75 protein-coding genes and 1 other RNA gene are annotated in these 95,041 nt (G+C 40.9%); 32 read left to right on the forward strand and 44 right to left on the reverse strand.

The genetic code is table 11. The features are described from left to right. The 3 genes from ACTHN6_RS20520 to ACTHN6_RS20530 all read left to right on the forward strand — a co-directional run. Nucleotides 1–428, forward strand: a 428-nt coding sequence (locus tag ACTHN6_RS20520) for a hypothetical protein (RefSeq protein WP_440437650.1), incomplete at its 5' end; no start/stop codon positions are given. A gap of 173 nt (nucleotides 429–601) precedes the next feature. Beyond that, nucleotides 602–1,339, forward strand: coding sequence for an SDR family oxidoreductase (locus ACTHN6_RS20525; protein ID WP_440437651.1), 738 nt, complete (start codon nucleotides 602–604; stop codon nucleotides 1,337–1,339). A 104-nt stretch (nucleotides 1,340–1,443) separates the two neighbouring features. Beyond that, the gene (locus ACTHN6_RS20530; RefSeq protein WP_440437652.1) at nucleotides 1,444–2,370 is read left to right on the forward strand and encodes a helix-turn-helix domain-containing protein; all 927 of its coding nucleotides are present in this window, start codon (nucleotides 1,444–1,446) and stop codon (nucleotides 2,368–2,370) included. Nucleotides 2,371–2,405: 35 nt separating this feature from the next. Here ACTHN6_RS20530 and ACTHN6_RS20535 read toward each other — a convergent pair whose 3' ends face one another. Beyond that, the gene (locus tag ACTHN6_RS20535; RefSeq protein ID WP_440437653.1) at nucleotides 2,406–4,103 is read right to left on the reverse strand and encodes a TIR domain-containing protein; all 1,698 of its coding nucleotides are present in this window, start codon (nucleotides 4,101–4,103) and stop codon (nucleotides 2,406–2,408) included. A 221-nt stretch (nucleotides 4,104–4,324) separates the two neighbouring features. On the opposite strand from ACTHN6_RS20535, the gene ACTHN6_RS20540 reads away from it, so the two are divergent. The 7 genes from ACTHN6_RS20540 (at nucleotide 4,325) to ACTHN6_RS20570 (ending at nucleotide 13,379) form a co-directional block, all read left to right on the forward strand. Continuing rightward, entirely contained in the window at nucleotides 4,325–5,776 is a 1,452-nt protein-coding gene (locus ACTHN6_RS20540; RefSeq protein WP_440437654.1) for a hypothetical protein, read from the forward strand. Between the two features lie 171 nt (nucleotides 5,777–5,947). Continuing rightward, nucleotides 5,948–6,868: an RraA family protein gene (locus ACTHN6_RS20545; protein ID WP_440437655.1), complete on the forward strand. Its 921-nt coding sequence runs from the start codon at nucleotides 5,948–5,950 to the stop codon at nucleotides 6,866–6,868. Nucleotides 6,869–6,999: 131 nt separating this feature from the next. After that, on the forward strand, nucleotides 7,000–8,496 hold the full coding sequence (locus ACTHN6_RS20550; RefSeq protein WP_440437656.1) for a mandelate racemase/muconate lactonizing enzyme family protein: 1,497 nt from the start codon (nucleotides 7,000–7,002) through the stop codon (nucleotides 8,494–8,496). Between the two features lie 106 nt (nucleotides 8,497–8,602). Further along, nucleotides 8,603–9,847 carry an MFS transporter gene (locus tag ACTHN6_RS20555; protein ID WP_440437657.1) on the forward strand — a complete coding sequence of 415 codons (1,245 nt, stop codon included), beginning with the start codon at nucleotides 8,603–8,605 and terminating at the stop codon, nucleotides 9,845–9,847. Nucleotides 9,848–9,966: 119 nt separating this feature from the next. Beyond that, nucleotides 9,967–11,076: a DUF2911 domain-containing protein gene (locus ACTHN6_RS20560; RefSeq protein WP_440437658.1), complete on the forward strand. Its 1,110-nt coding sequence runs from the start codon at nucleotides 9,967–9,969 to the stop codon at nucleotides 11,074–11,076. Between the two features lie 75 nt (nucleotides 11,077–11,151). Further along, nucleotides 11,152–12,147 carry a serine hydrolase domain-containing protein gene (locus ACTHN6_RS20565; protein WP_440437659.1) on the forward strand — a complete coding sequence of 332 codons (996 nt, stop codon included), beginning with the start codon at nucleotides 11,152–11,154 and terminating at the stop codon, nucleotides 12,145–12,147. A gap of 68 nt (nucleotides 12,148–12,215) precedes the next feature. Then, entirely contained in the window at nucleotides 12,216–13,379 is a 1,164-nt protein-coding gene (locus ACTHN6_RS20570) for a MalY/PatB family protein (RefSeq protein WP_440437660.1), read from the forward strand. A gap of 294 nt (nucleotides 13,380–13,673) precedes the next feature. Here ACTHN6_RS20570 and ACTHN6_RS20575 read toward each other — a convergent pair whose 3' ends face one another. From ACTHN6_RS20575 to ACTHN6_RS20595, 5 genes are all read right to left on the reverse strand, one after another. After that, nucleotides 13,674–14,297 (reverse strand): riboflavin synthase, encoded by a 624-nt coding sequence (locus ACTHN6_RS20575; RefSeq protein ID WP_440437661.1) that lies wholly within the window; start codon nucleotides 14,295–14,297, stop codon nucleotides 13,674–13,676. Between the two features lie 17 nt (nucleotides 14,298–14,314). Then, entirely contained in the window at nucleotides 14,315–16,786 is a 2,472-nt protein-coding gene (locus ACTHN6_RS20580; RefSeq protein ID WP_440437662.1) for a penicillin-binding protein 1A, read from the reverse strand. Nucleotides 16,787–16,794: 8 nt separating this feature from the next. Beyond that, nucleotides 16,795–19,764 carry a type IX secretion system periplasmic lipoprotein PorW/SprE gene (locus tag ACTHN6_RS20585; RefSeq protein ID WP_440437663.1) on the reverse strand — a complete coding sequence of 990 codons (2,970 nt, stop codon included), beginning with the start codon at nucleotides 19,762–19,764 and terminating at the stop codon, nucleotides 16,795–16,797. 116 nt (nucleotides 19,765–19,880) lie between these two features. Further along, the gene (locus ACTHN6_RS20590; RefSeq protein ID WP_440437664.1) at nucleotides 19,881–20,813 is read right to left on the reverse strand and encodes a LysR substrate-binding domain-containing protein; all 933 of its coding nucleotides are present in this window, start codon (nucleotides 20,811–20,813) and stop codon (nucleotides 19,881–19,883) included. Nucleotides 20,814–21,004: 191 nt separating this feature from the next. Then, nucleotides 21,005–23,518, reverse strand: a complete 2,514-nt coding sequence (locus ACTHN6_RS20595; protein WP_440437665.1) for a phosphocholine-specific phospholipase C — start codon at nucleotides 23,516–23,518, stop codon at nucleotides 21,005–21,007. 727 nt (nucleotides 23,519–24,245) lie between these two features. On the opposite strand from ACTHN6_RS20595, the gene ACTHN6_RS20600 reads away from it, so the two are divergent. Next, on the forward strand, nucleotides 24,246–24,665 hold the full coding sequence (locus ACTHN6_RS20600) for a hypothetical protein (protein ID WP_440437666.1): 420 nt from the start codon (nucleotides 24,246–24,248) through the stop codon (nucleotides 24,663–24,665). A 217-nt stretch (nucleotides 24,666–24,882) separates the two neighbouring features. After that, complete coding sequence (locus ACTHN6_RS20605) at nucleotides 24,883–27,243, forward strand: glycoside hydrolase family 15 protein (RefSeq protein ID WP_440437667.1); 2,361 nt, start codon at nucleotides 24,883–24,885, stop codon at nucleotides 27,241–27,243. Between the two features lie 81 nt (nucleotides 27,244–27,324). Here the strand turns inward: ACTHN6_RS20605 and ssrA are convergent. Next, nucleotides 27,325–27,701, reverse strand: a transfer-messenger RNA (tmRNA) gene (gene ssrA, locus ACTHN6_RS20610). Between the two features lie 103 nt (nucleotides 27,702–27,804). On the opposite strand from ssrA, the gene ACTHN6_RS20615 reads away from it, so the two are divergent. After that, nucleotides 27,805–29,610 carry a MutS-related protein gene (locus ACTHN6_RS20615; RefSeq protein WP_440437668.1) on the forward strand — a complete coding sequence of 602 codons (1,806 nt, stop codon included), beginning with the start codon at nucleotides 27,805–27,807 and terminating at the stop codon, nucleotides 29,608–29,610. Nucleotides 29,611–29,685: 75 nt separating this feature from the next. Here ACTHN6_RS20615 and ACTHN6_RS20620 read toward each other — a convergent pair whose 3' ends face one another. Beyond that, nucleotides 29,686–30,213, reverse strand: a complete 528-nt coding sequence (locus tag ACTHN6_RS20620; RefSeq protein ID WP_440437669.1) for a phosphoribosyltransferase family protein — start codon at nucleotides 30,211–30,213, stop codon at nucleotides 29,686–29,688. A 73-nt stretch (nucleotides 30,214–30,286) separates the two neighbouring features. Between ACTHN6_RS20620 and ACTHN6_RS20625 the strand changes: the two genes are divergently transcribed. Continuing rightward, nucleotides 30,287–31,612, forward strand: coding sequence for a 4Fe-4S dicluster domain-containing protein (locus ACTHN6_RS20625; RefSeq protein WP_440437670.1), 1,326 nt, complete (start codon nucleotides 30,287–30,289; stop codon nucleotides 31,610–31,612). Between the two features lie 28 nt (nucleotides 31,613–31,640). Here the strand turns inward: ACTHN6_RS20625 and ACTHN6_RS20630 are convergent, their stop codons facing one another. From ACTHN6_RS20630 to ACTHN6_RS20705, 16 genes are all read right to left on the reverse strand, one after another. Then, nucleotides 31,641–32,450, reverse strand: coding sequence for a response regulator transcription factor (locus ACTHN6_RS20630; protein ID WP_440437671.1), 810 nt, complete (start codon nucleotides 32,448–32,450; stop codon nucleotides 31,641–31,643). A gap of 189 nt (nucleotides 32,451–32,639) precedes the next feature. Then, nucleotides 32,640–33,182 (reverse strand): DinB family protein, encoded by a 543-nt coding sequence (locus ACTHN6_RS20635; RefSeq protein ID WP_440437672.1) that lies wholly within the window; start codon nucleotides 33,180–33,182, stop codon nucleotides 32,640–32,642. Nucleotides 33,183–33,275: 93 nt separating this feature from the next. After that, entirely contained in the window at nucleotides 33,276–33,824 is a 549-nt protein-coding gene (locus ACTHN6_RS20640) for a hypothetical protein (RefSeq protein ID WP_440437724.1), read from the reverse strand. Next, nucleotides 33,775–34,527, reverse strand: coding sequence for an NUDIX hydrolase (locus tag ACTHN6_RS20645; RefSeq protein WP_440437673.1), 753 nt, complete (start codon nucleotides 34,525–34,527; stop codon nucleotides 33,775–33,777). The genes ACTHN6_RS20640 and ACTHN6_RS20645 overlap by 50 nt, the downstream gene beginning before the upstream one ends. Nucleotides 34,528–34,658: 131 nt before the next feature. Then, complete coding sequence (locus tag ACTHN6_RS20650; protein WP_440437674.1) at nucleotides 34,659–34,940, reverse strand: bZIP transcription factor; 282 nt, start codon at nucleotides 34,938–34,940, stop codon at nucleotides 34,659–34,661. A gap of 103 nt (nucleotides 34,941–35,043) precedes the next feature. Beyond that, a complete protein-coding gene (locus ACTHN6_RS20655) occupies nucleotides 35,044–35,586 on the reverse strand; it encodes a DUF4199 domain-containing protein (RefSeq protein WP_440437675.1) in 543 nt (180 codons plus the stop codon). Between the two features lie 118 nt (nucleotides 35,587–35,704). Next, complete coding sequence (locus ACTHN6_RS20660) at nucleotides 35,705–36,172, reverse strand: response regulator transcription factor (RefSeq protein ID WP_440437676.1); 468 nt, start codon at nucleotides 36,170–36,172, stop codon at nucleotides 35,705–35,707. An 11-nt stretch (nucleotides 36,173–36,183) separates the two neighbouring features. Next, entirely contained in the window at nucleotides 36,184–38,319 is a 2,136-nt protein-coding gene (gene ligA / locus ACTHN6_RS20665; RefSeq protein ID WP_440437677.1) for an NAD-dependent DNA ligase LigA, read from the reverse strand. Between the two features lie 74 nt (nucleotides 38,320–38,393). Further along, nucleotides 38,394–39,017, reverse strand: a complete 624-nt coding sequence (locus tag ACTHN6_RS20670; RefSeq protein WP_440437678.1) for a hypothetical protein — start codon at nucleotides 39,015–39,017, stop codon at nucleotides 38,394–38,396. A gap of 5 nt (nucleotides 39,018–39,022) precedes the next feature. Then, complete coding sequence (locus ACTHN6_RS20675; protein ID WP_440437679.1) at nucleotides 39,023–39,193, reverse strand: hypothetical protein; 171 nt, start codon at nucleotides 39,191–39,193, stop codon at nucleotides 39,023–39,025. Nucleotides 39,194–39,252: 59 nt separating this feature from the next. Then, nucleotides 39,253–40,080, reverse strand: coding sequence for a formyltetrahydrofolate deformylase (gene purU, locus ACTHN6_RS20680; RefSeq protein WP_440437680.1), 828 nt, complete (start codon nucleotides 40,078–40,080; stop codon nucleotides 39,253–39,255). Between the two features lie 29 nt (nucleotides 40,081–40,109). Then, on the reverse strand, nucleotides 40,110–41,261 hold the full coding sequence (locus ACTHN6_RS20685) for a glycerate kinase (RefSeq protein ID WP_440437681.1): 1,152 nt from the start codon (nucleotides 41,259–41,261) through the stop codon (nucleotides 40,110–40,112). A gap of 5 nt (nucleotides 41,262–41,266) precedes the next feature. After that, nucleotides 41,267–42,592, reverse strand: coding sequence for a GntP family permease (locus tag ACTHN6_RS20690; RefSeq protein WP_440437682.1), 1,326 nt, complete (start codon nucleotides 42,590–42,592; stop codon nucleotides 41,267–41,269). Between the two features lie 217 nt (nucleotides 42,593–42,809). Further along, the gene (gene pruA / locus ACTHN6_RS20695; RefSeq protein WP_440437683.1) at nucleotides 42,810–44,441 is read right to left on the reverse strand and encodes an L-glutamate gamma-semialdehyde dehydrogenase; all 1,632 of its coding nucleotides are present in this window, start codon (nucleotides 44,439–44,441) and stop codon (nucleotides 42,810–42,812) included. Between the two features lie 87 nt (nucleotides 44,442–44,528). After that, on the reverse strand, nucleotides 44,529–45,122 hold the full coding sequence (locus ACTHN6_RS20700) for a Crp/Fnr family transcriptional regulator (protein WP_440437684.1): 594 nt from the start codon (nucleotides 45,120–45,122) through the stop codon (nucleotides 44,529–44,531). Nucleotides 45,123–45,226: 104 nt separating this feature from the next. Beyond that, on the reverse strand, nucleotides 45,227–45,781 hold the full coding sequence (locus ACTHN6_RS20705) for a DNA-3-methyladenine glycosylase I (RefSeq protein ID WP_440437685.1): 555 nt from the start codon (nucleotides 45,779–45,781) through the stop codon (nucleotides 45,227–45,229). A gap of 511 nt (nucleotides 45,782–46,292) precedes the next feature. Between ACTHN6_RS20705 and ACTHN6_RS20710 the strand changes: the two genes are divergently transcribed. The 3 genes from ACTHN6_RS20710 to ACTHN6_RS20720 are packed head-to-tail and all read left to right on the forward strand — an operon-like array spanning nucleotide 46,293 to nucleotide 52,698. Beyond that, a complete protein-coding gene (locus tag ACTHN6_RS20710) occupies nucleotides 46,293–49,553 on the forward strand; it encodes a SusC/RagA family TonB-linked outer membrane protein (RefSeq protein WP_440437686.1) in 3,261 nt (1,086 codons plus the stop codon). Nucleotides 49,554–49,564: 11 nt separating this feature from the next. Then, entirely contained in the window at nucleotides 49,565–51,340 is a 1,776-nt protein-coding gene (locus ACTHN6_RS20715; RefSeq protein WP_440437687.1) for a RagB/SusD family nutrient uptake outer membrane protein, read from the forward strand. A 56-nt stretch (nucleotides 51,341–51,396) separates the two neighbouring features. Then, the gene (locus tag ACTHN6_RS20720; protein WP_440437688.1) at nucleotides 51,397–52,698 is read left to right on the forward strand and encodes an alkaline phosphatase family protein; all 1,302 of its coding nucleotides are present in this window, start codon (nucleotides 51,397–51,399) and stop codon (nucleotides 52,696–52,698) included. A gap of 73 nt (nucleotides 52,699–52,771) precedes the next feature. On the opposite strand, the gene ACTHN6_RS20725 is transcribed toward ACTHN6_RS20720, so the two are convergent. Together ACTHN6_RS20725 and ACTHN6_RS20730 are read right to left on the reverse strand one after the other, a co-directional pair. Then, nucleotides 52,772–53,608 carry an MBL fold metallo-hydrolase gene (locus tag ACTHN6_RS20725; protein ID WP_440437689.1) on the reverse strand — a complete coding sequence of 279 codons (837 nt, stop codon included), beginning with the start codon at nucleotides 53,606–53,608 and terminating at the stop codon, nucleotides 52,772–52,774. 168 nt (nucleotides 53,609–53,776) lie between these two features. Then, complete coding sequence (locus tag ACTHN6_RS20730) at nucleotides 53,777–54,214, reverse strand: hypothetical protein (RefSeq protein WP_440437690.1); 438 nt, start codon at nucleotides 54,212–54,214, stop codon at nucleotides 53,777–53,779. Between the two features lie 95 nt (nucleotides 54,215–54,309). On the opposite strand from ACTHN6_RS20730, the gene ACTHN6_RS20735 reads away from it, so the two are divergent. The 3 genes from ACTHN6_RS20735 to ACTHN6_RS20745 all read left to right on the forward strand — a co-directional run bounded on the left by ACTHN6_RS20735 (nucleotide 54,310) and on the right by ACTHN6_RS20745 (nucleotide 58,013). Next, the gene (locus ACTHN6_RS20735) at nucleotides 54,310–55,122 is read left to right on the forward strand and encodes an alpha/beta fold hydrolase (RefSeq protein ID WP_440437691.1); all 813 of its coding nucleotides are present in this window, start codon (nucleotides 54,310–54,312) and stop codon (nucleotides 55,120–55,122) included. Between the two features lie 158 nt (nucleotides 55,123–55,280). Next, a complete protein-coding gene (locus tag ACTHN6_RS20740) occupies nucleotides 55,281–57,482 on the forward strand; it encodes a sodium-translocating pyrophosphatase (protein WP_440437692.1) in 2,202 nt (733 codons plus the stop codon). A 102-nt stretch (nucleotides 57,483–57,584) separates the two neighbouring features. Continuing rightward, nucleotides 57,585–58,013, forward strand: a complete 429-nt coding sequence (locus ACTHN6_RS20745) for a hypothetical protein (protein ID WP_440437693.1) — start codon at nucleotides 57,585–57,587, stop codon at nucleotides 58,011–58,013. Between the two features lie 36 nt (nucleotides 58,014–58,049). Here the strand turns inward: ACTHN6_RS20745 and ACTHN6_RS20750 are convergent, their stop codons facing one another. Together ACTHN6_RS20750 and ACTHN6_RS20755 are read right to left on the reverse strand one after the other, a co-directional pair. Beyond that, on the reverse strand, nucleotides 58,050–58,604 hold the full coding sequence (locus tag ACTHN6_RS20750) for a carboxymuconolactone decarboxylase family protein (RefSeq protein ID WP_440437694.1): 555 nt from the start codon (nucleotides 58,602–58,604) through the stop codon (nucleotides 58,050–58,052). Between the two features lie 9 nt (nucleotides 58,605–58,613). Further along, a complete protein-coding gene (locus tag ACTHN6_RS20755; RefSeq protein ID WP_440437695.1) occupies nucleotides 58,614–59,183 on the reverse strand; it encodes a carboxymuconolactone decarboxylase family protein in 570 nt (189 codons plus the stop codon). 136 nt (nucleotides 59,184–59,319) lie between these two features. On the opposite strand from ACTHN6_RS20755, the gene ACTHN6_RS20760 reads away from it, so the two are divergent. Further along, nucleotides 59,320–62,652 carry a ThuA domain-containing protein gene (locus ACTHN6_RS20760; RefSeq protein WP_440437696.1) on the forward strand — a complete coding sequence of 1,111 codons (3,333 nt, stop codon included), beginning with the start codon at nucleotides 59,320–59,322 and terminating at the stop codon, nucleotides 62,650–62,652. Nucleotides 62,653–62,772: 120 nt separating this feature from the next. Here the strand turns inward: ACTHN6_RS20760 and ACTHN6_RS20765 are convergent, their stop codons facing one another. The 4 genes from ACTHN6_RS20765 to ACTHN6_RS20780 all read right to left on the reverse strand — a co-directional run bounded on the left by ACTHN6_RS20765 (nucleotide 62,773) and on the right by ACTHN6_RS20780 (nucleotide 68,554). Beyond that, on the reverse strand, nucleotides 62,773–63,933 hold the full coding sequence (locus tag ACTHN6_RS20765) for an FAD-dependent oxidoreductase (protein WP_440437697.1): 1,161 nt from the start codon (nucleotides 63,931–63,933) through the stop codon (nucleotides 62,773–62,775). A 30-nt stretch (nucleotides 63,934–63,963) separates the two neighbouring features. Beyond that, nucleotides 63,964–64,719: a helix-turn-helix domain-containing protein gene (locus ACTHN6_RS20770; protein ID WP_440437698.1), complete on the reverse strand. Its 756-nt coding sequence runs from the start codon at nucleotides 64,717–64,719 to the stop codon at nucleotides 63,964–63,966. Nucleotides 64,720–64,834: 115 nt separating this feature from the next. Next, nucleotides 64,835–65,548, reverse strand: a complete 714-nt coding sequence (locus tag ACTHN6_RS20775; RefSeq protein ID WP_440437723.1) for an NUDIX hydrolase — start codon at nucleotides 65,546–65,548, stop codon at nucleotides 64,835–64,837. Between the two features lie 606 nt (nucleotides 65,549–66,154). Beyond that, nucleotides 66,155–68,554, reverse strand: a complete 2,400-nt coding sequence (locus ACTHN6_RS20780) for a 3-hydroxyacyl-CoA dehydrogenase NAD-binding domain-containing protein (protein WP_440437699.1) — start codon at nucleotides 68,552–68,554, stop codon at nucleotides 66,155–66,157. A gap of 254 nt (nucleotides 68,555–68,808) precedes the next feature. Here ACTHN6_RS20780 and ACTHN6_RS20785 point away from each other — a divergent pair, with 254 nt between their 5' ends. Both ACTHN6_RS20785 and ACTHN6_RS20790 read left to right on the forward strand, forming a co-directional pair. After that, nucleotides 68,809–70,116, forward strand: coding sequence for an MFS transporter (locus ACTHN6_RS20785; RefSeq protein ID WP_440437700.1), 1,308 nt, complete (start codon nucleotides 68,809–68,811; stop codon nucleotides 70,114–70,116). Nucleotides 70,117–70,159: 43 nt separating this feature from the next. Beyond that, on the forward strand, nucleotides 70,160–71,023 hold the full coding sequence (locus tag ACTHN6_RS20790; RefSeq protein ID WP_440437701.1) for an MBL fold metallo-hydrolase: 864 nt from the start codon (nucleotides 70,160–70,162) through the stop codon (nucleotides 71,021–71,023). A 107-nt stretch (nucleotides 71,024–71,130) separates the two neighbouring features. Here the strand turns inward: ACTHN6_RS20790 and ACTHN6_RS20795 are convergent, their stop codons facing one another. From ACTHN6_RS20795 to ACTHN6_RS20805, 3 genes are all read right to left on the reverse strand, one after another. Further along, nucleotides 71,131–71,502 (reverse strand): hypothetical protein, encoded by a 372-nt coding sequence (locus tag ACTHN6_RS20795; protein ID WP_440437702.1) that lies wholly within the window; start codon nucleotides 71,500–71,502, stop codon nucleotides 71,131–71,133. Nucleotides 71,503–71,682: 180 nt separating this feature from the next. Beyond that, the gene (locus ACTHN6_RS20800; protein ID WP_440437703.1) at nucleotides 71,683–72,648 is read right to left on the reverse strand and encodes an FKBP-type peptidyl-prolyl cis-trans isomerase; all 966 of its coding nucleotides are present in this window, start codon (nucleotides 72,646–72,648) and stop codon (nucleotides 71,683–71,685) included. Between the two features lie 116 nt (nucleotides 72,649–72,764). Next, a complete protein-coding gene (locus ACTHN6_RS20805) occupies nucleotides 72,765–73,772 on the reverse strand; it encodes a DHH family phosphoesterase (protein ID WP_440437704.1) in 1,008 nt (335 codons plus the stop codon). Between the two features lie 127 nt (nucleotides 73,773–73,899). On the opposite strand from ACTHN6_RS20805, the gene ACTHN6_RS20810 reads away from it, so the two are divergent. Beyond that, complete coding sequence (locus tag ACTHN6_RS20810) at nucleotides 73,900–74,316, forward strand: nucleoside-diphosphate kinase (RefSeq protein ID WP_440437705.1); 417 nt, start codon at nucleotides 73,900–73,902, stop codon at nucleotides 74,314–74,316. Between the two features lie 97 nt (nucleotides 74,317–74,413). Here ACTHN6_RS20810 and ACTHN6_RS20815 read toward each other — a convergent pair whose 3' ends face one another. Next, nucleotides 74,414–76,249, reverse strand: a complete 1,836-nt coding sequence (locus ACTHN6_RS20815) for a UbiD family decarboxylase (protein WP_440437706.1) — start codon at nucleotides 76,247–76,249, stop codon at nucleotides 74,414–74,416. Between the two features lie 239 nt (nucleotides 76,250–76,488). Between ACTHN6_RS20815 and thrA the strand changes: the two genes are divergently transcribed. The 3 genes from thrA (at nucleotide 76,489) to thrC (ending at nucleotide 81,306) form a co-directional block, all read left to right on the forward strand. Next, nucleotides 76,489–78,948 (forward strand): bifunctional aspartate kinase/homoserine dehydrogenase I, encoded by a 2,460-nt coding sequence (gene thrA / locus ACTHN6_RS20820; protein ID WP_440437707.1) that lies wholly within the window; start codon nucleotides 76,489–76,491, stop codon nucleotides 78,946–78,948. Continuing rightward, the gene (locus ACTHN6_RS20825; RefSeq protein ID WP_440437708.1) at nucleotides 78,948–79,865 is read left to right on the forward strand and encodes a homoserine kinase; all 918 of its coding nucleotides are present in this window, start codon (nucleotides 78,948–78,950) and stop codon (nucleotides 79,863–79,865) included. Before thrA ends, ACTHN6_RS20825 begins: the two co-directional genes overlap by 1 nt. A gap of 112 nt (nucleotides 79,866–79,977) precedes the next feature. Beyond that, the gene (gene thrC, locus ACTHN6_RS20830; protein ID WP_440437709.1) at nucleotides 79,978–81,306 is read left to right on the forward strand and encodes a threonine synthase; all 1,329 of its coding nucleotides are present in this window, start codon (nucleotides 79,978–79,980) and stop codon (nucleotides 81,304–81,306) included. A 3-nt stretch (nucleotides 81,307–81,309) separates the two neighbouring features. Here the strand turns inward: thrC and corA are convergent, their stop codons facing one another. Further along, nucleotides 81,310–82,410: a magnesium/cobalt transporter CorA gene (gene corA, locus ACTHN6_RS20835; protein ID WP_440437710.1), complete on the reverse strand. Its 1,101-nt coding sequence runs from the start codon at nucleotides 82,408–82,410 to the stop codon at nucleotides 81,310–81,312. A 122-nt stretch (nucleotides 82,411–82,532) separates the two neighbouring features. Here corA and ACTHN6_RS20840 point away from each other — a divergent pair, with 122 nt between their 5' ends. Both ACTHN6_RS20840 and ACTHN6_RS20845 read left to right on the forward strand, forming a co-directional pair. After that, nucleotides 82,533–83,165, forward strand: a complete 633-nt coding sequence (locus tag ACTHN6_RS20840) for a ribonuclease HII (RefSeq protein WP_440437711.1) — start codon at nucleotides 82,533–82,535, stop codon at nucleotides 83,163–83,165. 2 nt (nucleotides 83,166–83,167) lie between these two features. Next, nucleotides 83,168–83,527 (forward strand): septal ring lytic transglycosylase RlpA family protein, encoded by a 360-nt coding sequence (locus tag ACTHN6_RS20845; RefSeq protein WP_440437712.1) that lies wholly within the window; start codon nucleotides 83,168–83,170, stop codon nucleotides 83,525–83,527. A gap of 28 nt (nucleotides 83,528–83,555) precedes the next feature. Here ACTHN6_RS20845 and ACTHN6_RS20850 read toward each other — a convergent pair whose 3' ends face one another. The 4 genes from ACTHN6_RS20850 to kdsB form a co-directional block, all read right to left on the reverse strand. Further along, nucleotides 83,556–84,602, reverse strand: coding sequence for a 3-oxoacyl-ACP synthase III family protein (locus ACTHN6_RS20850; RefSeq protein ID WP_440437713.1), 1,047 nt, complete (start codon nucleotides 84,600–84,602; stop codon nucleotides 83,556–83,558). Between the two features lie 204 nt (nucleotides 84,603–84,806). Then, entirely contained in the window at nucleotides 84,807–85,913 is a 1,107-nt protein-coding gene (gene nagA, locus ACTHN6_RS20855) for an N-acetylglucosamine-6-phosphate deacetylase (protein ID WP_440437714.1), read from the reverse strand. Continuing rightward, entirely contained in the window at nucleotides 85,906–86,727 is an 822-nt protein-coding gene (locus tag ACTHN6_RS20860; protein WP_440437715.1) for an amidohydrolase, read from the reverse strand. Before ACTHN6_RS20860 ends, nagA begins: the two co-directional genes overlap by 8 nt. Further along, complete coding sequence (gene kdsB, locus ACTHN6_RS20865; RefSeq protein WP_440437716.1) at nucleotides 86,727–87,461, reverse strand: 3-deoxy-manno-octulosonate cytidylyltransferase; 735 nt, start codon at nucleotides 87,459–87,461, stop codon at nucleotides 86,727–86,729. Before kdsB ends, ACTHN6_RS20860 begins: the two co-directional genes overlap by 1 nt. A 140-nt stretch (nucleotides 87,462–87,601) precedes the next feature. Here kdsB and ACTHN6_RS20870 point away from each other — a divergent pair, with 140 nt between their 5' ends. Further along, complete coding sequence (locus tag ACTHN6_RS20870; protein WP_440437717.1) at nucleotides 87,602–88,495, forward strand: ABC transporter ATP-binding protein; 894 nt, start codon at nucleotides 87,602–87,604, stop codon at nucleotides 88,493–88,495. Between the two features lie 81 nt (nucleotides 88,496–88,576). Continuing rightward, nucleotides 88,577–89,359, forward strand: coding sequence for an ABC transporter permease subunit (locus ACTHN6_RS20875; RefSeq protein WP_440437718.1), 783 nt, complete (start codon nucleotides 88,577–88,579; stop codon nucleotides 89,357–89,359). Nucleotides 89,360–89,366: 7 nt separating this feature from the next. Here ACTHN6_RS20875 and ACTHN6_RS20880 read toward each other — a convergent pair whose 3' ends face one another. From ACTHN6_RS20880 to ACTHN6_RS20890, 3 genes are all read right to left on the reverse strand, one after another. Beyond that, nucleotides 89,367–90,821, reverse strand: coding sequence for an alpha-L-fucosidase (locus ACTHN6_RS20880; protein WP_440437719.1), 1,455 nt, complete (start codon nucleotides 90,819–90,821; stop codon nucleotides 89,367–89,369). 87 nt (nucleotides 90,822–90,908) lie between these two features. After that, nucleotides 90,909–91,841, reverse strand: coding sequence for a TIGR01777 family oxidoreductase (locus ACTHN6_RS20885; RefSeq protein ID WP_440437720.1), 933 nt, complete (start codon nucleotides 91,839–91,841; stop codon nucleotides 90,909–90,911). 105 nt (nucleotides 91,842–91,946) lie between these two features. Beyond that, entirely contained in the window at nucleotides 91,947–92,759 is an 813-nt protein-coding gene (locus ACTHN6_RS20890; protein ID WP_440437721.1) for a hypothetical protein, read from the reverse strand. Between the two features lie 205 nt (nucleotides 92,760–92,964). Between ACTHN6_RS20890 and ACTHN6_RS20895 the strand changes: the two genes are divergently transcribed. Then, a partial coding sequence (locus ACTHN6_RS20895; protein WP_440437722.1) for an AAA family ATPase occupies nucleotides 92,965–95,041 on the forward strand: 2,077 nt, incomplete at its 3' end.

Genomic DNA, 95,041 nt, shown 5'->3' on the forward strand with positions numbered 1-95,041 from the left:
AAGTGCTGAGCGCGGAAAAAATTATAGATGCAGATATCGTAACGGTTTTAAGCTTTATGGGCAATTTACCTTTGCGCAATAAATGGCAGGACGGCGTGATAAAAGTGGACAATATAAATCACCCCATTTATCATTTGGGCATTAAATTCAGAATTGTTACAAAACAAGGCAGTACCGTTTTTTATTCAAGCTCTTTTGAAGACAAGGGTGACTTTTTTTGTTTAAGCGAAACAGATGAGCGCAAGACTCAAAGTTTATTTGTGACATTAAAATCCATAGCGGAAAATAAAACCCTTGTTGTATTTGATCTGTATTTACGCGATACCTTTATTAACCGTGTTGCATTTCCATATTTCTATAAAAAGAAGCTTAGTAAAAGCTTTGATACTTCCTTAAATAATCTTGCAAATTTGATTGCAAACGGATAAGATATATTACATAAGTTGTTTTAAACCTCATCTATACGCTTTGCTTTTAAACAAAAATTGAAAGCATTCATTTCTGTTATGTAATTCCGCGTTTTAGTTATTTCTGCCGGTTACATGTGTGAGAACTTTGTGATACAAAAGCAAAGAAAATAATCATTCATTAAAAAGAAAACATGAAAAAAGTTTTGATTACAGGCGCCAATAAAAGCATTGGCTTTGAAGCTGCCAAACAGTTATTGCAAAAAGAATGGTATGTGTATTTGGGAAGCAGGGATATAGACAAAGGCCTGGAAGCAGCAGCACAGCTACAAGCGGAAGGCTTAACCAACGTGGAAGCGATTGAAATAGATGTTACCAGCGATGCATCGGTAAAAGCTGCCCGTGAAACAATAGGTAATAAAACGGATGTATTGGATGCACTGGTTAATAACGCAGGCATCAGCGGTGGCTTACCCCAAACAGCACTGGAGGCCACGATGGAGCAGTTTAAAACAGTATTTGAGACTAACGTTATGGGGGTGGTTAGAGTAACACAGGCGTTTACAGACCTGGTTAAAAAATCCGGTGAACCACGCATTGTAATGGTGAGCTCCAGCCAGGGTTCGCTTACACTGGCCAATGATCCCAATGGTAAATATTATCATCATAAAGGAGCGGTGTACCAGCCTTCAAAAGCAGCCTTAAATATGTATTCCCTTATTTTGGCGTATGAGCTGCGGGACACGCCGGTTAAGGTCAATATAATTGATCCGGGTTTCACTAAAACCGATTTTAATAATCACCGTGGCACAGGCACGGTGGAAGATGCTGCGGCGCGTGTGGTGAAATATGTATTGATTGATAATAACGGGCCGACAGGGAAATATGTTAGTGAAGAATACAATCCTGCAACAGGAGAAATTCCCTGGTAGATTCTTATCCTGCGGGTGATGTTAAGCTGCGCAAATTATTCAATACATTCTTTGCACAAACTGCATCATCCGCTGGATATAATTAATTATATTAATTTTCAGTTATGGAAAAAATAAGCGGCGCCAACAGGATCAATTCTATATCAGAATCGCACAGGTTGCTGGGTTTACCAAAACCATTGCACCCGTTAATCAGTATAATGGACACATCAGCCGTAACAATTGATTTACGCAAACTGCCCAATCCGCATGTGCTGAATTTTTATAAAATATCGTACAGAACAAAACTCAGCGGTAAAATGCGATATGGACAGGGTTATTATGATTTTGAAGAAGGCAGCTTACTGTTTGCAAGCCCTAACCAGGTTGTGGGCACAGATAATGAAGGAATAACGGAAGAGCAACCTGTGTATGGTTATACATTGCTTGTTCACCCGGACTTTTTTTTAGGTTATCCATTATCACGAAAAATAAAACAATATGGGTTTTTCTCGTATGCCGTTAATGAAGCATTGCATTTATCGGAGAAAGAAAAGGAAACTATTATTGCTATTTTCAAAATCATTGAAGAGGAGCTCAACAACCGCATAGACGATTTTAGCCAGGATGTTTTAATTGCCCAGATTGAATTGCTGCTCAATTATGCCAACCGTTTTTACAAGCGCCAGTTTATCACACGCAAGGCAGCAGGCAATGATACTTTGCAAAAAATGGAAGACGTATTGGATGATTATTTCAACAGCGAAAAAAGTTTGCAGCAGGGTATTCCAACAGTTCAATACCTGGCAGAACAATTAAATATTTCTGCAGGTTATTTAAGCGATATGCTGCGTTCGCTTACAGGACAGAATGCGCAGCAACTGATACATCATAAACTCGTGGAGAAAGCAAAAGAAATATTATCTACTTCCGATGCTTCTGTTGCGGAAGTGGCGTACCAGCTTGGTTTTGAACATCCGCAGTCTTTCAGCCGGTTGTTTAAAACAAAAACAAAACAATCGCCGCTGGAATTTAAGAGAAGCTTTAACTGAACACTTTCTTATCCTGGTTTTTAAGCGCCGCCTGCTTATTCAGCTGCCGCATCATTATCAAACCGTTTAAGTTCTGTTACGCTGCCATCAATAAATGTGAGTTTCACAGCAATGAACTTTGTTGAAGAAGGCGCATCAACATAAATATCCTCCTGCATTTCCGGTATGCCGCCTTTCGTCCAGGGCTGAACCGGAAATGTTTGAGATAATGATTCGTTGTTTAAAGAATAATTAATCGCTTTAATCACATCCCTGTTACTTAACAATGAAGTAAAATAAACAAGCAACCGGTTATCGTATTTTTGAAAGCTTACCCAATTCATCTGTGCAAGATTTTTCTTTACACTTATGATTCTTTCTTTCTGCGTATCAAGCATAAAACTAAATGGCCCCTGCTCCTGCCCTTTCGTATCAATATATTTTACACTTACCGGGTATTGCCCGTTTTTTAAACGGCCAACAAACATATTCGGATCTGGTATTTCCCTTCCGGAACGCTGGTAACCGGTTAAGCCAGTAGCACGATAGCCGGTGTCGTTATTAAATTTATAATAGATCTTCACGGCCGGCTCGCCAATATTCGTGTACAAATGCCAGCCATCATTTGCCAGCATGTAAATCATTTCAACCTGGCTTTTTAATGCTGCTGTTGCATAACCTGCCTGCTTTAATCTTGAAACAGCATCTTTTGTTTGTTGTATTGCAATTGCTTTATCTATGTAATATTTTTGATTATAGCCCAGCGAATCCAGGTGAAGAAATTCGGCCAGGTAAGTTTGCTCCAGTGATTTTTCCGTTAAAGATCTCTCCCCCAGTTTGTCCTGCGAATATTCATTGCTTAACTCATAAAATGCGGGTGCAAAATCCGGGTATTGTTTTACCAGTTGCAGCAGGCTTGTAATAGCAACCTCCCTGTCTGCCAGCAAAGCATTTGCAAACATTGTTACCACGGTTGCATGTGTTGAAAGCAATGCCTTGTATTCCTGGCGCGCTGCATTTATACCTTCCTGCGATTTAAGCATCGACTGGTAACTTAAATGCGGATCGATATAAGACAGGTTGAACTTAAGATATTGCTTATACGATTTTTGTGCGTTTGCAAAGTCTCCGCTTAATTCAAACATTTTAGCGTTGCGGTAATAGTCCTTCGGTGTTGAAGAATGGGCAATATTTTCATTGGAACTTTTTTTCCAGATGCCGAAAGCCATCGCCGCCGCCAATATCAATAAGAGCGGCAATACAAGTTTACGGTTAAAAACAAAAAGCTTTTTACGCAGGTTGATTGATTTGATCAGCCTTTCAATATCAAACTTCCAGCGTGAATCTGTAATTTCTATCGCCTGCCATTTACACAAATCTTTTATATCATCTGGTAATGCACCGGCATCAGGCATGCGGGCATCTTCAAGCAATACAGGAATTAATTTTACTTTTCTTTTAATGGCAAGGCTTATCTCTTTGCGCACAAAATCATCAGTATTATCTAATCGCCTGTTGCCTGCACTGTCTTTACAATTAAGCCAGGTATTACCAATCAGTATAAGCAAATAACGCGATTGGTCCAATGCCTGTGTAATTACCTCTGTAAAATCTGAGCCTGTATTAATTTTTGTTACATCAATAAATATATTATTCTCTCCAAATTCCGATGCAAGCGCATCCGCTATCCGGCCTGCATAGCCGCTCGTATCCTCCCGCCTGTAGTTAATAAATATTTTAGAGGAGTCTTTCATAATATTTAAACGAAAACAATTTTATACGGTTTATTTCTCATAAAGCACAGCGGAAATATGTGTTGAAGCATAGGTTATACTCCAAAGATAAATCACACTGTAATAAACATAACCATAAACAATTGATTGTTTCTACCGCAGTAAAAATCCAATTACGCTGTTCTGCACCACAATTGTGTTTCTTTTCACACCTAACTTTGCCGCAGAACATAAAAGCATTCATGGCAACAGCACCTCCGCAAAGCAGCAATATTGGAACGAAACAAAAAGCTCTCGAAATAAACCTTGACCCCAAGGTATACGGCACCTTTGCTGAAATAGGTGCCGGGCAGGATGTGGCAGCTAACTTTTTTAAAGCCGGTGCCTCATCGGGCACTATCGCTAAAACCATGTCGGCGTATGATATGATTTTCTCCGATGAAATTTATGGCGCTGATACAAAAAAACGTTACGTAAGCGAGAGCAGGCTTATAAAAATGCTTGATAAAGAATATGGGCTGTTGATTGAACGCCTTCAGAAACAGCGCGGCACTTCCTCCACGTTCTTTGCGTATGCCAATACGATTACGGCGCTTAACTATCATAAAACAAATATGGGCCACGGCTGGATGGGCGTACGTTTTCAGTTAGAGCCCAATGGCGCTTATAATAATGTGGTACTGCATGTAAAGCTGCTTGATAATGATAACAACCTGCAGCAGCAGGCGGTGGGCATATTGGGCGTAAACCTTATTTATGCCTGTTTCCGGTATTACCAGAATCCAACCCTGTTTTTACTTTCATTAAGAGATGATCTTTCAAAAGACCGCATCCAGATTGACATGATCCGTTTTGAAGGCCCGGATTTTATAAAGGTTGACAACAGGCTGATGAGCCTTCACCTGGTAAAACTTGATTTTTCCGATGCTGCCGTGTTTGGTCCTGATGGAAAGAACCAGCAGCCAAGCGAAGTATTATATAAAAAACATATCATGGTAGTGCGTGGCCGTTTCAGGCCGCTGATCAATGTGCATATAGATATGCTTAAAACCGGCATGAAGCAGTTCCTGGAAGAACCGGATGTTGATTCAACTAATGTGGTGGTGCTTACAGAGCTTACGTTGCAGGCGCTGAAAGAACGCAATTCGAATGAGCTGGATGCAGATATAGACGAAAAGGATTTTCTCGACCGCGTTGACATTTTATGTTCGCTTGGGCAAACAGTGATGATATCCAATTTTCATGAATATTATAAACTGGTATCTTACCTGTCCACCATCACCAAACTTAAAATGGGCGTGGTGCTGGGCTATCCCAATCTTGAATATATTTTTTCTGAAGAACATTATACCAATCTTCCGGGCGGCATACTGGAATCTTTTGCAAGATTGTTCAGCCGAAATGTAAAGTTGTTTATTTACCCCACCATGCGCAATGGCATTATTCAAAACTGCCTGCAGTTTCAGCTTCCGCCACATATAATCGACCTTTATCATTATCTCCTTGCCAATAATAAGATTGAAGACATTCCGGACTATAATAAAGACAACCTGAATGTTCAGCCGGATAAGGTGCTTGAGCTCATAAAAGCTGGCGCTCCCGGCTGGGAAGAATTTGTGCCGGAGGAAGTGGCTGACATGATAAAAAGCCGCTGCCTGTTTGGTTATCCCTGTGAAGTAAAGACAGAAGGTTAAATGTTCATGGGGTCAATTGTTATAAAATATTTTGTGCATCAAATTAATGCATAAACCATCCAGCCCTGCAATTCATGCAATCGGTTGATTTTTTTATGCAAACTACCCTTTCCTATTTAAAAATTCCTTTACTTTAAAGCCTTTAAAATATTTACTAACTAAAGCCATACGATGAAAAAAACGATTTGCCTTGCATTGCTTGCTGCTTTTATCTCTTACACGCATGCCCAACAAATTACGCCAACACCGGAACAGGTAAAAACGCTTACTTCAAAATGGACGGGGGAACGCTTTGCCGATGGCCGTCCCAAAACATCAGACCGTCTTTTGGAGCGCCTGAAAAATGTATCGCTCGAAGAAGCCTGGGGATACCTGCGCAACAAAGGCTATCAAAACCAGTTTGAAGGCGATTGGATGGTTATACGCCCGGACAGCGTTATGACGGGCCGCGTGGTTACTGCACAATACATGCCGCTGCGCCCGGATTACGACAGTGCCGTTAAAGCCCAGGGCAAAAGCCAGGGACGCATCGGCTCACCCAACTCATGGCCGATAGATGTGCTGCAAAACGGTGATGTGTATGTTGCCGACAGTTATGGTAAAATTGTTGATGGCACTTTGATCGGCGATAACCTCGGCAATGCCATTTATGCCAAATCCGGGCGCGGTGTAATTTTCTATGGCTCCGTTCGCGATGTGGAAGGGCTTGAGGAAATACAGGGTTTCAACGGCTGGATAAAAGGCTACGACCCTTCTTACATTCAGCAGATGATGCTGGCCGGCATTAATGTGCCCATCCGCATTGGCCGCGCCACCGTAATGCCCGGCGATGTAGTGCTGGCAAAAAAAGGCGGCATTGTATTTATACCGGCCCAATACCTTGAAGACCTGGTGCTGAATTCCGAATTTGTAATGCTGAGGGATGACTTTGGCCACCAGCGCCTGCGTGAAGGCAAATACACCCCGGGACAGATAGACCAGCAATGGACGAATGATATTAAAAAAGATTTCCTGCAATGGCTGGGCGCACAGAAAGACCTTCCAATGACAAAAGAAGAACTGGATAATTATATGAAGGAACGGAACTGGTAGCGTCTTCCAAACCCCTCCCGAAGGGAAGGGTTTCCAACACCAAAATTTAATAAACCATTTCAATAATCACGCTCTTTGAAGTCCTTCCCTCCGGGAAGGATTTAGGATGGGCTTCTTAAAACATTACCAATATGACTCCTGCACAAAAAATTCTAACAAAGCTTGGTTTAAAAGAACCGGAAAACAATGAAGCAGCTATTCAAAAAGAACTGCAGCAACATGAAAATTCACGCCGCTCCTTTTTCAAAAAAACAGCTATGGGCGGCATTGCGCTTGGCGGCGCTTTTATGTTTTCACCGGTGGAAGAACTGGTAGCGCAAAGCACACAAAAAGTAAACCGCAACTCTGCGCCATCCGATCTTAAGATAACAGACATGCGTTATTGTGTTACTACGGTTTTAGGCAGAACTGCCATAATCCGCATAGATACCAACCAGGGTATTTATGGTTTAGGTGAAGTACGCGATGGCGCCGATGAACGTTATGCCCTTATGCTTAAAAGCCGCATACTCGGCATGAACCCGTGTAATGTGGAACAGATATTCAAATTCATAAAACAATTTGGCGGGCAAAGCCGGCAGGCAGGCGGTGTTTGTGCGGTAGAGATGGCGCTGTGGGATATTGTTGGCAAAGCCTATAACGTGCCTGCATGGCAACTGCTGGGTGGACGGTACCGGGATAAGATCCGCTTATATGCCGATACGCCCGAAGCAGGTTCCCCGGAAGAACAGAAAAAATTAATTAATTACCGGTTGAACGAACAGGGTTATACCTGGCTGAAGATGGATTTAAGCATTAATGAACTGAAAGGCGTTGAAGGCGCGGTTGTTAATAATAAATTCTGGGAGAACGGCAGGGGCGATTTACAACAGTGGGGCGATATGAGTAACCCAATGTCGTATGCCAATACAGCGCATCCTTTCACTCAAATACAAATAACAGATAAAGGTTTGGACGAGCTGGCTAAACTGGTTGATAATGTTCGCAGCATGGTGGGTTACAGTATCCCATTGTCAACAGACCACTACGGCCACTTTGATGTAAACAATGGCATCCGTTTGGGCAAACGCATGGAGCAATACAGGCTGGCCTGGCTGGAGGATGTGATTTCCTGGGAATATACCGATCAATGGAAAACCTTATCGGACGCACTGGAAACACCCTGTGTTACCGGGGAAGATATTTACCTGCTCAAAAATTTTAAACCGCTGATAGATATCCATGCAGTAGATATTGTGCATCCTGACCTGGCTTCATCCGGTGGTTTGCTTGAAACCAAACGCATAGGCGATTATGCGGAAGAACATGGTGTTGCCATGGCCATGCACCAGGCCGGCACGCCTATATCTTTTATGGCAAACGTGCATTGTGCTGCCGCCACGCAAAACTTTTTAGCACTTGAACATCATTCCATCGATTTACCCTGGTGGGAAAGCCTGGTGAAGACCACCGACGGAAGACCGCTGATTACAAAAGGCTTTGCCAATCTTCCGCTTACAGCTCCCGGCCTGGGTATTGAGCTGAATGATGAAGTGGTGAAACAGCATTTACATCCAAAAGATAAAAGCTATTTTGAACCTACACCGCAGTGGGACGATAAGCGTTCGCATGACAGGATATTCAGTTAAGCCAATCTCTGGATGAGTTGGTAAACTCAAATATTTAAACATCATTAATCACGAAGCCTCTCACCCCCTCTCGATTGCAGAGGGGTTTGGGGGGTGAGGTTTACACATGAACAATTCAATCGCGCCATCACGCTGGTACCGTTTAATTCCCGTAGCATTTATTACCTATAGCCTGGCTTATTTAGACAGGGCCAATTTTGGTTTTGCCGCCGCCGGTGAAATGGCACATGACCTGGGCATTACGGCCGCAACATCCTCTTTATTGGGTTCGCTTTTCTTCCTCGGCTATTTCTTCTTCCAAATTCCCGGGGCGCATTATGCCGCCAATAAAAGTGCAAAGAAATTAATATTCTGGTCGCTCATAGCCTGGGGCACCCTTGCTGCCGCAACAGGCCTCGTAAGTAACATTACCATTCTCATTATTATAAGGTTTATGCTCGGTGTTGTGGAGAGCGCAGTAATGCCTGCCATGATTATTTTATTAAGCCGCTGGTTTACCAAACAGGAGCGTTCGAGGGCCAATACATTTCTAATACTGGGTAACCCTGTTACCGTTTTATGGATGTCAATTTTGTCGGGTTATTTAATTCATTCGGTAGGCTGGCGCTGGATGTTTATACTGGAAGGGCTGCCCGCCATTATCTGGGCGTTTTTCTGGTGGCGGCTGGTAAATGATAAGCCAGCTAATGCCAACTGGCTTACGGACGAAGAAAAACAGGCTGTTGAATCGGCCCTGCAAAAAGAACAGCAGGGCATAAAGCCTGTAAAAAATTATGCAGCCGCATTCAAATCAAAAGCCGTAATTCTCTTAAGCCTGCAATATGCATTGTGGAGCATAGGCGTTTATGGTTTTGTAATATGGCTGCCTTCTATCATTAAAGCAGCACCGCACATGAGCATGATAGAAACCGGCTGGTTGTCTTCCCTGCCTTATGCTTTTGCAATAATAGGCATGATAACAATTTCCTATTTTTCTGACAAAACCCTTAAACGTAAAATATTTATATGGCCTTGTTTGCTTATAGCTTCACTGGCTTTTTATGGTTCTTATTTAGTTGGTACCAATAATTTCTGGCTATCCTTCACCCTGCTGGTAATTGCCGGCATGATGATGTATGCGCCCTATGGTCCTTTCTTCGCTATCATAACTGAAATATTACCGGCCAATGTTACGGCAGGCGCTATTGCGCTAATCAACAGTTTTGGAGCGTTGGGTTCTTTTGTTGGTTCTTATATTGTGGGCTATCTCAACGGAACCACAGGCAGCTTTGGCGCATCGTATATTTTTATGGCTGGTTCTTTATTTATAGCTGCGATTGTTACAATTATTGCGATAAAAAAGAAAGAGTAATTAAAGAAGTGATATAACTATCAGCCAGATCCGGCGTTATAATTAAATGGCTGCATTAATTGATTAGTGGTAATACATGTTAAGCAGAATCAAATTTCCTTTGCTTAAAAATTACTGCTATGAAAAAATACTTACTGGTTATTGCTTTCATTATAGGTGCTTTTTATGACGCCAGCAGCCAGGCCCTTCGTTTGCCGGGCAATACCAATATTGTTTGCCTTACCGGCAGAAAAGTTGGCGTTACTCAAATTGAAATACATTACAGCGCACCCGGCGTAAAAGGCCGTGAAGGAAAAATTTACGGCACCAATATAGTGCCTTTCGGTTACGAGGTATTAGGCTACGGTTCAACCGTGGCTTCGCCCTGGCGGGCAGGCGCCGATGAATGCACTACCATGTCTTTTTCAACTGATGTAAATATCAACGGCAAAACATTGCCCGCAGGTAAATATGCTTTTTTTATTGAGGTGCAGGCCGACAGCAGCGTGCTCATCTTCAATAAAAACACGAAAGAATGGGGTAGTTATTTTTACCGGCAAGAATTAGATGTATTGCATGTGCCTACGGTGCAGCAAAAAAATTTACCGGAGTTGCAGGAAAGATTGGTGTATGAATTCAGTAATCAAACCGATAGTTCAATTGATATTAACCTTAAGTGGGAAAGATGGAGTTTTCCTATACATGTATCAGTTGATCGTAAACGCACCGTGCTGGAAAATATCCGTGAACAAATGAGCGGCGCCATCGGTTTTGACCCGGCAAGCCTTGAAGCGGCTGCGCAATGGTGCGTTGCCAATGATACTAATTACCATGAAGCCCTTAACTGGATTAATACTGCAACCGATCCCAATCTTGGCGGAAGAAATTCATTCAATGCGCTTTCTACAAAAGCATCGATTTTAAGAAAACTGGATAAAAATGAGGAAGCAGACAGCATTATGAAAACGGCAGTTGCCAATGCCACACCGCTGGAATTGCATTTTTATGGAAGGCAGTTAATGAACGAACATAAACTACAGGAAGCACTCGATATATTTCGTCAAAACTATACGAAACAAAAAGGTGCATGGCCGACAAATGTGGGCATGATGCGTGTTTATTCAGCTATGGGTGATTATAAAAAAGCACTGGAGCATGCAAAAGCAGCCTTAAAGCAGGCAACCGGTGATGCCGACAAAAAATTTTTAGAAACAGCCATACAAACATTGCAGGAAGGAAAGCCCATTTGATTTTGCTGTCGCCCCGTTATACCGGTATTGCTGTAATTATGCTTACTTTGTTTTACAACAAATCCAGTTTAGCTTATGAAAAAACTCATCTGCATTTTCTTTGTGTGTGCAGTATCTGCAGCAGCCTTTGCGCAGCAACCATTGGATACACTCAGCTATCTTCAAAACAATCCAAACGTTTATGCTTTAATTGTAAAACAAAATAACAGCGTTTTATACAGCCGGTATTTTAATGGTTACACCCGTGACAGTTTATTTAACGATCAGTCGTTAACCAAAAATGTAATGGCCATTTTAACAGGAATTGCCATTGACAAAGGTTTCATTTCTTCAGTTAACCAAAAAATTGTTGACTATTTCCCCGAACTTAAGAATGATACGGATAGCCGCAAACAAAACGTTACCATTGCTGATATAATGAACCAGGCTTCAGGGTTATATCATGAAAATCTCGAACGTCTTGACCTGTTTTTAAAATTGCCCAATCCTTCGGCTTATACTTTACAGCAACCCACGACGGCAGACCCGGGTGCAGAATGGCATTATAATAATGCGGCCACGCATTTGCTGTCGCTGATACTTTCCAAAGCCACAAATATGGATACTTATTCATTCGCCAAAAAAATGCTGTTTGAGCCACTCGGCATAACACATACCGGCTGGATGAAAATGCCTGATGGCTATTATGATGGCAGCGGTTTACTAAGCATGCGCCTGAATACAGAAGATCTTTTAAAGATAGGCCAACTGCTGTTAAACAAAGGCATGCACAAGGGTAAACAAATTGTTCCCGAAAACTGGGTGCAGCAGTTACTGGCTCCGGGCAAAACCTATAAAAGTTACTGGGGCTTTCCGCAATCAGATTATGCTTTAACTTTTTATCATTTTACATACAACCATACAAATGTTATTTATGGCATGGGCTGGGGCGGGCAGTTTATCGTCATCATCCCTTCGCTGTATGCCATTATAGCCATCAACGAAAATATTGCGGATGCCAATGCTATCAACCAGTCCATCGCATTCCAGCAACAAATATTTCCGGTTATTTTCAGCATGCTGAAAAAATAACAGCGGCCTCTTGCAAATACGGCTCACTGCACAATTCTCTATCTTCATGCGCAAATATCTGCACCGGCATGAATTATAATTTTGATGAGCTTATTCCGCGTAACAATACCAACTCAGTAAAATGGGATTTATCAACTAGTGAAAATGTATTACCCATGTGGGTAGCTGATATGGATTTTAAAACAGCGCCACCCATACTTGAAGCATTAAACAAGCGCGTACAGCACGGCATATTTGGATACACCGTAACACCACCGGCATTTTATGAAGCCATCCTATACTGGTGGCAAACCAGGCATCATTTTCAACTGGAAAAAGATTGGATAATACCGGTACCGGGTATCATTCCTGCGCTTTCGGTTATTATAAGGGCCTTTGCAAAACCCGGCAACAAAATAATTGTACAATCACCGGTATATAACCATTTCTTTATCTCCATTAACAACTGCGGCTGCGAAGCGCTTTGCAATAATCTTATTTATGAAAACGGTGAATATAAAATTGATTTTAACGACCTCGAACAAAAAGCCGCCGATCCGGCTGCCAAACTCCTGTTGTTATGCAACCCGCACAATCCTGTGGGAAGGGTGTGGGGTAAAGATGATCTTCTACAAATAAATACCATTTGCCGAAAGCATAATGTATTGGTGGTATCTGATGAAATACATTCCGATCTTGTTTATGATGGCTTCACACATACACCGTTTGCTTCCGTTAATGAAGCGGCATTAATGCATTCCATTACCTGCGCTTCGCCCAGCAAAACTTTTAACCTCGCCGGCATACAGGTGGCCTATATGATTGTTGCCAACGCTACCATTCGCAAACAACTGGAAGCCGTATTAAATGAGCAGGATACAACTTTTCTGAATGTATTTGCATCAGAAACTTTAATTGCTGCCTATAGTTATGGTGAAGGTTGGCTGCGGCAATTGAAGCAATATTTATATGCGAACTATGAATACCTGGTTGCCTTCATCAGGAAAGAATTACCACAGCTAAAAGTGTTGCCGCTGCAGGCCACTTATCTTGTTTGGATTGATTGCACGGCGTTACATCAATCTTCGGAAACCATAGCAGAAATATTATTGAATAAACACCAGTTATGGGTTAATGCCGGCACCATGTATGGCGCCAGCGGTGAAGGCTTTATCCGCCTGAACATAGCCACACCAAAGGTTTTGCTGGAAGAGGGTTTAAATAAATTGAAGGCGTTTGTGGGGAGTTTGTAAGAAAATTGTAACACAAGCCCACCATCAAATAATCAAGCCTCATTCATCTTCACAATCATCCTTCTGAAAACTTGCTACCCATTGTTTAAAAAATTCACGGGATGATTGAACAGTGTTCTTCATCCATCAAGCCATCTGCCCAAAAGCAAGGTGGATATTTTTATGTATTGCGCATTTCCTGATGATGGCTGCATCCTCCTACATATAATATAAAGCCAGCCCGCTTCCCAGGCTCCTGATCGTCATCTTCATGAAATAAATATTGCCATTAACCTAAACTCAGTTTAGGTTAGCTTAAACCATATTATTGTATTCAGGCGAACCGGGTTTGCCAAATACTTCCCTGAACCTTGCCAGGTATTTCCCTATTACATCAAACTCAATATTTACAATCGTTCCTTTCTTAACATGCTGCATGTTTGTATGCGTGTAAGTATAGGGTATTACAGCCACTTTAAAGCTGTTGAATTTTATGTCGAAAACGGTAAGGCTTATCCCATTTAAACATACAGAACCTTTCTCAATTATAAGATGGGTGAATTCGGCGGGCACCTGGAAACGGTATTCCCAACTGCCCTCTTTTTGTTCAACTTCAATGCAGGAAGCTGTTGCATCCACGTGTCCCTGCACCAAATGGCCATCAATCCTGCCATTCATCTGCAGGCATCTTTCCATATTTACCTGCGTATTTTTTTGCCAGGACAAAAGATTGGTTTTAGACAGTGTTTCTTCAATGGCAGTTACACAGTGCCTGTTGTTTTGAACGGCTTCCACCGTAAGGCAAACACCGTCGTGGCTAACGCTCTGATCAACTTTAAGCTCGTTTGAAACCGGCGATGCAATCCAGAAACTTACATTAGTGCCTTTCTTTTCAATTGCTTCAATAGTGCCGGTTGTTTCAATAATTCCTGTAAACATGTTTGCAAATTTCAGGTTTACTGCGGTTTTTTAGGCATTAGCGCTTTGGGCCGTGCCGTGTCGGCTGCCGGTTTATTAAGCGGGTTATTTTTTCCTGAAGGGTTTTTGGTTTTATTGCTGGGGTTTACCTCCTCTCCTGTAGGCGATTTTTCGTTATCATATAAACCCTCGGTATTACTTTCAGGAGCAATACTTTCCGGGTTCGTATTATCGTAGCCCTGTTCGTAATCAGAAGATTGCCCTGTGCCCGTATTATCGCCCTGTGCACCTAAATCCATCTGGCTGTTATTAATATAATCATAACTCGGTTCGTTCAGGTTTACATCAGGTTTTGCAAACCCTGCCGTATCAGAATAAGGGAGTGTTTTATCTTTTTCCACCTTATTATAAAAATAACCCCAAACCGGCAACGCCGCTGAAGCGCCCTGGCCGTTTGTCGTGCTGCTGAAACGGATAAACCTGTCGTCGCAACCCGACCAAACGCCGCAAAGCAACTGTGGAGTATAACCAATAAACCAGGCATCACTGTTATCATTAGTGGTGCCTGTTTTGCCGGCGATGGAGCCTTTCACGCCATAACTCCACATCCTTCTCCCAGTACCCGCTTTTACTACGTTTTCCATCATGCTGATAACAAAATAGGCGGTAACATCGCTTATAACTTCCTTGCGTTGGGAAGTACGTGTTTCCAGCACATTACCGTTTTTATCTTCAATACGGGTGATATACATGGGCTGCACGTTAAAACCCCTTCCGGGAAACATGCTGTAGGCCTGCAGCATTTCGTATAAAGAAATTTCGCAGGAGCCCAAGGCGATGGAAGGGTAAGGATCAATCTTAGCCTTCACATTACAGTTCTTTAAAAAAGATACAAAACGCTGAGCACCCTGGTTATCCTTGTCGCCACCCAACTGTTTCATAATATAAGCTGTGGCGCAGTTACGGCTCCAGGTGAGGGCCGACATCATCGGCATTGTATTGCCGGTACAGGAAGCCGCCGTGGCAGGCACCATACCATACTGGCCAAAACTTTGCTGCTGATCAACCACCATGGTGTTGGGCGTAAAGCCTGCCTCCTCAATTGCCAGGCTGTACAATAAAGGTTTTATGGTTGAACCCACCTGCCGGCGCGTGTTGATATTTACATGGTCGAATTTAAAATTCTTAAAGTCAATCCCGCCAACCCAGGCTTTAATATGGCCGCTTAGCGGGTCCATCGACATGAAGCCGCATTCAAGCATCTGCCTTGAATATTTGATGGAATCATAAGGCGTCATCACCGTATCCTTTTCACGATTATTGTTCCAGGCAAAAACCTTCATATTTGTTTTTTTCTGAAATGATTTGCGGATGTCTGCTTCAGAAAGGCCGGCTTCTTTTAAATTCCTCCAGCGGTCGCTGGCTTTCATGGCTGCCTCCAGCACGTTTTCATGGCCTTTCCACACCGATCCTGTTTTTATATCTCTTTGTGAATTGAGGATTTTCTGCATATACGCCATGTGTTTGGCCACGGCTTCCTCAGCATATATCTGCATTTTGGGATTGATGGTTGTATATATTTTCAAACCATCAAGGTAGAGGTTGTAATTTTCGCCATTTGGTTTTGTATGCGTTTTGCACCATCGCTTCATTTCCTCGCCCAGCACCATCCTGAAATAAGGCGCCAGGCCTGTATTTTCATTCAGCTTTCTATAATTAAGTACGATAGGTTTTGCAGTTAATGCACCAGCCTGCGTTTGTGTGATAAAGTTGCTGTTCACCATTTTATTAATGATGAAATCCCTTCTTTCTTTTGCCCTTGCCGGGTATAAACGCGGATTATAAGCGGTGGGCGCATTTACCATGCCTATTAAAGTGGCTGCCTCTTCAATAGAAAGCCTGTCAGGCTCTTTTTGAAAAAATGTTTTGGCCGCATTGCGGATGCCATAAATATTATCGCTGAAAGGAACGGTATTGAGATATAAAGTAATGATTTCTTCCTTGGTGAAATTGCGCTCCAGCTTTATAGCGATAATGCCTTCCTTTATTTTTTGCGGAATCCTCGTAAATATGCTGCTGGTTTGCCAGTTACTCGTAAAAAGATTTTTTGCGGTTTGCATGGTAATGGTGCTGCCGCCACCCTGGCTGCCCAATAAAAAAACGGCACGTGCTACCGATTTGGGGTCAATACCGCTATGTTCATAAAAACGTTCGTCTTCTGTTGCCACTAATGCCTGCACCGCATATTTGCTGATGTCGGCATATTTTACATTTATCCTGTCCTGTATTAAATATTTGCCCATCAGGGTACCGTCATCTGCAAACACCTGGCTGGCGAGTGATGCCGAAGGGTTTTGCAATTCTTCAATAGATGGCATTTTACCCAGCAGGCCAAAGTCTGCCGCCACAATTAATAACACACCCAGGAAAATTCCTATAAAAAATACTCTCCATAAAATTTTTACAGAGGTTTTTATCCCTGATGTTTTCTTTTTTGCATTCCTGCCCATAATTGAAATTAAAATTTGCCCGGTAAAACTTTCTCCAGCATTTCCCTGTAACCGGTTAAATCTTTAGTGTCGTTTAAAATATCAAGATTAGACTGACTTATAATTGTAAAGCTATACTTTTCGGGTTTTAACCAGGGAATAATTGAAGCCGGCGCTTTAGGTTTAACTTTTTCTGAATAAATAAGCGCCGCTGCTGCATCACTAAAAGGTCCTAAAAGTACAATGCTTAATGAATCGTTGATTTTGGAGGAAGCGATATTTATCTTCTGGTTATAGAAATTTATCTGGTTATAACGGTTAAATGCATTACGGGTTTCGTTGGCATATACGGGATCAACCTTGTTTAAAATGATACCTACAAACTGCTGATCTGAAGCGTTGAAAACATAAGAACGCACTGTGGCTTTCATTTCTTTTGCAGAATCAACATTTGTTTTAACAGCCTGCCCTTTCTTTTCAACCACAGAATCTACCTTCAGTTCTTTCTTTTCATCCACCTTGTCCACTTTGTTTAAAGTTACCACACGGGATGGTTCGTCTTCCGGCAAACGCGTTACCTGCAGGTTTGTAAGATAATTTTCAATTTCTGAGCGCCTGCGCAAAACATCAATCATGGTTTCAGCCCTTTGTGCCAGCGGCGTGCTGCTAAACTGGGTAGTTAATGAAGTAAGCGTTTCAATAGCTGTGCTGTCTTCCCGTTTCGATATATAATAAATTGATTCTATAAACAGCAGTTGCGGCGTCCAGTGAGAATTGCCATACAAGCTATCAGCAACAGTTTTTGCCGCTTTGGCTTCATCAAATTTGCCTTCTATAAAAAGATTATAAATCCGTTCATATTCTTTTGTGGCGGGATCTTCTTCCGCTGTTTTCTTAGATTTTTTAAGGCTGTTAAGAATAGCGGTAAACTTCCCGTCTTTATACTTTGTGCGCATAATAGATGCAACAGAATCAGCAGAAACTTTTTTGCCCAGTTTATTGTAGCAATAATACAGGTTAAGCAATGCTTCTTCAGCATGTGTATCGTCGGGAAAGCGGGTAAGAAGACTGTCGTAAGCATTGATGGCCGCATTATAATCTTCCAGGTCATCCTGGAATTTTTTACCATTGTTAAAAAAGCCTTCCGCCATTTTTTTGTTTGATTCTTTCAGCTTCTCTTCTGTTAAAGGCAGGTACGACATTAAAACATCGTATGAAATCTGCCCGTTCATAATATTATCCTTAATAGACTTTCCTGCATTAAGCATGGGATCGCCCAATGGTGAATCAGCTATATCCGTATCATTCCCCTCAGGATTGCCCTGGGATGCTGCGGCAATTTGTTTTGATACGGCGGCAATCCTTCTCCAGTTATCTACATCGGGCCGGTTGCCCCAGGTGGAACGGAAACCCGCATAACCGCTGCTTTTTAGAGCATTATTATTAAAATACCAATCGCCCTTGGCCGAAGCCTGTGCAGCAAACAAATCATTTGCCGCTGTATTATTATTGCCTGTGAGCTGAACCGCAGGGTTTATAAATACAGCACTATCTTCATCTTTCAATCCCTGCGCCCTTCTTAACTGCCGCACTGTTTTTTTAATTAAAGCTGTTCGTGCTGCTTCAGGCATACGCGCAACCGATTGTAAGCTATCTTCAGTATTTATAATGGTTACGTTGGCAGCTATTACCTGCAAAGCGGCAAGCCTTGCCGTTAGCCTCGCCTCATCTTCGGCATTGGCAAGATTACCTGCATCAACACTATCGTAGGCTGCTTTGGCAAGAAGGTAATCGGGCCGTACATATTCAAGGTCGCCCAGCAGCATAAAACTGCGGCTGCGCTGCGTGGGGTTATTTACATTGTATTTGATGCTTTGTTTTGCAAACCGGTACGCCTGCTCATAATTATGGCTTTGCATCAACACCTGTGCGGCGGTATAATAAATAAGATCGCGGTAAGCCACATACCTGTCTTTTTTGGCAAGTTTCAGCAAACTTGTAACTTTTTTATCGGTTGCATCAGAAGAATCTTCAGCAGCGTTTATGGCATTGAGGCTGGCATACACCGCCATGTAAGGATCAACGGTATGATCTGCACTTCTTGTAAAATAATCTTCAGCCTCTTTCTTCAATCCTGCGGCCATGAATAACTGCGCTGTTAAAAACTCACGCCTGGCTTTGTCTGGTTTGCCGTCATCCATGCTGGTGGCTTCACTTAAATGATAGGCAGCGCTGTCGTACGTGCCTGATTTATAAAAAAGATAACCGATTGTTTCATGCAGCAATGGCCGCAGGCGTTCGGGAAAATGCGGATCATACCGCAGCATTTCCAGGATAGCAGATGCTTCGTGCGGCTTGTCTTCTTCAATATAATTTTTAGCTATCCATATAATATCTTCATTTCTTTTTGGCTGAGGGCTCAGCAGCTTTTTCTTTTCTTTTGTGGCGATAGAAAATTCGGTGCCTGTTTCGTTACTGCCAACAGGCAAGTCGTAACCTTCATCTTTTGGGGCAAAGGCATAGTTTAAATAGGCAAAAACCCGTTCGGCTGAATCAAAATTTTTGCGCAGGTAATAAGCCCTGCCCATTAAAAGATAAAGGTCATCCACCCAATCGTTCCTCAGGTCGTGCAATAAAATGCCGGCATTGCATTTATAAATTACCGTGTCTATATCATTATCGGCAGCCGTTACATCAAGAGAATAATTGTAATAGGGCAGCAGCTTTGTATAATCGTCTTTAAAAACCTGTTTTGCCCGCTCCACAATTTCGTTTAAGCGCTCGCTGGCATTAAAAACATAGTTATAATGTGTAATGGTATTTTGATAGAATCTTTTTACAGGCCTTATTTTACCGTCCGTTGTTTTTTCAGAACCCAGCGTACGGCTTGCATACTTCTCAGGTTTCTTTAAATCCACGGTAGTGCCCGGTTGCGCATTTGCAGTAAAATGCACATGCATTATCAAAACATATAATAATAAACAACGGGCAAATTGCATGCGGCAAATATTCTAATTATTAACTGAATAAAGGCTGAAATTATTTTAAAATTTGCAGTATTCTTAGTAAACGATTTGCAGCCGGGAAGATTGCTTTTACTGCAATAATAATATCATTAAACAGGTACTACCATTACTTTCCTGTTCTTTTTTAATTTATCGGGCACTGCAAGTAAAATTTCTTTTTTTAATTCATCGATAAGGCGGCGTTTTGAATAGTTGCGGTGTGTGACAATGCTTACTTCCCGCACCGGCACCGGCGCTTTAAAATAACGCAGGTGATTTTTTTGTGCCGCCGTCATATCGAGTGTAGCGAGTTCCGGTAAAATGGTAATGCCGTCATTCAGCTCAACCATGCGGCGCAGGGTTTCAAAACTGCCTGCCTCATATTCAAAATGCGAATGTGTTTTTGATTTTTGCAATTCGCACAACTGTACCATCTGCGAACGGAAACAATGCCCTTCCTGCAACAATAATAATTTGTCGGGATCAATATCTTTTGGCAGCAAATATGTTTTCTTATAAACAGCATTGTTCTTTGAAACATAAGCCAGCATCTCTTCATAAAACAACACATCTTCTTTCACGCCGGTTTCGTTTAAAGGCGTAACAAGAATGCCAGCATCAATTTTACCCTGGCGGAGATTAGCGATAATATTGCTGGTTGTTAATTCATTAATCACCAGTTTTATCTGCTCATGTTTTTTAGTGAAGGATGGAATGAATAAAGGCAGCAGGTAAGGCGCCAGTGTTGGAATGATGCCGAGCTTTAATTCTCCTTTTACAAGGTCTTTTTTCGCATTGATCATTTCATTCAATGCATCTCTTTCTGCTAAAATCTTTTTGGCGTGTTCAATTATTTCAACACCCGGATCTGTGGGTAAAACCGGCTGTTTGCTGCGGTCAAAGATTTTTACGCCTAATTCTTCTTCCAGTTTCTGCACCTGCATGCTGAGCGTGGGCTGCGTTATAAAACATTGCGCCGCAGCTTCTGCAAAATGCCGGTGTGCATCCAGGGCAACGATATATTCAAGCTGGGTAAATGTCATTACAGTGAATTGTGCGCAGTGATAGCGGGTATGCCTAAAGTGTATGGTTGTTACGCTTATGGCCGCTACAATCACCGGGCATAGCAGATATAGATTTTGTCTATAAAAAATGTAAAATTAATCAATTTGACCCGACTGGCTGTTGCAGCAACCTGATGGCTGGTTACAACGTTCTATAATTTAACAATCGGCTATACCAAACCACCCATTAAAGGGTCTGTAATACTTTCCCTGCCTGTTTCCACATGGCCGGCGTATCGTCTTTCATATATTTTATTGCCTTTTATTTTTACACTCACGTCATACCAGTTACTGCTTTCATTAAGATTGACAGGGATAGTTATAATTGCACCTGGTGATAGCGTTTGTGTAATGGTTCCTGTTTTATAAGCATTATCAATGATTTCAATGACCTGCTTTTGCGCAGACATATTTTTTATGCTCAACTCAATATTGCCTGATAAGTTATTGGCGCCGGCCTGCTGATAATTGCAAACAACTTCAGGCAAGGTTTTATTCTTATTACCAATAAATTCCCTATAAAATCCGTTAGGCCCGTTTACACGTAAATGATAATTACCCTCAGCATTTACGGTCCATTCATCGGTGATTGTATCTCCGGGCAACACCACATAATTTCTTGGGGGCAAATCATTTAAAAGATTATAAACAATAAAAGGCGCACCGGTGGTTTTATCACCGAACAAATCTTTCTTATTATCAAACTGCAAACTGAATACATTGTTTTTGAGTTTGCCTTCAACATATAACTGGTATGGTATAGCGCAGGCCGGGCGTGTACCCTTTTCCTGCTTTGGCATGAATGGTGAAGCTGCGGTGTTTGCATTCAATGCTGTAACATCTGCATCCGTTAATTTTTTATAGCCTGATGGCAATGCTTTAAACTGCGCTTTATGAATGCTTTCTAAAAAGGGAATTCTGTTAACAGGCGTTGGCAATGTAATATCCTCACCATTATACGGCCTGAAAACAGAAGTAAGATTTCCGCAAACAGCCCTTCTGAAACCATTCACTTCATTTGAATAAATTTTCCTGCCGGTTTTATGAGAAAGAAAATGTTCCATGAATTGTATGGGTGAAGTAAGATCGCATACTTCTGAATTAACCCATCCGCCACGGCTCCACGGCGATGCAATTACAAGCGGCACCCTGAAACCCAGTCCTACCGGGCCTTCCGCCTGTTCTGACATGCGTTTTGCATCTTTCTGCAGCCAGCTTTGCTGTTTGCTTACAAATTCTTCTTTTGTATTGATGGAAGCGGAAACTTTGCCGCTGTTTTCTTTATACGGGTTTGGTGGAACAAACGGCGGCACATGATCGAAGTAACCATCATTCTCATCATAGTTTAAAATGAAAATGGTTTTCTTCCATACCTCGGGGTTTTGCGTGAGTATATCAAACACTTCACTTAAATACCATGCGCCATACCAGGGCGAACCGGGATGATCGGAGAAATTGGAAGACGCCACAATCCATGAAACAGTTGGCAACCGGCCGGTCTTTACATCCTGCCTTAATTGATATAATATATCGCCTTTAGGAATTTGCATTGTTCGTGTTGTGCCATTATCATCATACGTAATGGTTTCAAGGCTGCGGTAATCTGCATCGTTGCTGTTATTGCAAAACGCTTTTTCATGCAGGTTTTTTTGTAATGATGAAAGCTTTTCGAAGTTTTCGGGCGTGTATTTATTAATTGCATCTTTTACATAATCGTATTTATGCTGCAGGTTTTCAAGTTGCTTTTTTAAGTCGGGAAGTGTTGCATCATCAGCAGGCAGTTTACTTATTGTTTCCTGCAACATTTTTATTTTCTCCGGCAGTGTGTGAATGGCCTTTTGCAAGTAAGTCATGTGGCCTTTTGCAAAACGAATATTGAATTGTTTAAACCATTCAATAGGATTGTCGGTAAAATTTGCCAGCCAGTCTTCTTCCTCACCTTCAAAACCCGTGTCTATGCTTACGTCGTTCTGATAAATTTTCCATGAAATGTTATTCTCTTCCAGGTATTCAGGAAAAGTTTTCCAGCTTGCTTCTTTATCATAATCAACATCAGAATTATATACATTGGCAATTACATGCTCATCATGCTTTTCACGAATAGTGCCCGTCCAGAAATGTAAACGGTTGGGCGTGGTGCCGGTAAGCGATCCGCAGAAATGCTGGTCGCATATGGTGAAAGCATCGGCCAGCGCATAATAAAAAGGAATGTCATCCCGTGTAAAATGCCCCATGGTTAAAGGCATGTTTTTACATTCCTTACGTCCTGATCTTTTTGCATCAAGCCATTTATCATGATGCCCTTCATTTCTTGCCATCGTCATGTCGTCCCAGCTATGCGGCAAAGAACCCAGCCAGGTTATTTTGCTGTCTTTTATATCAAGCCTGAATGGCGTGTAGGTTTCACCTTCAGCATTGGTTTGCGCCCATACTTTATTTTTATTAGGAAGCGATATAGCCCTTGGATCATTGAAGCCGCGAACACCTTGCAAGGTTCCATAACAATGATCGAATGAACGGTTTTCCTGCATAAGGAAAACAATATGTTCTGCATCAAGATAAGTGGAACCTGCAGCGGGATTGATGGCAAATGCTTTTTGTATAGATGCCGGCAATTTGCCTATTAAACCCATGCCGCCTGATAGCAATGCAGCTTTTTTAAGAAATATCCTTCTGTCTGTCATAGTTATAAATGATGGCAATGTTTGTAACAAGCCAAACGTAAAAAATAAATGACAAAAACAGGATACTTAATAATTAAATAATAAAGAATCTTTATGATGATTTAGTTATAGATTATTTATATTTTGAAATAAACATGTTGTAACTGCGGCCAAAGGCATGGAGAGGCTAAATGCAAATGCATTCCAGTTGGCACCAAAGGCTTTTCCGGCACGCCTGAAAATGTATTGCTGCTTAAAAATGTTGCATAGATAGATGGATAACCCTATTGCGCAGCGCGGAACATGACCCGATGTGAATTGATCCTCGCTTTTTTTTAGAAAAGAAATAGCCAATATATATCATTGCAATGAGGTATAATACTATCGCGACAATGTCTAATAACAGGTAACATCTTCATTTTACTAAGAGCAGTTGTTGCATAAGCTCATGTATCATCTATCGCATACAACATGTACCGAAAATTATACACTAATTGTAAATATTGAGTAATACTACTGCTGTTACACATTGTTAAAATAACGAGCTGCATAATTTTTTTTCGGCCGCAAATACAACAATACCGCAATATTCATGCTTTTGCACTGCTTTCTTAAACGCGTGAATAAAAGATTATACGTTTTGGAACAACGATTGTATGATAATAGTAACAATCAACCTGCTTATTTGAAAGATAAATACCGTGCTGCATTGCATTAAGTAATGATTAGTTCATTTAAATATATAGTTATGAAAGAACCTGAATATTTCCCAACCTTCTCAAAAGCCTTGCTGGCCGGTGCGCTTACAGGCATGGCAGCAACACTTATTAATGTTATTTATGAAGTTATTTTCAGAAGCATCACCAATTACGAACCTGCGGCCTGGTTCAATTTCTTCTCTATAACATTCGCAACCATGATCGTTTTAACGTTAACGGGTATGTTCTTTTACCTGTTTGCAAAAAACAACAGCTTTAAAAGTTATGATGTTGTTATAACAGTTATCATTATTGCAGTTATATGCATAACGGCATTCCTGCATTCCGATAAAAGCCAGGCTGCATTTTACGGCAATCATGGATTGGTCGCAGGCTTTGTAATATTAAGCGGCATACTCGCTTTAACATTATTGCCTTATCTCTTCCGGCATCCTAAACTTTTTTTATAATTAAAGTGATTTAACTAAAAAGAATCATTAGGATTTCAACAAATATTATTTATTTGTGTTGCTTTTATTGCAGTAGCTTTTTTGATTCTTAAGCATTAAAAGAAAAAGAAATAAAGAAGATAAAAACAACATGTATATAAAGAGTATATGCCCAATTTTTCCTGCCACGAAATGCATCAGGATTAGTATATCCCGCTTATAAAAATTTAGTTTTATTATGCAGCAACAACACGCACCGGGTACACCAGGTGTTACAGCCAAATGGACTTCAGGCGCCAAATCCGGCATTGGCAAAGCAATTAACACTTCTTCTTCAGTAACATTTACATTAAGTCATGGCATATTAAATGAAATATATTTTCCAAGAGAAGACATTGCCTGCATCCGCGACATGGAATTTCTTGTAGCCGATGGAAAAGATTTTTTTTCAGAAGAAAAGCGTCATACGAAGCATGTAACAAAAACAATAAAACCGGGCGTTCCCTGCTATCAGATAATTAATACCTGTATTCATAAAAAATACCAGCTAAAAAAAGAGATTATCTGCGACCCTTTAAGAAACACGGTACTTCAGCATGTGCAATTTAAACAGGCAAAAAACACATCATTACAATTATATGCATTGATAGCACCGCATTTGAATAATGAAGGCAATAATAATAATGCCTGGGTTGGCGAATACAAGGGGATTAAAATGCTGTTTGCAGAACATAAAGGCCTTGCATTAGCTGTTGCCTGTTCTGCAAAATGGTTAAAATGTTCTGCAGGCTATGTTGGCGTTTCAGATGGCTGGACAGATTTGAATGAGCATAAAACAATCACATGGGAATATGATTATGCGGCAAGCGGCAATACCGCGTTAATTGGCGAAATAGATTTATCTGAAGGCTCAGAGTTTGTGCTGGCAACAGGCTTTGGAATAAATACAGCAGAAGCGGCATTGCATGCATGGGGCAGCATACTGGAAGGCTTTGAATCGGCTAAAAGAATATATGTACAATCATGGCTGCAATGGCTGCAGGGTTTGTATAACCTGAAAGGAAAAATTTATCGCGAAAGTGCTGCTGTATTAAGAATGCATGAAGCCAAAGCTTTTCCGGGCGGTATTATTGCAAGCCTTTCTATCCCCTGGGGATCATCAAAAGACGATTCGCACAGGGGCGGATATCATGTGGTATGGCCACGCGATCTTTGCGAAACAGCCAACGGTTTTATTGCATTAAAAGTGCATGAAGATGCATTGCGTGTATTAAACTATTTAATGAGTACGCAACAAGCCGACGGAAGTTGGCCTCAGAATATGTGGCTGTCCGGAATGCCATACTGGAAAGGCATACAGATGGATCAAACAGCCCTGCCCATTCTTCTCATTGATAAATGCAATGTGCATAATGCCATCAGCAAAGAAAGAATGGGGCGTTACTGGCCCGGCATAAAAAAAGCAATTGAATTTATCTTACTTAACGGGCCATACACACAGCAAGACAGGTGGGAAGAAGAAAAAGGCTATACGCCTTTTACACTGGCAACGCAAATTGCGGCATTGCTTGCCGCCGCAAAACTCGCCGAAGAAAACGATGAACCTGCATTGGCAACCTATTGCCTCGAAACAGCAGATTACTGGAACGACAATATTGAATACTGGACATACGTAACCAATACTCCGCTTGCAAAGCAATACAATATAGACGGGTATTACATACGCATTAACCCTTATAACATTCCGGCAAATGAATTAGGCGATAAAACGATTGCACTGAAAAATCACATAGATGGCAATGGTAAAATTTTATTAAATGAATTGATATGTGTTGATGTGCTGGCGTTGGTCCGCTTTGGATTGCGTGCACCCAACGATCCTAAAATTCTTGATACGATAAAATTGATTGATGCCATGCTGAAAGTAACCACACCTTATGGCGATAGCTGGCATCGTTATGTAAATGATGGTTATGGGGAGGATACAGCAGGCAATGCTTATAATGTAGCAGGCATTGGCCGGGCCTGGCCGCTGCTTACGGGAGAGCGGGCGCATTATGAAATTGCCGCGGGCAATTTAGCTTATGCAAAAGAGCTTATACAAGCGATGGAAAGATTTTCAGATCACAGTTTATTGCCTGAACAAATATGGGACACAGAAAGCATACCGGAAAAGGACCTTTATTTTGGCAAACATACAGGCTCCGCCATTCCGCTTACCTGGGCACATGCTGAATACATAAAGCTAAGCGCTTCATTAAAAAACAGGAAAGTGTTTGATATGCCGGAAGCAACACTGCAACGTTATATCAAACAAAAAACGGCATCATTAATAACCGTGTGGAGGTTCACTAACCAGGTGGCGCAATTCAGGAAAGAAAAAATATTAAGGATTGAATTGCTTGCTGAAGCCAATGTTAGCTGGACGTTTGATAACTGGAAAACGGTTAATGTTATACCAACAAACAACACCACTGTTGGACTATTTTATGTTGATATAAATATTCAGGCTGTTGAAACAGGTAAACTGGATTTTACTTTTTTCTGGATTGGTGCCAACCGTTGGGAAGGAAAGAATTTTTCTGTAACAGTTATATAAGTATTATCTGCCACAAATGCACAAATCTATCTGTGTTTTTAGCTGATAAAAAAGGCCTGCAAAAATTTGCAGGCCTTTTTAAAGTGGAGCTGAGGGGACTCGAACCCCTGTCCAAACATCTTTGCCATAAGCTTTCTACATGCTTAGTTTATTATTAATTGTCGGCAAATAAGCGGGAACAAACCAACCAATTATTCGCTTAGCTGAATAGTCTTTTGCAACAGTCACAGCATTCTGTTACAGCATTCTGTATTTGTTTTTGAGTCGGCGGCGGAGCGTGGTAACAGAACAACCGGCTCAACGCGGCCCTAATGACTAACTAATCACTGATTAGGCAGCCATAGCGAAGTTAGATTCGCCATTTGTAGTTTGAACCTTCGGATTAACGTGCAAATGGTACAACGCACGGCATGCTTACACTTACCACAAACGGATGCTGTCAAAACCAATACAGCCCCGGATTGAGAAAGCGGTGAGCTATGAACTCACGTTTTTCAAAGAGCGAACAGCAAATTTACAAATGTTTTTTGCAAAAAATATTTAAAACGCATCTTCGCCTGTATGAAGTCAGAAAATAATCCAAAAGATTTTTATAAAACGAAGATTTCAGCACTTGAGCAACAATTAAAAGTTTTATATAATACAAGAAGCAAAATTGCCTGGATACGTTTTGCCATTTTTGTAGTTACCTGCATTGCTGTTTATTTTTTATGGCCTACGGGCTGGCCGGCAATTACGCTGGGAATTATTACCGGCATTGCGCTGTTTCTTATAGCTGTATCAAAAGATGCAAACAACAAAGCGGCTATCAAAAATACTGAAACGCTGTTGTCCATCAACAAAGATGAAATTGATTTTCTTAAATATGATTTTCATCATCAGTACGACGGTAAAGACCTGCAACCGGAAAATCATGTGTATTCGAAAGACCTTGATGTATTCGGAAAAGCATCGTTGTTTCAATATATCAACCGCTGCAAGGCTGAGCAGGCAATTGAACTGCTGGCAACAAGGTTATTACATCCTTTAAGCAAAGAAAATATATTGCAGCAACAGCAGGCGGTAAAAGAAATAGGCAATAAAATAAACTGGTGGCAGCAATTCCGGGCTTTTGGCATACATGAAAAAATAACCAGGAATGCAGAAAAACGCATCAGTAACTGGCTTGAGTTAAATAATGAAATTTATACTAATAAAGGATGGAAACTGCTGGCACGCATTTATCCTTTTATCACATTGTTTTGCGTGTACCTGTATCTTGATGATATTATCCCTTCGCCATTGTTTTCTCTGTGTGTTCTCTTCTTTTTTTTAATAAGCATCGCTATAAGCCGTAAAGTTCAGGATGTATATGTTTTGCTATCGCGGCTGGAACCCGTTGTTGCTACTTTAAAAAATCAATTGCAAAGTTTTGAGAACGAAAAATTCGACAGCGCAGTTTTAACAATACTTCAAAAAAGCTTAGGCAATTCAAGCGATAAAACCGCATCAGCTTCCATCAGTCATCTTCAAAAAATCCTGAACCGGTTCGATGTGCGTTTAAATGCATTTGCCTTCATTATCCTGAACACATTTTGTTTGTGGGATTTATGGCAGATACTGGCCTTGAACGGGTGGAAAAAACAAAACAAATCATTGGCGTCGAACTGGTTTAATGTGATTGCACAGGTTGAGGTGGCCGGCAGTTTTGCAACACTCAGTTTTAACAATCCTGAATGGTGTTTTCCTGCAATTGCTGATAAACATTTTACTTTATCAGGCGAAGCAATCGGTCATCCTTTGATTCCAAAAAATCAAAGCGTCACCAATAATTTCAGTTTGCAGGGCATAGCAAAAGTTGACTTGATTACCGGTAGCAATATGGCCGGCAAGAGTACTTTTTTAAGAAGCATTGGCGTTAATATGATCCTTGCCTATACAGGTTCTGCTGTTTGTGCAAAAAGCTTTACCACCTCTGTGGCAACCATAATGAGCAGTATGCGTATTGAAGATAATCTTGCAGAAAATACTTCAACCTTTTATGCTGAACTGAAGAAATTAAAAACCATCATTGATGCAGTTAATGCAAACATCAAATGCTTTATCCTGCTGGATGAGATTTTACGCGGCACCAATTCATTAGACAGGCATACTGGTTCAAAAGCTTTGATACAGCAACTCATCCGGAAAAATGCCGTGGCTGTAATTGCAACCCACGATATTGAATTATCAGGGCTGAAAAGTGATTTTCCGCAGGCAATTACCAACTATCATTTTGATGTTGCTGTGAATAATGAAAAGCTATTCTTTGATTATAAATTAAAGCAGGGCATTTGCACAAGCATGAATGCTTCTTTGCTGATGAAACAAATAGGGATTGAAATGTGATCACGTGAATCGTCAATCGTGAAACGTGAATGTAAGCGCTTGAAACTTGCGGCTTGTAGCTCAAAGCGAACCGCTTCATTCCCCGGAAGCGATAGAAGCAGAAATATTGCCATTCACTTCTTCTACCTGCACATAATCATCCGGCGCTGTTGCAACGGAGTAGCCAACATAATCGGGCTTTATGGGAAATTGTTTATGCATGCGTTCCACCAGCACGAGTGTCTGAATTCTCTTTGGATGATATTGCATAAAAGGCTTTAAAGCATACATCAAGGTTTTACCGCTGTTGCTTACATCATCTACCAGCAAAACATTTTTGTCATCAAAATTTATTTCTTCACTTAAAGTAATAACAGCAGGCTTTTGCTTATCAAGATGAAGGGAAATTGTTTTTACAGGTATGGATATGTATTTTTTCAAGTGTGTTGCAACTTTGGCAGCAATAAGATTGCCTGCACCTTCTATTCCAAATTTACCAGCGCCTTCAATGCCAATTATAATCAGCTCCGTATTGTCTTCACTCAGGTTTTCAGCTACCTCAAGCGCCATGCGGTGAAACTTTTCTTCAGATACTTCTGCTGTTAATATAGTTTTGTTTTGCATGCTATAAAAATAAGATAAGAGTTTTTATAATGAAGCATTTACGCGAACTTTATCTTCGTTATACATAAACTCTATGCATATTATTTTACAGGTAATATTTATTGTGATTGCCGCCGCAGCCATCTTTCTTTTTGCCAAAAAAACGGGCCAGGTAAGAAGGAATATTTTACTGGGCAGGGATGAAACAATTAACGATAATAAACCGCAGCGCTGGAGAAATGTTTTGCTGCTTGCTTTCGGGCAAAAAAAAATGTTCCGTAACCCGCTGGTGGCCATAATGCACTTTATAATTTATGCAGGCTTCATCATCATAAATCTTGAAGTGCTTGAAATAGTTATTGATGGCATTTTTGGCACACACAGGCTATTTGCAAAGCCTTTGGGCGGTGTATATCCCTGGCTTATTAATGCATTTGAATTTTTAGCGGTTGGTGTGCTTACGGTTTGTGTTATTTTTTTAATAAGAAGAAATATACTGCATGTAAAACGCCTGTGGATGAATGAACTAAATGGCTGGCCTAAAAGCGATGCCAATTATATCCTCATCACAGAAATTTTGTTAATGAGTTTTTTTCTCACCATGAATGCTGCCGATACGGCTTTGCAAAACCGCGGCTATGGTGTATATGCGCAACATGCTACAGGCAATTTTGCTTTCTCTCAATTTCTGCAGCCCTTGTTTGCAGGCATGAGCAATGATGCATTAATGACATTGGAAAGAACCTGCTGGTGGCTGCATATTGTTGGCATATTTGCGTTTTTAAATTATCTACCTTACTCCAAACACTTGCATATTTTATTTGCCTTTCCCAATGCTTATTATGGCAGCCTTGAGCCAAAGGGCAAGCTCGAAAATATGCCTGAAATTCAGCAGGAAGTTTTATATGCCATGCAACCCGAACTGGCGCCTGAAGAAGCCGCACCCGATCATAAAAAATTTGGCGCAAAGGATATTTTTGATTTAAGCTGGAAGAACCTGCTGGATGCTTATAGCTGTACTGAATGCGGGCGTTGCACGGCAGCCTGCCCGGCCAATATTACGGGCAAGGTTTTAAGCCCGCGTTTAATTATGATGAAAACACGTGACCGGGCAGAAGAAGTTGGAAAAAACATTAATCAAAACAAATCCTTCACAAACGATAATAGATCGTTACTGCATGATTATATAACGCCTGAAGAATTACGCGCCTGCACCACCTGCCAGGCCTGTGTTGAAGAATGCCCGGTAAGTATAAATCCTTTGGATATTATTGTACAGTTAAGAAGATACCTGGTGATGGAAGAAAGCAATGCGCCGCAGGAATGGAACGCCATGTTCAGCAATATTGAAAACAATTTTGCACCCTGGAAATTTTCACCGGATGACCGCGATAAATGGGCTACAGAAACGCGTAGTTAAACCATTTATCTTTTACCCAAATACCGGGTTATATCAGTCCCGATTTAATGGCGTTGGCTATTAATTCTGCAGTAGAAGCAGCAGACATTTTACTAAGAAGATTTTGCCTGTGGTTACCAATTGTTTTTACAGACAGGTTTAATTGCACAGCAATTTGTTTACTGCTGTAACCGGCAGCAACCAGTTTTAATATGTCTAATTGCCGGTTTGTAATTTTGATGTGCGTTGCCGTTTTCTTAATAAGGCTGCTATCTTTTTTGCAATATAAATGCTGGCAGGTTTGATTTTTTGCATCAAACACACTCATCATAGCTACGCCGCTTGTTTTTATATGAGAGATGTCTGTAATAATCGTAAGCCCGTAAATTACCATTCCGTCCTTGTCGAAAATATGATCAGCCAACTGTACCATTACCCAATAATAGGTTTGTTCGGGATTTAACAGCCGCAAGTAAATAGTGGTTCTGAACTGATCCTTTTGTTCAGCCGGAAGTTTTGATAAAAAAGAATACCAGTAATGGCTAAAAGCAAACATTTTTGGTAAATCTTCCGCATGGGTATTTCTAAAAAGCACCTGCGGCGAAGCGTCGGGTATTTCGTTATCTGGAAAGAACATCATTTCTGCAACCTTACCACCAAACTTTCGCGTGATTCCGGTGGTAGTATCGGCAATAAACCAGAAGTAGCGGCCAATGGCAAATTTGTTATAATAATTAAGGGAAGTAGCGAAGGCGGTTTCGGGAGTAATTTGTGCGGCAGTAGTTTTATTACCGCCTAAGGCGGGCGTAAATGCAGCAGGGTCGACAGCATCAATAAGCAGCGTTTTCGTTTTTTCCATAAGCGTACAAATTCAGGTATGCCGCAATCTAAGGATAAATCTCTATTTTTTATAAAGCGGCTTCAGTCTAAATTAGACACTTATTTCAGTGTTAACCTATAAATTATTACCCGGCTTAAAATGTTGCATGTACAACCCTGCAACATTTTTCTTTTAATTGCCAAAGCCGATGCATCGCCAGGCAAAGAACTACTTCACCCCGTTGTTATCATCCCACCAGCCTTTCATTTTCCTTATATAAATAATTTGCCCGGTATGATAAGCATTGTGCGTACCAATATGCGCAATGGTTGAAGCTATTTTTGCCAATGTTGCATCATCTGCATTTTGTACAGCAACTTCAATTCCCGTCAATACGCTGTCTAATTCTTTAATAGTTGCCGGCCACGATTTTTCATCCACCGGGGAGAAAGTCTCTTTATTATCAGCATTAAAAGGATCCTGTTTGATACCCCTTAAATTATTCAACACCCTTTTATTCCAGAAAACTAAATGCGTTGTGAGTTGCGCTATGGAATGGTTGCCGGAACTGTCTTTCCAGTTAGCCTGTTCAGGTGTTAACCCTGCAACGGCAATGTTTGGCGGCACAAACCAATCCTTCACATTATGCGTTGTTTTAAGTTGCTCCAGCAATATTGACTTTAAGGTAACAGCAGAATCATTCTGTGCTTTTGATGCATAAGCAATACAAAAAAACAAAAGAATTAAAGTGTATTTCATAGTGTGTTTCATTATGCGGTTTTTAGCAGATAAACATATTGAAGTAAAGAAAAAAAATTATAATTATTTTTTGAAAGGCAATTTTTAATACTTAGCCCGGAATAATTATTCCTGAACTTTCATTTTCCTTCTGTAAAACGATGCTGTTATAAAACTGACAGGCAACCCAATGCATACCATTAAAATGCCCGCTCCGCGAAGAAAGCCCGTCCAGGTTGGCGGGGAATGATGAGCACGTGATAAAGGCACTATAATAAGGTTCATTATTATCCAAACAATAAGGCCATATAGCAAGCCGCTTATAAACACGTTTTTTTGCAAAAAACGCAAATGCGGATAAACAAAAAAATATCCTGTTGCAAAGCAAAAAGCAATAAAATAATGCAGCAGTAATCCAATAACAGCCATCACATTTGCACTGCCAATAATCGTATCGCCAAACAAGCCCGCGGCAATGCCATGAAATAACTGCGTAACGGTTACAGCCTTCATCAGGAGGCAATACACAATTACGGCGCCTGAAGCATCTAAAGTGCCGGCGATAAAGCCTGCTAAAAGAATCGATTGTATGGTAGAAAGATGGGCCTGCTGCATAGGAATGCTTTTAAAACTCAATCCCTGTCCATTTCTTCTTATTCTGACGGTATTTGTCAAAATCAAAACGGTATAACCTGCCGGGCCGGTGATGCACATCATCTTCGTATTCGCCCGTATCAATTAAAAAATCCATAGAAAAGAATTTCTTACGAAAATTACGGCGGTCGAGTTTTATATCGAGAATTGCTTCATATAAATTCTGCAGTTCACGCAGAGAAAATTTTTCGGGCAAAAGATTTAAGCCCAGCGGATGTTCCAGCATTCTTTTCTGAAGCCATTTATAACAAACGTCCAGTATTTCTTTATGATCAAAAGCCATGTTGCAGGCTGTTTTCACGGTATGCCAGTGCAATTCGTTATCAAGAATATTGAGCGAATGATGTTCTGTATTCAGCAAAGAACAATAAGCCACCGTAATTACGCGGCCGCCAGGATGCCGGTGCGGCTTACTGAATGTTTTAACCTGTTCGAGATAAACATCCTCCATACCCGTTCTTTCACGCAAAACGCGGTAGGCGGCATCATCCAGTTCTTCATCATCATGTGCAAAATCTCCAAGCAGCGTCCATTTTCCTTCAAACATTTCAAGATCGCTCCGTATAAGCAGCACTTTAAGTTCATTATTATCAAAACCAAAGATCACACAGTCAACTGTTATGGGCACACGCGGGTAAGTTTCAACCAGTTGCTGAACCTGTTCCAGGGCATGGTTTGTATCGTCTTGTTTTTTTATACCGGAAATAACTTCTGCTGAAGGCATGGCAAGTAGTTTTTATTCGCAATAGAAGTGTAAAAATAACACTATGCGATTTACATATCAAAAACCATCTGCTCAATTGCAGGTTAGAGGTTAAAAAAAAGCGGCTACTGATAACCGCTTTTTTTTAAAAACTAATCTTCAATCCAAACAGGCTGTTTACTGCCTGTGCGGGAAACCGTGAGCTTCTTCTTTTTTACCTGAAGCTGGTTTCTTAATTCTGCAATTTGCTTTTGCAGAATTTCGTTAGAGGCTTTCAGCTCTTTTACGTCATTTTCAAGCTTTAAGATTCTGTCCATTCCGCCGGTTTTAAAAGCAACAGAATCGCTGATTACCGTATCAGCTTCCGAGGCTGGCTGGGCAAAACATAAGACTGAAAAGCATGCGATGGTTAGTGTGATAAATATTCTCTTCATAAATGCAAGGTTATCCGCAATATTACTTTTTTATCGGCCAAAATGCACCCAAGAAAATGTTATAAAACTAACAATCGTAAGTGTATTGTTTTTAGCAGAAAATTTATGCGTTTGCTGCATAAAATTCCTTAGGATTTTTTCTTTTAAGTATGAACGCAACAATAAGGCTTACCAACAGGCCAACAGGGAATATTTCCAGGTAAGTTAAAAGTATAACCATTATTGGGCTTTTATACATTGTTATATATTGCTGCATTTGTGCTGCTGTTTTATCTATTTCGGCCTGGCTTGCACCCGAGGCGGTGGTTTTCTCCATCATGGCGCTGGTATATTTCTCCATAAAATCTGGTATAAATGCATAATAACATACCAGCCATACTATTACATAAATTGTAGAGGTAACCAGGGCAATAAGCAAACCGGTTTTAAAGGCTTTTCCAAAAGTGATAACGCCGTTATTGTATTTGTCGCGATAGGTTTTTACGGCAACAAAAATCATGGAAAAGGCAAGTATCATAGCGGTATAACCAACCAGCATATTGCCTTCAAACCTGCCGGTATTGTAACAATGCACGGTGCCGATAATTAATGTGATGGAAGCAATTACACCGCCTATAACGCCGGGAATGAGAACGAGTTTTTTCATAACAAGTAGTTTTAATAATGATTGATGCCGCAAGCTGTTTTAAAAAGCATAAAACCCGATCATACTTTAGAATGATTTCAGGTTAAAAATGCTTTTTACTACTTAAGCATGAGTTATTTCAGGGTATCAATCCTAAATTTTTTGCTTTTTCCACGGCTTGTGTACGGCGCGATGCTTCCAGCTTGAAAAAAAGATTGCTGATATGGGTTTTTATCGTGCTTACCGAAACAAAAAGCGTATTGGCAATTTCCTGGTTACTGAATCCTTTAGCCATAAGCTTAAGCACTTCCAGTTCCCTTGCGCTTATTTCAGTTTTGGCCAATGCATCTTCGTTAATAACAAATGGCTGCACCTGGTTTATAAAAACCTTTTTTTCTACAATTTCAATTTTAGTTTTTGGTTTAATAAGCTTTGTTGCCAGCCAAATGCCCAAGAGGGTAAACAGCAAGGCAATACTGCCGGCGTAAAACTGGAAACTGTTATTCAGAATAATCAATTTGTATTCTATCAGTTTTAAAAATACAATAAGCAGCGCCAGCGAGAAACCATAAATAAGAATCGTTTTATATTTTCTAAAAAAGTTCATAGCAGCCATGGTTATTCTATCAATGCGAGAAACTCATCTTCGCTGATGATTTTTATGGTATTGATTTTTTTAGCTTTCTCCAGTTTGCTGCCGGCGTCATCCCCTACTACAAGATAATTAAGCTTGCTGCTAACGCCGCTAACGATTTTGCCGCCGTGTTTTTCAACCAGTTCTTCGGCCTCGGTACGTTTAAGTTTATTTAATGTGCCTGTAAATAAAAATGTTTGTTCGCTTAAAGTATTGCTTTCTGCAGATGATTGCTTTTTAGTATTCTTCAGGTTCAAACCCAAATCCTGTAAACGTTTTAGTATTTGCAGGTTATCATTATTCTGAAAGAAACCATAAATGCTGGTAGCCACTTTAATACCAATATCTTCCAGTTGCTGCAATTCTTCAATGCTCATTTTCTCAAAATCATATAGCTCTTTAACAGCGTTGGCCAAAGTTTTGGCAGTTGTTTCACCAACATAGCGAATGCCCAGTGCATATACCAACCGGTGCAATGGCTGTTGCTTGGAATCTTCAATGGCCTTTTGCAAATTATCAATCGACTTTTTACCAAAGCCTTCCAGTTTGCCGATGGCTTCAAAGTCAAGCGTATAAATGCCCGGAATATCTTTTAATAACCCCAGTTCAAAAAACTTCATCACATTGGCTGCGCCAAAATGTTTTATATCCATGGCATCCTTGCTCACAAAATGTATGATCTTTTCAACCACCTGTGCCGGGCATTCTATATTGATGCAACGCCATACAGCTTCGCCTTCCTCCTTAAATAATTCACTGTTGCAAACCGGGCATTTTTTGGGATAATGGATAATCTTTTCATGGCCTGTTCTAACCTCAGGTATTGATTTTACAATTTGCGGAATTACATCGCCTGCCCTTTCCACCAAAACAGTATCGCCGATGCGCAAATCTTTTTCTTTAATATATTCTTCATTATGCATGGAAATGCTTGACACCGTAACACCGCCGATAAATACCGGTTCAAGTTTGGCCACCGGCGTCACGGCGCCCGTTCTGCCAACGTTAAATTCAACACCAATGAGTTTTGTGGTGCCCTGCCTTGCCTTGAATTTAAAAGCAATGGCCCAGCGCGGATGATGCGATGTCATGCCCAGTTTGTCCTGCAGGGCAAGGTCATTTACTTTTATCACCATGCCATCAATTTCATAAGGCAGGTCATCGCGTTTGGCTTCAAATTCCCGGCAATATTTAATGACTGCATCAATGCCCTTCACCACTTTTTTTTCTTTTTCAGGACTGCGGAAACCCAGGTCCCACAACATCTTCAGCGATTCGCTATGTGTTATAAAGGGCGCTTCGTTTTTAGAAATATTTTCTTTGGAGTGATCTTTTTCGTCTGACACTTTTTTCCCTTCCAGCGTGGTATAATAACTCACATGGTACAAAAATGCTTCGAGGTTTCTTTTGGCAACGAGCTTCGGGTCTTTAATGCGCAAACTGCCGCTGGCTGCGTTGCGCGGGTTAGCCAGCACAGGCAGGCCTTCTTCTTCCATCTGTGCATTATATTTTGCAAACGATTTTTTGCTCATTAATACCTCCCCGCGTATTTCAGCCGTTTGAATGTTATATTCAGAGAATGCCGCCGACAAAGGAATGGAACGCACCTGTTTAATATTGGTTGTGATTTCTTCGCCTTCCACGCCATTACCGCGTGTAACGCCGCGGCTTAACTCATCATCTTCATAAAGCAGCGAAATGCTGGCGCCGTCAAACTTTGGCTCCACACAATATTCAATTATATCAAGGCCGGTATTTTCCCGCGCTTTGCGGTCAAAATCTACCAGGTCTTCTTCGTTATAACTATTATCCAAACTAAGCATGGGCACAAGATGCTGCACCGTTGGAAAAGCCGTATTCAATATCAAACTGCTGCCTACACGCTGCGTGGGGGAGTTTTTTGTAATAAGTTCCGGGTGTTCCTTTTCTAATGCTTCAAGTTGTTTATACAGCTGGTCGTATTCCGTATCTGATACCAGCGGATCGCTCATAATATAATAGCGATATTCATGAAGGCGCAATGCTTTCCTGAGCTCATTAATATCTTTTGGTGATGCCGTATTTTTAAGAAATTCCCTCGAAATTTTTTCAAGATGATGAACCTGCGCTGTAGAATACATGATTGAAAGTTTGCGGCAAATTAAGAAGTTGTTTTAATTATTGAAAGCCGGTTATAAATGCGAAGGATGAAGTTTTACTTTTTGATTTTCTCCCGAACGGCTTCTTCCACTATCTGGCAAAAATCGTTAAAAGGAATACTGTTGATGCTAAACCCAGCATTCGCAACAATTTCCGGCAGCCTGGCAATAAATTCTTGATATTCGTTTACCAGCATAATATCCCCGGGAATAGTTGTACGCCGGGAAGCTGAACGTAACCAGTTTCGTATGCCCCGAATAATTTGCAAAGGGTTTTTATTATGGGCTTTTATATCAACACCATTCAAATCAGAAATATATTGCTGGTAACTGAATTTATCACGTTCAAATATTAAAGCCACTTTAGACTTTTGATGATCGTTGCCAAAACGTTTAGCGCCGAAGAAAATGCCAAGCTCAAATGGCATATTAAAGCGGGGATAACCTTTCTCTCCGGTTTCTATTCTTGATATATCGTGAATGGCATAGCGGCATTTTCTTATCCAGCTTATAATTTTATCAAGCCTGTTATAGCTGCTGTCTTCCTCAATAAGCGCACTTACCGGTATAAAACCGCACCTGTACACAGTGAAAACGATAGCCTGCAATAGCGGCGCATAATCTTCATCGAAAGGGCAATTTATAAATACATGGTCGTTATAGCCCGGGTTCAAGGCCATAGCAGTTAATCTTTAACGGTATTGGTTTTCCTCGAAGTGTTCTTTGTAATTTTTACAACAGCAGGTGCTTTTACTGCACTCAAGGGCTTTGCATAGGCGGCTTCTACAGCTTTGCGGATTTTTGAGCGGGGAACAGTAGTAGCCCTTTTCATTGTTTTTAAAGTTATTTCTGACATATAACAAAGTTAAGCATTATAGTTTTTGAAAAAAACAGCATATCGTTAAATGCAAATATTCATTCAAACACAATCGTTTTATTCTTATAAACAAAAACCCTGTCGTTTAAAACAAGCTGCAATGCTTTTGCCAATACGGCCGTCTCAATTTCCTTACCGGCATGCATCATGGCCTGAGCCGTAAAAGAATGATCAACGGGAATGATCTGCTGTGCGATTATAGGGCCTTCATCCAGATCATTCGTTACAAAATGCGCTGTGGCGCCAATGAGTTTTACACCCCGCTCAAAAGCCTGCTTATACGGGCTTGCACCCACAAACGCCGGCAAAAAAGAATGATGAATATTGATAATACGCATGCCATAATGTTTTACAAAACCCGGCGACAATATGCGCATAAATTTAGCCAATACAAGATAATCGCAATCGTACCCGTCAATTAAGCTTTTGATAGCTGATTCAAATGTTTCTTTATTCTTATCAAGATGAGATACGAAATAAAAAGGCACATCAAAACGGCTGCAGATATTTTCAAGCGTTGTATGGTTGCCAATAACACATTGCACCGTAGCGCCAAGTGTTTTAAAATAATTACGGATAAGGATATCCGCAAGGCAATGATATTCTTTGGTTACCAATACAATGATTTTCTTTTCAGGCGAAGGGTTTACATGCACATTTGCATCCTGCGGCAATACCTGCAGTAAATCCTGCTGAAGTTTATCCGGTGTTTCATAATGCGTTGTTTCGAGCCGCATAAAAAAACGCATCGCGGCTGTATCCACATGTTCGCGCATAGCCACAATGTTAATGGCATTGGCTGATAAAACACCGGAGATTGCCGCCACCAAACCAACCCTGTCTTTACATTGAATTACGATAACCATGACTGAATTATTAAAAGATATACGCTGCGTTAAACGGCTTTAATTTTTTGTGATATACCTATCAGCTTTCCGATAACCAGCGCGGTTCTTACCAAGTTTGTTTTTGTATGCTGCATAGCAGTATTTATATCAACTGCTTCGTTATTAATTGAAAGCAGCACATCGAAATATTGCTGCAATGCATCATTACTTTTCAAAGGAATACTGCCTGCCACCCCTATAACGGGGATATTTTTTGCTTTTGCCTTTACGGCTACGCCATACGGCCCTTTTCCCTGCAGGGTTTGTTCATCAATTTTGCCTTCACCGGTTATAACAATATCCGCTTTTTGCAAAGCTTTTTCAAAACCTGTAACAGAAAGAAAATATTCAATGCCATTAACCGGTTTTGCATTGCAGTAAGCAGCCAGGCCGGCAGCAACACCACCTGCTGCACCGCCGTGTTTTATGGATGACATATCAATGCCTGTTTGCTGTAAAGTGATAGTATTAAATGCAGTAAGCGCTGCTTCCAGTTTTATAATATCATCTTCTGATGCGCCTTTCTGCGGCCCGAATATTTTGGCAGCGCCATTATCGCCAAGCAAAGTATTCTCCACATCACATACAATAACGAGTTCGCAGGACAGGATCCTCTTATCGAATTCATTTGTATCAATCAAATTCACGACCGGCAAATCTTTTGGAATGACCTCAATCGTTTTGCCTTTATCGTCCAAAAATTTAATGCCCAGCGCCTGCAAAATACCAATGCCGCCATCCACAGTTGCACTGCCGCCAATACACAGGATTATTTTACGCACTTTTTTATCCAATGCATCTTTAATCAGTTCGCCCGTTCCAAAAGTGGTTGCCTGCAAAGGATTCAGTTCACCGGCCTTCAGCAGTTTTATACCGGATGCATTGGCCAGTTCTATCACCGCCGCCGTTTTTTCATCATCAATCAGCCCATAGGAAGACTTTATTTTTCTGCCCAAAGCATCATGTACTTCAATATTAACGGTTGTGCCATTTTGTTTTTGAGTGATGAGTTCAGCCGTTCCGTCTCCGCCATCGCCCACAGGAAAATATTCAAGGCTGTATGGAAGTTCACTTTGCTTCAAACCATCGCCAATGGCTTTTGCTGCAGCGGTGGCATCAAGGCTGTTTTTAAAAGCGTTTGGTGCAATAAGAATATTCATTTTTATCAGATAATAAACGACAATATATAAATGGTGAGCAAGGTAATTAAACCCATGAATGCAGTTGCAGTTGAATATACCTTCAGCATGGATTTCATATCAATACCGCTAAATTTGGCTATCACCCAGAAATAAGCATCGTTTGCATGAGAGATCATCATTGAACCGGCACCCATCGACAATACACAAAGCAACCTGCCTGTATCACTTTGCAAACCGAGCGCAGGCAATAAAGGCTGCACGATGGAAGCCGCAGTTATAATTGCAACCGTTGATGAACCCTGTGCTGTTTTAAGAATGAACGTAATTAAAAAAGGAAATAAAATTCCGAGCGAACCCAATGGCAACACATTGCTGAAATGTTCGCCAATCTTAGTTGCCGCCAGCACTGCACCAAAAGCGCCGCCTGCGCCTATTATAACAAGAATGCCGCCGGCTTTTTCAGCGGCTTCCTGTAATTGTTTGCTTATAATAGTTTTCGTCCATGCACGGCTGCAATTGAAGGCCAGCAATACGCCTGTTGCAAGCGCTATTACAGGTTCGCCCAAAATGGAAAAGATTTGTGCAATGTTTGCTTCATTCTTTTCCAATGCAAAAAAAGATTTTAATGCTATCAGGATTATAGGGATAACAACCGGTAAAAATGCCTGCATAACCGAGGGCAGTTTTGCAGTTGCGGCCGTAACAATCTCTTCTTCGGCTTCAATAAAATTTGTTTTCTTACCGGCGAATCTTGCCCATATATTTCCAACAACCATGGCGGGCAAAGCAGCAATGATACCGATTAATATCAGCCTGCCAAAATCAACATTTATAATTCCGGCAGCACTTGCGGCGCCGGGGTGAGGCGGTATTAAACAATGCACGGCATATAGGCCTGTAGATAAAGCAACGCTGGTGATGACAACAGAAATACCGGCGCGCCTGGCAACAGATTTATTAATGCCGCTTAATACAATAAAACCTGAATCGCAAAAAATAGGCATGCCTACAATAAAACCCGTAAGGCTTAATGCAAGCGAAGCATTTTTTTCACCAACCATCTTCAATATAAAATTGGCCATCACCCTGGTGCTGCCTGTATGTTCAAGTAATACGCCAAGCGTTGTACCCAAAACGATAATTAATCCAAGTGAACGCATGATGCTGCCAAAACCATCTTTAACAGCATTCATAATATCTTCAAAAGGCATTTGCAGGCCAAGGCCAACAACAAAGCAGGCTATAAGCAGGGCGAAGAAAGCATGTATATGATATTTTGCAGTGAGCAAAACAATAACAGCAATGCCTGCAATCAAGCAAATAATTAACTGGGTGAAACCTGTTGCCATGCCCATGAAAAAATTTGTACAATATAAGTGAAATTGATTGCAGCAGGATTCAAGAAGCAGTTTAAGTAATAAAAAGAACATCGCCGGTTACCGGTCTGACGCTTTCTAAATGAAACACGGATTACGCGGTCTTCTGAGCATCTGACCGTTATCACATAATAAAAAAAGCCTGGCGATTTTTGAATCACCAGGCTTTTATATAAAGTGTGTTTAAATTTTAATCTGCCTGCAAAAAAGGATAACGGTAATCTGTGGGCGGGTTAAACGTTTCCTTGATGGTTCTTGCACTTAACCAGCGGTAAAGGTTAAGCATGCTGCCTGCTTTATCGTTGGTGCCGCTTGCCCTCGCACCGCCAAAAGGCTGCTGGCCAACAACCGCACCGGTTGGTTTATCATTAATATAAAAGTTACCGGCGGCGTGTCTCAGTTTTTCTGTGGCTAATACAATCGCATTCCTGTCCTGTGCAATAATGCTGCCCGTAAGTGCATACGGCGAAGTTGTGTTTACAAGCTCAATAGTTTCTTCAAACTTATTTTCATCATACACATAAACCGTAAGCACCGGTCCAAATATTTCTTCACATAAAGAAACATATTTAGGATTTGAAGTTTCGATAACCGTTGGCTCAATAAAATAACCTTTGCTTTTATCGTAGTGGCCGCCTGCTATAATCTTGGCATCGCTGCTTTGCTTTGCCGCATCAATATATTGGGCAATCCGGTCAAATGCTTTTTCATCAATAACAGCATTGATAAAGTTGGTGAAATCTTCCACGCTGCCCATCTTCATCGTCTTAAGCGCTGCAACCAATTTATCCTTTATTTCTCCTGCAATATTAGATGGAAGATATGCCCTTGATGCAGCAGAACATTTCTGCCCCTGGAATTCAAATGCGCCCCTTGCCAATGCTGTAACGGTTGCGTCAACATCAGCTGATTGATGCACGAGCACAAAATCTTTGCCGCCTGTTTCGCCAACGATGCGTGGGTAAGCTTTGTATTTGCCAACATTTTCACCAATCGTCTTCCACATTTGATTGAACACACCTGTGCTGCCGGTAAAATGCACGCCGGCAAAATGAGGATGAGCGAAACATACATTGCCAAGCACGGGTCCATCAACATAAATTAAATTGATAACGCCGTCGGGCAAACCGGCTTCTTTTAAAACACGCATAAATATTTGCGCTGCGAATATTTGCGTATGCGCCGGTTTCCATACTACAACATTGCCGCACATAGCAGCGCTTGTGGGTAAATTGCCGGCAATAGCCGTGAAATTAAAAGGCGTTACCGCCAGCACAAAACCTTCGAGCGGGCGCCATTCCATGCGGTTATGCATGCCGGGTGCAGAATTAGGCTGCTGTTTATATATTTCGCTTAAAAAATGTACATTAAACCGTAAAAAATCTATGAGCTCGCAGGCGCTGTCTATCTCTGCCTGGAAAGCATTTTTACTTTGCCCAAGCATGGTGGTGCCGTTTATATGGTAACGGTATTTGCCGGCGAGAAGATCAGCAGCTTTCAAAAATATATGCGCCCTGTCTTCCCAGGGCATTGCCGCCCAGTTTGCCTTTGCAGCGAGCGCTGCATCAATGGCCTGCCTTACATGGCTTTCATCACCCTCATGAAAATAACCCAGCGTGTGGGCAGTTTCATGCGGCGGATGCAGGACAACTTTATTTCCGGTACGCACTTCTGCTGCACCTATATACATCGGGATATCAGCTTCCTCTTTCTTCAGTTCTGCTAAAATTTTTTTTAACTGTTTTCTTTCTGCTGAACCGGCAGCATATCCATAAACCGGTTCATTGGCCGGCATCGGGTAGGCAAAATATCCAAGACTCATAGTAAAAAATTTGCGCAAAGGTAAAGCAAGCCGCTTGCTTTATGGAATGCCACCGTTTACGTGGCTGTTAAAATTGACAACACAGGCTTATCCCTTAAAATTCCTGGCAGCAAGGTCTTTACGCACCCTGCTTAAACTTTCCGGCGTAATGCCGAGATAAGATGCCACGAGCGTTTGCGGCACTCTGAGTAAAATATCAGGATATATTTTTATAAAATCAAGATAACGTTCTTCCGCTGTAGCGCTCAGCAACATATTGATCCTGTGCTGCAGCTGGCGTATATGATTATGCAATAACTGGTTACTGAATACACCAAAAGTTTCATCGGCTTTTGAAATGGTGCAAATCAGGTCTTCATCAATCATCGCTACATCACTGTCTTCAAGCGCTTGTATAAAAAATTGTGATGGCCTGTTAAAAAACTGGCTTTCCCTGTCGCCTACAAACCAGCCTTCCGGGGCAAATTGTATAATATGCTCTTTGCCTTTTTTATCTATTGAATAATAACGCAGCAAGCCTTTTTCAACATAAAAAAATTGCCTGCATATTTCACCTTCGCGCAAAAGGAATTGCCCCTTTTCAACGTGCAGTTTTTTTTGATTGGCTATGATATTTTCTACAGCTTCCGGTTCAAGGCCGGCATTGGTGGTTAAATATGTTGAGAAAGGAAATGTTTGCATTGAAATTTAAACATTTATAAATCGATCAAAAACAATTAACCTCTACACTTTATAGCGTTTTAAAACCAGGAGGCTTTACTCAAGCATTAAACCATGTATGCAAATCATAATTGCGCATGCTTATTCAGCCACATGGGTTTAAGCTTTATGATCTTTTTATAAACAGGGCAATCTTCTGTATGGGCACCCGGCAGGTAGCCGGCACTCATTAAAAATTCATTTACAATTTCACCGCCGGTAAACCTGAAATGTTTTTTAAAAAGCTTCACCCATTCTTCTTTTGTTAACGGATGATTTTTGTCAAGCCATTTTTTAAATGAGCCGTGTTCTTTTTGTATCTCCAGTATTTTTTTGGCATTTTCAATGGCCGCATTAACTTTTAAACGGTTGCGTATAATGCCTGCATCATTCAGCAAAGCATCTATTTTCTGTTGATTATATTTTGCGACCTTCTTTACATTGAAATTATCATAAGCTTTAAAAAAATTATCCTTTTTATTCAGTATGGTTGTCCAGCTTAAGCCAGCCTGGTTAATTTCGAGTACAAGGCGGGCAAATAAATCGTCATCATCTGTAAGCGGGAAACCGTATTCTTTATCGTGGTAGTGCTTGTGAACATTATCATTGTTTAACCCGGACACATAACTGCAGTAACTCATTGTAAATTTTATTTTAAAGAAATAAAAATACTGGTTTGGTGCCATTGTTGGCATGCTTTGTGAACATAAATTACAAACGGTGATTCTCTATTAACCTGTTATTCTTTACTAACGTGAAGAATAGAAATTTAAAGAGATAAGCGTTTAAAAAGGTGTACTTTAATTGAAGTGCACCTTTTATTTTTAAGCCCTTTTATCTATATTATTAAAGCTATAATCACGCAATTGAATTTACAATTTGGTAATATACCAAAGCCTGTCAAATCAATAGTTTCGCACCGCTTAAACAAAGAGCATAATCAGCAAATCACACAGCAATGCAAGCATGCGGTTTACGGTTATAAAGCAATCATATTCAAGACAAAAAAATTTGTAAGCATCAGCTTAGACTTGTAGCTTGCTTATCCTTTTCTGGAAAAGTACCTTTTGTCTGTACCTGCTTGTTTTATCCATATATAAACGGCCGCTAAAGCGGACATGTATTGTATTGCCCAAAATCAAATGAACCATTATGATGAAAAACTTACATGCTATTTGTGCATTTGTAATATGCCTGCTGGCAATTACAAACCCGATAAATGCACAACAAACCAGCGCTGCTGTTGCAGGCGTTGTTCAAAATGAAAACGGCAGCCCGGTCTCAGGTGCCGCAGTTACCGTAAAGAATGCAAGTACAGGCTTTTCTACCGGTATTATAACAGACAGCCTCGGACATTATGAATTTAAAAGCCTGCCCGCCGGCGGGCCTTATACTTTCAGCTTTTCTTATGTTGGTTATACCACCAAAACAGTGAGCAACTATCAGCTTAATGCAGGCCAGTCAGTTACTATTGATGCACAGTTAACCGATCAGTCTTCATCGCAGTTAAACGATGTGGTGGTGGTAGGTTATGGCACACAAAAGAAAGAGAATTTAACCGGCGCCGTTGCGCAAACTTCCGGCGAAGTATTAAAGAACCGTTCTTTATCAAACATTACACAGGGCCTGCAGGGCGTGGTGCCTAATCTTAATCTCATACCGCCCGATGGTAAACCTTACTCATCGGCAGCTTACAATATCCGCGGTAACACATCAATAGGCCAGGGCGGTAATGCTTTAGTATTGATTGATGGCGTGCAGGGCGATCCAAGCCTGCTTAATCCAAACGACATTGCTTCCGTGAGTGTATTGAAAGATGCATCGTCGGCTGCTATTTATGGTGCACGCGCCGCTTATGGCGTTGTATTAATTACAACAAAAACACCTTCAAAAGAAAGGGTAAGCGTTACTTATTCTTCCAATTATTCATTAAAAAGTCCAACCACCGTTCCGGATATTGTTTCAAACGGCTATCAATATGCACTGATGTTTGATTCTTCCTGGAGCGCATGGAATGATTATTCCCAAACGCCGCAAAACATCAATAAAACACAGCCATATTCACAGGGTTATATTGAAGAGTACGCCAAAAGAAATGCAGACCCTTCCTTACCGAAAGTGGAAGTTGGGCCCGACGGTAATTATGTATATTATGGCAACACAGACTGGTATGACCTGTTGTATAAAGACAACACGTTTGCAATGGACCAGAATGTTTCTGTTTCGGGCAGCAGTGGAAAAACCAGCTTTTATATAACGGGCCGGTATTATAACCAGGATGGCGTTTTCAATTATAACCCTGATGATTATGATATGTACAATTTCACGGCAAAGGGTTCAATACAATTAACGCCCTGGCTGCAGGTTACAAATACCACCATGTATAACAGGCGCAAGTATCATAATCCTTTAAACGTGGGTGAAGGCGGCGGTATATGGCGTAACCTTGCTGATGAAGGCCACCCCTCTTCCATGTTATTCAATCCAGACGGAACACTTACCTTTTCTGCAGCTTATACCGTGGGCGATTTTGTATATGGAAAGAATGGTATTGATTTGTTAGATGAGTTCTTTAAAAACACAACGGGCTTTGTAGCCAAAGTTGCCGGCAATCATTTACGTATTAAAGGCGATTTTACTTTTCAAAAGAACAATACTGATCAAACAAGGAAAAGAGTGCCTGTACCATACAGCAATGCGCCGGGTGTAATAAATTATGTTGGCACTACAACAAATGATATTACCAAAACCATAGGCAACACCGATTACAATGCAGCCAATCTTTATGCTGAATACGAAAACACCTTTAATGATCATTATCTGAAAGGGCTGATAGGATATAACTATGAACAATCAGTATATAACAGTACGGTAACACAAAGAAACGGGCTGATTTTCCCTGATGCCAATAACCTTAACCTGGCTTTAGGCCAAAGCATTAATACAGGTGCGGCTTACGAAAAATGGGCCATACTGGGCGGTTTCTTCCGGGTGAATTATTCTTATAAAGACAGGTATTTGGTTGAAGTAAATGGCCGTTATGATGGTTCATCAAAATTCCCGTCAAACCAGCGCTATGCATTCTTTCCTTCCATATCTGCCGGGTGGCGTGTATCAAAAGAATCTTTCTGGCATGTATCGCCTAAGTTTATCAGCGATTTAAAAATAAGAGGTTCTTATGGCTCTTTGGGTAACGGGAACATCAATTCTTATGCATTCCAGGAGCAGCTAATGATTAATCAAAGCTCCCGTGTTTTAAACGGCGTGCTGCCGCAATATACCAGCGCCCCGACAGTTTTACCTGATGGATTAACATGGGAAACTTCAACCACAGCCGATCTTGGCCTTGACCTCAGCATGCTTTCAAACAGGCTAAATTTTACGGCAGATATATATGAGCGTAAAACAACAGACATGTTTACGACCAGCCAAACATTGCCCGCTGTATTTGGTGCTGATGAACCAAAGGGAAATTATGCCGACATGAAAACAAGAGGTTGGGAAGCCAACATAAGCTGGCAGGATAACATCAATATCGGCAGCAAACCTTTTCACTATAATATTGGTTTCTGGATGTCGGATTATTCAGCCACCATATTAAGTTATAATAATGACCAGGGCAACCTGACAGATCATTATGCAGGTGAAAAACTTGGCGAAATATGGGGCTATACCAATGATGGTTACTGGACGGCAGCTGATGTGGATAAAGCTGCGGCCGCCCAGTCTTTTATCAAAGCTTCCAGTACGGGCCAGTTTTTACCCGGCGATATAAAATTCAAAGACCTTAACGGCGACGGCGTGATAAACAATGGCACCAATACACTCAGCGACCCGGGTGATCTTTCCATAATAGGCAATTCCACCCCGCGTTACAGCTATGGCTTTACGGCCGGCGCGGAATACAGCAATTTCTTTTTCAGTATTTTCTTCCAGGGCGTGGGCAAGCAGGACTGGTGGCCGGGCAGTGAGGCAGACCTTTTCTGGGGGCAGTACAACAGGCCTTATAATTATATTTTCCAATCGCAGGTTAACAAAATCTGGTCTGAATCAAATCCCAACGCTTACTTCCCGAGATACAGGGGTTATGTGGCGCAGGGAACCGGCAGGGAATTGAATGTTAAGCAAACCAAATACCTGCAAAATGCGCGTTACATACGCTTAAAGAATGTGCAGATCGGATATTCATTGCCTAAAAGCCTGCTTTCAAAAATACATCTCACCGATGCAAGGGTTTACCTATCGGGAGAAAACCTCTGGTCTTCTTCCCCGCTGTATAAAATTACCCGCGATATAGATGTGGAGAGCATTGGCAAATCAGATATTATTCTCACCGGAAACTCTAATAATGGCAACGGTAATAACTACCCGATATTAAAAAGTTTTACAGCAGGTATTTCTGTCACTTTCTAAAACAGCTTACAATGAAAATGAATCAATATATCAAACAGTTTTGCAGTGTATTAATGCTTGCTGCAGTATTTACATCGTGCACAAAAAATCTTGATCAAACACCGGAAAGCACTGCCGACCGGGATGCTATATTCAGCAGCGAGGATGGATTGAAATTGTATACAAATTCGTTCTATAATATATTGCCTGATATCAATACGCCTTTCAGAACAGATTGTAATATGTCTGATTACGGCGCCACCAGTTCTGTGAGCGATTTTTTGCGGGAAGGCGGCTATACATCAAGGCAGGGCACTGGCTGGAACTGGAATGATTTGCGCAACATCAATTATTTTATTGAGAATTGTACCAACCAGAATATTCCGCAGGAAATAAGGGATAATTATCTGGGCATCGCCAGGTTTTTCCGCGCTTATTTTTATTTTGAGAAGATGAAGCGCTTTGGCGATGTGCCGTGGATAAACCAGCCACTGGCAGTAGATGATCCTGCCCTGTTTGCCGGCCGTGATGCAAGAACGCTTATTACAGATTCTATTATTGCCGATCTTGATTTTGCCGCAGCACATATAACAAAAGAAGAGGATGAAACAAGAAGCACTATTACCAAATATGTTGTGTATGGTTTAAAATCGAGGGTATGTTTGTTTGAAGGCACATTTAGAAAATATCAAACATCTTATGGGCTTGAAAATACAGCAAATGGTTTATTGCAGCAGGCCGCCGATGCCGCCAAAACAGTAATGGATGCAAACATATACCGCCTGAATATGGCCGGTGATAGTTTATCTTACCGCAATCTTTTTATCAGCGCAGCGCCTGTGGCCAGTGAAATAATGCTGGCAGATGTTACCAGCACATCGCTGGCTAAATACAACGATGCCAACTGGTATTTTACAAGCTCCACGTATGGTCCAAGGTTTAGTTTTATCCGCAAGTTTATCAATACTTATTTAATGCGTGACGGTTCGAGGTTTACAGACATTCCGGGCCATGATACGGTTACATTTGCCAATGAAGTTAAAAGCCGTGACCTGCGTTTGCAGCAAACCATCCGCATGGGTGATTATAAACGCGTAACCAACGGAACGGTTATTCCGGGGCCGCCGGTATTTTCTTATGTATATACAGGTTACCAGCCCATAAAATGGTGCCTTGACGATATGTATTATGACGCCGGCGCGTATAACACCAACTCGGTTTCTTTAATGCGCTATGCAGAAATCCTGTTGAATTATGCTGAAGCCAAAGCCGAACTGGGCACTATAACCGATGCGGACTGGGCCGCCACTATTGGTGCACTGCGCCAAAGGGCCGGGATAACCACAGGCACTGCAACATTACCAACAGAGCTTGATCCTTATATGCATGATAATTATTACAGCGATATATCAGATCCTGTAATAATGGAAATAAGGCGCGACCGCGGTATAGAGCTGACATTGGAAGGCTTTCGCTTCTATGACCTGGTACGCTGGAAACATGGAGAGCTGTTGACCGATAAATGGAATGGCATGTATGTACCTTCTGTTGACAAGCCGATGGACCTTAATGAAGACGGGATATTGGATGTAAGTTTTTACATAACATCACCGGCAGATCCCATTAATGGCGTTACCTACCGCGATGTATCCAAACCGCCGCAAACACTGGAACATGGCACCTATGGTGAACTGCACTGGCTTGATAATGTTTCAAGGGTTTGGGCAGATTATAAATATCTTTATCCCATTCCTTTTGACGACCTGCAGTTAAATCCTGACCTCAAGCAAAACCCCGGATGGGAATAATTATATTGACCAGGAAGCACCAGCATTATAAGCTGGTGCTTTTTAAATTAAATGAGATGAAAAAAATATTAAGTATTGTTTGTTTAATATTAATAGTAAGCAGCAGTAAGGCACAGCAAATAAAACATGTAGTATTAATTACCATCGACGGCTTTCGCCCGGATTTTTATCTTGAAGATAAATGGCACACGCCTAACCTTAAAATGCTGATGCAGCAAGGCTTTTACGCCAAAGGTGTGAACAGCGTTTTTCCATCCATGACCTATCCTTCGCACACAACCATCGTAACCGGTGTGCAGCCTGCAAAGCATGGCATTTATTACAACGGCATGTTTGAACCTGATACAATAAAAGGTAAAATATACTGGAACTATACTTCCATTCATGTTCCCACTTTATGGCAGGCTGTGCACAATAAAGGCGGAAAAGTGGCAGCCTTGTTCTGGCCAGTATCTGCCGGTGCGCCTGCTGATTATTTAATTCCTGATAATGGCAGTATGGGTGAAGCTAACCGTATTGCTTACTCACAACCTGCAGGCTTTATTGAAACCTTACAAAAAGATGTTTTTAACGACACAGGAAAAATTAATTACGGCATAGATCACAACGTGGCACAGATAGCAGCTTATGTAATTAAACAGGCGGCGCCGGAGTTAATGACGGTGCATTTCTTTTCCGTAGATCATTTTGAACACATGCAGGGCCGCGAAGGAGAACTTGTGGAAAAAGCTATTGCAGATGCCGACAGCGCCGTTGGCATTGTATGGAAAGCTATACAGGATAAGGGTATTGCAGATAATACACTATTTATTGTGACCGGTGATCATGGCTTTGAAACGGTGACAACATCTGTAAACCCGAATGTATGGTTAAAAGAAGCCGGACTTATTACCGATTTAAAAAACGGCGGCTGGAAAGCAAGATTTTTATCTGTTGGCGGATCAACTTATTTATATCTTAAAAACAGGAATGATAAAGCAACACTAGATAAGGTAAATTCCATATTGAACAATCTTCCCGATTCTGCCAAACAATATTTACGTATTATTAGCAGGCAGCAATTAAACAGCATTGCCGGCAATCCTGAAGTTGAATTTGCTATCAGCGGTTTAAACGGCGCCTCTTTTGGCAATGCAGAAAATGGCGACGCCATCAAAGCAATAAAAACAAGCGGTGCACACGGCTACTTTCCCGATACAAAAAATATACGCGCCGGTTTTATTGCGTTTGGAAAAACAGTTAACAAAGGGTTTGTTGATGAAATGAATGAAAGAGATATAACATCGGTTGTTATAAAAGCACTGGGATTAAATTTTCCAACAGCAGAGGGTAAACTGCCGGAAGGATTATTTAAATAAAACTGAACGAATTAATAATAACAAAGGGCCTTAACCGGCCCTTTTTGTTTTATGAATTTTATACTTTAAATAATCAGTTAAACATGGTTAACTGAACGGCAGTTTGATTAAAATAAAATGTTTCTTTTATTACGGTCGCATTATTTTTTATATGATAAACTTCCGTTTCATGATAACGGCTTGCCACCACAATTTTTGTTTCGCCTGCATGCTGCAAAAAAGTTTGCTCCGCCAGTTGCGGCGTATTGTTATTGCTGGAAAGATGCGACAGAATAAGATGCGTGAGCTTACCGGGACGGTGCATATTAAAAAGTTCAAGCGCTTCAGCGTTGGATAAATGCCCGTTGCCGCCGCTGATGCGTTTCTTTAAAAACCACGGGTACCTGCCGGCAGCCAGCATATCGCCATCATAATTGGCTTCGAGAAAAACGGCATTGCACTGTTTGAAATGATAGATAACCTGCTCGCATACCCTGCCAATGTCTGTAAATACGCCTATACATACATCTTCATCATTCTGAATAATAAAGCTGTGCGGGTCGCAGGCATCGTGCAATTTGGCAAAAGCTTTTATGGTAAGGCCACCGATGCTTATACGTTCATTGGAACAAAAATGACGAACCAGTTCAGGTTGCAACTTAAACCGGCAATGGCGCAAAGTGGTTTCTGTTATGTAAACCGGTAAGGCATATTTTTTTGCCAGCGATTCAATGCCATTGATATGATCATCATGCTCATGCGAAATAAAAACCGCTTTTACTTTTTGCATGGAAAGGCCAAGCCTGTTCATTCTTTTCTCCGTTTCGCGGCAGGAAATGCCAGCATCAATTAAAACAGCTTCATTGTTATTGCCTACATAATAACAATTGCCGTTACTGCCAGAATTTAATGATGCGATGAACAAAGACATGCGGCAAATTACAGCTTATAAAAACAAATATTATGTTGAAGGCGAATAAATATTTATAACGGGTGTATTATAAGCCCAATAATTTTTACAGTTAAAAATATCGTTGCATGTATTGAAGTGAATAGAAAATATTATAACCTGTATGCTCTGTGTTTCTCTGCGTCAAAATTATAGTTTCAGCGCCCGCTTAAAACTTTTCAGTTCATCAATTTCAACAGGTGTGAGCGGCTGGTTATTGTTGTATTTGGTTTGAAGAAATAAAACGCGTTTGTGCTGTGGGTATCTGGCGAGTATCGCATCAATAATATCGCCCGCAACTTTATCTTTTTCATATAAGGGTTTCGGTTCTGGCAGTTCAGATTTAAAACGGTTGGGCATTTTCTTTATCACCGCTTCAAGCGTTGCAAGCTTTGCCGTTGAAAAGTCTTTTATGGCTGCGGTTTTTCCGTGCAAGCCCTGCAATTGTTTTTTGCTAAGGCTTCCTCTTTTTTGATATTGCTGATAAATGCTGATAACAAACGATGACACAGGATAGGCCAGGATACAGGCTTCGAGCGCTTCATTAATAATGTCCGGGTCTGATGTTTTTTTATTCACCTGTTTCATTAGCCGTTAAAATTATACGGTTTTCCATAAAATAAATAATTCAATAAACTTCATAATTACAAAAGGCTAATTTATTTTGCATATACTCCCGGTCCATGGTATCAAAGACATTTTTAAGTTTGATTATTGGCTGTTTTACAACGATTGCAATATACGGCCAGGCAGCTGCGAATTACGGCAACAACCCGGCGGCAGGAAAATACTATAACATCCGCGGCATAAAAATGTACTGCGAAATATATGGCAGCGGCCGGCCATTATTAATGATACATGGCAATGGCGGGAGCATCAGGTCATTCAGCAGCAACATTCCTTATTTCGCTAAAAGATATAAAGTAATTGCGGTTGACAGCCGCAGCCAGGGTAAATCCATTGATACAAAAGATTCCCTGAGTTTTGAAATGATGGCCGATGATTTTGCTGTTTTGCTCGACACGCTGCATATTACATCAGCATACATTTTAGGCTGGAGCGATGGCGGTATCACTGCTTTATTGCTCGCCATAAGGCATAAGAATAAAATAATAAAGCTCGCAGCAACGGGTGCAAATCTCTGGCCCGATTCAACGGCGCTGATGCCCTCCTTCTGGAAAAACATGAATAACCAGTACAAGGCATCTTACAATAAAAAACGAACCACTCAAAAAGAGAAGAACGACTGGAAATTATTTATGCTTGATTTTAAACAACCGCATATTTCACTTTCATCTTTAAAACAAATAAAATGTGCGGCGCTTATAATTGGCGGAGATCATGACCTTATCCCGGTAAAGCACACCGCATTAATTGCACAGAATATTCCGAAAGCGCTTTTATGGATTGTTCCCAATTCAGGCCATGCAACCTTGCAGGAGCACAAAGAAGATTTTAATAAAAAAGTGGATGCATTTTTTCAGGCAATTAGGTAATCCTGAAGAATAAAATATACAATTAACGATTTCAACAAAGCGTATTTTACTTCAGTCCCACACTTCCGGCTTACACAATACTGCATCAAAATAACTATTGCTTAACATTTATCGTTTTCCCCTATTTTTGTCCGCCACAAAAAAATCGGGTTTGCTTTATGACTGAAACATTATTTCTCCTCGTGCCGGTTATGGGTGTAATCGGGCTGATTTACACATTTATAAAATTTAATTGGGTAAGTAAACAGGATGCCGGTAATGATCACATGAAAACGATCAGTACTTATATAGCCGAAGGTGCTATGGCATTTTTAAAAGCTGAATGGAAAATTTTAGGATATTTTGTTGTGATCGTAGCCTTGTTGCTGGGCGTAATGGCCAGCAGCAACCCGCATTCGCACTGGGCAATTGCCCTTGCCTTTGTCATAGGTGCGGTATGCAGCGCCACTGCAGGTTATATAGGCATGAAAGTAGCCACAAAAGCTAATGTGCGTACAGCCCAGGCAGCAAGAACCAGTTTATCCAAGGCCTTAAAAGTTTCTTTTACGGGCGGTTCTGTTATGGGGCTTGGCGTTGCCGGTCTTGCCGTACTGGGTTTAAGCGGCTTATTTCTTGTTTTAAAACAAATTTTTGCTGCAGATGCACCGGTTAATTCAGAAGAAATGTTCCGCACCATAGAAGTGCTTACCGGTTTTTCACTCGGTGCAGAATCTATTGCATTGTTTGCACGTGTGGGCGGCGGTATTTACACCAAAGCTGCCGATGTGGGCGCTGACCTTGTGGGAAAAGTGGAAGCAGGCATTCCTGAAGATGACCCGCGTAACCCGGCTACCATTGCAGACAATGTGGGCGATAATGTGGGCGATGTTGCCGGCATGGGCGCTGACCTTTTCGGTTCTTATGTAGCTACCGTTTTAGCTACCCTTGTATTAGGGCAGGAAGTTACCGCACCGGGCGGCGGAATTTTAACCGGGGCTTTCGGTGATATGGCGCCTATTCTTTTACCCATGCTCATTGCAGGCATCGGGGTTATCTTTTCTATTATAGGCACCTTATTCGTTAAAGTAAGCGACACTGCCGGCATCAACACATCCAATGTGCAGAAAGCGCTGAATATGGGTAACTGGGGTTCTATTATTCTTACGGCCATCGCCAGCTTTATACTTGTAAAATATATTTTGCCCGACCAAATGGAGCTGCGTGGTTTTGAATTTACCAGCAATGGTGTACTGGGCGCAATTTTCACCGGTCTTGCAGTAGGCACTCTAATGAGCATTATTACCGAATATTATACGGCAATGGGTAAGCGCCCTGTAATGAGCATTATCCGCCAGTCGGCAACAGGCCATGCAACAAATGTTATCGGCGGTCTGGCAGTTGGTATGGAATCTACGTTACTGCCTATCCTTGTACTGGCGGGCGGCATTTACGGTTCTTATGCTTTTGCAGGATTATACGGCGTTGCTATCGCCGCCGCCGGTATGATGGCTACTACAGCCATGCAGTTGGCAATAGACGCTTTCGGGCCTATCGCTGATAATGCGGGGGGTATTGCGGAAATGAGTGAGCTGCCAAAAGATGTGCGTGAAAAAACCGATGTGCTGGACGCTGTGGGTAATACAACCGCCGCCACCGGTAAAGGTTTTGCCATTGCCTCTGCTGCACTTACAGCTTTAGCATTATTTGCTGCCTTTGTTGGTGTTGCAGGCATTTCCGGTATTGATATTTATCATGCTGATGTATTAGCTTCTTTGTTTGTAGGCGGCATGATACCCTTTATCTTTTCTTCGCTGGCCATACGTGCTGTTGGACAGGCAGCTATGGCAATGGTAGAAGAAGTGCGCAGGCAGTTCAGGACCATTCCCGGCATTATGGAAGGAACAGGTAAACCGGAATATGAAAAATGCGTGGCCATTTCTACCAACGCTTCCATTAAAAAAATGATGCTGCCCGGCGCTATCGCCATTATCTCTCCGCTTATTATTGGCTTCTTATTAGGCCCTGAAGCATTGGGTGGATTTTTAGCAGGCGCCACCGTTAGCGGCGTATTGATGGGTATGTTCCAGAACAATGCCGGCGGTGCATGGGACAATGCAAAGAAATCTTTTGAAAAAGGTGTGGAAATAAATGGCGAAACTTATTACAAAAAGAGTGAGCCACATAAAGCATCTGTAACCGGCGACACAGTGGGTGATCCTTTTAAAGATACCTCCGGCCCTTCCATGAATATCTTAATTAAACTGATGAGTATTGTATCGCTGGTAATTGCGCCCACGCTGGCTCAGATATACCATACAAAAGATGCTGCGTCTGTTCAAAAACATAAAACAGAAATAACAGCTAAGGTTATAAAGAAATAGAAGTTTAAGCTGTCCAGTTACCAACAGGGCAGTTTAAAAAATCTTGTTTTTTAACGAATAAAAGAGGTTGCTTTATGCAACCTTTTTTATTTTTACCATCTTATGAAAAAGAAAATATTACCTGTAGCTATTGCTTTCACTGCTATCGTTTTTGCAGCCTGCGATAACAAACCTGTCGTTACAACAGAAAGAGAAACGGTTAGCACCGAACCCGTAAAAACTTACCAGGAAATAGTAAAAAGTGAGGAAACAACCGATACGTTTAATGTGGCTCTGTATGAAACCAAATATACTTTTAAATACCTCATTAAAATAAATTTTAAAGGCATTGAAGCCACAGACAGCCTTCGCATTCCTAATCTTGGTTATGAACCACAACCTGAAATAAAACAGGGTGAAGTGAGCCCTTCCTGCATCATCGGGTTTTTGGATGATAAAAAACAATTTATGGAAGGCAATGAAGTATTGTTTAAAGATAACCAGCTGCTCTATCACCCGCTTAAATCTTATGACGTTTCAGATGAAAAATAAAAGTTTTCAAAAGCCGCCCGTTAACAGGCGGCTTTTTTATAGTTCAGCATACCTGTTTTCCGAAGGCAAATAGCCCTTATCTTTCAAAATATTACCAAGCCTGCTATAAAAAGCAGGGTCAGCAGGTGTAACGCTGGCAAGTCCATCAACATACCTGTTATATAAACTGAATAAAGCTGCTATTAAAACCGTATCATGCAATTCCATATCCGTTGTCCCTTCCGCTCTTGCTGCAGCAACCATTTGTTCTGTAACAAGCCTGCCATTTCTGCCAACAGCACTGGCTATCTTTAGCAATGCTTTCATTTTGTTGCTCACGGGCGCTGTGTCAATATCTGTTTTTACTTTTTCAGCAATATGGTCATCATTCAATAAAATGTTTGCAGCGGCTGAATGCGCCGCCATGCAGAATTTACACTCATTGCCCTGCGAAACAACAGTGGCAATCAATTCCCGTTCACCTTCTGAGAGCGTAGATTCGCCTCTTAATAAAATTTGCGTAAGTTGTCTTATGGGCAAGGCGGTATCTTTCCTGTAATCAAGCAGGCCGGTAATGCCCGGCAGTTTTTCGCTTAATGGAATATATGGCATAGTAAATATTTATGCTGGTTGTTTAACTGTAAACGGTTTGGTAAGATAACCTTCTGTTGCACGCTGTTTGCCAATTGCATCATATACCGCGTCATCGTTTGGCGCCCAGGTGGCAAGCCCGTCCACATAACGGTTAAACATACAAAAAACAGCCGTTATTAAAACTGTGTCGTGAATTTCTTTATCTGTGGCGCCTGCAGTCTTTGCGTTTTCAATCTCTGTTTCTGAAACAGCTTTGCCGCTTTGCTGAACTTTCGCCGCAATGCGCAGCAAGGCTTTCATTTTATCACTCACATCAGTTACATCAATATTTTTTGCAAGAATATCCTTCACTACATTTTCATTTCCACCCAGGTGATGTTTAGCGATAGCGCCATGTGTATTGGCGCAATATTTACATTCATTTAAGCTCGATGTATAGGCAGCAATTAATTCGCGTTCACCCGGCGTAAGGGTTGACGTATGCTTGTCATGCAATAAAACCTGCACAAGGTTATTTAAAGGCGCTGCCGTGGCCGGACTGTACATAAACAAACTGCGAACACCGGGATAATCTTCAGGCAAATTAATATGTGGCATACAAATAGTTTTGAGGCTGAAATGTACAAAATTTTTGCAGCGGGAAAGAACCGGTGGCTTTGTGCACAAATCATTTTATAAAATCTTCATTCATTTTATCAATATCTTTCAGCCGTTAAAATTTTCCCCAACAGTTATGAAAAAGCTTGCATTATTAATTGCTTTATTGACTACCCTCCTGTTTAACCAAAGTTGCAATACAGGCAGCAAAACAAGGGTTTTACTTTTTACCAAAACAACGGGCTATCACCATGCATCCATTGCTGCGGGCATTGAAGCCATTAAAAAAATTGCAGCAGAAAAAAACTTTAGTGTGGATGTTGATTCTACCGGCAAACATTTTAATGATAACGATCTTAAAAAATATAAGACCGTTATTTTTTTAAGTACAACAGGCAATATTCTGAACAGCGATGAGCAGGTAGCATTGCAGCGTTATATGGAAGCGGGTGGCGGTTTTATGGGCATTCATGCGGCTGCGGATGCCGAGTATAACTGGGGCTGGTATAATAATCTTGTGGGCGCCTATTTTAAAAGCCATCCCTCAAATCCAAATGTTCGCAAAGCAACAATTGTTGTAACAGACACAAGCTTTATTGCCATGAAAGGTATTCCCGAAAAATGGGAGCGCACTGATGAATGGTATAACTATAAAAGCATAAGCCCGGCCATTAAAGTGGTAGCTGTGTTAGACGAAGATAGTTATGAAGGTGGTGAAAACGGTAAAAACCATCCTATTGCCTGGTACCATGAATTTGACGGCGGCCGTGTTTTTTATACCGGCGGCGGGCACACCGATGAAAGTTTCAGCGAGCCTTTATTTTTACAGCACCTGGCCAACGGGCTTTCCTATACAATGGGCGCAGATACGGCAAAGCTTGACTATTCAAAAGCATACGCTACCAAAGCTCCGGAAGAAAACAGGTTCACCAAAACCATACTCAGCAACGATTTGAATGAACCGATGGAAATAGCAGTTACACCATCGGGTATAGTGTATATTGTAGAAAGGTCAGGTAATTTTTATGCTTATAAACCCACTGATAATACAACAAAACTTATTCATACATTTAAAGTATTGCCAGATACAAAAGAAGCCTTTGGCAATGGTTTGCTGGGTATGACAATTGATCCTGACTTCGCAACCAATAAATTTGTTTATTTCTTTTATTCACCCGATTCTTTGCCTGCGCACCAGAATATTGCACGCTTTAAAATGATTACAGAAGATTCCATTGATCTTACTTCTGAAAAAGTGATCATACAGGTTCCCATCGATCCCGAAGTAAGCGCTCATACCGGCGGCTCGCTGGCGTGGGATAAAAACAAAAACCTGTTTATTTCAACCGGCGATAATACGGTTCCCTTTGAATCGAATGGTTATGCACCTTTAGATGAAAGGGCTGGCAGAAAAACGTATGATGCACAACGTTCTGCTGCCAACGCCAATGACCTTCGCGGCAAAGTTTTACGCATACATCCCGAGGCAGACGGAAGCTATACCATTCCTGATGGCAACCTGTTTGCAAAAGATACAACAGGCACAAGGCCTGAGATATATACGATGGGTTGCCGCAATCCTTACCGCATTGCCGTTAATCAAAAAACCTCAACCTTGTATTGGGGTGAAGTGGGTCCTGACGCCGGAGAAGATTCAAAAAACGACCCGCGTGGTTATGATGAATTTAACCAGGCAAAAAAAGCAGGTAATTATGGCTGGCCTTATTTTGTAGCCAACAATCGGGCTTATCACGATTCAGATTTTGCAACACATGCTATAGGCCCTTTATTTGATGTGAAAGGCCCTGAAAATAATTCTCCCAACAACACTGGCTTAAAGAAACTGCCTGCTCCAACCAGCGCCATGATATGGTATCCTTATAATTTCTATGATACATTTCCGCAGTTGGGCGAAGGTGGGCGCACAGCCATTGCCGGGTATTTTTATCATTATGATAAAGCCAAAGCGAAACCCAATAGCATTCCTGAATATTATGATGATTGTTTGTTTATAATGGACTGGATGCGCAACTGGGTTTATGCCGTGCGTTTTGATGAAAATGAAAACTATAAACGCATGGAACCTTTCATGCCTTTAACAGGAGATTTCAGAAGGCCGATTGATATGGATATAACACCGGAGGGCATTATGTATGTGCTTGAATATGGTTCTGTTTACGGTGCGGATAACGATGATGCAAGACTGGTTCGTATAAATTATAATGGCGGTAACCGTGCGCCGGTTGCCAGGATAAGCACAGATGATTCTATTGGCCTTGCACCGCTTACTGTAAAGTTCAGCAGCAGTAAATCTTACGATTTTGATGAAGATGATAAATTAAAATATGAATGGACATTTGAAGGCAACAAGGTTGGTTCAATAGACGCCAATCCCACCTATACATTTAAAGATAAAGGTGTTTACAATGTGTTGCTGAAAGTAACGGACCCATCCGGCTTAAGCTCTATGGACACGATAGAAATTAAAGCAGGCAATACCATGCCCGATGTAACCATTAACACAACTGGCAACAGCATGTTTTATTTTGATGATGAAAAACTTGATTACAGCGTAGATGTAAAAGATAAAGAAGATGCAAGTATTGATACCAAAAGAATAAATGTGCAACTGAAATATATTCCCAGAGAAACGGGCGTTTATAAAACAGCACAGGGTAAAGGTGCGTGGATAATGCCAGGAAAAATACTGATGGAAACCAGCGATTGCCAGGCCTGCCATACCGTTGATAAAACGATTGTGGGCCCTGCATTTAATGCCATTGCCGAAAAATACTATAATAAGCCTGCTGAAATACCACGTCTTGCGGGCAAGATAATTTCAGGAGGCGCAGGTGTATGGGGCAATCATTATATGAATGCGCATCCGCAGTTAAGCAAGGATAATACAACCACAATTGTAAAATATATCCTTTCCTTAAAACAACAGCAAACGAAAGATAGTCTTGCTTCCACTGGTGCGGTTGAACTAAAACAACCTTCCGGCGCAAAAGAAGGCACATGGGCTTTATCTGCATCCTATACGGATCTTGGTAATGGCATTGTGCCGTTAACGGCAACAAAAGAGCTTGTGCTAAGGCCGGCTGTGCTGCAGGCTGAAGATGCAGATGTTGTTCGGAATATTAACCGCGGCGACAACATTTTAGGCAGCATACATCACAAATCTTATTTTGTTTTTAAAGGCATAGATTTAAAAGGCATTAATAACATTACTTATAATTACGCTTCTCAAAACATTGATGCTACGCTTGAAGTACATATTGATTCACCAACCGGGCCGGTTATCAGCACGCTTGATTATAAATCAACAGGAAGCTGGCGGAATTATAAACAGGTTACAACCGCTATAAAAGATCCCGGCGGCATGCATGATCTTTATTTTGTTTTCAAAAAAGACACGGAACCTAATCATGATATGTTCTCGCTTGACTGGTTAAAATTTGGAAAGTAAGCGATTGTTGTCCTGGTAACAATACTTTGCCACGAAGGCACGAAGAAATAATGCTTAAAATTATGGCTTTGTGCCTTCGCGCTTTGTGGCATACTTCCCATAGCCTGCTACACTTTATTTCTAATGGCTGCTGAAGAATTCAAGCATTGTGGTTAATGCTTTTTCGCTGTGCATCAGTTCCCCATTTTCAAGCGATTCATGCGCTGCAACTGCCGCTCTTTTACGCATATTTATTTCATAAAAAGAAATGGCTTCCTCCAAAGTATTGTATTTATCATCCGTTAAACATTCGCTCAACTCCAAAGCATCAAGCATCGCCATGTTCGCACCCTCCCCTGCAAATGGCGGCATTACGTGTACCGCATCGCCCAGCATGGTTAAGTTAGCAAGGGCTTGCCAGCTTTGATTTAAAGGCGCACAATAAACAGGCCGGGGAATAAAGGGCGTGACTGCATTTTCAAACAACTCGTACCAAATACTGCTCCAGCCTGAATATGTGGTTTTAAACCATTCCAGCATTTGTGTTTTATCAGTATAATCCAAACTCTTATTTACAGCCCGGTTTTCGTCAGCTTTAAAGCTTGCATAAAAACCTATATCGCCATTGCTCTTTTGGCCGCCCAGCATACATTTTGAATTTCCGAAAGCCATTGCCTTTCCTCCATTTAGCAAGGCATAAATATGAGGAGTCGTTTTTGCTGCATCATTAATATTTATTTCAAGCATGATAATGCCCGAATAAAAAGGTTTGATGTTTGTAATGTATGGACGTATTTTAGAATTAGCGCCATCGGCAGCAATTACAATATCTGCGTAAGCTGATGAACCGTTTTTGAAATGCAGCAGCCAGCCTTCGTTTTGCTTTTCCATTGAAATAAAATGACTGTCCCACTCAATAGTTTTTGGTTGTAAAGATTCCAGCAACATATTTCTTAACGGGGCACGATCTATTTCAGGACGAAAATACTCACTGCCAAAATTTTCATGGGGTTTGGATTCGTGATCACTGAAAAATATTTCAGCTCGCTCATTTGTTATAACTTTTTTATCGGCGCCGGGATGAAAATTCTTTTTAAACTCGTTTAATAAATCCGCTTTGCGCAAAGCCGCCAACCCTGATGCTTCATGCATATCAAGCGGCGAACCTATCAAACGGGCATTCTTATTATAATCCCTTTCATATACTTTTACGGTTGCACCCTTCAATTGTAAAAGCCTTGCCAGCATTAACCCACCCGGGCCACCGCCAACAATAGCGATTGATTTATTTTCTATCAGCATTCTTTGAAATTTAGTTGTAAAAGTGCAAAGCTATTGCTGCTTTAAAACTGATAATAGTATAAATCGGTCGTTTTGATTTTTGGATAATTCTTTCGGCGCCACGCCCGAAAATTTCTTTACCTGTTTAATAAAATGGTTTTGGTCTGCGAAGTTTAATTCTGGAAAAAGCTTTCCTTCTGCAATTTGTTTTAAAGATGTCCTGAAGCGCAAAATATTACAATATGCTTTTAATGAAAGCCCGAATTGCCGGTTGAAATAACGGTTGATTTGCCTGCTGCTCCAAAACACTTTTTCCGAAAGTTCTTTTACGCTCATCTCGCCGTTTGATGCATAAATTAGTTCGAAAAGCCTGCGCTTTCTTTCATCAATTACAGGGGGTAAAAATGTTTTTATTTTCTGAGATGCCTTTGTATAAAACGCATCAAAATCTTTCAGATCATTAGCATGAAAATTCCAGAAATTATTTGGAAGTTCTTTTGCACTATTTAATATATCGGCAATAGAAGCATGTAAAATATATTCAACAGCAAGCGGTTTAAAATTAACATCAAAAGCAAGTGTTTGCGGTGGGATGGTTCTTTGTTTGGGCGCTGTTTCCAGGCCCGTAAGTATAATTTGAAAAGGGTCTAATGCAGGTTTCCAGAAAAATAAATCAATCCTGCCATCAGGCATTACAACCACTTCTTTTGGTTCATCCGACGGGTTATGAAACATGCCCAAACTTTCTACAAAGCCGGCAAGCGGCTCATCTGGTTTAATAAACTTATAATAGAATCCATTGGTCATTGTTTCTGTTCATCACGAATGCTGTGCCCGTAATAAAATATCAGGCTGTATGTTACGCAGACATTAAACGCATCCTGCATAAAACCTGCAAGTTCATTACAAACATATCGAAAGCCTATTTTATCTGCACCTCGGGATTGGGGATAAAATTGAGGAAGGAATTGAATTTAAGCAGGTATTTTCTTTTATCGAGTTTATAATAAAAAGCGCCTTTTTTGGAGCCATTCTTTTCCTTGTCTTTCTGCCTGATGAGCAAACCCGTTGATAAAATTTTCCTGCTGAAATTACCCTTGTCCAAAACTTTATTATAAACGTCTTCGTATAAAGTCTGCAATTGCGGGATAGTGAATTTTTCAGGCAGCAATTCAAATAATACAGGGTGAAAGGCGGCCTTGTAACGCAGCTTCTCTTTCGCCATTTCAATCATTTCTTTATGATCGAAAATAAGGGCAGGTAATTTTTTAAGGGGAAACCATTCCGCGCTGTAATTATGGCTTATCTGTTCCTCATACTGGCTAATATCGATAAGCGAGAAATAGGCAATAGAAACCGTGCGTTCCGTGGGGTCGCGGTCCGGTTCGCCAAAAGCGGCAAGCTGCTCCAGGTAAATATCTGTAAGGCCCGTAAGCTGTTTTAAAATACGCGCTGCAGCCTGGTTTATATTTTCTTCCGCAGTTACAAATCCGCCCATTAAACTCCATTTTCCTTTCTGTGGTTCAAAACCCCTTTTAATGAGCAATAATTTCAGGTGTGTTCCATCAAAACCAAAAATAATGCAGTCCACTGCCATCAACATCCTGTTTTGGTGCGTATAACGTTTAAGTTGCATGGTTGTCAATGGTTGACAATTTTTGAGTTATGTGAATAAGGTTTAGCCAAAAGTATTTTATAAAAATAAATCAGCGTAAAAAAATAATTGTCATAATGATAAAAATAAATGGAGAAGCGGTTTTGCATTAGTGTATAATATAGATTAAAAGCTGCCAGCCACCGATTGCCGGATCATAGTTCCATATTCATTTTAGAATTTGCCAAAAGATTTCATAAATAACCGGAGAAAAGAAGGTGGACGATATTTTTGGTATAAATTGCGGTGATTTTTTGTTATCAAAATCCATTGTCTTAATTATCGCAGCTATGCATCATATAAGAAAAACCTGCGGGATAGGATATGTGAGGATCAACGGTGTAGGGTATATGTTTAAAGCAACTAATACTTACAAAATTCATTAACCAGCAGGCAATCGAAAAAATTAATAAGCCCGGCACAATTGCTTTGTAACAACAAAAGCTGTTTAAGCCCAATTTATGAGTATAGTTCTGATATCAATAATAGCAATTGTTTATACTGCTATCATTTCCATTACCTTAATGATTTTTCATCGCTTCCGCGATAAAAATTAGCTGAGGCTTTTTCCGGCACACCGCAGAAAAATTAATTTCTGATTGGCTTGCCTTTCTTGATTACCGCTTCAATCCGCTGCAGGGTTTTCTTTTCACCGCAAAGACTTAAGAATGCTTCGCGCTCAAGATCAAGCAGGTATTGTTCGCTCACCAAAGTTTGTTCGCTTAAATCACCACCGCACATTACATACGCTAATTTTTTTGCTACCAAAGCATCATGATCTGTTGCATAATTGGCAAGCCGCATGCTGTTAATACCTACATATAAAGCGCCTAATGCGGAACGGCCCAATACCTTGATATCTGTTTTTTGTACAGGCTGAACATAACCCTGGTTATATAGTTCAATTACCGCATTTTTGGCTTCGCCTGTCCGGCGCTGTGGGTTTATAACAACTTCGTCGTGGCCTTTGCGCAAAATACCCAGGTCATATCCTTCAAAAGCAGATGTGGCAACTTTAGCTGTTGCAATGGTAAAAAAGCGGTTTTTTAAAGTAATGGTTTCCGGCTCATCTTCGTGCATTTCATCGGCGGCCCGTAATACAAATTCTTTAGTGCCGCCGCCGCCGGGAATCAATCCCACACCAAGCTCCACCAAACCAATGTAGGTTTCAGCGGCAGCATATACTTTGTCGGCATGCAGGTTCATTTCACAGCCGCCGCCAAGGGTTAAACCAAGCGGCGCCGTAACAACCGGTACAGATGAATAACGCACCCGCATCATGGTATTCTGAAACATGCGTATGGCCATATCAAGCTCATCATATTCCTGCTCAACCGCATACATAAATATCATTCCAACATTAGCACCTGCACTGAAATTAGCGCCGCTGTTGCTTATTACAAGCCCCTTGAATTTTTCTTCGGCAATCTCAATGCTTTTATTAACCGCCTGTAATACTTCGCTGCCAATCGTATTCATTTTGGTTTGCCATTGCAAAGCCACTACATCATCTCCAATATCATACAACCACGCATTGCTGTTTTTCCATACAACTTTATTCTTATAATTTTCTAAGATGATAAAGTTCCCTGCCGAAGGAACCGGCTTATATGTTTTGGATGCTACATCATAATACAGCCTGGTATTGTTTTCTGTTTTATAAAAAGAGGTATTGCCGGCCGCCAGCATATCATCCACCCATGAAGCAACCTTATAACCTGCTTCTTTCATAGCCTGTACGGTTGCTGCAACGCCAAAAACATCCCAGCTTTCAAATGCGCCTATCTCCCATCCAAAGCCAGCCATCATAGCATCATCAATCCTGTAGAGTTCATCACTTATTTCGGGAATGCGGTTAGATACATAAGAAAATAAAGCGTGATGAAAATGACGGTAAAAATCGCCGGCCTTATCTTTTGCAGTGAATAATGTTTTTAATCTTGTTTTTAAATCTTCAATTGGCTGTGCTGCCTTTACAGAAGCGAATGATGCTTTTGTACGGGGTTTATATTCCAGCGTTTTTAAATCGAGCGTATAAATTTCCTTATCCGTTTTTCTCTCTTCAGGGCTGCCTTCTGCAACGGGTATTTTTATCTTCTTAAAAAAGCCTTGCCCGGTTTTATCGCCCAGCCATTTATTTTCAACCATAGTTTGCAGCCAGCCCGGAATTTTAAACAGTTCCCCCGCTTCATCACCGGGACAATTTTGAGCAACACCATCCGCCACTTTTACCAATGTATCAATACCCACCACATCTGCCGTTCTGAAGGTTGCTGATTTTGGCCTCCCAATAATAGGCCCTGTTAATGCCTCCACTTCATCAATACTTAAATCAAATTTCTCCATCGTATTAAAGATGGACATGATGCCGAATACACCGACGCGATTGGCTATAAAGGCAGGTGTATCTTTTGCCAGTACCGTGGTTTTGCCGAGGAATACATCACCATAATGCATTAAGAAATCTATGACAGATGGATCTGCTTCCGGGGCCGGGATTATTTCAAGCAGGCGCAAATAACGCGGCGGGTTAAAGAAATGTGTGCCGCAGAAATGTTTTTTAAAATCTTCGCTTCTGCCCTGGGATAATATATGTATGGGAATACCCGAAGTATTGGTGGTGATTAATGTTCCGGGTTTACGAAATTGTTCCACCTTTTCATACACCTGTTGTTTTATATCCAGCCTTTCCACCACAACTTCAATTATCCAGTCGCATGAAGCAATATCTTTCAGGTTGTCATCGAAATTGCCGGTGGTTATACGTTTTACAACATCCTTTGTATAAACAGGTGAAGGATTTGATTTGATGGCAGCCTGTAAAGCATCGTTTACCAATTTGTTTTTAGGAAGTCTATTCCCCTCCCAGCCCGGCGTAGCTATATCCAACAATAAAACCTGCACACCAATGCCTGCAAAATGACAGGCAATTCTTGAACCCATTACACCACTGCCTAAAACGGCAATTTTTTTTATTGAACGCTTCATACGTTGTATTTGAAAGTTTAAGATCAGCAATCAAAAGTAAAAATAGTTAGTTATGCAACTATTTTTTTGAAATTAATTATAAAAGTTATCCGTTAGATAAAAAACGTTATCCATAAAGAAGCGTTTTTCGTTAGACATTTTATTATGAAGGTTTTCAGCTCAGCTCCTAACCTAAACTTACATGCGGCACGAAACTTTAGCGGCATTACTCATTAACAAAACAAATTATTTACTTTCATCGCATAAACTGCTATATGCAAACTGCATCTAAAAAAGTTATTAATGCCTGGGCTATGTATGACTGGGCCAACAGCACTTATAATTTAGTTATTACAACTACTTTTTTTCCTATCTATTTCACAGCAGTTACAAAGCACGCTTTTGGCAGCGAGAAGGTGCCATTGCTTGGCAGAACATTCATCAACTCTTCTTTGTATGATTATACTTTAGCAGCCGCCTACTTTATCATTGCGCTTTTGTATCCTGTGCTTACTTCTATTGCAGATACAAGGGGCAACAAGAAAAACTTCATGCGTTTTTTCTGTTACATGGGCGCTATTGGATGCAGTGCTTTATATTTTTTTCGCGGCGATAATATCTGGGTGGGCATCATCGCTTTTATGATGGCGGCTGCAGGTTATGTGGGCAGCCTTGTTTTTTATAATGCTTTTCTGCCTGAAATAGCATTACCGCAGGACCAGGACAGGATAAGTGCCAAAGGTTTTTCATTTGGATATATCGGCAGCGTAATCATGCAACTCGTGGGTTTTGTTTTGGTGCTGCTGCTGGCAGACAACCCTGATTATCTTGGCCCCCGCATTACTTTTTTATTGGTGGGTATATGGTGGGCTGGCTTTGCGCAAATAACTTTTGCCCGTTTGCCGGAAACAAAAAGAAATAATGCTGTAAACGGTAATGTTTTTAAAAACGGTTTCCAGGCTATAAAAAAAGTATATGGCGAAGTAAAAAACATGCCTGTATTAAAGCGATACCTGCGCGGTTTTTTCTTTTACAGCATGGGTGTGCAAACTGTTATGCTGGCTGCCACCATATTTGGAAGCAAATTATTGCAATTAGAAGATACCAAACTTATCATTACCGTTGTGGTTATACAACTGGTGGCTATTCCCGGCGCTATATTAATGAGCCGCCTGTCAAATGTTTTTGGCAACCTTAAAGTATTAATGGGTGTAATTATATTCTGGATATTGATTTGCGTGGCGGCTTATTTTACTGCAGACTATAAAATAAAAGGTGGCAATCCCGAATATTTTTTTTACGGGTTGTCGGTAGCTGTTGGTTTGGTAATGGGCGGCATTCAGTCGCTAAGCCGCAGCACCTATTCAAAGCTGATGCCTGAAACAAAAGACACAGCTTCATTCTTTAGTTATTATGACCTTACCGAAAAAATTGCCATCGTTATCGGCATGCTGGCTTTCGGTTATATTGAAGAACTTACCGGTAATATGCAAAACTCTGTATTGAGTTTAATTGTATTTTTTGTTATTGGTTTCCTATGGCTTTTTTCTGCGCTGAAAAAACAGCAATTTTTAAGCAGTTAAGGCATAATAAAGCTTATATATCTTGCGCTAAAAATAAACAGGTATGAAGTTATACAGCATAGAAACAGAACTATTCAAGCTTGATGGCGGCGCAATGTTTGGTGTGGTTCCCAAATCAATATGGAACAAGCTGAACCCTGCAGACGAAAATAATCTATGCACATGGGCCATGCGCTGCTTGCTGATTGAAGATGCCAACAGGCTGATATTAATTGATAACGGCCTGGGCAATAAACAAAGCGAAAAATTTTTCAGTCATTATCATTTGCATGGCGATGCTACGCTTGAAAAATCTTTGTCAGCAAAAGGATTTAGTAAAGATGATATTACTGATGTTATTTTAACGCACCTGCATTTTGATCATTGCGGTGGCAGCGTTGACCGTGATGGTGATAAGCTGGTTACCGCATTTAAGAATGCTACTTACTGGAGTAACCAGGAACACTGGAACTGGGCCGTATATCCCAATGACCGCGAGAAAGCATCTTTCTTAAAAGAAAATATATTGCCCATACAGGAAAGCGGGCAATTGAAGTTTATTGAAGGTGTAAACAATGAAGCCGATGAACCATTGGGCGAAAATAGTTTTAATGATAATATCAGTATCCGTTTTGTAAATGGCCACACGCAGCAAATGATGCTGCCGCAAATAAAATATAAAAACAAAACCATTGTGTATGTGGCTGACCTGCTGCCTTCCGTGCATCATATCCCCATGCCCTACATCATGGGTTATGACATGTTTCCGCTAACCACTTTGCATGAAAAGAAATCTTTTCTTACAGAAGCTTTAAACAATAATTATATTTTATTTTTTGAACATGATCCCAAACATGAATGTTGCACATTGAAGCAAACAGAAAAAGGGATAAGACAAGATTCAATTTTTAAGCTGGATGAATTGTAAATATTATTCAATCTAAAAAAAATCATGGCTGATTGCCTGGATTCAAGCCATGAAAAAAGCCTCCGCTGCTAACAGAAGAGGCTTGTGTATTGACCGCTGCTGATGTGTTATTTTATCCAGTTAAAATTTCTATCATAATGATTGTAGTTATGCTTATTCCGGTAGTCGAGAAAACGATTGTTTACGGCTTCGATTTTATTGTTTCTTTCTCTTTGTAATTGCTGTATAAGATCAATTTTTCTTGACGCTGCAATACGCAGGTTCATCGCTTCTCTCACCTGCTGATTATAAGCGGCATTAATGTTTGCAATTTGCCGGTTCCGCTCAACGGTTGTAAATGAATACGTTTCCACATAACGCTTTCCATAGCTAAAATGTACAGTCGGCGTACGAAATGTAACGGCCGCCGCAAACGGTTGTGAAAAGGCTGCTGTACTTATAATGAACAAGGTTAAAAAGAGTGTAAAGATTTTTTTCATGTTGTTGATTTTTTAATGTTTAATCAATGATTATGAGATAACGTTTTCCTTTTTACGTTTATCAAAACATTGTTAATCATAAACAACCATGTTATCATCCATACAAGCAAGCCGGTTTAAAACAAGAAAGCAACGCCGTTGTTGCGTTGCTTTCTTGTTTGCATAATTATTAATGCTGTATTATTTTTTTTCTGTGCTGTCCTGTTTTTGCTGCTGCATTCTTTGCATCTGTTCCTGCATTTGCTGTTGCATAGGATTTACAGGCTGTGCAGGTGCATCGGTTACATCTTTCACTTCAATATCAAATACCAGGTTTGAAAATGCAGGAATTTCATTGCCCTGCCGCTGTTGTCCGTAACCCAGGAAGGCTGGAATATACAACTTGCCTTTCCCGCCTTTGCCAAATAATGGCAGCCCGTCGCTGAAGCCTGGTATCATACCCGGTGCGCCCACTACAAATTCAAGCGGTTCGGTGTGCCCTTTGCTGCTATCCAAATTGGTATCAAATTCATGGCCCGTTGCCAGCAGTCTGCCACGGTACATTACAGAAACTTTTTTGCCGGAATCAGCTTTCAACGCTGGATCGCCGGCATTTTCAATAACAGCATATGTACCGTTTGTTGCCTTAACACCTTTCAGGTTATTCTTCGCCAGGTAGTCTTCTATTGCTTTAATCTCACTATTCTTTTCCTCTTCCATTGCTTTTTCATAATCTGCCATTACAGCTTTTTCATCTTTAAAAACCTGCAACAATTTAACTTTTGCAACCATTACCTGGCCTTTTACAAAAAGTTCATCATAGCCCTGGATCATTTTTTTATTCTTCAAAGAATCAATATTCATGCTCACTACAGCGCTGTCGCCCACACTCATTAGCGGTATAATTTCCATGAAAGAATATTCTGATCTTTTGCTCGTATCAACCGGGCCATAACCTGGCACATGGCCAAAAGTGCTTTGTAAAACCGAATCGCGGTCCATCAACTTGAATTCCACATTGAACTTTATAAATTCACCGGCTTTGGGTTTTTGAGTTCCTTTGCCCTTGAATATTTTATAGGAAAGGCCGGAAGGCGTTTGTTCATAATTCATACTGCAGGCAGCTAAACTTGTTATAAGCAGCGCTGCTATCAATGTTCTTTTCATTCGTTTAATTTTTGTTTTTTTTCGATGGTCTCATGGAACCTCGCTATGTACATTCTTCCTATGTGAGAAAAACTATCATGGCCGGTTTCATTTTTTGTTTTTGTTTATACAGATTTTTATGCCAACTGCTTTTCGTACAGTTTAAGCACTTCTTTGAATTTTTTAAGGCTTTCTTCCAGTGTATCGGAACTCCTGCCACCCGCCGCATTTTTATGACCGCCGCCTTCAAAATGATTACGTGCCAGTTCATTCACATCAAAATCTCCTTTGCTCCTGAAACTCCATTTACGTTCTTCCGTTCTGTCTATCAATAAAGCGCCCAGCTTAATGCCTTCAATCGTAAGTAAATAATTTACCAGCCCTTCGGTATCGCCGGTTTGTATCTGGTACTTCATAAGATCGTACCTCGAAATAGCCATTACGGCTGTATTATATTCATACAACACATCCAGCCTGTTAAGCAGGGCATTGCCTATAAAGCGTAACCTGGTTTCCAGGAAATTATCGTAAATGTTTTCATGAATAATGCTGTGGTTTAATCCCAGATCCTTCAAATGCGCAACGGCCTGATGCGTTTGTGCCGATGTAATGCCAAACCGGAAGGAACCCGTATCTGTCATAATCCCGGTATAAATACAGGCTGCCATATCAAGATCAAGTTTATCTGCAAAGGGCGACTGTACAATAAAATCGTACACCATTTCGCAGGTGGAACTTTTAAGAATATTGCTCACGCCATAATCAAAATGTTCTTCAGCAGGCTGCTCATGATGGTCTATAAGTACTTTCACGCATTTAATGCCCAGCAGCAGCGTTTCCATTTTTTTGGTGCGGTGCATGGCATTAAAATCGAGGCAAAACAATATATCCGCATTTTCTGCGAGGGCTGTGGCTTTCTGCGTTTGTGCTTCAAAGTCAACTACTTCACCGCAGCCCGGCATCCAGTTTAAAAACTTAGCCCAGTTGGTGGGAGAAACAACCGTAGCATTATGGCCAATTTTTCTGAGAAAATGAAACAAGCCAAGTGCAGAACCCATTGCATCGCCGTCCGGCTTCTGATGCATGGTAATTACAATATTCCTTTTATGTTCCAGTAATGGATATAAATGCGCTATCGGCTGCATAAAGGCGGCAAAATTGCGGCTTTAATAGCATACGGTCAAATGATTTTTGGTTTACCTGCCATCTATAACAATTTGCTTTGATTTTTAAATTATTGATGGCTTAGTTTTGCGGCGAATTTTAAAAACTATGAGCAATACAACATTTACCATGATAAAGCCCGATGCTACGGGTAAATCATACACAGGCGCTATTCTTGACCGCATTGTAAAAGCGGGTTTTAGCATTAAAGCCATGAAATGGACAAAACTTACCAAAGAACAGGCCGGCGCTTTTTATGCAGTGCATAAAGAAAGGCCTTTTTACGGCGAACTGGTTGAATTCATGAGCAGCGGCCCTATTGTTGCCGCCATCCTGGAAAAAGAAAATGCCGTTGCAGATTTCAGAAAATTAATCGGCGCTACCAATCCTGCACAGGCTGATGAAGGCACTATCCGTAAGGAATTTGCGGCTTCCGTAGGCGAAAATGCTGTGCATGGCAGCGACAGCGATGAGAATGCAGCGATTGAAGGGAATTTCTTTTTTTCGCAGCTTGAAAGATTTTAATTTAAATAAACTTGTTTGTTAAGCGCAGATGCTTACATTTGCACTTTAAGGGTTTAGGGTTGAAAAAAGGGGCGTCGATTCTTCGTCAGCCCCAATTTTATTTTAGCACGTTATACAAACTGCCACCTTTATTAAAAATCCTGTCAACATTCTCTTCTACAGCAGCATTTTTTTCCAATGCAGGTGCATGGTGTGGTTTAACACGGGCATCTAAAACCACTGCATCGCAGCCCCAGTGTTTATAGTTATAAAAACTATTGATGCCATATATGTCATAAGCAGGATTACAGCGTGTGAAGGTTGCCCATAAAAAATTGTTTAAGCTGTCTGCAGTAAAGGAAGCATCATCGCAAACAATAACAAAAGGTGTTTGTTGCAAAGCTGCTGGTGCATTGCACAATCGTTCATTCAATTGTTGCATTTCCATTTCAGCATTTTTATAGCCGGTGAATTTTTTTGTTTGAAGACAAATAATCCCCGGCAATGCCAGTTGCGCATTTTCAAAATTTTGCAGTTGCGAAAATTCAGATGGAATGATTGTGCACAATTCCCTCAATATATCTCCATAAGCGGCAAAAACCACTTTACTGCCCTGGTTTAAACCGGTGCCTGAATAATCAAGTGTATCAATGGTTGTGTTGGTATAAAAATGAATATCTCTTTTGAGATTTATTCTTTTCAATATAAAATCAAAAAAAGCAGGAATATTCCGGGGCGATAATTTTCGCTCATCATCCGCCGTGATAAATAAAAATTTAGCAAGGCTCAACTGGCCCGTACCGAGAATATGATTAGCGATGGTCAATATTTCTGCCGGTTGTTTTATTTTATTGTAAGGCGTATAACGCTCACTGCCAGTCGCCAGTAATAAGGGATGCACACCAGCTGCATCCACGGCATTCACCTGTTGCAGGCCGGGAATTTCTTTTGTTAATGCATCGCCCGTAAGTTCATGAATTAAATTGCCGAAAGCCGTATCTTCCTGCGGCGGCCTACCTACCACTGTAAACGGCCATATTGCATTGTTCTTTGCATATATCTTTCTTACGCGCATTAAAGGAAAATCATGCGTTAAACTATAATAGCCGAGGTGATCTCCAAACGGTCCTTCAGGTTTATTCTCACCCGGAAAAACTTCACCTGTAATTACAAAATCTGCATCGGCGCTTATGCAAAATCCATCTTTATAAAAATACCTGAAACGCCTGCCGCCCAACAAACCTGCAAACATTAATTCGCTCATACCTTCCGGCAAAGGCATTACAGCAGCCAATGTATGTGCAGGCGGCCCGCCAACAAATATGCTTACCTTCAAAGGCAATCCTTTTTCATTGGCTTTTGTTTGATGCACACCAATGCCGCGGTGTATCTGGTAATGCAACCCGGCTTCTTCATTCAAAACATAATCGTTGCCTGTAAGCTGAATACGGTACATGCCAAGGTTTGACTGTTGCACGCCTGGCTTTGTAACATCTTCCGTATAAACCTGCGGCAGCGTTACAAAGGCGCCGCCATCTTTTGGCCAGTGCTGGATTAAAGGAAGGTCTGTAATCTTTATTTCATGATGGATTAGAGGGGAAGTATTTACTTGCTTAGGAAGTGATGATAAAGCATTCATGCCATGTTTTATAGCACTGAATGGATGCTTAAAAATTGTTTGCGGGTTATTCTTTAACGTGATAAGCTGTTGAATGGCTTCGAAGCGTTTCCGGAAGATAAAACGGCTTCTTTCCATGGTGCCGAAAATATTGGAAGCAGCGCGGAATTTTGATCCCTTCACATTTTCAAACAATAAAGCCGGGCCCTGCGCTTCATGCACCCGCAAATGAATGGCAGCCATTTCAAGATGCGGGTCAACCTGTTCCTTTATTCTTATTAAATGACAATTCTTTTCAAGGTCGTTAATACAGTCTTCAAGCGTTATATAAACCATGGTTATGCAAACCTATAAAATAACCATCAGCTTATATTAAATCTGGCTTTGATCAGTGTTCTTCCCGGGTTTACATGCGCGGGCATTCTTTATCTGTCTTACCGTTACACCTCATACAAACTAACATTCATAAGTCATTTAATAATATTTGCCAAAATATTATTAATCTTTAGTTAGGCTAAAGCCCGCAGTTAGCGTTTCTTTGCAATCCCAAAAAATTGACAAAGTAAATTTCACAGATGAAAGTTTTAAAGTTTGGCGGCTCTTCGGTAGCGAATGCAGAAAACATTCAAAAGGTTGCCGCCATTGTTATGTCAAATAATGAGCAGCAGGTTGTTGTAGTGAGTGCTTTAGGCGGTGTAACGGATGCACTGATTAAAGCCGGTACGCTGGCAGAACAAACGGATGAAAGCTATAAAGATGTTTTGAAGGAACTTGAAAAAAAACATCTTGATGCAGCCCGGGCGTTACTGCCGGTAACGCACCAAAGCAGCTGCCTCAGCATGATCAAACAACAGTTTAATGAGCTGGAAGAAATTTGTAACAGCGTTTTTTATCTGAAAGAATTATCGTTGCGCACAAAAGACCGCATCATCAGTTTTGGTGAATTGTTGTCATCAAAAATTATTACGGCTTTCCTGCAATCAAAGCATGTGGATGTAGAATGGCTTGATTCGCGCAAGCTTATTAAAACCAACAGCCATTTTGGCTTTGCCGCCGTAAACTTTGAACTCACCAATCAGCTTATTACAACAACTATACAGGCTTTAGATAAAAATATTTTTTTAGCGCCGGGTTTTATTTCCAGCGACAGCAACAATAATACAACCACCCTGGGCCGCGGCGGCAGCGATTATACGGCAGCTATTTATGCTTCCGCATTAAATGCAGCCTCTCTTGAAATATGGACAGATGTAAGTGGTATGATGACTGCCGATCCGCGCTGGGTACCTAATGCAAAACCCATCGAACGTATATCTTACCAGGAAGCCATGGAACTGTCGCATTTTGGCGCAAAGGTTGTGTACCCGCCAACCATTCAGCCGGTGCGCCAAAAAAATATTCCTACCTGGGTTAAAAATACTTTTGCTCCAAACGATGCAGGCACCGTAATTGACAGCGTTGCCACACACGACGGCGATATTGTTACAGGCATTTCAAGCATTAATGCTATTGCGGTTTTAAGCCTGGAAGGCAGCGGTATGATTGGCATTCCCGGCTTTTCAAAACGCCTGTTTGAAGCCCTGGCCAATGCCAATATCAACGTGGTACTGATAACACAAAGTTCATCCGAACATTCTATCTGTGTAGCTGTAAACACCAGCGATGCCATAAAAGCCAAAGAAGTTGTTGACAGTACATTTGAGATAGAAATTGCGCAGGCCAAAGTGGAGCCTTTAAAGGTTGAAACGGAGCATTCTGTTATTGCACTGGTGGGCGATAAAATGAAAAGCCACCCCGGCATCAGCGGCCGCATGTTTGATGCCCTGGGAAGAAATGGCATTAATGTAAGGGCGATTGCACAGGGTTCTTCCGAAAGAAATATTTCAGCGGTAATTGCACACGCCGATATAAAGAAAGCCGTAAACGTTTTGCATGAAGCTTTCTTCGAAAATGTTTACAAGCAACTCAATATTTTTATTATCGGTGTTGGAAATGTTGGCGGCAAATTGCTTGGGCAAATATTACAACAGCAAACATTTCTGCAGGAACATTTAAACCTGCAGGTACGCGTTACAGGCATTGCCAACAGCAGGAAAATGTTGTTTGCCGATAATGGCCACGACATTGATTTAAAACAATGGAAAGAAGAATTGAATGAGCAGGGCGAACCTATGCAGTTGACTAAATTTGTGGATACCATCATTCAGAAAAACTTCCGCAACTCGGTTCTTGTTGATGTAACCGCCAATGAGGATGTTGCAAAAGTGTATGAGCAGCTTTTATCAAAAGCTGTGTCTGTGGTTGCGTGCAACAAGATAGCCGCTTCCGCACCCTACACACATTACAGCGAATTGAAATCACTCGCCAAAGAATATAATGCGCTCTTTTTATTTGAGACAAATGTGGGTGCAGGATTACCTGTTATCGGCACATTAAATGACCTGAGAAGAAGCGGCGACGTGGTTACCAAAATACAGGCAGTACTCTCGGGCACCTTAAATTTTGTATTCAATAATTATGATGCCACCAGGCCATTTGCAGAAGTGGTGAAGCAGGCGCAGGATGAAGGCTATACAGAACCTGATCCGCGTTTGGACTTAGGCGGAACGGATGTAATGCGGAAGATATTAATTCTTGCGCGTGAAGCCGGTGAGATACTTGAAATGGAAGACATAACCAACAATGGGTTTTTACCCAAAGAATGTTTTGAAGGAAGCGTGGATGATTTTTATAAAGCCATGCTGAAACATGAAGATCATTTCAAAAAATTATACAACGAAGCTGCCGCAAAAAACTGCAAGCTCAAATTTGTTGCAGAGTTTATGAATGCACCGGAAAGCAAAAGCGCCAATGTGGGTTTAAAACATATTCCTGCTGATTCGGATTTCTATCATCTGTATGGCAAAGACAATATTGTTTTATTTTACACGCAACGTTATCCCGAGCAGCCATTGGTTGTAAAAGGCGCCGGTGCCGGTGCCGATGTTACCGCCAGCGGTGTATTTGCTGATATTATAAGAGTAGCAAGAGTATAATGAAATCAGTTAAAGTAAATAGCAGTGCAACTGTAGCGAATATCGTTTGCGGTTTTGATATTCTTGGCTTCGCATTGGATTGCCCGTGTGATGAACTTACAGTGGAAATAAGCGATGAACCCGGCGTGCAGATCATCAACCAGGATGATTTTGATTTGCCCACAGAGGCAGAAAAAAATGTAAGCGGTGCCGCTTTGCTTGCATTGCTGGAAGAAGCCACTGATATAAAAGGGTTCAAATTAATCAGCAAAAAAAATATCATGCCCGGCAGCGGCATTGGTTCAAGCGCTGCCAGCGCCGCAGGTGTTGTGGTGGCCGCCAATCATTTACTGGATAACCGTTTTACAAAACAGGATCTGGTACGCTTTGCCATGAATGGTGAAAAAGTGGCCTGTGGTGTAAAGCATGCAGATAATATTGCGCCCTGCATTTATGGCGGCGTTACGTTGATACGTTCGGTTTTCCCGCTGGATATCATCAGCATCGATGCGCCGCCTTTACATGTAACCGTTGTGCATCCGCAAATAGAAGTGCGTACTTCAGATGCGCGCCAGATTTTAAAACAACAGGTTTTATTAAAGGATGCCATCAGGCAGTGGGGCAACATAGCGGGCCTTGTTGCTGGTTTTATTACCCACGATTATGATTTGATTGGCCGTTCCCTCGAAGATGTAATTATTGAACCGGTGCGCAGCATATTGATTCCCGGCTTTGATGATATTAAGAAAGCAAGCAGGGAGGCCGGTGCATTGGGCGGCGGCATTTCAGGTTCAGGGCCATCTATCTTCATGCTCAGCAAAGACGCAGCAACAGCTATTGCCGTGGAAGCTGCCATGAAAAGCATTTACGATAAAATGGGTGTGGCCTACCACACGCACGTAACAACTATTAATAAGGAAGGTGTGAAGATTGTCTGAACCCGGATTTTTATGATTAAAAGACTAAGAAGATTTTTTTATGAACTAAGCTGCAGTACTACTATTAAACACGGTTGTGTCACTCCCTTGTACTGCAACAATTCTATTCAGCATGAACTATTACAGCTTAAATAAAATTTCACCATCTGTTACTTTCGAAGAAGCTGCCGTTAAGGGCCAGGCGCCCGATAAAGGATTATATTTTCCCGAATCAATCCCAACATTATCCAAAGATTTTATTGCCAATATAAAAGCCTGTTCAAAAGAAGAAATTGGCTTTACCGTGATGAAGCCTTTTGTGGGCGAAAGCATTCCCGATGATGTGTTACAGCATATTGTAAACGAAACCATCAACTTCAATTTCCCGCTGGTGAAAGTGAGCGATAATATTTATTCCCTTGAATTATTTCACGGCCCCACATTGGCTTTCAAAGACGTTGGTGCACGATTTATGAGCCGCTGCCTCGGTTATTTCAACAGGAATAAAAATCAAAAAACAACCGTGCTTGTTGCTACATCCGGCGATACCGGCGGCGCTGTTGCCAATGGCTTTCTCGGTGTTGAAGGTGTTGATGTGATCATTTTATATCCTTCAAAAAAAGTTAGCCCTGTACAGGAACTGCAGCTAACCACATTGGGAGAAAATATAACAGCCATTGAAATAGAAGGCAGTTTTGACGATTGCCAGCGTATCGTAAAACAGGCGTTTGCCGATGCTGACCTGAATAATAAATACTCGCTTACCTCTGCCAACTCTATCAATGTGGCAAGATGGCTTCCGCAACAGCTATATTATTTCTATGCTTACCAGCAATGGCAGCATGAAGAACCGCCAATCATTAGTGTACCGAGTGGTAATTTTGGAAATATCTGCGCAGGCATACTGGCACATATTTCAGGCCTGCCGGTTAAACATTTTATTGCAGCCTGCAATGCCAATGATGTAGTACCGGAATTTTTAAAAACAGGTAATTATCAGCCAAAACCATCTGTAGCAACTATCTCCAATGCAATGGACGTAGGCAATCCCAGCAACTTCATCCGCATACTTGAACTGTTCCATCAAAACACAGGTGATTTAAAATTACAGCTCAGCAGCACAAGTATTGATGATATAACTACAGAAGAAACGATTAAAGATGTTTTTGAAAAATATAACTACGTTTTAGATCCACATGGCGCCGTGGCCTATTATGCATTGGAAGAATACATGGAATGGAATAACAATGAATTTGAAAATAGCGCCTTGCCAAAACCGGCCGGTATTTTTCTGGAAACAGCGCACCCTGTAAAATTCCCGGAAATAGTGGAAGCCGTTACAAAACAAAAAATTGAAGTGCCGGAAAGTGTTGAGTATTTATTCGACCGTGAAAAGCAAAGCATCAACATGCAGCCTTCCTTTGCCGAATTTAAGGAATGGATGATGAGTAAAAATGCCTAAACCTCAGCGTTTAAACCAGCCGCGTTTTTTAAACGCATAAATCATAACCACAGGGATTAAAAGCATCAGCGCAACCGCAGCAAAAAAACCATATTTATTATGCAGGTACGGTATGCTTTCGAAGTTCATCCCGAATATGCCGCCGATAACCGTAGCCGGTGCCATTAAACAGGTAACTATCGCCATCACTTTCATCACTTCATTTAAGCGAAGGTTTACCTTATTTAAATAAAGGTCCTGCATGCTCATCATCATATCACGGTAAGTTTCAACAAGGTCATTTGCCTGCACAATATGATCGTATACGTCTTTAAAATATTTGGTAGTTCTTTCATTTAAAAGATCACTGTCGCTGCGCAAAAAGCCGTTGATTACTTCACGGGCAGGACCAACATTCCGTTTTAAAATAATCATTTCCTTGCGCAGGCCATTTATAAGTGCAAGTGAACGTGTATCGCCGCGGCGTATAATTTCTTCTTCAAGCGTTTCAATATGCTCGCCTAATAATTCAAGCACCGTATAATAATTATCAACAATTACATCAATCAATGAATAGCACAGATAATCGGCGCCGGCCATTCTTAACTTGCTGGTATTTATTTTCAACTTTTCCCGCACGGGATTAAATACATCCCGGTTGGCTTCTTCCTGGAAACTCAATACGAAATCTTTGCCCAATACAATGCTTACCTGCTCTGTTTCTATGCTACCGGATGCGGCATTATAATAAAGCATATTCATTAAACAGAACAATATATTATCCAGCTCATCCATTTTAGCACGTTGCCCAACACTTAATATATCTTCAACCAACAGGGGATGAACATCATAACCTTTACAAATAACTTCAACATCGCTTTTTCTTAAGCCGTCAATATTTATCCAGGTGATGCGGTCATTATTTTTAAATTTTTCGCAGGCATACACTGAGTTGTACTCGTGGTGTTCAATTGTTTTAATATTGTAATCAAACACTTCCACTTTTATTGTTTCCGGCTCTGCACGCGCTGATTCCACAGAAGGGTTAAAACGCAATACCGGATGCGCCGGCCTTGAACCAAATGCCGGCAGTATCTTCTGAAGATAATCTTTGGTAAACGACATGTTTGCTTACTTATATAAATGAAATTACTTAATTTAAATATCAGCTTTCCTATCTAAAATTTATTAACAGCCGTTGATAAAGCAGCAAATAAAAAAGCGAATGCATTACTTTGCTTCAAAATTTGCAAACAGCAGTGTTAAAGCCTTATTTCAAAAGAAAGTATATTGAAGCCGGGTGTGATGAAGCAGGCCGCGGCTGCTTTGCAGGGCCTGTTTGTGCGGCTGCTGTAATCCTTCCCAAGAGTTTTTATCACCCGGCATTGAACGACAGCAAACAAGTAACGCCGGAGCAACGCGAAACACTGCGCGCATATATTGAAAAAAAAGCGTTGTATTATGCAGTTGCCATGGTGGATAATGACGAAATCGATTCCATCAATATTTTAAAAGCTTCGTTTAAAGCTATGCATCTTGCACTGGAACAATTACCGGTTGAACCTGCTTTGATTTTGGTTGACGGCAACCGGTTTACGGCCTGGCGCAACGTGCAGCATCAATGTATAATAAAAGGCGATGGTATTTATGCAAGCATTGCGGCGGCAAGCATTCTTGCCAAAACATACCGTGATAAATATATGCAGCAACTGCATGATGAATTTCCGCATTATAACTGGGCACAAAATAAAGGTTATGGCACGGTGGAACACCGCCGCGCCATTGAATCGCATGGCTTGTGCAGGTATCACCGCAAAAGCTTTAATATACTTTCTGCACAACTGGAAATAGATTATGAATTGCAGGAAGAGATGAATTAGCAATGAATAAAATCCTCCTTTTATCCTGTTTAGCATGGTTATTTTTTTCATCCTGCGGCAAGTACATAACCGAGACTGGTAAAGCATCTTATTATGGTGACAAGTTTGTGCGCAGGCCAATGGCAAACGGTAAAAAGTTCAGCCAGCATAAATTAACGGCTGCTCACAAAACATTGCCGCTGGGCACAAAAGTGAAGGTCATCAATCTTACCAATCATCAAAGCGTAAAAGTGCGCATTACCGACCGCGGCCCTTTTGTGCAGGGCAGGATTATTGACCTCAGTAAGAAAGCGGCAAGAAGAATTAATATGATTAATGCAGGCGTTGTTGCTGTTGAAATAAAATATAAAAAGAAAAAGTAGTATTAGTTAACCATGAGTTAACTGTTTTCTACCACTTCAGCAAAGCGCTAGCCCAGGTAAGCCCGCTGCCAAATGCCGCAAGGCAAACAAGATCACCGTTTTGTATTTTACCTTCCTGCCATGCCTCACACAAAGCAATGGGAATAGAAGCTGCGGTTGTGTTACCATACTTCTGAATATTATTATACACCTGGTCGTCATTTAGTTTTAATCCTCTTTGTACAAACTGGCTTATGCGCAGGTTAGCCTGGTGCGGCACCAGCAGTTTAATATCCTGCGGCGTATAACCATTTTTATTAAGCGCTTCCATTACCACTTCCGGAAATTTTACTATTGCCTTCTTAAACACTTCCGGCCCGTTCATAAAAGGACGGTTTTGTACCTTATCAATCATGGCATGGCTTTCAAACATTTCACCAAGCGCTGCATCATCAAAATCTGCAAGGCCTTCCTGCCAGTGATTGGCATGCGTACCCGGATTATACATAGCCAGTATTTCTGCGCTCCTGCCATCACTGTGCAAATGTGTGCTGAGTATGCCGCGGTTTTCATCTTCAGTTGGCTGCAATACAACAGCGCCGGCGCCATCACCAAATATTACAGATACATTGCGGCTGCGTGTATTAAAATCAAGCCCGAAAGAATGTTTTTCACTGCCAATAACCAAAATATTTTTATACATGCCGCTGCGTATAAACTGGTCGGCCACACTTAATGCATATACAAAACCGCTGCATTGATTGCGCACATCCAGCGCACCAATTTCGTGCATGTTTAATTCGCGTTGCACAATCACACCACAACCAGGAAAATAATAATCGGGAGACAGCGTTGCAAACACAATAAAGTCAATATCCTGCGGCGTAATACCCGCTCTTTCTATGGCCATTTTTGCAGCCGCAATACCCATGGTAGCCGTGGTTTCATCAGTGCGGTGGGCATACCGCCTTTCTTTAATACCGGTACGTTCCTGTATCCATTCGTCACTGGTATCCATATATTTTGTAAGGTCGTTATTCGTGAAAATATTTTCGGGCACGTACATCCCAATTCCTGCAATAATACTTCTGGGCATAATGTTGTTTTATAGATGTATTTTTTGGTGACCGGCTATAGCATTTCATGGCATCCTCCCTTGCGTCGCAACACTTGTACCACAGCAAATAGCTGAGCAATGATTTAACTGCTGAAGGGAGTGACACAAGGGACGATGACAGCACTACCAAAGCCGGCAACAAAATAAAATTAAAACTTAAAAGCTAAATGCAATCAATTGTGATTAATGCGGGCTTATTACCTCCAAAACATTAAAATCATTATCCAATACAATCATATTCGCTTTTCTACCCGTTGCAATAATGCCAAGCTCATTTTCCATGTTCAGAACTCTGGCAGGATACAGGCTGCACATACGCAAAGCTTCTTCAGTGTGAATGTTGCAATGCTCAACAAAATTCTTTACACATTTATTCATGGTTAGTGCTGAGCCGCTGAGAATGCCATTGGCTGCATATTTATCGCCATCCAATGCATGTGTATAATAACCTTCGTGTGTTTCTGTAACAGCATCGGTAATGGCAAATAATCTTTCACCCATTAATTTTTTAGCGATGCGGATAGCAGGAAAACTTACATGATAACCATCCGGCACAATGCTGCAATTAACTGATGCATGATTAAAGATAGCACCTACCATCCCGGGCTCGCGGTGCTGAAAAGCGCTCATGGCATTGTATAAATGCGTTGCAGCTGTTATGGTATTAAATGATTGCGTGGCCTGTTCATACGTTGCATTACTATGGCCCGCAGAAACCACAATATTATAGGACTGAACAAGCTCAATCACTTCTTTACTTACAACTTCCGGTGCAAGCGTTATTATTTTTATTACATCTTTTCCATATTCCAGTAATTCCCTTGCCTGCTGAACAGAGGGCGAGAAAATCCAGCCGGGATTATGGGCGCCACGTTTGGCCTTGCTTATCCAGGGGCCTTCCACATGCAGGCCTAAAACGCCCGCTCCGCCTGCATTCCAGTAATCTCTTACGGCATCAATACATTTAAAAATGGTTTCGTAAGTATGCGTGGCAACAGTTGGCATACAGTATGAACAGCCACCTGCTTTACTATATTCATAAATCGCTTTTATGGTTTCAGCATCGGGGTATGCAGAAAGCAATCTCTTATTAGCGCCGTATAATTGTAGGTCGATAAATGCAGGTGCAAGCAAGGCGCTTTTATACTCTACAACCCCGGCATCAGCAGGCATGTCAGTTAATGGATGTATGCCAACAATTACATTATCCAGCACGGCAACGGCATGCTGCTGCAGCATATCATAACCTGTAAATATCTTTTCTGCCAAATATATTTTTGTATTACTCATTTGTTATAATAAACCTGTCGGCATCTTTTAAAAATGGAAATTTCGCTCTTATATCTTCAAGATGTTTTCTTTTTAATTCAATCGTAAAAACGTCTTCCTCGTCTTTTTTATGATAGAGTATTTCGCCCAGCGGATCTATAACCATGCTATCGCCTGCATGATAAATTCCATTGCCATCATTACCAACCCTGTTCACACCAATAACATAGCATTGGTTTTCTATCGCCCTTGCCTGCAATAAAGTTTTCCATGCAATAGAACGTCTTTCCGGCCAGTTGGCCACATAGATTAAAACATCATATTCCGGTTGGCCCGCACCGCCGTCCCCCCTCCACAAATGTTGAGGGGGAGATTGCCTTGCCCATACAGGAAATCTTAAATCATAACAAACCTGCAGGTTTATTTTCCAGCCTTTTGCTGATGCAATCAACCTTTTATTGCCCGGCGAATAATGATTATGTTCATCGCCGTAAGCAAATAAATGACGCTTATCATAATAACCATATTCACCATTCGGCAACATCCATATTAAACGGTTATAGTATTGCTCATCTTCCTCTATCATCAGGCTGCCAACAACGATTATTCTTTTTGAAGCCGCGACTTTTTTCATCCAGGCAACGGTGTCACCATCCATTGTTTCAGCAAATTTTTCGGGTTGCATGCTGAAACCCGTTGAAAACATTTCAGGCAGAATAACTACTTCCGTTTTTTGCTGAATGGCATTTATCTTTTCTTCAAACATCTGCCTGTTGGCGGCGGCATCCTGCCAAAATAATTTTGCTTGAATTAGTGTACAGGTTAGTGTTTGCATCAGTTATTTATATTATGTTGCTGCTTTAAAAACTGCCTGGCCAACTCAAGGTCTTGCCTCGTATCAATTCCAACACTTGCGTGATTGGTTAATACCATTCTTATATTAATGCCATTTTCAAGATAACGGAGCTGTTCAAGCTTTTCAATTTTTTCCAGTTCGCCGGCCGGCCATGTTGTGAACTGCAGCAAAGCTTCTTTCCTGTAACCATAAATGCCAATGTGTTTAAAATGCCTTGCTTTATCTCCGGCATCTCTTACAAAAGGTATTACAGAGCGGCTGAAATATAAAGCATCCTTATTTTTATTAACAACCACTTTTACATTATTTGGATTTCCAATATCCGCATGCTCAAATAATTCATGCATTACACTTGCAACATGCACCCGCTTATCATCAAAGGCGGATAATAAATTTTTAAGCATAACGGTGTCAACAAATGGCTCATCGCCCTGTACATTAATAATAATATCACAATCAACGTTGGCAATGGCTTCTGCAATACGGTCGCTGCCGCTCTCATGGTTTCGTTTGCTCATTATAACATTATCGTTCTGCAATTCGTTATAAATAATTTCACTGTCGGTAACAACCATTACATCATCAAACAAACCCGTTGCTACCGTATTATCATAAGTGGTTTTTATAATTGTTTTTTCGCCAAGCATCTGCATCAGCTTCGCCGGGAAACGTGTGGATGCATACCGTGCAGGAATCACTGCTATCTTCTTCATGTGTGCAATTTCGTTTAAAATCTCATTCGCTGGCTTTATGATTGTGTTAGTTATCGGCAGCCCAGCTTCATTTTTTGCCTTTCATATATTTCAGCACAACTATGTAAAATTGGTTAGTTTTATTTGATAAAAAATTTAATGTGCCTGTTCTTGAAATAAACAATATTACCAAACATTATAAAACCGTTACCGCTTTAAATAATGTTTCGTTCAGCGTGCCGGAAGGCAGTGTTTACGGCATTCTTGGCCCAAACGGAAGCGGCAAAACAACCCTGCTTGGCATTATCCTCGATATATTAAAGCCATCATCGGGCAGTTTTACTTTATTAGGCAAACCCGCCGATGCGGAAGTGCGTAAGCAGGTAGGCACGTTGCTGGAAACGCCTAATTTTTATCATTATTTATCAGGCGAAAGAAACCTGCGCGTTGCTGCGCATATAAAAGGCAAAGGCTTTAATGAGATTGATAATGTGCTGCAGAAAGTAAACCTGTATCAGCGCAAACTAAGTAAGTTTAATACTTATTCCCTGGGGATGAAACAAAGGCTTGCCATTGCATCCTGTTTATTGGGTGACCCGCAGGTTTTAATTTTTGATGAACCGACCAATGGGCTTGACCCAAACGGTATTGCTGAAATAAGAGAACTGATACAGCGTTTGGCACAGGAAGGTAAAACCATTATTATGGCAAGTCATTTACTGGATGAAGTGGAAAAAGTTTGCACGCATGTGGCGATAATTAAAAACGGTAATCTTTTAACGGCTGGCAGCGTTGATGAAGTGCTTGTTGCCGATGAAATAATTGAAGTAGCCTCAGATGATTTAATAAAACTTGAGGAGGTATTGCAGCAGATGGGCGGTTTTTCATCCATTAAAAAACATAACAACGTATTACAATTATTTTTTGTGAACGGCAATGCCAACGCTGCCGCTATTAACCAGTATTGTTTTAATAACAACATTGCATTAAATCATTTGCAGGTAAAGAAAAAGAGCCTTGAAACTAAATTTTTGGAACTCACGAATAAGGTATAAAGAGAAAGATAAAAGGCAGAAGGTAGTAGCCTCCTTACGTCTTTTCCCCACACCTTTACTTTACACCGCTAAATAAAAACCATGGCGCACTTATTAAAACTCGAATGGCTTAAAGTAAAGAACTATCGTGCTTTCTGGATATTTCTTGGCTTATACATTATAAGCCTTTACGGCATAAACCAGATTGCATTTAACCTGCAGGGAGAAATAAAAAAGAATAATATGCCGGTAACTATCTTCCCGTATGATTTTCCGGCGGTATATCAAACCATTGCCTGGGTAAGCAGCTGGCTCTTATATTTCCCCGGCATGTTAATGATACTCGTTATAACCAATGAATATAATTTTAAAACACATCGGCAGAATATTATTGATGGTTTAACAAGGCAGCAGTTCGTTCTGGCAAAAATTTTATTCGGGTTAATCATTGCAGTTATTACAACACTATGCTGTTTTTTAATTGCCATTTATTTCGGAAGCAGCTACAGCGAAACTTTTTCGTTTAACGGCATTGAATATATTGGCTACGGTTTTATTCAAACACTTTGCTATTTGTTTACAGCTATGATACTCGCCGTATTAATGCGGCGCAGCGGTTTGGCAATGGCGGTTTTCTTTTTATATGGGTTAGTGTTTGAGCAATTAATCGGCGGCCTTATTGATTTTAAATTTTTAAGTGGCCATGGCACCGTGCGTTATTATTTCCCATTGCAGGCAAGTGATACATTAATTCCCATAACATTCGGCTCCAAAATTATTTATAATAATGCGCCCTCGGCAACTATATTGTTTATTATATGCCTTGTGTATATAGCCCTGTTTGTATTTCTTTCATTCAATAAATTTCAGAAAGACGATCTGTAACCAGTCATTATAATGCATTTGCAATGCGTATGGCAAAAATGCCCTGTTTTGAAATATCGTTGGCCGTAATGGCAGAAAGATCCAACTCCACATCATTGCCCTTTTGTTTCCATGAACATGTATTTTTTGCACCGGGTATGGTTGCCTTTGCCGAAGCCGGTAATTTTAAATTTTTCAACGTGAATTTAGATTGATAGAATGGCAGGATGCAATACAGGTTATTACCTTTCTTTGTGAAAAAGCATTCTACAAAGGCAGAATCTTTTTTAGGAGCTGTCATTTTTGCGATGCTGTAACCAGCCATATAACTTTTATCTTTTTTACCTGGTTTTATACCATTACTCCATTGATAAGACTGATTGTAAGCCTGGGTTCCATAAATGGCATCTCCGTACAATGTAAGCCAGTCGCCCATATCAATCAAACGCTGTTGCATAATAACAGGAATGCGGCCATCAGCCGTTGGGCCAATATCCAATAAAAGGTTGCCACCTCTTGAAACAATATCGCATAACATTAAAATAAGGTCATGGCTGGATTTATAATCATCAAGCTGTTCGTTTCTGTTATAGCCATAAGAATGCCCGATGCCCTGGCTTTCTTCCCACACAACATCTGCGTTCATGCCGCTTCCATATTCTGAAGTGGTATAAGTGCAGCCTGTGTTTTTGCCGCGGGTATTGCTGCCCCATCTATCGTTTATAACCACTTCATCTTTTACAGGCGAATCATTAAAGAGCCACGCTAATAGCCTGGTACTTTGCCAGGCTGTATCGCTGAGTTCCCACTCGCCGTCTGAAAAAATAATGGAAGGTTTATATTTTGTAACAAGATCTTTGAATTGCGGTATCATGTGCTCGCTTACAAATTTCTTTTTATCTGTTTGCCACAAAGGATTAAACCATTCATACAAAGAATAATAATAACCCATTTTCAGGCCTTCATTACGAACAGCATTGGTGAGATCACCAAGGAGGTCGCGATGCGGTGTTCCTGTAACTGCATTCCATGGCCTGCCCCAGTCACGGTCTGCTTCTGCATTGTTCCATAAGCAATAACCTTCATGGTGTTTTGAGGTAAGCACAACATATTTTGCTCCTGATCTTTTAAATACATCCGCCCATTGTGCCGGATCGAACATTTCTGCTTTAAACATGGGTTCAAATTGCTGGTAAGCAAAATCTTCACCATAATTTTTATTATGAAAAGCAAGAAAATCTTTTTGCTTTTCCTGCAGGCGGTACCAATACCATTCAGCATAACTATAACCGCTGTTGGGAATTACCGGCGCATACGACGGCACGGCATATAGGCCCCAATGTATAAAGATGCCAAACTTATCCTGTTGAAACCAGGCAGGTATCTTACGCTGGTTTAACGATTGCCAGTTATCCTGGTAAGTTTGCGCAAAGAGTGTTGACAGTACAAGTGATAAGAATAATGTATAGACAAGCTTTTTCATATGTGCAATAGATGAGGTGTAAAGATATTGATCACGTAAACAATTGAAATTTTTTAATGAGTTTTTATCTATCATCAACCAATTAAATTATTTATTTCCGATAAGATTCCCTAATGCTGCTTCAACCGAAGGATATAAAAAACTAAAACCCGCATCATGAATTTTTTTATTACTTACTGTGGCGCTTTTTAAAACTTCAATCCTCATTTCGCCCATTATTAATTTTAAAGCAAATGCAGGCGCATAAACAGGTATGAAATTTTTACCCCGCATTTTACGGGCGAGCGCCAGCGTAAACGTTTTATTGCTCACTGTTTCATTGGCAACAGCATTGTAAATGCCGTGCATGCTTTCCTGCTCAATGGCAAATAAAAAAAGCCTGCATACATCATCAATATGAATCCAGCTTATAACCTGTTTACCGTTGCCCAGTATGGCGGCAATGCCCGTCTTAAGCGGCTTTTTAAATTCAGCCAGGGCGCCGCCTTCTTTACTCAGCACAATACCGAGCCTTGTAATAATTAGCCGTTTGCCGAAAGCTTCAACGGGCTTTATGCTATCTTCCCAAAGCCTGCAGGTGTTACCAAGAAAATCATTGTTTGGCGGCGCATCTTCTGCAAAACCATTTTGCTTAGAAACTGTATTATCAGGCCCATACCAGCCAATGGCGGAAGCGCTTACAACCGCTTTAATTTTATTCGGGATTTCTCCAAGTGAGCGTACAAGCAGGTGGCCGCTTTTAACCCGGCTTTCAACAATTTCCTGTTTACGTTTTTCAGTCCACCTCTTTTCAGCAACATTGGCGCCGGCAAGATGAATAATATAATCTGCAGAAGCAATAGCTTCCTTATCTATCTCTCCTTTTTCTACATTCCATTTTGCATAAGTAATGTTATTGGCTTGCGGCCGTTTTGCGGTATCTCTAACCAGTACAATTACAGAATGACCCGTGCCTGTTAAAAATTGTTGCAGCGCCCTGCCAATCATTCCGGTGCCGCCTGTGAGTAAAATTGTTGCCATGCGTAATTTTAATGCTCAAAGCAACAAAGTTTATTCCTTATTGTATACAGAAATAAAAAACACCTGCCTGAGGCAGGTGTTTGAAAACATCATGCAGCTTCACCCCTACTTTATCTCATTTATCCACTGCTGCACAAATGTTCTTGAAGTTTGCACTACATCACTGCCTGCACGAAAAGCCATTTTCCATTTATTATTTTTGGCTTCATATTTCTGATCGGCAAAATATAGCTTGCCATTTCTTTCAATTGTTGCTGCATTAAAATCAATACCAGCAGTTGCCGCCATAAATTCTTCCAGCCTTTTCTTTATAAACAACATCGGGTTATCAGGATAGCTTTCCTGCCATTTAGCTGCTTTATCTGTAGAATCCTTACTGTAATATTCAAGCATGGTTGCATAATTATCAGCATAATATTTTAAAAACTCGTTATCTGGTTTCTGTAAATCCTCAAGGTATTTCTTTGCATCATCCAATGCAGATTTAAACGAAGCTTTATCTTCGGCTGAAGCATTATCGTAATATTTCTGCGCACTTTCAAGCGTTTGTGTTGCCTGGCCTATTAATTCTTTCCTGTATGCATCGGGCGTTGCCGGCGCAGCCGGCAGTTGTGGTTTATGATTCTCTTTTTCGGCAGCATATAAGCGCACAAAGTCATCCGAGCTTAAATATTTTTTTGTGTGAGACAGTAAATCCATCGCAACGGCAGAGCGATTGCCCGCAGCGATATTCTTTACATTTTTAATTCCCCAGGTTTGCATATATCCATTCAAAATACTATTGCTGATCTTTTCGTTTGCCTGCGCAGAACTAATGCCGATGATAGCAAAAACGTCGTCGTTAAACCTGGTTGTTTTAAAAGAAAAAAATGCATAGCAGGATGCTAGTAAAATAAGCACTGCAAAATTTAATTTCATGCAGCGCATGATAAATGAAATATGTTTGCCGGTACGCATAATGGTGTTTTTAATTTAGTTGATCTGGTTATTGTTTTAGATGTATAACACAAAGCTCAAAACATTTTTATGCGCTGTAAATATGCGGTTGTATCAACTGCATTAAATGATGGATGAGCTGTTAAAAAGGATGGAAATGCACCAAATGAAAATATGAGTAATTTTAATGCTAAAGATTAACCCTATGGCCATTGATGATAGTAATAAAATATTTCAGCTTGCAGAAAGCCTGGTAAACGAAAGCAACCGCAATATTTTTCTTACAGGAAAAGCCGGCACGGGTAAAACCACATTCTTAAAACACATCAGGCAAAATTGTATCAAGCAAATTGCTGTAACAGCGCCCACCGGTGTTGCCGCCATTAATGCAGGCGGCGCTACTATTCATTCTTTTTTCCAGTTGCCTTTATCTCCGTTTATTCCCGAGGCAAGGGGCTATGTACAAAATGATAATATAACAAATAAGCACAGCCTGCTGGGGCGAATGCGGTTGAATAATGAAAAACGAAAAGTGTTGCAACAACTGGAATTGCTGATTATTGACGAGATAAGTATGGTGCGGTGCGATACGCTCGACGCGATCGATACTATTTTAAGGCATTTCCGCTACCGCAATAGCGAGCCTTTTGGTGGCGTGCAGGTTTTATTTATCGGCGATATGTTCCAACTGCCGCCGATAATCCCGGATAATGAATGGAATTTATTACGTGATTTTTATAACAGCCCTTATTTTTTTGACAGCCAGGCAATGCGCCAGTTTCCGCCGGTATATATTGAGTTTCAAAAAATATACCGGCAAAGCGATGAAAAATTCATTCATCTTTTGAATGAAGTGCGCCATAACAACCTGAGTGATGCCGGCATGGAACTGCTGAACAGCCGCTATGACCCCTGGTTTGAATTAAGCAGCAACGATGGTTATATTTTTCTTACAACGCATAATTATAAATCAGACAGCACCAATGCGGAAGAGCTTGCAAAACTGAGACAAAAAACGTTTTCATTTAAAGCCGAAGTTACCGGTGAATTCAGCGATAAGGCTTATCCCGCTGATGAAATGCTCGAGCTTAAAATTGGTGCGCAGGTAATGTTTATCAGGAATGATAAAGAAAGAGTAAAAAGATATTTTAATGGGAAAATAGGCACGGTAACAAAGATAGAAGACGATGCCATTTTTGTTCAATGCAAAGATGAAGAAGATGAAATAGAAGTGAGCAAAGAAACCTGGGAAAATGTACGTTATTCTGTTGACAAGCAATCGCAGCAGCTGGAAGAAGAAGTGATAGGTAAATTCGTTCAGTATCCTTTACGGCTGGCCTGGGCCATCACTATTCATAAAAGCCAGGGTTTAACGTTTGACAAAGCTGTAATTGATGCAGGCCGTGCATTTGCGCCGGGCCAGGTATATGTGGCATTAAGCCGCTGCACCTCATTAAATGGCATTGTTTTAAAAAGCCAGATCGCACCTTCAGGATTACAAACGGATAAAAAAATTATTGAATTTTCTGAGCACAGCACAACGGAAGAAAGCCTGCAGGAACAACTATATCAATCCAAAAAAATATTCCAGCAAAGCTTATTATTAGCATTGTATGATTTTACGGCAACCATAAAACAATGCAATGCATTAAACAAGATCGTGAAAGACAACAAAGCTGCTTACAACGCGGAATTGCTGCTTTGGTTAGATGAAGTTGAAAAAACTTTAAATGCATTGCAAACCGTTGCCGATAAATTCAAGCTGCAACTAAACAAGCTTTTTATAACAAATGAATTGCCTGAAGAAAATAATACTATTCAGCAAAGGCTGCATTCAGCCGCTGATTATTTTATAAAGCAGCTTGATGAATTAATAGAAACACTAAGACAGTCGCCGGCCAGCACCGATAGTAAAATGCATGCAAAAGCTTATAACGACAATCTGAAAGAAGTTTTTGTTTTGCTTGCAGAAAAAAAACACCTGCTGCAATCATGCATGGAAAGTTTTTCTGTTAACCGGTATTATTCTTTTAAAAAGAATTTTACCGCACCATCATTTTATGTAAACGCTTATGCAACGGCATCGGAACAAAAAACAGAAACACCTCATCCCGAGCTGCATAAAAAATTAAGGGAGTTAAGAAATAAAATATGCGAGCAGAAAAATCTGCCTATTTATTACGTGGCCAACAGCACAACCATTGATGAGATGGCTTTTTATCTTCCACAAAATTTAGATGAAATCGTTAAGATAAAAGGTTTTG

This window comes from Parafilimonas sp. (assembly GCF_051953455.1).
GTDB lineage: Bacteria > Bacteroidota > Bacteroidia > Chitinophagales > Chitinophagaceae > Parafilimonas.

What these genes read in the sequence shown, in the direction of transcription:
- ACTHN6_RS20815 (WP_440437706.1), bottom strand. Translation starts at nt 76,249, where the DNA reads ATGGTTTATATAACGCTTGAAGACTGTATTAACGACCTTGAAAAGAAT.
- ACTHN6_RS20570 (WP_440437660.1), top strand. Translation starts at nt 12,216, where the DNA reads ATGAATTATAATTTTGATGAGCTTATTCCGCGTAACAATACCAACTCA.
- ACTHN6_RS20850 (WP_440437713.1), bottom strand. Translation starts at nt 84,602, where the DNA reads ATGCCCAGAAGTATTATTGCAGGAATTGGGATGTACGTGCCCGAAAAT.
- pruA (WP_440437683.1), bottom strand. Translation starts at nt 44,441, where the DNA reads ATGAGTCTTGGATATTTTGCCTACCCGATGCCGGCCAATGAACCGGTT.
- ACTHN6_RS20800 (WP_440437703.1), bottom strand. Translation starts at nt 72,648, where the DNA reads ATGAAAAGAACATTGATAGCAGCGCTGCTTATAACAAGTTTAGCTGCC.
- ACTHN6_RS20595 (WP_440437665.1), bottom strand. Translation starts at nt 23,518, where the DNA reads ATGACAGACAGAAGGATATTTCTTAAAAAAGCTGCATTGCTATCAGGC.
- ACTHN6_RS20710 (WP_440437686.1), top strand. Translation starts at nt 46,293, where the DNA reads ATGATGAAAAACTTACATGCTATTTGTGCATTTGTAATATGCCTGCTG.
- ACTHN6_RS20785 (WP_440437700.1), top strand. Translation starts at nt 68,809, where the DNA reads ATGCAAACTGCATCTAAAAAAGTTATTAATGCCTGGGCTATGTATGAC.
- ACTHN6_RS20625 (WP_440437670.1), top strand. Translation starts at nt 30,287, where the DNA reads ATGCATATTATTTTACAGGTAATATTTATTGTGATTGCCGCCGCAGCC.
- ACTHN6_RS20670 (WP_440437678.1), bottom strand. Translation starts at nt 39,017, where the DNA reads ATGGCCTTGAACCCGGGCTATAACGACCATGTATTTATAAATTGCCCT.
- ACTHN6_RS20650 (WP_440437674.1), bottom strand. Translation starts at nt 34,940, where the DNA reads ATGAAGAGAATATTTATCACACTAACCATCGCATGCTTTTCAGTCTTA.
- ACTHN6_RS20580 (WP_440437662.1), bottom strand. Translation starts at nt 16,786, where the DNA reads ATGGGCAGGAATGCAAAAAAGAAAACATCAGGGATAAAAACCTCTGTA.
- ACTHN6_RS20535 (WP_440437653.1), bottom strand. Translation starts at nt 4,103, where the DNA reads ATGAAAGACTCCTCTAAAATATTTATTAACTACAGGCGGGAGGATACG.
- ACTHN6_RS20845 (WP_440437712.1), top strand. Translation starts at nt 83,168, where the DNA reads ATGAATAAAATCCTCCTTTTATCCTGTTTAGCATGGTTATTTTTTTCA.
- ACTHN6_RS20725 (WP_440437689.1), bottom strand. Translation starts at nt 53,608, where the DNA reads ATGTCTTTGTTCATCGCATCATTAAATTCTGGCAGTAACGGCAATTGT.
- ACTHN6_RS20890 (WP_440437721.1), bottom strand. Translation starts at nt 92,759, where the DNA reads ATGAAATTAAATTTTGCAGTGCTTATTTTACTAGCATCCTGCTATGCA.
- ACTHN6_RS20590 (WP_440437664.1), bottom strand. Translation starts at nt 20,813, where the DNA reads ATGACATTTACCCAGCTTGAATATATCGTTGCCCTGGATGCACACCGG.
- ACTHN6_RS20770 (WP_440437698.1), bottom strand. Translation starts at nt 64,719, where the DNA reads ATGACCAATGGATTCTATTATAAGTTTATTAAACCAGATGAGCCGCTT.
- ACTHN6_RS20750 (WP_440437694.1), bottom strand. Translation starts at nt 58,604, where the DNA reads ATGCCATATATTCCATTAAGCGAAAAACTGCCGGGCATTACCGGCCTG.
- ACTHN6_RS20555 (WP_440437657.1), top strand. Translation starts at nt 8,603, where the DNA reads ATGAACAATTCAATCGCGCCATCACGCTGGTACCGTTTAATTCCCGTA.
- ACTHN6_RS20825 (WP_440437708.1), top strand. Translation starts at nt 78,948, where the DNA reads ATGAAATCAGTTAAAGTAAATAGCAGTGCAACTGTAGCGAATATCGTT.
- ACTHN6_RS20810 (WP_440437705.1), top strand. Translation starts at nt 73,900, where the DNA reads ATGAGCAATACAACATTTACCATGATAAAGCCCGATGCTACGGGTAAA.
- ACTHN6_RS20565 (WP_440437659.1), top strand. Translation starts at nt 11,152, where the DNA reads ATGAAAAAACTCATCTGCATTTTCTTTGTGTGTGCAGTATCTGCAGCA.
- ligA (WP_440437677.1), bottom strand. Translation starts at nt 38,319, where the DNA reads ATGTATTCTACAGCGCAGGTTCATCATCTTGAAAAAATTTCGAGGGAA.
- ACTHN6_RS20550 (WP_440437656.1), top strand. Translation starts at nt 7,000, where the DNA reads ATGACTCCTGCACAAAAAATTCTAACAAAGCTTGGTTTAAAAGAACCG.
- ACTHN6_RS20615 (WP_440437668.1), top strand. Translation starts at nt 27,805, where the DNA reads ATGAAGTCAGAAAATAATCCAAAAGATTTTTATAAAACGAAGATTTCA.
- ACTHN6_RS20715 (WP_440437687.1), top strand. Translation starts at nt 49,565, where the DNA reads ATGAAAATGAATCAATATATCAAACAGTTTTGCAGTGTATTAATGCTT.
- ACTHN6_RS20740 (WP_440437692.1), top strand. Translation starts at nt 55,281, where the DNA reads ATGACTGAAACATTATTTCTCCTCGTGCCGGTTATGGGTGTAATCGGG.
- ACTHN6_RS20780 (WP_440437699.1), bottom strand. Translation starts at nt 68,554, where the DNA reads ATGAAGCGTTCAATAAAAAAAATTGCCGTTTTAGGCAGTGGTGTAATG.
- kdsB (WP_440437716.1), bottom strand. Translation starts at nt 87,461, where the DNA reads ATGAAGAAGATAGCAGTGATTCCTGCACGGTATGCATCCACACGTTTC.
- ACTHN6_RS20600 (WP_440437666.1), top strand. Translation starts at nt 24,246, where the DNA reads ATGAAAGAACCTGAATATTTCCCAACCTTCTCAAAAGCCTTGCTGGCC.
- ACTHN6_RS20655 (WP_440437675.1), bottom strand. Translation starts at nt 35,586, where the DNA reads ATGAAAAAACTCGTTCTCATTCCCGGCGTTATAGGCGGTGTAATTGCT.
- ACTHN6_RS20690 (WP_440437682.1), bottom strand. Translation starts at nt 42,592, where the DNA reads ATGGCAACAGGTTTCACCCAGTTAATTATTTGCTTGATTGCAGGCATT.
- ACTHN6_RS20730 (WP_440437690.1), bottom strand. Translation starts at nt 54,214, where the DNA reads ATGAAACAGGTGAATAAAAAAACATCAGACCCGGACATTATTAATGAA.
- ACTHN6_RS20620 (WP_440437669.1), bottom strand. Translation starts at nt 30,213, where the DNA reads ATGCAAAACAAAACTATATTAACAGCAGAAGTATCTGAAGAAAAGTTT.
- ACTHN6_RS20635 (WP_440437672.1), bottom strand. Translation starts at nt 33,182, where the DNA reads ATGAAACACACTATGAAATACACTTTAATTCTTTTGTTTTTTTGTATT.
- ACTHN6_RS20705 (WP_440437685.1), bottom strand. Translation starts at nt 45,781, where the DNA reads ATGAGTTACTGCAGTTATGTGTCCGGGTTAAACAATGATAATGTTCAC.
- ACTHN6_RS20660 (WP_440437676.1), bottom strand. Translation starts at nt 36,172, where the DNA reads ATGAACTTTTTTAGAAAATATAAAACGATTCTTATTTATGGTTTCTCG.
- ACTHN6_RS20860 (WP_440437715.1), bottom strand. Translation starts at nt 86,727, where the DNA reads ATGCAAACACTAACCTGTACACTAATTCAAGCAAAATTATTTTGGCAG.
- ACTHN6_RS20755 (WP_440437695.1), bottom strand. Translation starts at nt 59,183, where the DNA reads ATGCCACATATTAATTTGCCTGAAGATTATCCCGGTGTTCGCAGTTTG.
- corA (WP_440437710.1), bottom strand. Translation starts at nt 82,410, where the DNA reads ATGTCGTTTACCAAAGATTATCTTCAGAAGATACTGCCGGCATTTGGT.
- ACTHN6_RS20560 (WP_440437658.1), top strand. Translation starts at nt 9,967, where the DNA reads ATGAAAAAATACTTACTGGTTATTGCTTTCATTATAGGTGCTTTTTAT.
- ACTHN6_RS20525 (WP_440437651.1), top strand. Translation starts at nt 602, where the DNA reads ATGAAAAAAGTTTTGATTACAGGCGCCAATAAAAGCATTGGCTTTGAA.
- ACTHN6_RS20765 (WP_440437697.1), bottom strand. Translation starts at nt 63,933, where the DNA reads ATGCTGATAGAAAATAAATCAATCGCTATTGTTGGCGGTGGCCCGGGT.
- ACTHN6_RS20760 (WP_440437696.1), top strand. Translation starts at nt 59,320, where the DNA reads ATGAAAAAGCTTGCATTATTAATTGCTTTATTGACTACCCTCCTGTTT.
- ACTHN6_RS20745 (WP_440437693.1), top strand. Translation starts at nt 57,585, where the DNA reads ATGAAAAAGAAAATATTACCTGTAGCTATTGCTTTCACTGCTATCGTT.
- ACTHN6_RS20700 (WP_440437684.1), bottom strand. Translation starts at nt 45,122, where the DNA reads ATGCAAACATTTCCTTTCTCAACATATTTAACCACCAATGCCGGCCTT.
- ACTHN6_RS20880 (WP_440437719.1), bottom strand. Translation starts at nt 90,821, where the DNA reads ATGAAAAAGCTTGTCTATACATTATTCTTATCACTTGTACTGTCAACA.
- ACTHN6_RS20530 (WP_440437652.1), top strand. Translation starts at nt 1,444, where the DNA reads ATGGAAAAAATAAGCGGCGCCAACAGGATCAATTCTATATCAGAATCG.
- ACTHN6_RS20885 (WP_440437720.1), bottom strand. Translation starts at nt 91,841, where the DNA reads ATGGCAACAATTTTACTCACAGGCGGCACCGGAATGATTGGCAGGGCG.
- ACTHN6_RS20605 (WP_440437667.1), top strand. Translation starts at nt 24,883, where the DNA reads ATGCAGCAACAACACGCACCGGGTACACCAGGTGTTACAGCCAAATGG.
- ACTHN6_RS20790 (WP_440437701.1), top strand. Translation starts at nt 70,160, where the DNA reads ATGAAGTTATACAGCATAGAAACAGAACTATTCAAGCTTGATGGCGGC.
- ACTHN6_RS20645 (WP_440437673.1), bottom strand. Translation starts at nt 34,527, where the DNA reads ATGCCTTCAGCAGAAGTTATTTCCGGTATAAAAAAACAAGACGATACA.
- ACTHN6_RS20675 (WP_440437679.1), bottom strand. Translation starts at nt 39,193, where the DNA reads ATGTCAGAAATAACTTTAAAAACAATGAAAAGGGCTACTACTGTTCCC.
- ACTHN6_RS20585 (WP_440437663.1), bottom strand. Translation starts at nt 19,764, where the DNA reads ATGCAATTTGCCCGTTGTTTATTATTATATGTTTTGATAATGCATGTG.
- ACTHN6_RS20630 (WP_440437671.1), bottom strand. Translation starts at nt 32,450, where the DNA reads ATGGAAAAAACGAAAACGCTGCTTATTGATGCTGTCGACCCTGCTGCA.
- nagA (WP_440437714.1), bottom strand. Translation starts at nt 85,913, where the DNA reads ATGAGTAATACAAAAATATATTTGGCAGAAAAGATATTTACAGGTTAT.
- thrA (WP_440437707.1), top strand. Translation starts at nt 76,489, where the DNA reads ATGAAAGTTTTAAAGTTTGGCGGCTCTTCGGTAGCGAATGCAGAAAAC.
- ACTHN6_RS20575 (WP_440437661.1), bottom strand. Translation starts at nt 14,297, where the DNA reads ATGTTTACAGGAATTATTGAAACAACCGGCACTATTGAAGCAATTGAA.
- purU (WP_440437680.1), bottom strand. Translation starts at nt 40,080, where the DNA reads ATGGTTATCGTAATTCAATGTAAAGACAGGGTTGGTTTGGTGGCGGCA.
- ACTHN6_RS20545 (WP_440437655.1), top strand. Translation starts at nt 5,948, where the DNA reads ATGAAAAAAACGATTTGCCTTGCATTGCTTGCTGCTTTTATCTCTTAC.
- ACTHN6_RS20775 (WP_440437723.1), bottom strand. Translation starts at nt 65,548, where the DNA reads ATGCAACTTAAACGTTATACGCACCAAAACAGGATGTTGATGGCAGTG.
- ACTHN6_RS20795 (WP_440437702.1), bottom strand. Translation starts at nt 71,502, where the DNA reads ATGAAAAAAATCTTTACACTCTTTTTAACCTTGTTCATTATAAGTACA.
- ACTHN6_RS20540 (WP_440437654.1), top strand. Translation starts at nt 4,325, where the DNA reads ATGGCAACAGCACCTCCGCAAAGCAGCAATATTGGAACGAAACAAAAA.
- ACTHN6_RS20805 (WP_440437704.1), bottom strand. Translation starts at nt 73,772, where the DNA reads ATGCAGCCGATAGCGCATTTATATCCATTACTGGAACATAAAAGGAAT.
- ACTHN6_RS20685 (WP_440437681.1), bottom strand. Translation starts at nt 41,261, where the DNA reads ATGAATATTCTTATTGCACCAAACGCTTTTAAAAACAGCCTTGATGCC.
- ACTHN6_RS20720 (WP_440437688.1), top strand. Translation starts at nt 51,397, where the DNA reads ATGAAAAAAATATTAAGTATTGTTTGTTTAATATTAATAGTAAGCAGC.
- ACTHN6_RS20735 (WP_440437691.1), top strand. Translation starts at nt 54,310, where the DNA reads ATGGTATCAAAGACATTTTTAAGTTTGATTATTGGCTGTTTTACAACG.
- thrC (WP_440437709.1), top strand. Translation starts at nt 79,978, where the DNA reads ATGAACTATTACAGCTTAAATAAAATTTCACCATCTGTTACTTTCGAA.
- ACTHN6_RS20875 (WP_440437718.1), top strand. Translation starts at nt 88,577, where the DNA reads ATGGCGCACTTATTAAAACTCGAATGGCTTAAAGTAAAGAACTATCGT.